Annotated in this window: 105 protein-coding genes, 3 tRNA genes and 1 riboswitch (2 of these 109 cut by a window edge); of the genes, 34 read left to right on the forward strand and 74 right to left on the reverse strand. The window is 64.2% G+C overall.

The features are described 5' to 3' along the window. Positions 1-248, reverse strand: the 5' portion of a protein-coding gene (locus ACT3TS_RS00285; RefSeq protein WP_444529493.1) for a molybdopterin molybdotransferase MoeA. The gene continues 1,072 nt to the left of window position 1, outside the view; 248 of the gene's 1,320 nt are visible here — the first part of the coding sequence; its start codon is at positions 246-248; its stop codon lies off the left edge, out of view. Positions 249-430: 182 nt separating this feature from the next. On the opposite strand from ACT3TS_RS00285, the gene moaA reads away from it, so the two are divergent. After that, a complete protein-coding gene (moaA, locus tag ACT3TS_RS00290; RefSeq protein WP_444529628.1) occupies positions 431-1,519 on the forward strand; it encodes a GTP 3',8-cyclase MoaA in 1,089 nt (362 codons plus the stop codon). A 2-nt stretch (positions 1,520-1,521) separates the two neighbouring features. Next, positions 1,522-1,803, forward strand: a complete 282-nt coding sequence (locus tag ACT3TS_RS00295; protein WP_444529494.1) for a MoaD/ThiS family protein — start codon at positions 1,522-1,524, stop codon at positions 1,801-1,803. Between the two features lie 26 nt (positions 1,804-1,829). Here ACT3TS_RS00295 and ACT3TS_RS00300 read toward each other — a convergent pair whose 3' ends face one another. Further along, positions 1,830-2,948 carry a helix-turn-helix transcriptional regulator gene (locus ACT3TS_RS00300; protein ID WP_444529495.1) on the reverse strand — a complete coding sequence of 373 codons (1,119 nt, stop codon included), beginning with the start codon at positions 2,946-2,948 and terminating at the stop codon, positions 1,830-1,832. A gap of 122 nt (positions 2,949-3,070) precedes the next feature. On the opposite strand from ACT3TS_RS00300, the gene ACT3TS_RS00305 reads away from it, so the two are divergent. Further along, entirely contained in the window at positions 3,071-3,352 is a 282-nt protein-coding gene (locus ACT3TS_RS00305; RefSeq protein WP_444529496.1) for a hypothetical protein, read from the forward strand. A gap of 104 nt (positions 3,353-3,456) precedes the next feature. Here the strand turns inward: ACT3TS_RS00305 and ACT3TS_RS00310 are convergent, their stop codons facing one another. From ACT3TS_RS00310 to truB, 8 genes are all read right to left on the reverse strand, one after another. Next, positions 3,457-4,815 carry a M16 family metallopeptidase gene (locus ACT3TS_RS00310; RefSeq protein WP_444529497.1) on the reverse strand — a complete coding sequence of 453 codons (1,359 nt, stop codon included), beginning with the start codon at positions 4,813-4,815 and terminating at the stop codon, positions 3,457-3,459. Between the two features lie 3 nt (positions 4,816-4,818). Next, a complete protein-coding gene (locus tag ACT3TS_RS00315) occupies positions 4,819-7,059 on the reverse strand; it encodes a polyribonucleotide nucleotidyltransferase (protein WP_444529498.1) in 2,241 nt (746 codons plus the stop codon). A gap of 356 nt (positions 7,060-7,415) precedes the next feature. Next, a complete protein-coding gene (gene rpsO / locus ACT3TS_RS00320; RefSeq protein WP_444529499.1) occupies positions 7,416-7,685 on the reverse strand; it encodes a 30S ribosomal protein S15 in 270 nt (89 codons plus the stop codon). A gap of 223 nt (positions 7,686-7,908) precedes the next feature. Further along, entirely contained in the window at positions 7,909-8,850 is a 942-nt protein-coding gene (locus ACT3TS_RS00325; protein WP_444529500.1) for a bifunctional riboflavin kinase/FAD synthetase, read from the reverse strand. 95 nt (positions 8,851-8,945) lie between these two features. Further along, the gene (locus ACT3TS_RS00330; RefSeq protein ID WP_444529501.1) at positions 8,946-10,199 is read right to left on the reverse strand and encodes a GNAT family N-acetyltransferase; all 1,254 of its coding nucleotides are present in this window, start codon (positions 10,197-10,199) and stop codon (positions 8,946-8,948) included. Then, on the reverse strand, positions 10,196-10,621 hold the full coding sequence (locus tag ACT3TS_RS00335; RefSeq protein WP_444529502.1) for a hypothetical protein: 426 nt from the start codon (positions 10,619-10,621) through the stop codon (positions 10,196-10,198). The genes ACT3TS_RS00330 and ACT3TS_RS00335 overlap by 4 nt, the downstream gene beginning before the upstream one ends. Further along, a complete protein-coding gene (locus ACT3TS_RS00340; RefSeq protein WP_444529503.1) occupies positions 10,618-11,028 on the reverse strand; it encodes a hypothetical protein in 411 nt (136 codons plus the stop codon). Before ACT3TS_RS00340 ends, ACT3TS_RS00335 begins: the two co-directional genes overlap by 4 nt. Beyond that, positions 11,025-12,050 (reverse strand): tRNA pseudouridine(55) synthase TruB, encoded by a 1,026-nt coding sequence (gene truB / locus ACT3TS_RS00345; RefSeq protein ID WP_444529504.1) that lies wholly within the window; start codon positions 12,048-12,050, stop codon positions 11,025-11,027. The genes ACT3TS_RS00340 and truB overlap by 4 nt, the downstream gene beginning before the upstream one ends. Positions 12,051-12,192: 142 nt before the next feature. On the opposite strand from truB, the gene ACT3TS_RS00350 reads away from it, so the two are divergent. After that, positions 12,193-13,014, forward strand: a complete 822-nt coding sequence (locus ACT3TS_RS00350) for a hypothetical protein (RefSeq protein ID WP_444529505.1) — start codon at positions 12,193-12,195, stop codon at positions 13,012-13,014. 317 nt (positions 13,015-13,331) lie between these two features. Beyond that, complete coding sequence (locus ACT3TS_RS00355; protein ID WP_444529506.1) at positions 13,332-14,495, forward strand: ScyD/ScyE family protein; 1,164 nt, start codon at positions 13,332-13,334, stop codon at positions 14,493-14,495. Positions 14,496-14,789: 294 nt separating this feature from the next. Here the strand turns inward: ACT3TS_RS00355 and rbfA are convergent, their stop codons facing one another. From rbfA to rimP, 5 genes are all read right to left on the reverse strand, one after another. Beyond that, a complete protein-coding gene (gene rbfA / locus ACT3TS_RS00360; RefSeq protein ID WP_444529507.1) occupies positions 14,790-15,227 on the reverse strand; it encodes a 30S ribosome-binding factor RbfA in 438 nt (145 codons plus the stop codon). Between the two features lie 181 nt (positions 15,228-15,408). Beyond that, a complete protein-coding gene (gene infB, locus ACT3TS_RS00365) occupies positions 15,409-18,339 on the reverse strand; it encodes a translation initiation factor IF-2 (RefSeq protein ID WP_444529508.1) in 2,931 nt (976 codons plus the stop codon). A 175-nt stretch (positions 18,340-18,514) separates the two neighbouring features. After that, entirely contained in the window at positions 18,515-18,865 is a 351-nt protein-coding gene (locus tag ACT3TS_RS00370; RefSeq protein ID WP_444529509.1) for a YlxR family protein, read from the reverse strand. An 86-nt stretch (positions 18,866-18,951) separates the two neighbouring features. Continuing rightward, positions 18,952-19,923: a transcription termination factor NusA gene (gene nusA / locus ACT3TS_RS00375; RefSeq protein WP_444529510.1), complete on the reverse strand. Its 972-nt coding sequence runs from the start codon at positions 19,921-19,923 to the stop codon at positions 18,952-18,954. 2 nt (positions 19,924-19,925) lie between these two features. Continuing rightward, positions 19,926-20,555 carry a ribosome maturation factor RimP gene (gene rimP / locus ACT3TS_RS00380; RefSeq protein ID WP_444529629.1) on the reverse strand — a complete coding sequence of 210 codons (630 nt, stop codon included), beginning with the start codon at positions 20,553-20,555 and terminating at the stop codon, positions 19,926-19,928. A gap of 168 nt (positions 20,556-20,723) precedes the next feature. Here rimP and ACT3TS_RS00385 point away from each other — a divergent pair, with 168 nt between their 5' ends. The 3 genes from ACT3TS_RS00385 (at position 20,724) to ACT3TS_RS00395 (ending at position 24,847) form a co-directional block, all read left to right on the forward strand. Beyond that, positions 20,724-22,898 carry a DUF4439 domain-containing protein gene (locus ACT3TS_RS00385; protein WP_444529511.1) on the forward strand — a complete coding sequence of 725 codons (2,175 nt, stop codon included), beginning with the start codon at positions 20,724-20,726 and terminating at the stop codon, positions 22,896-22,898. A 163-nt stretch (positions 22,899-23,061) separates the two neighbouring features. Then, positions 23,062-23,793 carry a VIT1/CCC1 transporter family protein gene (locus tag ACT3TS_RS00390; RefSeq protein WP_444529512.1) on the forward strand — a complete coding sequence of 244 codons (732 nt, stop codon included), beginning with the start codon at positions 23,062-23,064 and terminating at the stop codon, positions 23,791-23,793. 64 nt (positions 23,794-23,857) lie between these two features. Continuing rightward, entirely contained in the window at positions 23,858-24,847 is a 990-nt protein-coding gene (locus tag ACT3TS_RS00395) for an aminoglycoside phosphotransferase family protein (RefSeq protein ID WP_444529513.1), read from the forward strand. Between the two features lie 37 nt (positions 24,848-24,884). Here the strand turns inward: ACT3TS_RS00395 and ACT3TS_RS00400 are convergent, their stop codons facing one another. Further along, positions 24,885-25,685: a sulfite exporter TauE/SafE family protein gene (locus ACT3TS_RS00400; protein WP_444529514.1), complete on the reverse strand. Its 801-nt coding sequence runs from the start codon at positions 25,683-25,685 to the stop codon at positions 24,885-24,887. A 346-nt stretch (positions 25,686-26,031) separates the two neighbouring features. Further along, complete coding sequence (locus ACT3TS_RS00405; RefSeq protein ID WP_444529515.1) at positions 26,032-27,825, reverse strand: proline--tRNA ligase; 1,794 nt, start codon at positions 27,823-27,825, stop codon at positions 26,032-26,034. A gap of 268 nt (positions 27,826-28,093) precedes the next feature. On the opposite strand from ACT3TS_RS00405, the gene ACT3TS_RS00410 reads away from it, so the two are divergent. The 3 genes from ACT3TS_RS00410 (at position 28,094) to ACT3TS_RS00420 (ending at position 30,136) form a co-directional block, all read left to right on the forward strand. Continuing rightward, positions 28,094-28,894: an ABC transporter ATP-binding protein gene (locus ACT3TS_RS00410; RefSeq protein ID WP_444529516.1), complete on the forward strand. Its 801-nt coding sequence runs from the start codon at positions 28,094-28,096 to the stop codon at positions 28,892-28,894. After that, on the forward strand, positions 28,891-29,646 hold the full coding sequence (locus ACT3TS_RS00415) for an ABC transporter permease (RefSeq protein ID WP_444529517.1): 756 nt from the start codon (positions 28,891-28,893) through the stop codon (positions 29,644-29,646). The genes ACT3TS_RS00410 and ACT3TS_RS00415 overlap by 4 nt, the downstream gene beginning before the upstream one ends. Positions 29,647-29,863: 217 nt before the next feature. Next, a complete protein-coding gene (locus tag ACT3TS_RS00420; protein ID WP_444529518.1) occupies positions 29,864-30,136 on the forward strand; it encodes a hypothetical protein in 273 nt (90 codons plus the stop codon). Between the two features lie 174 nt (positions 30,137-30,310). Here ACT3TS_RS00420 and ACT3TS_RS00425 read toward each other — a convergent pair whose 3' ends face one another. The 17 genes from ACT3TS_RS00425 to ACT3TS_RS00505 all read right to left on the reverse strand — a co-directional run bounded on the left by ACT3TS_RS00425 (position 30,311) and on the right by ACT3TS_RS00505 (position 49,013). Beyond that, entirely contained in the window at positions 30,311-30,844 is a 534-nt protein-coding gene (locus ACT3TS_RS00425; protein ID WP_444529519.1) for a PadR family transcriptional regulator, read from the reverse strand. Then, on the reverse strand, positions 30,844-32,871 hold the full coding sequence (locus tag ACT3TS_RS00430; RefSeq protein WP_444529520.1) for an oxidoreductase: 2,028 nt from the start codon (positions 32,869-32,871) through the stop codon (positions 30,844-30,846). Before ACT3TS_RS00430 ends, ACT3TS_RS00425 begins: the two co-directional genes overlap by 1 nt. A 226-nt stretch (positions 32,872-33,097) precedes the next feature. Next, positions 33,098-33,991 (reverse strand): GNAT family N-acetyltransferase, encoded by an 894-nt coding sequence (locus ACT3TS_RS00435; protein WP_444529521.1) that lies wholly within the window; start codon positions 33,989-33,991, stop codon positions 33,098-33,100. After that, positions 33,948-35,114 (reverse strand): flavodoxin-dependent (E)-4-hydroxy-3-methylbut-2-enyl-diphosphate synthase, encoded by a 1,167-nt coding sequence (gene ispG, locus ACT3TS_RS00440; protein ID WP_444529630.1) that lies wholly within the window; start codon positions 35,112-35,114, stop codon positions 33,948-33,950. The genes ACT3TS_RS00435 and ispG overlap by 44 nt, the downstream gene beginning before the upstream one ends. Positions 35,115-35,243: 129 nt before the next feature. After that, entirely contained in the window at positions 35,244-35,537 is a 294-nt protein-coding gene (locus tag ACT3TS_RS00445) for a YciI family protein (protein WP_444529522.1), read from the reverse strand. 9 nt (positions 35,538-35,546) lie between these two features. Continuing rightward, a complete protein-coding gene (locus ACT3TS_RS00450; RefSeq protein ID WP_444529523.1) occupies positions 35,547-36,113 on the reverse strand; it encodes a hypothetical protein in 567 nt (188 codons plus the stop codon). A 60-nt stretch (positions 36,114-36,173) separates the two neighbouring features. Further along, positions 36,174-36,800, reverse strand: a complete 627-nt coding sequence (locus ACT3TS_RS00455) for a MarR family transcriptional regulator (protein WP_444529524.1) — start codon at positions 36,798-36,800, stop codon at positions 36,174-36,176. Positions 36,801-37,032: 232 nt separating this feature from the next. Further along, positions 37,033-38,013, reverse strand: a complete 981-nt coding sequence (locus ACT3TS_RS00460) for a hypothetical protein (protein ID WP_444529525.1) — start codon at positions 38,011-38,013, stop codon at positions 37,033-37,035. A 329-nt stretch (positions 38,014-38,342) separates the two neighbouring features. Further along, positions 38,343-39,674, reverse strand: a complete 1,332-nt coding sequence (locus tag ACT3TS_RS00465; protein ID WP_444529631.1) for a M50 family metallopeptidase — start codon at positions 39,672-39,674, stop codon at positions 38,343-38,345. 10 nt (positions 39,675-39,684) lie between these two features. Further along, complete coding sequence (gene dxr / locus ACT3TS_RS00470) at positions 39,685-40,911, reverse strand: 1-deoxy-D-xylulose-5-phosphate reductoisomerase (protein WP_444529526.1); 1,227 nt, start codon at positions 40,909-40,911, stop codon at positions 39,685-39,687. Between the two features lie 183 nt (positions 40,912-41,094). Next, a complete protein-coding gene (locus ACT3TS_RS00475; protein ID WP_444529527.1) occupies positions 41,095-41,904 on the reverse strand; it encodes an HpcH/HpaI aldolase/citrate lyase family protein in 810 nt (269 codons plus the stop codon). A 125-nt stretch (positions 41,905-42,029) separates the two neighbouring features. Then, positions 42,030-42,530 (reverse strand): MaoC family dehydratase, encoded by a 501-nt coding sequence (locus tag ACT3TS_RS00480; RefSeq protein ID WP_444529528.1) that lies wholly within the window; start codon positions 42,528-42,530, stop codon positions 42,030-42,032. Further along, positions 42,527-43,180, reverse strand: coding sequence for a CoA transferase subunit B (locus ACT3TS_RS00485; RefSeq protein ID WP_444529529.1), 654 nt, complete (start codon positions 43,178-43,180; stop codon positions 42,527-42,529). Before ACT3TS_RS00485 ends, ACT3TS_RS00480 begins: the two co-directional genes overlap by 4 nt. Before the next feature lie 2 nt (positions 43,181-43,182). After that, on the reverse strand, positions 43,183-43,971 hold the full coding sequence (locus ACT3TS_RS00490; protein ID WP_444529530.1) for a CoA transferase subunit A: 789 nt from the start codon (positions 43,969-43,971) through the stop codon (positions 43,183-43,185). A 22-nt stretch (positions 43,972-43,993) separates the two neighbouring features. Then, positions 43,994-45,157, reverse strand: coding sequence for an acyl-CoA dehydrogenase family protein (locus tag ACT3TS_RS00495; RefSeq protein ID WP_444529531.1), 1,164 nt, complete (start codon positions 45,155-45,157; stop codon positions 43,994-43,996). Position 45,158: 1 nt separating this feature from the next. Continuing rightward, positions 45,159-47,399 carry an acetyl/propionyl/methylcrotonyl-CoA carboxylase subunit alpha gene (locus ACT3TS_RS00500; protein WP_444529532.1) on the reverse strand — a complete coding sequence of 747 codons (2,241 nt, stop codon included), beginning with the start codon at positions 47,397-47,399 and terminating at the stop codon, positions 45,159-45,161. Between the two features lie 6 nt (positions 47,400-47,405). After that, positions 47,406-49,013, reverse strand: coding sequence for a carboxyl transferase domain-containing protein (locus tag ACT3TS_RS00505; RefSeq protein WP_444529533.1), 1,608 nt, complete (start codon positions 49,011-49,013; stop codon positions 47,406-47,408). Between the two features lie 101 nt (positions 49,014-49,114). On the opposite strand from ACT3TS_RS00505, the gene ACT3TS_RS00510 reads away from it, so the two are divergent. Both ACT3TS_RS00510 and ACT3TS_RS00515 read left to right on the forward strand, forming a co-directional pair. Next, on the forward strand, positions 49,115-49,708 hold the full coding sequence (locus ACT3TS_RS00510; RefSeq protein WP_444529534.1) for an SACE_7040 family transcriptional regulator: 594 nt from the start codon (positions 49,115-49,117) through the stop codon (positions 49,706-49,708). Positions 49,709-49,737: 29 nt separating this feature from the next. Continuing rightward, positions 49,738-50,136 carry a hypothetical protein gene (locus ACT3TS_RS00515; protein WP_444529535.1) on the forward strand — a complete coding sequence of 133 codons (399 nt, stop codon included), beginning with the start codon at positions 49,738-49,740 and terminating at the stop codon, positions 50,134-50,136. A gap of 107 nt (positions 50,137-50,243) precedes the next feature. On the opposite strand, the gene ACT3TS_RS00520 is transcribed toward ACT3TS_RS00515, so the two are convergent. The 4 genes from ACT3TS_RS00520 to pdhA form a co-directional block, all read right to left on the reverse strand. After that, a complete protein-coding gene (locus tag ACT3TS_RS00520; RefSeq protein ID WP_444529536.1) occupies positions 50,244-50,612 on the reverse strand; it encodes an SPW repeat protein in 369 nt (122 codons plus the stop codon). Positions 50,613-50,718: 106 nt separating this feature from the next. Then, positions 50,719-52,065, reverse strand: coding sequence for a dihydrolipoamide acetyltransferase family protein (locus ACT3TS_RS00525; RefSeq protein WP_444529537.1), 1,347 nt, complete (start codon positions 52,063-52,065; stop codon positions 50,719-50,721). A 2-nt stretch (positions 52,066-52,067) separates the two neighbouring features. Beyond that, on the reverse strand, positions 52,068-53,078 hold the full coding sequence (locus ACT3TS_RS00530; protein WP_444529538.1) for an alpha-ketoacid dehydrogenase subunit beta: 1,011 nt from the start codon (positions 53,076-53,078) through the stop codon (positions 52,068-52,070). Beyond that, on the reverse strand, positions 53,075-54,232 hold the full coding sequence (gene pdhA, locus ACT3TS_RS00535) for a pyruvate dehydrogenase (acetyl-transferring) E1 component subunit alpha (protein ID WP_444529539.1): 1,158 nt from the start codon (positions 54,230-54,232) through the stop codon (positions 53,075-53,077). Before pdhA ends, ACT3TS_RS00530 begins: the two co-directional genes overlap by 4 nt. Positions 54,233-54,374: 142 nt before the next feature. On the opposite strand from pdhA, the gene ACT3TS_RS00540 reads away from it, so the two are divergent. Beyond that, on the forward strand, positions 54,375-54,845 hold the full coding sequence (locus ACT3TS_RS00540; RefSeq protein WP_444529540.1) for an Lrp/AsnC family transcriptional regulator: 471 nt from the start codon (positions 54,375-54,377) through the stop codon (positions 54,843-54,845). A 233-nt stretch (positions 54,846-55,078) separates the two neighbouring features. On the opposite strand, the gene ACT3TS_RS00545 is transcribed toward ACT3TS_RS00540, so the two are convergent. Continuing rightward, positions 55,079-56,692: a solute symporter family protein gene (locus ACT3TS_RS00545; RefSeq protein WP_444529632.1), complete on the reverse strand. Its 1,614-nt coding sequence runs from the start codon at positions 56,690-56,692 to the stop codon at positions 55,079-55,081. Between the two features lie 39 nt (positions 56,693-56,731). Next, a complete protein-coding gene (locus tag ACT3TS_RS00550) occupies positions 56,732-57,100 on the reverse strand; it encodes a DUF485 domain-containing protein (protein ID WP_444529633.1) in 369 nt (122 codons plus the stop codon). Between the two features lie 174 nt (positions 57,101-57,274). Here ACT3TS_RS00550 and ACT3TS_RS00555 point away from each other — a divergent pair, with 174 nt between their 5' ends. From ACT3TS_RS00555 to ACT3TS_RS00570, 4 genes are all read left to right on the forward strand, one after another. Continuing rightward, the gene (locus tag ACT3TS_RS00555) at positions 57,275-58,495 is read left to right on the forward strand and encodes a sensor histidine kinase (protein ID WP_444529634.1); all 1,221 of its coding nucleotides are present in this window, start codon (positions 57,275-57,277) and stop codon (positions 58,493-58,495) included. A gap of 123 nt (positions 58,496-58,618) precedes the next feature. Then, positions 58,619-59,344, forward strand: a complete 726-nt coding sequence (locus ACT3TS_RS00560) for a LytR/AlgR family response regulator transcription factor (protein WP_444529541.1) — start codon at positions 58,619-58,621, stop codon at positions 59,342-59,344. A 16-nt stretch (positions 59,345-59,360) separates the two neighbouring features. Further along, positions 59,361-59,753: a hypothetical protein gene (locus ACT3TS_RS00565; protein ID WP_444529542.1), complete on the forward strand. Its 393-nt coding sequence runs from the start codon at positions 59,361-59,363 to the stop codon at positions 59,751-59,753. Beyond that, a complete protein-coding gene (locus ACT3TS_RS00570; protein ID WP_444529543.1) occupies positions 59,750-61,252 on the forward strand; it encodes a sodium/solute symporter in 1,503 nt (500 codons plus the stop codon). The genes ACT3TS_RS00565 and ACT3TS_RS00570 overlap by 4 nt, the downstream gene beginning before the upstream one ends. A 14-nt stretch (positions 61,253-61,266) precedes the next feature. Here ACT3TS_RS00570 and ACT3TS_RS00575 read toward each other — a convergent pair whose 3' ends face one another. The 6 genes from ACT3TS_RS00575 to rpsB form a co-directional block, all read right to left on the reverse strand. After that, positions 61,267-61,866 carry a DivIVA domain-containing protein gene (locus tag ACT3TS_RS00575; protein WP_444529635.1) on the reverse strand — a complete coding sequence of 200 codons (600 nt, stop codon included), beginning with the start codon at positions 61,864-61,866 and terminating at the stop codon, positions 61,267-61,269. Positions 61,867-61,925: 59 nt separating this feature from the next. Continuing rightward, the gene (locus ACT3TS_RS00580; protein ID WP_444529636.1) at positions 61,926-62,816 is read right to left on the reverse strand and encodes a phosphatidate cytidylyltransferase; all 891 of its coding nucleotides are present in this window, start codon (positions 62,814-62,816) and stop codon (positions 61,926-61,928) included. 1,031 nt (positions 62,817-63,847) lie between these two features. Continuing rightward, entirely contained in the window at positions 63,848-64,405 is a 558-nt protein-coding gene (gene frr / locus ACT3TS_RS00585) for a ribosome recycling factor (RefSeq protein WP_444529544.1), read from the reverse strand. A gap of 128 nt (positions 64,406-64,533) precedes the next feature. Then, positions 64,534-65,295, reverse strand: coding sequence for a UMP kinase (gene pyrH / locus ACT3TS_RS00590; RefSeq protein ID WP_444529545.1), 762 nt, complete (start codon positions 65,293-65,295; stop codon positions 64,534-64,536). 216 nt (positions 65,296-65,511) lie between these two features. After that, positions 65,512-66,339: a translation elongation factor Ts gene (gene tsf / locus ACT3TS_RS00595; protein WP_444529546.1), complete on the reverse strand. Its 828-nt coding sequence runs from the start codon at positions 66,337-66,339 to the stop codon at positions 65,512-65,514. 164 nt (positions 66,340-66,503) lie between these two features. Continuing rightward, positions 66,504-67,424: a 30S ribosomal protein S2 gene (gene rpsB / locus ACT3TS_RS00600; RefSeq protein WP_444529547.1), complete on the reverse strand. Its 921-nt coding sequence runs from the start codon at positions 67,422-67,424 to the stop codon at positions 66,504-66,506. 340 nt (positions 67,425-67,764) lie between these two features. On the opposite strand from rpsB, the gene ACT3TS_RS00605 reads away from it, so the two are divergent. Continuing rightward, positions 67,765-68,364, forward strand: coding sequence for a M23 family metallopeptidase (locus tag ACT3TS_RS00605; RefSeq protein ID WP_444529548.1), 600 nt, complete (start codon positions 67,765-67,767; stop codon positions 68,362-68,364). Positions 68,365-68,462: 98 nt separating this feature from the next. Here the strand turns inward: ACT3TS_RS00605 and ACT3TS_RS00610 are convergent, their stop codons facing one another. The 6 genes from ACT3TS_RS00610 to ACT3TS_RS00635 form a co-directional block, all read right to left on the reverse strand. Further along, positions 68,463-69,659 (reverse strand): acyl-CoA dehydrogenase family protein, encoded by a 1,197-nt coding sequence (locus tag ACT3TS_RS00610; protein ID WP_444529637.1) that lies wholly within the window; start codon positions 69,657-69,659, stop codon positions 68,463-68,465. Positions 69,660-69,900: 241 nt separating this feature from the next. After that, positions 69,901-69,977, reverse strand: a tRNA-Ile gene (locus tag ACT3TS_RS00615). A 70-nt stretch (positions 69,978-70,047) separates the two neighbouring features. Continuing rightward, on the reverse strand, positions 70,048-71,253 hold the full coding sequence (locus ACT3TS_RS00620) for a glycosyltransferase (RefSeq protein ID WP_444529549.1): 1,206 nt from the start codon (positions 71,251-71,253) through the stop codon (positions 70,048-70,050). Positions 71,254-71,296: 43 nt separating this feature from the next. Then, positions 71,297-72,199 carry a DMT family transporter gene (locus tag ACT3TS_RS00625; protein WP_444529550.1) on the reverse strand — a complete coding sequence of 301 codons (903 nt, stop codon included), beginning with the start codon at positions 72,197-72,199 and terminating at the stop codon, positions 71,297-71,299. Beyond that, positions 72,196-72,807 (reverse strand): CDP-alcohol phosphatidyltransferase family protein, encoded by a 612-nt coding sequence (locus tag ACT3TS_RS00630; protein WP_444529551.1) that lies wholly within the window; start codon positions 72,805-72,807, stop codon positions 72,196-72,198. The genes ACT3TS_RS00625 and ACT3TS_RS00630 overlap by 4 nt, the downstream gene beginning before the upstream one ends. Positions 72,808-72,897: 90 nt before the next feature. After that, on the reverse strand, positions 72,898-73,737 hold the full coding sequence (locus tag ACT3TS_RS00635; RefSeq protein ID WP_444529552.1) for a phage holin family protein: 840 nt from the start codon (positions 73,735-73,737) through the stop codon (positions 72,898-72,900). 316 nt (positions 73,738-74,053) lie between these two features. On the opposite strand from ACT3TS_RS00635, the gene ACT3TS_RS00640 reads away from it, so the two are divergent. Continuing rightward, positions 74,054-75,274: a multidrug effflux MFS transporter gene (locus ACT3TS_RS00640; protein ID WP_444529553.1), complete on the forward strand. Its 1,221-nt coding sequence runs from the start codon at positions 74,054-74,056 to the stop codon at positions 75,272-75,274. Positions 75,275-75,426: 152 nt separating this feature from the next. On the opposite strand, the gene deoC is transcribed toward ACT3TS_RS00640, so the two are convergent. The 9 genes from deoC to dnaG form a co-directional block, all read right to left on the reverse strand. Continuing rightward, positions 75,427-76,101, reverse strand: coding sequence for a deoxyribose-phosphate aldolase (deoC, locus tag ACT3TS_RS00645; protein WP_444529554.1), 675 nt, complete (start codon positions 76,099-76,101; stop codon positions 75,427-75,429). A gap of 79 nt (positions 76,102-76,180) precedes the next feature. After that, on the reverse strand, positions 76,181-78,178 hold the full coding sequence (locus ACT3TS_RS00650) for an ABC transporter permease/substrate-binding protein (RefSeq protein WP_444529555.1): 1,998 nt from the start codon (positions 78,176-78,178) through the stop codon (positions 76,181-76,183). Beyond that, positions 78,175-79,665, reverse strand: coding sequence for a sugar ABC transporter ATP-binding protein (locus ACT3TS_RS00655; RefSeq protein WP_444529556.1), 1,491 nt, complete (start codon positions 79,663-79,665; stop codon positions 78,175-78,177). The genes ACT3TS_RS00650 and ACT3TS_RS00655 overlap by 4 nt, the downstream gene beginning before the upstream one ends. A gap of 1 nt (position 79,666) precedes the next feature. Then, positions 79,667-80,071, reverse strand: a complete 405-nt coding sequence (gene rbsD, locus ACT3TS_RS00660; RefSeq protein WP_444529557.1) for a D-ribose pyranase — start codon at positions 80,069-80,071, stop codon at positions 79,667-79,669. A gap of 96 nt (positions 80,072-80,167) precedes the next feature. Next, positions 80,168-81,151: a ribokinase gene (locus ACT3TS_RS00665; RefSeq protein ID WP_444529558.1), complete on the reverse strand. Its 984-nt coding sequence runs from the start codon at positions 81,149-81,151 to the stop codon at positions 80,168-80,170. Positions 81,152-81,201: 50 nt separating this feature from the next. Then, positions 81,202-82,212, reverse strand: coding sequence for a LacI family DNA-binding transcriptional regulator (locus ACT3TS_RS00670; RefSeq protein ID WP_444529559.1), 1,011 nt, complete (start codon positions 82,210-82,212; stop codon positions 81,202-81,204). Positions 82,213-82,555: 343 nt separating this feature from the next. Continuing rightward, positions 82,556-82,628: transfer RNA gene (locus ACT3TS_RS00675), tRNA-Asn, on the reverse strand. Between the two features lie 129 nt (positions 82,629-82,757). Beyond that, a tRNA-Asn gene (locus ACT3TS_RS00680) sits at positions 82,758-82,833 on the reverse strand. Between the two features lie 62 nt (positions 82,834-82,895). Then, positions 82,896-84,950 (reverse strand): DNA primase, encoded by a 2,055-nt coding sequence (dnaG, locus tag ACT3TS_RS00685; RefSeq protein WP_444529560.1) that lies wholly within the window; start codon positions 84,948-84,950, stop codon positions 82,896-82,898. A 232-nt stretch (positions 84,951-85,182) separates the two neighbouring features. On the opposite strand from dnaG, the gene ACT3TS_RS00690 reads away from it, so the two are divergent. Then, a complete protein-coding gene (locus tag ACT3TS_RS00690) occupies positions 85,183-85,416 on the forward strand; it encodes a hypothetical protein (RefSeq protein WP_444529561.1) in 234 nt (77 codons plus the stop codon). Between the two features lie 67 nt (positions 85,417-85,483). Further along, the gene (locus ACT3TS_RS00695; RefSeq protein WP_444529562.1) at positions 85,484-85,864 is read left to right on the forward strand and encodes a VOC family protein; all 381 of its coding nucleotides are present in this window, start codon (positions 85,484-85,486) and stop codon (positions 85,862-85,864) included. Positions 85,865-85,881: 17 nt separating this feature from the next. On the opposite strand, the gene ACT3TS_RS00700 is transcribed toward ACT3TS_RS00695, so the two are convergent. Then, positions 85,882-87,156, reverse strand: coding sequence for a deoxyguanosinetriphosphate triphosphohydrolase (locus ACT3TS_RS00700; RefSeq protein ID WP_444529563.1), 1,275 nt, complete (start codon positions 87,154-87,156; stop codon positions 85,882-85,884). 93 nt (positions 87,157-87,249) lie between these two features. After that, entirely contained in the window at positions 87,250-88,431 is a 1,182-nt protein-coding gene (dusB, locus tag ACT3TS_RS00705) for a tRNA dihydrouridine synthase DusB (protein ID WP_444529564.1), read from the reverse strand. A 322-nt stretch (positions 88,432-88,753) separates the two neighbouring features. Between dusB and ACT3TS_RS00710 the strand changes: the two genes are divergently transcribed. The 3 genes from ACT3TS_RS00710 to ACT3TS_RS00720 all read left to right on the forward strand — a co-directional run bounded on the left by ACT3TS_RS00710 (position 88,754) and on the right by ACT3TS_RS00720 (position 92,583). Next, positions 88,754-89,575, forward strand: coding sequence for an ATP-binding cassette domain-containing protein (locus ACT3TS_RS00710; RefSeq protein WP_444529565.1), 822 nt, complete (start codon positions 88,754-88,756; stop codon positions 89,573-89,575). After that, positions 89,575-91,923 carry a YhgE/Pip family protein gene (locus tag ACT3TS_RS00715; RefSeq protein ID WP_444529566.1) on the forward strand — a complete coding sequence of 783 codons (2,349 nt, stop codon included), beginning with the start codon at positions 89,575-89,577 and terminating at the stop codon, positions 91,921-91,923. Before ACT3TS_RS00710 ends, ACT3TS_RS00715 begins: the two co-directional genes overlap by 1 nt. An 81-nt stretch (positions 91,924-92,004) precedes the next feature. Beyond that, positions 92,005-92,583, forward strand: coding sequence for a TetR/AcrR family transcriptional regulator (locus tag ACT3TS_RS00720; RefSeq protein ID WP_444529567.1), 579 nt, complete (start codon positions 92,005-92,007; stop codon positions 92,581-92,583). 143 nt (positions 92,584-92,726) lie between these two features. Here ACT3TS_RS00720 and mgtE read toward each other — a convergent pair whose 3' ends face one another. Continuing rightward, complete coding sequence (gene mgtE / locus ACT3TS_RS00725) at positions 92,727-94,085, reverse strand: magnesium transporter (RefSeq protein ID WP_444529568.1); 1,359 nt, start codon at positions 94,083-94,085, stop codon at positions 92,727-92,729. 496 nt (positions 94,086-94,581) lie between these two features. Between mgtE and ACT3TS_RS00730 the strand changes: the two genes are divergently transcribed. The 3 genes from ACT3TS_RS00730 to ACT3TS_RS00740 are packed head-to-tail and all read left to right on the forward strand — an operon-like array spanning position 94,582 to position 97,730. Beyond that, a complete protein-coding gene (locus ACT3TS_RS00730) occupies positions 94,582-95,829 on the forward strand; it encodes a type III polyketide synthase (protein WP_444529569.1) in 1,248 nt (415 codons plus the stop codon). Beyond that, positions 95,822-96,598, forward strand: a complete 777-nt coding sequence (locus tag ACT3TS_RS00735; RefSeq protein ID WP_444529570.1) for a class I SAM-dependent methyltransferase — start codon at positions 95,822-95,824, stop codon at positions 96,596-96,598. The genes ACT3TS_RS00730 and ACT3TS_RS00735 overlap by 8 nt, the downstream gene beginning before the upstream one ends. Next, positions 96,591-97,730, forward strand: coding sequence for an FAD-dependent oxidoreductase (locus ACT3TS_RS00740; protein ID WP_444529571.1), 1,140 nt, complete (start codon positions 96,591-96,593; stop codon positions 97,728-97,730). Before ACT3TS_RS00735 ends, ACT3TS_RS00740 begins: the two co-directional genes overlap by 8 nt. Before the next feature lie 6 nt (positions 97,731-97,736). Here the strand turns inward: ACT3TS_RS00740 and ACT3TS_RS00745 are convergent, their stop codons facing one another. The 6 genes from ACT3TS_RS00745 to ACT3TS_RS00770 form a co-directional block, all read right to left on the reverse strand. Then, positions 97,737-98,174, reverse strand: a complete 438-nt coding sequence (locus tag ACT3TS_RS00745) for a hypothetical protein (RefSeq protein WP_444529572.1) — start codon at positions 98,172-98,174, stop codon at positions 97,737-97,739. Positions 98,175-98,281: 107 nt separating this feature from the next. Beyond that, complete coding sequence (locus ACT3TS_RS00750; protein WP_444529573.1) at positions 98,282-99,622, reverse strand: YibE/F family protein; 1,341 nt, start codon at positions 99,620-99,622, stop codon at positions 98,282-98,284. A gap of 253 nt (positions 99,623-99,875) precedes the next feature. Continuing rightward, on the reverse strand, positions 99,876-100,865 hold the full coding sequence (locus ACT3TS_RS00755; protein ID WP_444529574.1) for a GNAT family N-acetyltransferase: 990 nt from the start codon (positions 100,863-100,865) through the stop codon (positions 99,876-99,878). A gap of 2 nt (positions 100,866-100,867) precedes the next feature. Next, positions 100,868-102,253: a glycine--tRNA ligase gene (locus ACT3TS_RS00760; protein ID WP_444529575.1), complete on the reverse strand. Its 1,386-nt coding sequence runs from the start codon at positions 102,251-102,253 to the stop codon at positions 100,868-100,870. 177 nt (positions 102,254-102,430) lie between these two features. Further along, positions 102,431-103,594 (reverse strand): lactonase family protein, encoded by a 1,164-nt coding sequence (locus ACT3TS_RS00765; RefSeq protein ID WP_444529576.1) that lies wholly within the window; start codon positions 103,592-103,594, stop codon positions 102,431-102,433. Positions 103,595-103,730: 136 nt separating this feature from the next. Next, entirely contained in the window at positions 103,731-104,507 is a 777-nt protein-coding gene (locus ACT3TS_RS00770) for a DUF2785 domain-containing protein (protein ID WP_444529577.1), read from the reverse strand. 110 nt (positions 104,508-104,617) lie between these two features. Between ACT3TS_RS00770 and ACT3TS_RS00775 the strand changes: the two genes are divergently transcribed. Genes ACT3TS_RS00775 through ACT3TS_RS00785 form a run of 3 tightly spaced genes read left to right on the forward strand, consistent with a single transcriptional unit; the run spans position 104,618 to position 105,866 of the window. After that, on the forward strand, positions 104,618-104,965 hold the full coding sequence (locus ACT3TS_RS00775) for a PadR family transcriptional regulator (RefSeq protein ID WP_444529578.1): 348 nt from the start codon (positions 104,618-104,620) through the stop codon (positions 104,963-104,965). Continuing rightward, the gene (locus ACT3TS_RS00780) at positions 104,962-105,588 is read left to right on the forward strand and encodes a DUF1700 domain-containing protein (protein WP_444529579.1); all 627 of its coding nucleotides are present in this window, start codon (positions 104,962-104,964) and stop codon (positions 105,586-105,588) included. The genes ACT3TS_RS00775 and ACT3TS_RS00780 overlap by 4 nt, the downstream gene beginning before the upstream one ends. A gap of 47 nt (positions 105,589-105,635) precedes the next feature. Next, positions 105,636-105,866: an RNA-binding S4 domain-containing protein gene (locus tag ACT3TS_RS00785; RefSeq protein ID WP_444529580.1), complete on the forward strand. Its 231-nt coding sequence runs from the start codon at positions 105,636-105,638 to the stop codon at positions 105,864-105,866. A 77-nt stretch (positions 105,867-105,943) separates the two neighbouring features. On the opposite strand, the gene ACT3TS_RS00790 is transcribed toward ACT3TS_RS00785, so the two are convergent. Beyond that, complete coding sequence (locus ACT3TS_RS00790; RefSeq protein ID WP_444529581.1) at positions 105,944-106,594, reverse strand: alpha/beta hydrolase; 651 nt, start codon at positions 106,592-106,594, stop codon at positions 105,944-105,946. A 125-nt stretch (positions 106,595-106,719) separates the two neighbouring features. On the opposite strand from ACT3TS_RS00790, the gene ACT3TS_RS00795 reads away from it, so the two are divergent. Both ACT3TS_RS00795 and ACT3TS_RS00800 read left to right on the forward strand, forming a co-directional pair. Further along, positions 106,720-107,469, forward strand: coding sequence for an SGNH/GDSL hydrolase family protein (locus ACT3TS_RS00795; RefSeq protein WP_444529638.1), 750 nt, complete (start codon positions 106,720-106,722; stop codon positions 107,467-107,469). 102 nt (positions 107,470-107,571) lie between these two features. Then, complete coding sequence (locus ACT3TS_RS00800; RefSeq protein ID WP_444529582.1) at positions 107,572-107,997, forward strand: hypothetical protein; 426 nt, start codon at positions 107,572-107,574, stop codon at positions 107,995-107,997. 101 nt (positions 107,998-108,098) lie between these two features. Here the strand turns inward: ACT3TS_RS00800 and metX are convergent, their stop codons facing one another. The 3 genes from metX to ACT3TS_RS00815 all read right to left on the reverse strand — a co-directional run bounded on the left by metX (position 108,099) and on the right by ACT3TS_RS00815 (position 113,595). Then, on the reverse strand, positions 108,099-109,292 hold the full coding sequence (metX, locus tag ACT3TS_RS00805) for a homoserine O-acetyltransferase MetX (RefSeq protein WP_444529583.1): 1,194 nt from the start codon (positions 109,290-109,292) through the stop codon (positions 108,099-108,101). A gap of 9 nt (positions 109,293-109,301) precedes the next feature. Next, a complete protein-coding gene (locus ACT3TS_RS00810) occupies positions 109,302-110,624 on the reverse strand; it encodes a bifunctional o-acetylhomoserine/o-acetylserine sulfhydrylase (RefSeq protein WP_444529584.1) in 1,323 nt (440 codons plus the stop codon). A 76-nt stretch (positions 110,625-110,700) separates the two neighbouring features. Beyond that, positions 110,701-110,817: riboswitch (SAM riboswitch) on the reverse strand. Positions 110,818-111,072: 255 nt separating this feature from the next. Beyond that, positions 111,073-113,595 carry a Tex family protein gene (locus ACT3TS_RS00815; protein ID WP_444529585.1) on the reverse strand — a complete coding sequence of 841 codons (2,523 nt, stop codon included), beginning with the start codon at positions 113,593-113,595 and terminating at the stop codon, positions 111,073-111,075. Between the two features lie 113 nt (positions 113,596-113,708). On the opposite strand from ACT3TS_RS00815, the gene ACT3TS_RS00820 reads away from it, so the two are divergent. Beyond that, on the forward strand, positions 113,709-114,305 hold the 5' portion of the coding sequence (locus ACT3TS_RS00820; RefSeq protein ID WP_444529586.1) for a VOC family protein. Its footprint extends 42 nt past the window's final position; 597 of the gene's 639 nt are visible here — the first part of the coding sequence; it begins with the start codon at positions 113,709-113,711; its stop codon lies beyond the right edge, outside the window.

Raw genomic sequence — 114,305 nt, forward strand, 5'->3', positions numbered from 1 at the left:
GATTCCGCCAAATCAACTTTTTTGGATTGATGAGAATCCACCCGGATGGCGTAACCGTCCATCTGGGAGTTGGCAAAGGGTGGCAGGTCCACCGGTGCCACCAGGTCGGTGGTCAGCACACGCCCGGGTGACTGCGCCAGCGGCAGCTGCGTGCCGCCGTCGTCCATGACGGAGCCGGACAGCTCAGCCCAGCTCCGGCGCAATAGCTGCTCGACGGCCTCTTGGTGTTCGGCGACTGCTCTCCGCATGACTTCCTTCCGGCGGGCGCCGGGCGGCGCCCCGTTCCCAATCCTAGGCGAGTGCCGCCAAGTGCGCCCGTGAGTGCGGCTGAATTCCGTCGCTGCACGCCTGGGCCGTACACGGCAGCGGCACCGGGAATCCAATAATGGCGTAGCGTTGGGGCATGGAGACCAAACGCGTGACCCTGGGCATGCCGGAGGTGCGCCCCGCCCCCTCCGCCGCCGGAGCGCCGCGCCCGGGTGGTGCGGGCACGGGCCTGCTGGACCAGTTCGGCCGGGTGGCGACCGATATGCGGTTGTCGCTGACCGACAAATGCAATCTGCGTTGCACCTACTGCATGCCGGAGGCCGGCCTGGAATGGCTGAAGAAGGAAAAGCTCCTCACCGCGGCTGAAATCGTCCGGCTGGTGGGCCTTGGTGTCAACGCGCTGGGCGTGCGTGAACTGCGGCTGACCGGTGGGGAACCCCTGGTCCGCGCCGACCTGGTCGACATCATTGCCGCGTTGCGCCAAAACCACCCCGAGCTGCCCATCTCGCTGACCACCAATGGCGTGGGCCTGGCGAAAAAGGCGCAGGCGCTGGCCGACGCCGGCCTGACCCGGCTGAACGTCTCCATGGACACCCTGCACCACGACGCCTTTCTGCAACTCACCCGGCGGCCGTTCCTTGACCAGGTGCTCGCCGGCATCGAGGCCGCCGCAGCCGCGGGCCTGGCACCGGTGAAGATCAACGCCGTCCTGCTGCGCGGCATCAACGACGGACACGCGGCCGAACTGCTGCAATGGTCCCTTGACCGCGGCTACGAACTGCGCTTCATCGAACAAATGCCGCTGGACGCCGACCACGGCTGGACCCGCGACGGCATGATCACCGCCGCCGAAATCCGGGCACTGCTCAGCACCGGCTTCGAGCTCACCCCGGATCCGCGCGCCCGCGACGGCGCCCCCGCCGAACGTTTCGAGGTGCGCCACCCGGGCTCCGACACCCTATTGGGCACCGTGGGCATCATCGCCTCCGTGACCGAACCGTTCTGCGCCGACTGCCGCCGCACCCGCATCACCGCCGAAGGCAAGGTCATGAGCTGCCTCTTCTCCCGGACCGAGGTCGACCTGCTCGCCTTGCTGCGCTCCGGAACAACCAAGAACGACGACGACGCCGTCACCTCCCGCTGGCAGGACGCCATGTGGGCGAAACCGCGCGCCCACGGCATGGGCCACCCCGGATTGGGCGATGCCGACTTCGTGCAGCCCGACCGCAGCATGAGTGCCATCGGAGGATGACCATGTTCGTACGATTCTTTGCCGCCGCCGCAGCCGCCACGGGCGTTGAGGAGCAGGCCGTTGACCTCGCTGCCGTGGCAGGGTCCAGGCCGTATACGCTGGCGGACTTGTCCGAGCTGCTCGTCACGAGCTTTCCGGTCTCGGCCTCGGGCCACACTCCCCCGTTGGCCGAGATCCTGACCCGGTGCAGCTTTCTGCTCAACGAGGTATCCACCCGGGACCTGACGGCCACACTGAAGTCAGGTGACGTCGTCGACGTGCTGCCGCCGTTCGCCGGAGGGTAGCCTCCGCAGGCGGCGGGCCCAGCCGCTCACGAGACGGCCGGCGCCAGCGGGCCCAACGACAATGCCAGCAGTGCGCCGCGGCTCTGGACACCCGTTTTTCCGAAGATCGACTTGAAAACATCCTGGATCGTGTACCTGCTGATACCCATGTGGCGGGCCAGGGCGGCTGTGTCCGGCCCCGCCGCGCAGAGCTCCAACAACTGGGATTCCCGCGGGGTCAGGGCGAAGCTGCGCTCAAAGATCTCGATCCGTTCAGTGGGCAGGGCGTCCTGGATGGTGACGGCAATCGGCGCCGCGGCGCCGGCAACCCCCGTCGTCATCCTTGCCGCCGACACGGCTGCCCACACCCCGCCGCCCACATGGACGCGGGAACGGGCCGGATGGGTGTCGACGCCGCACTCCACCGCCAACAGTTGTGCAGCCGCATTCAGCACCTCTGCCGGCACTCCCTGGTTCGGGCGTGGTGCGCGCTGCAACAATTCAAGCCACGGGGCAGCTGAGGCGGTCTGGCTCATGACGGACAAGTCGTCGGCCAGGACCAAAACGGCCTGGCGGTGGCCGGCAGCTGATGCGCGGGCAGTTGATCCTCGGGCAGTTGATCCGCCAGGGGCGCCGCTGCGAAACTCCCGGGCGGAGCATGCCCGCAAGCCTGGGGCAATAACCGCCGCGATGGCGTCCAGCTGCTGCGCCTCGGCGAGGGAAAAGTCGGCCTGTCCCTGTCCCCGCCACAACTCCAGCCAGCCCCACAAGCCCCAGCGGTCGGCAAAAGCAACAGACAAGACGTCCACCACCCCATACCGGCACAACAGCGGCCACAGGGCACTGCGGCCGGGTTCATCGCCCGTCGCCTGCTTCAAGGACACCGCCCGCGACGGATTGATGGGCAGTGTTGTCCATCTGTTGACGGCCGTCCGGTACCTCAGCGAGATCAAGGCGGGCAGCTCCCCTGCGAACGGCCCCTGGGCCATCGGCGCAACACCAACGGTCGTGACAGGGTCCGCCAGCGGCCAGACCCAGGCATCATGGCCAACGACGGCATGTAGCTCGCCCAGCACGCCGGAGCGGTAGGTGTGGCTGTCCAGGCCGGCATCCCCCAGTGCTTCGACCCGGTCCAGGCAGCGGCGCAGGGCCCATTCGCTGGTCATGCCTCAAGTATGCGCCCATTGCCCGCCCCGCACGGGGCGGCGGTGCCCCAGATTTATGGGATGTTTCCTGGCGGCCCGGAGACTTAAAGTCAAGGCATCAGTTTCCACGAAAGGACAGGGCAATGTTTACCTTGCAGCTTGAACACGGCATCAAGGACTTTGGGATGTGGAAGGGCGCTTACGACGCCGATCCGCTGGGGCGGACGGCTTCCGGCGTACTGGCAGAAAGGGTGTTCCGGCCCGTGGGCGAGGAGCACTATGTGGTGCTTGACCTGGATTTCGCCACGGCCGGCGAGGCGGAGCAGTTCCTTGCCCGGTTGAAGGCCCAGGTGTGGTCCACCGCGAGCGTTTCTCCGGCACTGGCCGGCGGGCCCAAGTCCCGGGTGGTTGAACAACTCCCCTAAAGCAACCTGACGCCACCCGATGCAACTGGCCCGCAGCTGTGGTCGTAAAACACGTGATTTAACGGTGTTTTACAGCCACAACTGCGGGCCAGATGTAAAAGAGGTTAGAGGCCGAAGGTTTCGGATTCCTCAAACGGGCCGACAACCGTGATGGTGCGCGGCGAGCCGGCCAACTCGCGGGCCAGGTCCTGAACCTCCGCGGCCGTGACCCTGCGGATCCGGTCGAGGGACTCGTCGATGTCCAGGAATTCGCCCGTGACCAGTTCGGCCCGGCCCAGGCGTGACATGCGGGAGCCGCTGTCCTCAAGTGCCAACACGATGCCGCCGGCCAGCTGTCCCAGCGCCTTGGCCAGCTCATCGTCGGTGACGCCGCGCTCGGCCAGTTTTTCAAGTTCAGCTTCCAGCAGGCCAATGACCTGACCCACCTTGGCCGGAGCACAGCCGGCGTACATGCCGAAGTAGCCGGTGTCGGCATAGGAGGAGGCGAAGGAATACGTGGAGTACACCAGTCCGCGCTTTTCCCGGATTTCCTGGAACAGGCGCGATGACATGCCGCCGCCAAGAATGGAGTTCAGCACGCTCATGACGTAGCGGCGTGGGTCTGTGGCGCGCAGTGACGGGCAGCCGAGGATGATGTTGGCTTGTTCGACCTGGCGCTTGACCACGTGCAATCCGGCGGTTCCGCTCACGTCGACGGGCTTGCTGGAGCGCCGCGGGGCAGGGGCAACGCCGTCGTCCAGGGACCAGCTGGCGGTGTGCAGCGCCTCAAGCACCTGGCCGCACACCTCGTCGTGGTCAAGACCGCCGGCGGCGGTGATGACAAGCGTTTCGGGCCGGTAGTGCTTTTGGTAATGCGCCCACACGGATTCGCGGGGCACAGCCTTGATGGCCTCGGGGGTGCCCCCGATGGGGCGGCCCAGGGCGTGGCCGCCCAGAACGGCCGCAACAAAATTCTCATGGGCAACATCGGTGGGGTCGTCGCCGTCCATGGCGATTTCCTCCAGGATGACGTCGCGCTCCTGCTCCAGCTCGGCCGGGTCAATCACGGCTGAGGTGACCATGTCGGCGATGACGTCGATAGCCATGGGCAGGTCGGTGTCCAGCACGCGTGCGTAGTAGCAGGTGCTTTCCTTGGCCGTCGCAGCGTTGGATTCCCCGCCAACCTCGTCAAAGGCGGACGCAATTTCCAACGCCGTGCGGCGTTTGGTGCCCTTGAACAGCAGGTGCTCAAGGAAATGGGTTGAGCCGTGTTGGCCCTCGGTTTCATCCCGAGAGCCAACACCAACCCAGAACCCGATTGTCGCACTGCGCTGTCCGGGCATGGCCTCGGTGAGGACCCGCACGCCCCCGGGCAGGACCGAGCGGCGCACGACGGCGCCGCCGGTCTGGCCCGAGATGACGGTGGAGCCGCTGCCGTTCAGGCCGTCAGCAGCGCTTAATAGCGGCAAAAGGGTGATCGCCATGAATTATTCAGCAGCGCTTTCGGCAGCTACTTCTTCGGTGGCGTTCTCTTCGTCGGCAACAACCGGCGAGAGGGAGAGCTTGCCGCGGTCGTCGATCTTGGTGATTTCCACCTGGATCTTCTGGCCGACGGAAACCACGTCATCCACGTTGTCCACGCGCTTGCCGTTGGCCAGCTTGCGGAGCTCGGAGATGTGCAGCAGACCATCCTTGCCCGGTGTGAGCGAGATGAACGCACCGAACGTGGTGGTCTTGACAACTGTGCCCAGGTAACGCTCGCCAATTTCAGGGATCTGAGGGTTGGCGATGGCGTTGATCGCTGAACGAGCGGCGTCAGCTGACGGTCCGTTCGTTGCACCGATGTAGACCGTGCCGTCATCTTCAATGGAGATGTCAGCGCCGGTGTCTTCCTGGATCTGGTTGATCATCTTGCCCTTCGGCCCAATGACCTCGCCGATCTTGTCAACGGGGATCTTGACCGCGATGACGCGGGGCGCGAACTCGGAGAGCTCGTCCGGGACGTCGATGGCGCTGGTCAGGACGGACAGGATGTGCAGGCGTGCTTCGCGTGCCTGCTTCAGGGCGGCAGCCAAAACGGAGGCCGGGATGCCATCGAGCTTCGTGTCCAGCTGGATGGCTGTGACGAACTCGGCGGTACCGGCAACCTTGAAGTCCATGTCGCCGAAGGCATCTTCGGCGCCGAGGATGTCAGTCAGGGCGGCGTAGCGGGTCTGGCCGTCAACCTGGTCGGAGACCAGGCCCATGGCGATGCCTGCAACAGCAGCCTTCAATGGCACACCGGCGTTGAGCAGCGACAGGGTCGATGCACATACGGAACCCATGGAGGTTGAGCCGTTGGAGCTCAAAGCCTCGGAGACCTGGCGGATGGCGTAGGGGAATTCTTCACGCGACGGCAGTACGGGCATGATGGCCCGCTCGGCCAGGGCACCGTGGCCGATTTCGCGGCGCTTGGGCGAACCCACGCGGCCGGTTTCACCGGTGGAGTACGGCGGGAAGTTGTAGTTGTGCATGTAGCGCTTGCGCGTTACCGGGCTCAGCGAGTCGATCTGCTGTTCCATCTTGAGCATGTTCAACGTGGTGACACCCAGGATCTGGGTTTCGCCGCGTTCGAAGATGGCCGAACCGTGCACGCGGGGCAGGACTTCAACTTCAGCGGTGAGCTGGCGGATGTCCGTCAGGCCACGGCCGTCGATGCGGACCTGCTCGGTGAGGATGCGCTGGCGGATGACCTGCTTGGTCACGGAGCGGAAAGCTGCGGAGAGCTCCTTCTCGCGGCCAGCGAAGTCGGACGCCAACGCGGCAACCGTCTCATCCTTCAAGGCGTCGGAGGCGTTGTCGCGTTCCTGCTTGTCGGCGATCGAGAACACGGCTGCCAGCTTGGTCGCTGAAGCCTTCTCGACGGCGTTGTAGGCGTCATCCTGGTAGTCAAGGAAAACGGGGAATTCGACCGTGGGCTTGGCTGCGCGGGCGGCCAGGTCGGCCTGTGCTTCACACAGTGCCTTGATGAACGGCTTGGCAGCTTCCAGACCCTCTGAAACGATCTCTTCGGTGGGGGCCTGGTGGCCCTGTTCCTTGATGAGCTTCCAGGAGTTCTCGGTTGCTTCGGCTTCCACCATCATGATGGCAACGTCGTCACCGGCAATCTTGCCGGCAACAACCATGTTGAACACGGCGTTTTCCAGCTCGGAGTGCTTCGGGAAGGCTACCCACTGCGGGCCCTGGCCGTCGTCGATCAGTGCAACGCGAACGCCGCCGATCGGGCCGGAGAACGGCAGTCCGGAGAGCTGGGTCGACATGGAGGAGGCGTTGATGGCCACCACGTCGTACAGCACGTCGGGGTTGATCGCCAGAACGGTGACAACAACCTGCACTTCGTTGCGCAGGCCCTTGACGAATGCCGGGCGCAGCGGGCGGTCCATCAAGCGGCAGGCCAGGATGGCCTCGGTTGAGGGGCGGCCTTCGCGGCGGAAGAAGCTGCCCGGGATGCGGCCGGCGGCGTACATGCGCTCTTCCACATCAACTGTCAGCGGGAAGAAGTCAAAACCTTCACGCGGGTGCTTGCCGGCCGTGGTGGCTGACAGCAATACGGTGTCTTCGTCAATGTAGACCATGGCAGCACCTGCTGCCTGCTGGGCAAGGCGTCCGGTTTCAAAGCGGATAACGCGCTTGCCGTAGCGGCCGTTGTCAATGACGGCCTCTGAATACTGAATCTCGGGACCCTCCATATGAGAGTCACCTCCATTTCCTGGTAGATGTTCATCTTTTGAACCCCTGCCAAGGAGCGGCACCGCACACTCTTCCCAGGATCACCACCGGATTGTGCTGTGGCTCTCTGTACAACACCCGGTCTTCGATCGAGGCCCACGGGCGTGAAGCGTCAATTGCTTCTTCCCGGAGGCCACTACCGAGGACCGCGAGTGCGTGAATGCGTCGGTTGCGCCCTTGTCCTGCAGGGGTGCGTGCCGGGCACCAAGGCGTCCGGCACAATTCTCACAATATAAGTTTCCTACACTGTGAAAGGCGGCCTTCCAACACCGGGGACACGAGGTCCCGGCGCAAGGAAGGCCGCCTTGTTCACAGACTAGCGGCGCAGGCCGAGGCGCTCGATGAGCGTACGGTAGCGGGCGATGTCGGTGTCCTTGAGGTACCCAAGCAAACGACGACGGCGACCAACCAGGCCCATGAGGCCGCGGCGGGTGTGGTGGTCATGCTTGTGCATCTTCAGGTGCTCGGTCAGGTCGGTGATGCGTCGTGAGAGCATCGCCACCTGAACCTCGGGCGAACCGGTGTCGCCTTCGCTGGTTGCGAAAGCCTGCATGATTTCTTGCTTTACAGCGGCGTCTAATGCCACAAGTAACTCCTTGAATGTGCCGTGAACATGTTGAACTGCACCGAATCAATTTCTTGACCAAACACAGTTGAACCCAGCCACCACGGACTGCAGCCGGATTCCACCTTTCAGTTTAGTGCAGGAGGAGAGCATCTGTCGAAGCGGGTGAGAAACAACTCACTGTCCCGCACTCCCTGCGGCCCCGTCCGCTTGATCCGGCCTCCCGCTTGAGGCACTGCCGGCTTCAACCAAGAATGCTGCGGCTGTCCGTGACGTCGTGGTGCATTTGCTCGATGAGTGCTTCGCGCCCCGTGTAGGCGACCATGCCGCGCAGTCTGCGCACAAATTCCACCACCACATGCTGGCCGTACAGGTTGAAGGCCTCCACCGGCTCTTCCGGCCTGTCAATCACATAGGCCTCGACCTGCCGGCTCACGCCCACAAAGGTGGGATTTGAGCCCACGGAAATGGCGGCCGGCCAGCGGTGCCCGTGCGTGTCCGTCAGCCAGCCGGCGTAGACGCCGTCGGCCGGGATGATCCCGCAGGCGTCGGGTGACAGGTTCGCCGTCGGAAAGCCAAGTTCACGCCCGCGGGCAGCGCCGTGCACCACTTCCCCGCTCATGGTGTGCGAACGGCCCAGCACCTGGGCGGCCATGTCGACGTCGCCCTTGTGCAGGGCCTCGCGCACCCAGGTTGAGGACCAGCGGCGGTCGTGGCCTTCGTCGTTGACAACGACGACGTCGAAGCCCAGGTCCGCGCCCAGGTCCACCATGGTGGTGAGGTCGCCTGTGTTGCCGTGGCCGAACCTGACGTCGTGGCCCACCACGACGGCGCAGGCTCCCAGCGTGTCAACAAACACGCTGCGCACGAACTCCTCGGGGGTTTGCTGGGCAAATTCCAGGGTGTAGGGCAGGACCAGTACGCCGTCCAGGCCAAGGCCGGCCATGGCCGCGAGTTTGTCGGGCAGACCCATGATCTGCTCGGGGGCCGACTCGGGCCGGTGGACGAGTGCCGGGTGCGGGTCGAAGGTCAGTGCCACGGACAGGGCGCCCCGGGCTGAGGCCTCGGCACGGACCTGGGACAGAACTTCCTGGTGTCCGCGGTGCAGCCCGTCGAAGTTGCCCAGGGTGACCACGCAGGGGCCGAAGTTCGGGGGAACTTCCGCCAATGAGTTCCAAATCTGCACTACTTTTCCTCATCCAATTCGTCGCTTGCGCGTGGTGTCCTGCGCCTGGTCGGTTCCGGGCCGTGCCCGTTGGGCCGGCCGGGGCCCCTCCAAGATTACCTGTTGACAGGCTCCGGGCCGTTCCAGGGCTGCGAGGGCAACTGTTCGTCGCCTGCAGCCAGGGAGAGGATCCACCGGTCGGCGGGGGTGCCGCGGTCGTTGTAGTCACCGCGGATCTCGCCGTCAAAGGTGAAACCCAGCTTCCAGGCGAGTTTGCGGCTGCCCCAGTTGGGGACGAGCGCGTGCCAGTGCACATAGCTCAGGTTCAGCTGGTTGAACGCATAGTCAAGGAGGAGCCGGATGGCGGCCTGCGCGGCGCCGGTGCCGCGGGCGTGCTCGCCAAAGTTGATGCCGATGGAGGCCGCACCCGGGTGTTTGCATTGCAGGTCCACCGTACCCAGCAGGCCATCCGTCGCGGAGTCCGCCACGGCGAATGTCAGGGTCTCCCCCGTGGCCCAGCCCTGCGGGGTGAGCGTGTTGATGAAGTACTCGGCGTGTTCCATCGTGTAATTCAACGGCACCGTGGTCCAACGCACGGACTCGGGGTTGCGGCAGTTTTCCACCAGTTGTGCGGCGTCGGCCATGGTCAGTGCCCGGAGCACAACCGCGGCGTCACGCAGGGTCGGCACCACCGGGGCCACGTCCAGCGGCGCAGCGTCCAGGGCTGCCCCATCCAACGGCACAGCGGCCAAGGGCACAGCGTCCACAGTTGCGGGGCTCGGCGCCCGATCCCTGCTCTCCCACTGCCGGGCCGTTTGGCTGAACACAACGCCGTCGGCGACCTGGCCGTCAACGTGGCCGTAGCCGGGGATTTCGGCGGCCGGCACAAAGCCGCAGCGCCGGGCGAGGGAGATGCTGGCATCGTTGCCGGAGGTGCAGCGCCAATGCAGGATTTCAAGCCGCAGATTTCCAAAGGCGTATCCGCACAGCAGCTCGATGGCGCGTTGGGCGCAGCCGGTCCCGCGCCCGGGCGGCAGCATCTTGATGCCGACGGCGGCCGACCCGCCGGACGTCGTGGAAAAGACATCTTGCAGGCTCAGGGTTCCGACAACCTCGTCAACACCCTGCACCTGTTCAACAATGGCGAAGCGCAGGCTGCTCCCGGTCTCCCAACCGGCGGCAATCGAGCCGTCGATCAACTCGGCGGCCCGGGCGTCGTCCATGTCCGCCATCGACGCCGCCCACTTGACGTTGAGCGGGTCCCGGTGGATCGCGGCAAAGGCCTGTGCGTCGTCCGCTGTGAGCCGGCGCAGGGAGGTGACTCCGTCGCTCAGGGTGGGGTTCGACGTCGTCCGTTCCGCCGTGTTCACTTGGTCTCCCGGTGGCGGTAGAGCCAGATCAGGCCAATGATGGGCAGCAGCAGCGGGATGTAGCCGTACCCCTTGCCAAACATGCTCCACACTGTGGCGTGCGGGAACGCGGCCGGGTCAAACACGCTCAGGGCGCCAATGACGAGCACCCCGGCCAGCTCGATGCAGATGGCAATGGTGGCTGTCAGCGCCCACGTGGCGCCCGGCTTGGCCAGCGACACCGTGGCCACGATGTACACGACGGCGGCAAAGGCCGAGAGCAGGTAGGCGACGGGGGCCTCGGCAAATTGGGTGGCAATTTGGAAGCCGGCGCGGGCTGTGGCCGAGATGGCAAAGACCGCGTAGACAGTGATCAGCAGCCGGCCGGCACCGGTGGTTCGTCCCTGCGGGGCCTCTTGCGGGGCGGTGTCGGGGGTTCTCATAATCCAATTCCTAGTTGCAGTGGGGCTGACGCCTGAATGGCGCCCGTGCCATACCAAATTTGAGCCATGCGGGCCAGCATTACAACAACTGTGATGCCCACAGCGCTCATGACGTAGTTGGACCAGTAGGTGCGTTCCATCATGGCCCAGTAGAACCCGGCCACGGGAAGCATGGCGGCCGTAAACATATAGCCCCAAAACTCCCACGCCTCACCGGCCAGCTGCTGCCCGCCTGCCAGCCTGACGACTGAGCCAATGGCGTAGGCCACCACGAAAAGTTCGACGGCGATCAGTGCCAGCAACGTGATGTCGTTGGGTTTCTTCTTCATCACCGCGGCAACGACGCACACGATGGTCGAGGCGAGGCCCACGACGGCGCCGATGACAAACCAGGCGTCGAGCGTCACTTGGCGGACTCCTCGGCGGCGTCGGTGGTGTTGGTCGCAGCGGGGGCGGGGTCCGACGGGAACACCAGGACCGGTTTGGCGTACCTTCCGGCGTCGGACAGCAGGGCCACAAGCGTGCCGTCAGGGGCAAAGGCCGCGGCCGGATCGGCGAGCGTGTGGCCGCCGTCGGCGCTGGCGGGGATGCGCCGGCCGAAGGAAAGCTCAACGGCTTCGGCCGCGCTGAGTTCACGCACCGGCATCAAGGCACGGGCTGCGTCGGCGATGTCCAGGACATGCAGATTTTCGGCCAGTTCCTCGAGGGTGCGGGCCTGGTCGAGGTTGTACGGTCCGACACTGCTGCGGCGCAGTGCCGTGAGGTGGCCGCCGACGCCGAGTCCGGCACCGAGGTCCCGTGCCAACGCCCGGATGTAGGTTCCCGAGGAACAACGCACGGTGACATCGACATCCACGTAAGTGACGGCGTCGGAAGCGACAGCGTCGGAGGTCATGCTGTCGGATGTGTCGGCGTCGATTTTGTCCTGGTCCGCCGGCGCTTGCGGCTGAAGCGTGCCGCGGCGGATGGCGTGCACCCCAAAGGTATGGATGGTGACCGGCCGGGGGGCCAATTTGACGTCTTCTCCCGAGCGGACGCGCGCATAGGCCCTCTCGCCGTTGACCTTGATGGCACTGACGCTGCTGGGCACCTGCTCGATGGGGCCGCGCAGCTTGGCGATGCCCGCCTCGATGGCCTCATCCGTGACTCCGTCGGCGGGTTCGGTGTGGGTCACCTCGCCCTCGGCGTCGTCGGTGACGGTGGTGGAGCCGAGGCGGATCGTCGCCTCATAGGTCTTGGAGGTGCCGACAATGTAAGTCAGGAGGCGCGTGGCCTTGTTGATCCCCACCACCAGAACGCCGGTTGCCATGGGGTCAAGGGTGCCTGCGTGACCAACTTTTCGGGTCCCTGCCAGCCTTCGCATCCGGGCGACCACATCGTGGCTGGTCCATCCCTGCGGTTTGTCTACGATTACAAGTCCAGAAAGCACGCTTTGAAGTATATCCGCACCGGGGCACTGTGCATGCCCGCCGGGGAACCCGCATGGTGAGTTGTCCCCATCGCAGGAGGCCGCCCCATGGCTTAAGCTATCGAAAAGAGTAATTATTCGAACCGCCCACCAACGGAGAACCATGAACAACCAGTCCCGGATCACCTACAAGCGCTCACTTGCGGCATTGGGCGCCAGTGCAGCACTTGCCCTGGCACTCACCGGCTGCCTCCCCGGCGGCGCCCCTGTCGAGCCGGTCGCGGCAAGCACGGCTGCGCAGAAAGACTCCCCTGCCCCGCAGGAGTCCGAGGCTTCGCAGGAACGTGGCGGCGACGACGACGCCAGTCCCACAGCCAAGGAAACGGCCAAGAAGACAGCAAAGGAAACGGACAAGAAAGCGGACGAGGAATCCGCTGCGCCGGCACCGGCAGACACTCGCGAGCTGACCGCCCCAGGCACCAAGCTGAAGTTTGGTGAGGTTGCCTACACCCACAGCAACTCCGGCGACAAGGACACGGACGAGTACAAGGAAGCCACGTACGAGACCAAGGTCACCAAGATTGTCGCGGGCAGCGAAGCAGATCTGGCTGAATTCAAGGATGCCGCCAAATTTGCCGGGCAGACGCCGTACTACGTTTTCACCGACGTGACACTGACGTCGCTGTCGCGCCCGTCGGCAGGCATCGGCGATCCCCGCATCACTGCGCAGCTGAAGGACGGCTCCGACGCCCAGAAGCTCATCGTTTTTGGCAGCATCGGCGACTGCGAGGATGGCACTTTTGAGACCGAGGGCGAAGACGACGACTTCAGCTACGTCGTGGGCTCGAGCAAATCAATGTGCAGTGTGTTCCTGGCCCCCGCCGGTGATGAAATCACAGCTGCCAGCTATGACGACTCGAACTTCAGCTACGACAGCTACAACGACAACGAGTACTACGACGCCCCGATTGTGTGGAGCGACTAACCACTTCCCTTGAACGGGTGTTTCCGGTGTCAGCACCGGAGGCACCCGTTTTTTCGTCTGACGGCAAGTTCCCGAAAACGTGTGTCCACCGCAACCGCAGCGAAACTTTTTGACGGCGCTGCACCGTCAGACTTACGCTTGTCCCACGTGCTGGGCCCTCATCCGGGCTGGCACCCTTGACGGACTCATGCACCTAGGAGACAAAATTCCGCTTCACCTCGTTTTGAGGTAGGCAGTCTGGACGTGGCCTGCAACCATACCCAGCATCACAACTCCCTCGGCCCGTCATCACCGGGCCCCTCCCCCAGGGGAAAATTATGAAATCAAGAATTGCGGCCCTCGCGGCTGCCTGCACATTCGCCATGATTCTCAGCGCCGGACCCGCACTGGCCCATTCGGACAACAACCCAGGTCACAACGCCAACAACAGCTCGTGGCACAACAACACAGGTCACGGCAACAACTCGGGCCACGGCCACCACCAGCCGTCGCCAGTTACCGAAGTGGCATCGCAGTTGGTCAGCCCACTGAAGGTGGCTTTTGGCCCGAGGGGCAGTTTCCTTGTCGCCGAATCCTTTGCCGGCCAGCTCACCAGCATTTCAGCCAAGGGAGTGAAAACCACTGTGGTGAGCGCCCCCGGGCAGGAAATCGCAGGCGTCTCCTATCAGGACCGGACCACCTACTACTTCAACAATGACCAGGGCACCGGTCCGGAACCGGGCGGCGCGCTGCTCCCGGCCAGGCTCATGCAGATCGACCATCGAGGCAACACCCGCCAGATCACCGACCTGGCCGATTTCGAGGCGGCCAACGACCCCGACGGCAGTACCGTATATGGTGTCCGTGACGCCGCTCCCGAATGCCTGGCTTCGGCACCCTACATGCAGTCACTGGGAGAGTTGTACTCGCACCCGTATTCCTCCGCGCCAGCCAACAATGGCGTGTATGTGGGCGATGCCGGAGCCAACGCCATCCTGTTTGTGAACAAGCGCGGCAACGTCAAACTCGTCAAGGCGGTGCCGGCAGAGGCCATTACGATTGACGCCGCACTGGTCGCCGTTGCGGCCGAAGCGGGCATGGTGGTTCCGGAGTGCATGATGGGCCTGAAATACTACGCCCAAGCCGTGCCAACCGACATCGAGGTCAGCGGCCAGTGGCTGTACTACACTGTGCTTCCGGGCGTTCCAGGCGAGTCCCTCGGCGTCGGCAAGGCCTACCGGGTAAATCTGCACAGCGGCAAGACCCAGCTGCTCGCGCAGAACCTCTCCGCACCGACAGGCATCGCTGTTGACCGCAACAACAACGTCTACGTGGCCCAGCTCATGAGCGACGGCGTGAGCCAAATCAAGCACGGCAAGGTCAGCAATGTGTTCCCTGCCATGATGGCCTCCGACGTTGAAGTCAGCGGCAACACCATGGCCATGCTCACCAACGCCTTGGCGGACACGGGAGGCAGCCTCATCACCAGGGGCGTCCGCTAACCCCTTTGAAGCACGACGGCGGCCGGTGGCCCCTTTCGCGAGAATAGGCACCGGCCCCGTCGTGCTCCGTGCGGAATGCACAAGGGACGGCGTTTGCGGCAAAAGACGGCAGTCCAACACCCGCCCTTTGCGCAAGCACCGTCCCTTTTCGATCATGGGGCAAAGGTCACCCGCGAGCTTTAAGCCAGGGTTCAGCGTGAGACGCGGGTGCTGCCACCAGCCGTCCAACAGCACACGACGACGACGGGAGGCCACCTTTCCTCTGAAAGGGGCCTCCCGCCGTCGTGCTTTGGGTTACGCTTCTTCGGCGTCGTCCTCGTCTGACTTGTACGGATCAGCTTCGCCGGCGAACTCCGCGTTGGCGGAGATCTCTGCCAGCTTGGCGTCGCGTTCCTTGGCCACACGCAGGAGCGCTTCCAGGTTCGAGGCATTCTCGGGGATCTCGTCGGCAATGAATTCAAGGGTGGGTGTCAGCCGAACCGTGATGTTCTTGCCAACTTCGGCGCGGAGCACGCCCTTGGCGCGTTCCAGTCCGATCTTGGCCTCGGTGCCTGCCGTCTCGTCACCAAATACCGTGTAGTAGATGGTGGCGTGCTGCAGGTCGTTCGTGACCCGTGCATCGGTGACGGTGATGCCTTCAACGCGGGGGTCCTTGACCCTTGAGCGAAGGCCCTCGGCCACCACGACCTTGATGCGCTGTGCCAGTTTGGACGCGCGGGCTGAATCAGCCATGATGAACTCCTTAATGATGGAAAGACTGTCGATGGTTCATAAACCATCTTAGGGAATGAAAAGCCGGCCGGGCGCCCCTGCGGACGCCCGGCCGGCTTGCCTGAAATGCTGTCGTGCACCCAGTGCGGGGGCCCCGCTGGCTGGCTCGCTCAGCGAGCCGGTCAGCGGGAGCGCTTGGGGCCTAGACCCGCGGCTTTTCGCGCATTTCGAACGTCTGGATGATGTCCTCGGCCTGCAGGTCGTTGAACGAACCCAAACCGATACCACACTCGAAGTCGGTACGGACTTCGGTGGCGTCATCCTTGAAGCGCTTGAGCGAGTCAACCGTGAGGTTGTCTCCGATGATCTTCCCGCCACGAAGCACACGTGCCTTCGTGTTGCGGCGGATCGTACCCGAGCGGACGATGGAACCAGCGATGTTGCCGTGCTTCGAGGAACGGAATACTTCGCGGATTTCCGCGGTACCCAGTTCTGCTTCCTCGTATTCAGGCTTGAGCATGCCCTTGAGAGCGAGCTCAATGTCATCGATGGCGCCGTAGATGACCGAGTAGAAGCGCATGTCCACGCCTTCACGGTCAGCCAGCTCTGCAACACGCTCAGCAGGCTTGACGTTGAAGCCGATGATGATGGCGTTGTCCACTGTGGCCAGGTTGACGTCGTTCTGCGTGATGGCACCCACACCGCGGTGGATGACGCGCAGCTGCACACCTTCGCCAACATCGATCTTGAGCAGCGAGTCTTCCAGTGCCTCAACGGCACCGGAGACGTCACCCTTGAGGATGAGGTTGAGGGTGTCAACCTTGCCGTCTGCAACGGCCTGGTCGAAGTCTTCCAGGCTGATGCGCTTGCGGCGCTTGGCCAGCGCTGCGTTGCGGTCAGCTGCTTCACGCTTTTCAGCGATCTGGCGGGCCGTACGCTCGTCGCCGGTGACGAAGAACGTGTCACCTGCACGGGGAACGTTGGACAGACCCAGAACCTGGACCGGACGTGAGGGCCCGGCCTCGGTGATGGCGTCACCGTTCTCGTCAAACATGGCACGCACACGGCCGTGGGCGGTGCCGGCAACAATGGTGTCACCGACGTGCAAGGTGCCTGACTGCACCAGGACTGTTGCCACGGAACCGCGGCCCTTGTCCAGGTTGGCTTCAATGGCGATGCCGCGGGCGTCCTTGTTCGGGTTGGCGCGCATGTCCAGGGCAGCGTCGGCTGTCAACAGCACAGCTTCGAGGAGTTCCTCGATGTTGACGCCGTTGCGGGCCGACACGTCGATGAACATGGTGTCGCCACCGTACTCTTCCGGAACCAGGCCGTACTCGGTCAGCTGGCCGCGGATCTTCTCCGGGTTGGCTGATTCCTTGTCGATCTTGTTCACTGCAACCACGATCGGCACGTTCGCTGCCTGGGCGTGGTTGAGCGCCTCGATGGTCTGCGGCATGACGCCATCATCAGCGGCAACCACCAGAACGGCGATGTCGGTGACCTTGGCACCACGGGCACGCATGGCGGTGAACGCCTCGTGGCCGGGGGTGTCAATGAAGGTGATCTTGCGATCTGTACCTTCGTGCTCGTGCACGATCTGGTAGGCACCGATGTGCTGGGTGATGCCACCGTGCTCGTCGGCGACGACGTCGGACTTGCGGATTGCATCCAACAGTCGTGTCTTACCATGGTCGACGTGACCCATGACCGTGACTACTGGAGGGCGAACTTCAAGGTCTTCGTCGCCTTCAGCCTCAAGCTCGGCGTCGAAGTCGATGTCGAAACTGCTCAGCAGTTCGCGCTCTTCGTCCTCGGGGGAAACAACCTGGACCTTGTAGCCCAGCTCGGTGCCCAACAAGGCGAAGGTGTCTTCGTCCAGTGACTGGGTGGCAGTGGCCATTTCACCAAGGTGGAACAGGACTGTCACCAGAGCTGCCGGGTTTGCCTCGATCTTGTCGGCAAAGTCGGAGATGGAAGCACCACGGCGCAACCGGATGACCGAGTTGCCGTCGCCGCGGGGAACGCTCACGCCACCAAGTGAAGGAGCACTCATCTGCTCCAGCTCTTGGCGCTTGGCACGCTTCGACTTGCGCTGCTTGCCACGACCGGCGCCGCCCTTGCCGAAGGCGCCCTGGGTGCCGCCGCGACCGCGGCCGCCCTTGCCAAAGCCACCACCGGCGGGAGCTCCGCCTGGCGCGCCGCCCGGTGTGGCACCGGGAGCACCTGGACGGCCGCGACCCGGGCCACCGGGACGGTCGTTGCCGCGTCCGGGCGCCGCAGGGCGCTCGGTGCGGTTCGGCATCATGCCGGGAGTGGGACGGGCAGCACCGCCGGGGCGCGGAGCACCCGGACGGGGACCACCGGCACCGGGGGCACCAGCCGGACGCGGTGCGCCCGGACGGGGTGCACCGGCACCTGCACTGGGGCGTGGACCGCCCGGACGCGGGCCGCCTGTGCCAGCCTCGGCATTGCGGGGAGCTCCTGGACGGGGCATGCCCTGTGAAGGCGCGAAGGGATTGTTCCCTGGCCGCGCTGCACCTGCACCGGCCGGGCGGGGTGCGCGGCTGTCGTTGCGGTTGTCGTTGCGGTTCTCGCCACGCTCGGAGCGGTTGCCTGAACGCGGCATGCCCTGGGAGGTGGCGAACGGGTTGTTGCCGGGGCGCGGGGCGCCCGGGGTTCCAGCCTTTGCAGCCGGTGCCGGGGCAGCCGGAGCAGCGGGTGCGGCCGGTGCCGGGGCAGACTCAGCAGGCGCCGGGGCTGCCGGCGTTTCCGCAACAGGTGCGGCAGCAGGTGCCTCCGGAGCAGCCTTCGCGCCGGGCTTTGCACCGGGGGTCGCAGCCTTGGGCCCGGGAACAGCAGCGCCGGGGGTGGCCGGGGTGGCCGCCTTCGGGGTTGCCGCAGCCTTGGGCGTGCTCGTCTTGGGTGCTGCCGTCGCAGGCGCAGCCGCAACGGGAGTGGATTCGGCAGATTTTGCTGCCACGGGGAAAGCGTCGCGAAGCTTCTTCACGACGGGGGCCTCAATGGTGGAGGATGCTGAACGAACGAATTCGCCCAACTCCTGCAGTTTGCTCACTGCTTCTTTTGAGGTGATGCCGAGCTCTTTTGCAAGCTCGTGTACGCGGGCCTTGGCCACATTACTCCTGTCTCGGCCCGCACCGGACAGGTACGAACCGCTTAATTCTTACTGCAACATTCCACGTCGGAATGGGCGGTATGAGAGAGCACAAAGATGCTCATTTTTGGGCACTCATCGCTGGGTACTCATCGGGTTTCCATCGGTTTTCTGACCCGCTTTCACAAAGGGACAATTAGGTTCGTACTGCTTGGCCTGCCAGAAGCGGCAAACCATTTTGTGCAAACGCCTCAACGTCGTGGACATTGGTGACACCCGGAAGGGCCCTGCCAATGGCGCGGCGCTTGATCGCCAGCTTCCAGCATTCCTCGCTGGGGTGCAGCCAAGCTCCCCGGCCAGGCGTACGACGTCGTAAATCAACTAACGCCACTGTTTCACCAGAGTCGTTGGTTGACCGGACAATCCGTACAAGCCGAAGCCGTCCCGCAGCTTTCCTGCATCCGATACATGTCCGTACAGCTTCGCTGGAACCAGCAGTTCCGTTGTGCGCATCAACTGCTTGCGCTGCAACTGCTTTCTTTGCCAACTGTGCTGTACCTTCGGGTATTTTTGGATGTCAGGGCAGTTTCGGGCCCGGCTCTTCCCAGTCTACCGCGCAGCTGCGCCGCAGACCTAAACCGCCACGGCGTCGGAGACGATGTCGATGCGCCAACCCGTGAGCTTGGCGGCCAACCTGGCATTCTGCCCTTCCTTGCCAATGGCCAAGGACAGCTGATAATCAGGCACAACGACACGCGCAGAGCGCAATGCCTCGTCGATGATGGTGACTGAAATCACCTTGGACGGAGAGAGCGAGTTGGCGATGAAAATCGCCGGATCCTCATTGAAATCAACGATGTCAATCTTTTCATCGTGGAGTTCGGTCATGACGGCCCGAACACGGGAACCCATCTCACCGATGCACGAGCCCTTGGCATTGACGCCCGCCTTGTTGGCCTGGACGGCAATCTTGGTGCGGTGGCCGGCTTCACGGGCCAGCGCCACGATTTCAACTGTGCCGTCGGCGATCTCGGGAACTTCCATTTCAAAGAGCTTGCGCACGAGGCCGGGGTGGGAGCGTGACAGCGTGATCGACGGGCCCTTGAGTCCGCGATGTACTTCCACAACGAAGGTGCGGATGCGGTTGCCGTGGCGGTAGTCCTCGCCGGGCACCTGCTCGTTGGGCGGCAGCACGCCTTCAACAGCACCAAGGTCAATCTGAATCATGTTCGGGTTGTTGCCCTGCTGGATCTGCCCGGCGACCAGTTCGCCCTCCTTGCCACGGAACTCACCCACAACAGCATCGTCCTCAGCGTCGCGCAGACGCTGCAGGATGACCTGACGGGCGGTACTGGCGGCAATGCGGCCAAAGCCCTTCGGTGTGTCGTCGAACTCACCGATGGCATTGTCATCGTCGTCAAGCTCTGCCGCCCAAATGGTGACGTGGCCGCTCTTGCGGTCAAGTTCGGCACGGGCCATATCGTGGGCGCCGGTCGACTTGTGGTAGGCCATCAGCAGTGCCTGCTCGATGGTGGGAATCAGCACATCCAACGGGATCTCCCGTTGGCGCTCCAGCTCGCGAAGCGCGCTCATATCAATATCCATGGTCAGTTTCCCTCTCCATCGACCGCGTTGCCGCTTGTCGGTTCAAATTCCAAATCGAGCTCCGCCTCATCCAGGCGAGCAAATTCCAGTTCCACAACACCACGGCGGATCACCGCAAACAAAACCTTTTCAGGCTCACCTTGTTTGGCCTTCATGCCCTTCTTCACCGGAAGTTCAGGCCGGAAAAGCACGCCGTCCTCTTCCACTGCCAGAATGCGGCCCATGAAGTTCTCCCGATCGGACGCGTTGACCTTGGCCATGCGGCCCAACGCGCGGCGCCAGTGGCGGGGCTCGGTCAAGGGGCGGGTTGCGCCGGGAGAGGAGATTTCCAGATCGTAGGCTGCGCCGTCGTCGTTGGGATCGGCGTCCATGGCATCGGAGAGTTCCCGTGAAATCGAGGAAATCGCGTCGAGGCCCACGCCGCCGGCTTCATCTTCCGGCAGGTCAACAACGATGGAAACAGTGCGGTGGGCACCTGCAAAGTGCACCTTGACCTCTTCCAGGTACAGGTTCGCGGCTGTAACCGTGGGGGCAAGGAAGGCCTGAAGTCTTTGCGCTTCGGCGCTGGCGTCAGCTGCTGAGGGCGAATTCCCTGAGCGTGCGGTCATTTTGGACCTGTCCGGCTTCGTCATAAAACGCACGCCTCCCTATTGATGTTGTTGTAGTTATACAGACTACCGAGTTTCCACCTGTGCTGCTGAACCGATCAGGTGTGAGTATGAACGCATTGCGCCCCGATTCCACCAGCGGTCGCCGGACATTGTGCACCGTACAAGGCACTCGTGAGATGATCAACAGTTGTGACCAATCCAGATTCCCAGGCCGGGCCAGAAACGACCCTCCCTTCCAATGACGCTGCAGCCGCCGACAAGCCTGCGGGCACCAGTGGGCGCAAGGGTCCCCGCCGTGCAACAGCCCCCGCGGGAGCGCCGGCCAAGACCGCGGTGACGGCCCCCGCCCTGCTTGTCATCAGCGCCGACGGCATGATTGTGCCCACCTCCCCTGCCGTCCCTGCTGGGGCTGGAAGCAATGGGGCTGGAAACATTGCGGCAGGGAACGTTGCGGCTGTGAAGTCAACGGCAGAAGTCGCTGAGGCAGCAAAGACGGACACCGACTCGGCCTCGGCCAACAAATTGCCGACGGCTGGACTCCCCGCCGAGGATGTAACGGTCGACGACGAAAGCGCCAAAACAGTACCCGCGACCGACCGTACCAACGCAGCTCCCGATGTTGACGAAAAAGATACCCCGTCAACCGCCGGTGATTCTGCTCTTCCGGACCCGACCGCGCTGGAAGTGTCGGACGAGCCTGACGAGCCTGACGAGCCTGACGAGCCTGAAACAACTGTGGATGCAGGACCGGAACCAGCCTCCGAGTCGGCTGCAGGCCCCGCAACAGCCGCCGTCGCCGCGGCTGTTGCCCGTGAAAAACCAAGCAAAGCTGAGTCCCCCACTACCGGAACCCCTGATGGTGAAGCCGAGTCCCCCACTACTGGAACCGGTGATGGCGGGGCCGGAACCCGTGAGGCAGCGGCTCTTGCGTCGGATGCACCTGGCGACGAGGACTCCTCGCCGCTGCCCGACGACAACCAAACAGACACCCCGCACACCGACACAACACCAGCTGACACCACTGCAGAGAGTCAGACCGCAGAGGATCAGGCCCCGCTGTCGCGGCGCGAAAGACGGCTGGCGGAACAACGGCTGGACTCCGGCGTCGAACCGGGAGAGAGCGCATCCGCGGCGCTGACCACGGGCGCAACGAACCCTGCGACGGACACAGCGAAATCGGGCACAGCTGCGGACGCACAAGAAGCTTCAGAGCCTGACGACACCACCGACAGTGATTCCGCAGGCAGGGCCGCCCGTCGCCCCACACCGGTCAAGAAGCGTAACCGGGCCGTGGCCTTCCTCCGCGGACTGTTCTTCCTGGTGGTGATTTCTGCCCTGGTAGTTGGCATGGGAACTGTGCTCACCGGCAACGAGGAGGCAGCTGTTGGCCCTTCCCAAACGGAGCAACACCGACAGTCAGCGTGGGACGCAACCACTGCACTGCTGGCCCAAAGCACAGCGCTGGCCAACTCCACCGATGACACCAAGACTCGGGAGGTCCTGGACCGGGCCGTCAAGGATCTGGAGGTTCAGGCTGCTGCGCTGGGCGACGGGCTGCCGCCCAACACCGCAACGCCCACACCAACGGCAACCACCGGAACGCCGCCCACCGCGGCCCAACTGGCCCTTGCACTGTCCACCAGTGGCGGTGAACTCCTGGACAGCTCACTGACAGCCGAGCACGCCATGGGCAGGGTGTTTGCGGCCGCGGGAACCAGCCAGCTGCTGCTGGGGCAAAACCTCAGCACAGCCGCCGGAAGCACGCCAGCAGCGACGACGTTCCTGCCCGCCCGCATCGACTTCCGGGCTCCCGAGGGACCACCGTGCAAGTCAACTCTGGAGCCGCGCCCCGGAGCCACCATCGATGCCGCGCTGCGTGCCGCCGCGCTGGCCGAACAGAAGGCCGTCTACGCCTACCAGGTGTCCACCACCAGGTTTGCCGAACCGCAGTTCAGCAAGTCAGCAGACTTGCTGGAGCGGCACCAGGCAAAGTTGGCTGTGCTCAACGCCGAGCTTCAAGTCCGTTGCCTGCCGCTGGCGACCACGGTGGCGGGGTTTGACCTCGATCCGACGTTCACCACGACTCCCAAAACCGCCTTGGCCGGCTTGGAAGCCGAGTTGAGCGGCGTTTATGCCGACCTTGCCGCGCTCAGCACGGTCCTGCCCGATGATGCCGCCGCAACTGCAGCTCCTGGTGCCGCAGCTGCCGCAACCCCGGCGCCGGCAAACACCACAATGCTCCGCGAGATCTCGGTGACATGGCTGCTCGATTCTGCACAGGCACAGGTCGGCTGGGGCGGTACTCCCCCTGCGTTGGCTGGGATGCCCGCGGAATCAACGCCGGCCGGACCCGCGACGCCGTAGCAGCGCCGTAGCTGCGCCACAGCAGCCCCGTCCCAGCTCCGCTTCAAGCTCCCGGCTCCGCCAAAACTTCATTTTCCGCTGCCCGTGTATAGGGCAGCCATGCCTCAGCGAGGACATCCTTTCCTTGCTGGCGGCATAAACAACCCGGTACTTTGCTTGAATCATGAAGCGAGCAGAAGACCTGAGACGTGCACGGGCACAGTCAACAACGGGGGAAATCGCCCAGCGGCTGAATTGGCTGCGGGCAGGGGTGCTGGGCGCCAATGACGGAATAGTGTCAGTGGCGGCAGTGGCCGTCGGCGTTGCCGGCGCAACCGAGGGAACAGGGCCCCTCCTGACCGCAGGCCTGGCCGCATTGGTCGGCGGCGCGGTCTCCATGGCCCTGGGCGAATACGTATCCGTGAGCAGCCAGAGCGACAGCCAAAAGGCCATGATCGCAAGGAAGAAGCTCGACCTGGAGCGGGCCCCGCAGGAAAGCCTGGCCCACCTGGCAAGGGCCTACGAGCACAAGGGCCTCTCCCCCGCCACAGCAGTCCTTGTCGCCAACGAACTGACCGGGCATGACGCACTTGGCGCCCACCTGTCGGCTGAGCTCAACCTCGACGCGGACGACGTCGTCAGTCCCTGGCATGCGGGCTTCGCCTCGGCCATCGCCTTCACCCTCGGCGCCATTCTCCCGCTGCTGGCCATTCTCCTGCCGCCCGAAAACATCCGCGTCCCCGTCACCTTCGTGGCGGTGCTGCTCGCGCTGGGCATCACCGGTTGGATTGGTGCCACGATCGGTGGCGGTTCGCGCACCAAGGCGGCGGCCCGGGTCGTGCTCGGCGGCGCAGTGGCCCTGGCGGCCACATTCGCCATAGGCAGCCTGCTGGGGTCAAGCGGACTCGTTGGTTAGCGTTTTTCCCGGACGACGTCGGACTGCCCGGCCCGGGTGCCGGCGGTAAGCTCGGGGTGTGTCCATGAGAGTCGAAATTCCCGAACCGCTGCGGTTGCGGCACCGCCAAACCCTTGCCGGCCGTGCCTGGCTGGGTCACCTTCCCGGGTTTATCCACCAAGCCCTTGGGCAGTGGCAGCTGACGCCGGACCTGCCGGCCGGCGGACTGCCGTGGCACGGGAACACCGGGATTGTGGTTCCGGTGCTTTCCCTGGATGGCACGGCTGCCGCGTTGAAGATTGCGTTCCCCCACGAGGAGGCGCTCTTGGAGCCTGTTGCGCTCACGCTCTGGGACGGGCGTGGAACCGTGCGGCTGCTTGCAAGCGACGAGAGCCTCGGGGCCATGCTCCTCGAACGACTTGATGACAGCAGCTCCCTGCTGGAGCTGCCCATGGCTGAGGCCATCCCGGCGTGGGGCGGGGTCGTGCGGGCCTTGGGCATTCGACCCGACGGCCGCAGCCAGTGGCAGCGGATCCCGCACATTGCGGCCACCGCCGAGAGGTATTGCGACGAACTGCCGCAGCGCTGGGGCGAGCTGGCCGAACCGTTCCCGCGCTGGCTGCTCGAGGCTGCCCTGGAAGTCTGTCAAACCCACGGCGCCGTGGCCCGCCGCGGCAGCAGTTCCGATGTGTTGGTCCACACCGACCTGCATTACATGAACATCCTGGCCCGGCCAGGCACGAATACGTACTTGGCCATCGACCCGCAAGCCCAGGTGGGGGATGCCGAATTTTCACTCGCGCCCTGCCTCTGGAACCGGCTCCGGGACCTGCCGGCCCGAAACGCGGAAGCCGGGCTCCGCCGTCGTGCTTCACTGCTGGCGCAGGCCGCCGGACTCGACGAAGACCTTGCCGTCCAGTGGACTGTGGTGCGGGAAGTGGAAAATGCGTTGTCTTATTTGGAAGAGCCCGGCAGTGGTGGCGACGCCCAGCGTTCCCTGTGGGTGGCCAGCACCATGGCGGGTAAAACACTCCCCGGGCTGCCGGACGCGCACGGGCTCAAATCCTTGTACTGAGCCCGCACCGGCCCCTGGACCGACCACATGGAGGAGGTTAGTGGTGCAGGATGTTTTCGGTCCAGACGTCCATGCCGAGCTTGATGATCAAGACCGTGACGACGACCAGGAACACGATCCGGATGAACTTGCTGCCCTGTTTCACGGCAGTTCGGGCACCGAGGTAGCCGCCGGCCATGTTCGCCGCCCCAAGAAGGAGTCCCACGCCCCATAGCAGCGAACCGTGTGGCAGGAAGAACATCAAGGCGCCGGCGTTGGTCGCCAGATTGACGATTTTCGCCTTGGCGCTGGCCTCCAAGAACGCGTAGCCCATCAAGCTGACCATCGCGATGACAAGGAACGATCCCGTGCCCGGTCCGATCAGGCCGTCGTAAAAGCCGATCAACAACCCAATGCAGCAGGCCACAACATAGTGTTTGCGGCCTGAATGGCGCAGGGCGGTGAGCTCGCCAAGACTGGGTTTGAAGGCGGTGAAGAGCAGCACTGCGACCAGGGCTGCGACGATGATCGGTTTGAATACGGAACCCGGCAGGCTGGCTGCCACCACGGCCCCGCCCAGACTGCCGGCAAGGGCAACGCCGGCCATGGGCAGGGCCGTGCGCATGTCCGGCTTCACCCGCCGGTAATACGTGGCGGAGCTGGTGGCCGTACCGAAAATCGACCCCATCTTGTTGGTCGCCAATGCCTGCACGGGCGTGATTCCCGGAACCATCAACATCACCGGAAGCTGGATCAGTCCGCCACCACCGACCACGGCGTCAATCCAGCCGGCGGCGAAGCCAGCCACAATGATCAACAGGATCGTGGCCAGCGTGATGTTCTCAAAACCGGAAATCATGGGGTCCTATCCACTACGTCGGCGGTGTGTCGCCAGCTGCCGCCGGCATCCCCTCGCAGGCAGTAAGATTTTCCGCCCGTTCCTCGTACCTCGGCCCGTACGGGGTGAGAGATTTCCAAGGGTTCCCTGCTGAGCTTGCGAAGCGAGGGAAGGAAATCACGCCATCCCTGCTCCGGGGATACCGGCTGTTACGGGCGGCGCGCCCAGATTGCGGCCCGGCGCAGGGGTCTGGGCCCGCAGCGGGGATGGATTCTTAGCGCGTGGTCCGAGGAACGAGGAACGCGCGAAAGAATCTTACTGCCCGCGAGGGCTCAGACCCCGGAGCCGGGTCGGGGTCGCAAGCTGCCTACTGCTGGTCGAGGATGTACTTCACAGCGTCGGCCACTGCCACATTCTCGGCAACGCCGGTGACCCGGTTCTTGATTTCCACGACACCGTCCACCAGTCCGCGGCCGACGGCCAGGATGGTGGGGACGCCGATCAGTTCGGCGTCGCCGAACTTCACGCCGGGGGAAACCTTGGCACGGTCGTCGTAAATGACTTCCAGTCCTGCAACTTCCAGATCAGCGGTGAGTTGTTCGGCCGCCTCGAAGATCTCGGCACCGCGGCCGACAGCAACGACGTGGACGTTCGCCGGAGCCACGTTGGCGGGCCAGATCAGCCCCTTGTCGTCGTGGTTGGATTCGGCCAGGGCAGCCACGGCACGCGTGATGCCGATGCCGTAGGAGCCCATGGTGACAACGGCAAGCTTGCCGTTCTGGTCCAAAACCTTCAGTTCCAGCGCCTCGGCATACTTGCGGCCCAGCGCGAAGATGTGCCCCATTTCAATGCCGCGGGCCGCTTCCAGCGGACCGGATCCGTCGGGGGCCGGGTCGCCTTCACGCACCTGGGCGGCCTCGATGGTGCCATCCCAGCTGAAGTCACGGCTGGCAACGAGGCCGAAGGCGTGCCTGCCCTGTGCATTGGCGCCGGTGATCCAGCTGGTTCCGGAGACCACACGGGGGTCCACCAGGTACAGAATCTTGGTGGCTGCCTCGGCACCCAGCACTGCCTCATCGAGTGAGAGTCCCGGCCCGATGTAGCCCTTGATGAGTCCGGGGTGTTTCTTCAAGTCAGCCTCGTTGGCTGCCTCAACCCCCACTTCGCCACCAATTGACAGGTGGACGCCGATGTTGGCTTCGATGCGCTTGAGGTCAACGTCACGGTCGCCGGGCAGGCCCACAACCACGATCTGGCGTTCGCCGGTGGGCAGGTCAATGGCCAGCACCACGTTCTTCAGCGTGTCGGCGGCACCCCAGGTACCTTCCGCCCGTGGTGCCACCTCGTTGGCTGCGGCCACGAGCGTGTCAATGGTGGGTGTGTCCGGGGTGTCCCGGACAACGGCAGCAGGTGCGCCGCTGAAGTCGATCTCCGCCGGCACAATCGTGGTGACAGCCTCGACGTTGGCTGCATATCCGCCGGGTGAGCGGACAAAAGTGTCTTCGCCCACGGCCATCGGATGCAGGAACTCTTCGCTTTTGGACCCGCCCATGGCACCGGCGGTGGCCGCGACCGGCACGATGTCCAGACCCAGGCGCGCAAAGATCCGCAAGTAGGCACCCCGGTGGGCCATGTAGCTGGCGTCCAGTCCGGCGTCGTCAATGTCAAAGGAATACGAATCCTTCATGATGAACTCGCGCCCGCGCAGCAGGCCGGCGCGGGGACGGGCCTCGTCGCGGTACTTGTTTTGGATCTGGTACAGGCTCAGCGGCAGGTCCTTGTACGAGGAGTACAGGTCCTTGACCAGCAGCGTGAACATTTCCTCGTGGGTGGGGGCCAGCAGGTAGTCGGCCCCCTTGCGGTCCTGCAGGCGGAAGATGCCGTCGCCGTATTCCAGCCACCGGTTGGTGACCTCGTACGGTTCCTTGGGCAGCAATGCCGGAAAATGGACCTCCTGGGCGCCGATGGCGTCCATCTCTTCGCGCACGATGACTTCAACCTTGCGCAGCACGCGCAGGCCCAACGGGAGCCAGGTATAGATGCCCGGCGCCGCCCGGCGGATGTAGCCGGCACGCAGCAACAGCTTGTGGCTGTCCACTTCGGCATCGACGGGATCTTCCCGCAGGGTACGTAAAAAGAGTTTGGAAAGGCGAAGTGCCACGGGCAGGTTTTCCGTTTCTAGAAGGTGATGGGTGCCGTCGTGGATAGCGACGGACAGGTACCAATCTACCGGGTCAGGAGGGGTGCTGGCACACCCGATCCGCGGCGGGCATTGTGGGCGTGTCGCGGTGCTGGACAGCACACTGCCCCGGGTCTAGTTTGAAGTGACATGTTCACCCGCCGGCAGCTTTGGAGCCAGGATGTCACACCGAGCAGCATTGCCCTCCCCCGAGCCCCCTTTCGCACCCGTTCCTGCTGATCCTTCAGGCATGAACGGGCCCGTGAGCGTAAGTGTCGAGGGCCTGCGTGTCGAGCGGGGCAAGGCCACAGTGCTGGCCAATATCAGCGCCAACATCCCGCAGGGGCGCATCACCGGCCTGCTGGGTCCGTCCGGCAGCGGCAAGACCACGCTGATGCGGGCCATGGTGGGCGTCCAACGCATCAGTGCAGGCACGGTCACGGTCCTTGGCCGCCCGGCAGGCGATCCCCGGAACAGGAACGACGTCGGCTACGTCACCCAGGCTGCCAGCGTGTATCGGGACCTGAGCGTCATCGACAATGTGCGGTATTTCGGGTCCGTGCACGGCGGCAGTCGTGACGAATCGCACGCCGTTCTGGCCGCCGTCGGGCTTTCCGAACTGGCAAAGCGCAAGGCGGGGGACCTGTCCGGCGGCCAGTTCAGCCGGGTGTCCCTGGCCTGCGCGCTGGTGGGCAAGCCGCGGCTTTTGGTCCTGGACGAGCCGACGGTGGGCCTGGACCCGGTGTTGCGGGCGGACTTGTGGTCGCAATTTGGGGTCATGGCCTCCGAAGGGACGACGCTGATCATTTCCAGCCATGTCATGGAAGAGGCGGCGCACTGCGATTCGTTGCTGCTGCTGCGGGACGGGATGCTGCTCGCACAGCTGACGCCCGCGCAATTGCGTGAAAACGGGCGGACGGACGACCTGGAACTTGCCTTTCTGCGGCTGATCCGCGAATCGATGGAGGCCGACGGCGGCTCCTCCGTTCGTTCCCGTGACAGTGGTGGTTCCCGCCCGCCCGGGGGCTCCCGCGGCAGGGAGGCCTCATGAACCTCAAGATGATGTGGGCCACCTGCACCCGGGTGCTGCGCCAGCTCAGGGGCGACCCGCGCAGCATTGGCATGATCCTGGTTGTCCCCGCCGTGCTGCTGGCGCTCGTGTACTGGCTGTACCAAAATGAGGCGCTGGCCCCCGGCATGCCACGGACCTTTGACCGGGTGGGGCTGATGATGCTGGGCATTTTCCCGTTCGTGGTGATGTTCCTTGTCACCTCCATCACCATGTTGCGGGAACGGACCTCGGGAACGTTGGAGCGTCTGCTCACAACACCGATCCACAAGGCCGACCTCCTGTTCGGCTATGCCCTGGCATTTTCGATCATGGCCGCGCTGCAGGCATTGGTGGCCACGGGGACTGCGTACTGGGTTTTTGGCATGAAGATCGACGGCAATGCCGGGTGGGTGGTGTTGATTTCGGTGCTCACGGCGGTGCTGGGTGTGGCGCTGGGCCTGCTGTGTTCGGCGTTCGCGACCACCGAATTCCAGGCCGTCCAGTTCATGCCTGTGGTGGTGATTCCACAGATTCTCCTGTGCGGGCTGTTTGTGGCCAGGGACCAGATGAACGCGGTGCTGGAGGCAATCTCAAATGTGCTGCCGCTCAGTTACGCCGTGGACGGCCTGCAGGAGGTGGCTGCCCACACGGAGCCGACGGCCGCGCTGGCCACGGATCTGGTGGTCATTGGCTCGTTCGTGGTGGCAGTCCTGCTCCTCGCCTCCCTGACCCTGCGGCGCCGGACAGCCTGACCCGTGAGCGGGCCAGCATTGCTTGGGCCAGCATTGCTTGGGCGCGCCCGCTTCTGCCCGGCCGGTCCGGACACGCGTTTCCCCGGGGCATGGGTAGCTCTGCCCATCGCGCAGTCCCCGCAGCTCCCCTAACGTTGAGGTCAATGAGTCTTGACATTCCGAGTGCAGGAATCAACGACCGCTGAGACTCGACAACAAGGCAACCGCAGGAGAACCCATGAGCACAGGCCTGTACGGTGCAGACCCCGAGGAACTGCGGCAATTCGCCCGGGAACTCGAGCATGCAAACACTGTGCTGCTGGCGGTTAAAAGCCAGTTGAGCGCCCGCATCAGTTCCAACTTGCGCTGGGAAGGCCCCGACGCCTTTGTCTTCAGGCACGCATGGCAGTCCTCCTACGCACCCGTATTAGGCCAGGCGGCAGCCATGCTGGAAGCCACGGCGCACACCCTGCAAGCCCAGGCAGCCGAGCAGGAATCGGCGAGCAGTTAGTCCCCGCTCGCCGGCCCATAAAATTGCTGGCGCAATTTTCAGGGAACCAGGTGAGCGTGGGCCCACCCGCTCGCCGGCCCATAAAATTGCTGGCGCAATTTTCAGGGGACCTGGTGAGCGTGGGCCCACCCGCTCGCCGGGCCTGCCTCACATTCCGCCCTTCGTTGCCCGGCGTCATCCTTTCTGGATGTCGGCCAGCGCCTGCCCGCACCATGCCAGCCACGACTGTTCATATGCAATCCCAGCCCGAAGCACGGCCAGTTGCAGCTCATCCGCTGTGGTCCGGGCGGCGTCCGCGGGAAAGTCGCGAGCATCGATGGCCTCGAAGCGTTCGAGCGTTTCCGCATGCAGCCGTTGGTGCCGGCGCATTTCGTCAGTGATGTCCACCGTCCCCAGAACTGCTGCTGCGCGCATTCGCACCAGCAGTTCGTCCCGGATGGGGCGCGGCCCACCCTGCGCGGCGCACCAGTCCTGCAGCGCCGCACGGCCGGGTTCCAGGACCTCAAAATGGCGTTGCTGTCCCCGGGCTGTTGGGAGCCCGCGGGCCTCGATCAGGCCGGCAGGCTCCATCTTGCCCAGCTCCTTGTAAATCTGCTGATGCGTGGCCTGCCAAAAAAGTCCCAGCGATTTGTCGAAGCGCCGCGCCAGTTCAGCCCCGGTGCACGGCTTTTCCAGCAGCGACGTCAGAATGGCGTGTGGCAGCGACACTAGATCCGTGCCGCCAGGCGCGTGCCCTGGTCGATGGCCCGCTTGGCATCGAGCTCGGCCGCCACATCCGCTCCCCCGATGAGATGCACGACGGCGCCCCCGGCTTCCAGCCCGGCCTGCAGCTCCCGCCGGGGTTCCTGGCCGGTGCACAGGATGACCGTATCAACGGGGAGGATCGTGTCGGAGCCATTGACGCTGAAGTGGAGTCCGGCGTCGTCAATCTTTTGGTATTCCACACCCGGCACCATTTGGACGCCCTTGGCGCGCAGGGAAGTGCGGTGGATCCAGCCGGTTGTCTTGCCCAGGCCGGCGCCCACCTTGGTTTCCTTGCGCTGGAACAAGCCCACGCGCCGGTCCGGCCGGGGCGGGGCGGCGGTGGTGATGCCGCCGGCGCCGGTGTACTCCGGGTCAATGCCCCATTCGCGGTAGAACTTTTCCGGCACCAGGGTGGCGCTGGTCCCGTGCGCGGTGATGTATTCGGCAACATCGAAGCCGATCCCGCCCGCACCGAGGATGGCCACATTGGTGCCGACGTCCTTCTTGTCGCGCAGCACGTCAAGATAGTTCAAGACGCTGGGGTGGTCCACGCCGTCGAGCTCGGGTGTGCGCGGGGTGACGCCGGTGGCCAGGACGATATGGTCAAAGTTTTCCGCCAACAGCCCCGCCACCGTGGCCCGGGTGTTCAGCCGCAAGTCGATGCCGCGCAATTGGATCTGGCGGCCGAAGTAGCGGATGGTCTCGTTGAACTCCTCCTTGCCGGGGATTTGTTTGGCGATGTTGAACTGGCCGCCAATCTCGCCGGCCGCCTCGATGAGCGTCACCGCGTGCCCACGCTCTGCCGCCGTCACCGCAAAGGCGAGGCCGGCGGGGCCGGCACCGACGACAGCCATCTTCTTGGGCTGGGGTGCGGTCTCAATGCTGAATTCAGTCTCGTGGCAGGCCCGGGGGTTCACGAGGCAGGACGAAGTTTTGCCCACGAAGGTGTGGTCGAGGCACGCCTGGTTGCAGCCGATGCAGCTGTTGATCTCGTCGCTGCGGCCGTCCCCTGCCTTGCGCATGAAGAATGCGTCGGCCAGGAAGGGCCTGGCCATGGAGACCATGTCGGCGGTGCCGTCGGCGAGCAGTTGTTCGGCAACGTCAGGGGTGTTGATGCGGTTGGTCGTAATCAAGGGGATGCCCACCGAGCCCATGACTTTTTTGGTGACCCAGGCATATCCCGCCCTGGGCACCGACGTGACGATGGTGGGGATGCGCGCTTCATGCCAGCCGATGCCGGTGTTGATGATGGTGGCACCGGCCTTCTCAATGGCTTGTGCCAGCGCGATGACTTCCTCAAGTGTGGAGCCGTCCTCCACCAGGTCAAGCATGGAGAGCCTGTAGATAATGATGAAATTTTCCCCCACGCGTTCACGGGTGCGGCGGACTATCTCCACCGGAAAACGCATGCGGTTTTCGTAGGACCCGCCCCATTCATCGTTGCGATGGTTAGTGCGGCGGACCACGAATTCGTTGATCAAGTAGCCTTCCGAGCCCATGATCTCAACACCGTCGTAGCCGGCAGACTGGGCCAGCGCGGCAGCGTGGACAAAGTCCTCGATGGTCTGCTCGACTTCCTCGCCGGTGAGCGGCTGAGGTGTGAGTGGGCTGATCGGGGCCTGGACCGCGCTCGGGGCCACCAGGTTCCGGTGCGAGGCATACCGGCCAAAGTGCAGCAGCTGCAGGGCAATCTTGCTGCCCTCGGCGTGCACGGCCGCGGTGACCACCCGGTGCTTCTCCGCTTCTTCCGGCGTGCTGATCTTGGCGCCGCCCTTCATGGGCCGGCCAGCTTCGTTGGGTGAGATGCCTCCGGTGACCATCAAGGCCACTCCCCCGCGGGCACGCTCGGCGTAGAACGCAGCCATGCGCTCGAAACCGCCGGGGAGCTCCTCAAGCCCGACATGCATGGAGCCCATCAGTACACGGTTGGGCAGTGTGGTGAACCCGAGATCCAACGGGGCAAACAGGTGGGGGTACTGGCCAGCATTCATTCGTGAACTCCTTTTTGCAACAAGTTGCATAATCGTAGCGCAGAAAATGGCTCGGCGGGGATTCTCTCTTGTGTTTATGCACGGCGGTGAGACGAGCTGCCCGGCGTCGGACCGGCGAACCTGGGTGAGCTGCCCGGCTCGGACTGGCGAACCTGAGGGGCATCAACTGGCTTTAGTCAGCCCGCTGTAACAGTGCAGGACCTGGCTGACCACCGCGACCGAGGCTCTAGAACAAGACGGTGGCGAAGGTTCCGACCTGCTTGAAGCCCACGCGTTCGTACACGGCTCGGGCACGGGTGTTGTAGTCGTTGACGTACAGGCTGGTGATCGGCGCGTGCGCCTGGGCCAGCAGGACGACGGCCGCCATGTAACCGGCGCTGAGTCCCCTGCCCCTGTAGCGCGGGTTCATCCAGACTCCCTGAACCTGGGTGGCGAACGTGGTGGCCGCCCCGACATCGGCCTTGAAAATGACTTCACCGTGGGGTTCGTCGTGGCTGAAGGAGTATCCGTGGCTGATCAGCCAGGCGACGCGGCGGCGGTAGTTGCCGTCGCCGCCAAGGAACGGCGAATAGCCCACTTCCTCTTCGAACATTGCTGCGGCGGCGACGAGGATCTCATCGAACTGGCCGCTGGCACTCACCGTCAGGGACGGGTTGGGCGCGATCAGCGGCGGACCGGTAATGGTCAGCAACGGCTGGTTGGCGCGAACTTCCTGCGCTTTGATGCCTGTTTTGCGCAGCACATCCATGAGGGCAAGGGTGGGCTCGGCCGGACCAAAAATGGAGGCGTGCGGTTGCCAGTGGGCGACGATCCACTGGCCAAAACTTGCAGCCTGCGCGGCCGTGGCCTCAATGGGGACCACATTGGAGCCGACCCAGCAGGCGGCAGCCAGCGTCACGCCGTCGTCCGCAAAAAAACCCAACATGTCAGCCCCGGGGAAAGGGGGCACAGCGCTGTTGTTTTGGTTGATGAGCGTGTCAACGAAGACGTTGGCCACGCGGTCGCGCGCGACCAAGGCCCGGAGCGCGTCCGTGTCCGCGTGGACCAGGACGCGCACCGGCTCGCGGTGCGCCCTCTTAGGAAACGCTGACCACGGGGCCACCCTGGAGAGTCGGGTCATCCGCGTCGGACTCCATCTCTTCGGCAAGTCTCATTGCTTCTTCAATGAGTGTCTCAACAATTTGGTCTTCCGGGACAGTCTTGATGACTTTTCCCTTCACAAAAATCTGACCCTTGCCGTTGCCCGAAGCAACACCCAGGTCTGCTTCGCGGGCCTCGCCGGGTCCGTTGACAACACAGCCCATGACGGCCACGCGCAAGGGAACTTCCATGCCTTCGAGTCCGGCGGTGACTTCTTCGGCCAAGGTGTACACGTCAACCTGGGCGCGGCCGCAGGACGGGCAGGAAACAATTTCCAGCTTCCGCGGACGCAGGTTCAGCGACTGCAGGATCTGGTTGCCGACCTTGATTTCCTCCACCGGCGGGGCAGAGAGTGAAACCCGGATGGTGTCGCCGATGCCCTTGGCCAGCAGCGCCCCAAACGCGGTGGCGGACTTGATGGTGCCTTGGAATGCGGGCCCGGCCTCGGTGACGCCAAGGTGCAGGGGCCAGTCGCCCTGCTCTGCGAGCAGCTCGTAGGCGGCAACCATGATGACGGGGTCGTTGTGCTTGACGGAAATCTTGAAATCGTGGAAGCCGTGCTCTTCAAACAGTGAGGCTTCCCAGACTGCAGATTCAACCAAGGCTTCGGGGGTTGCCTTGCCGTACTTTTTCATGATGCCGGGCTCCAGGGAACCGGCATTCACCCCGATGCGGATGGAGGTGCCATGGTCCTTTGCCGCCTTCGCAATTTCCTTGATCTGGTCATCAAACTTGCGAATGTTCCCGGGATTCACCCGCACGGCGGCGCAGCCGGCCTCGATGGCTGCGAAGACGTACTTCGGCTGGAAGTGGATGTCTGCAATGACGGGGATTTGCGACTTGCGGGCAATGATCGGCAGCGCATCGGCATCATCCTGCGAAGGGCAGGCCACCCGGACAATGTCACAGCCGGACGCCGTCAATTCAGCAATCTGCTGCAGCGTTCCGTTGATGTCAGTGGTGGGGGTGGTTGTCATGGATTGCACGCTGATGGGCGAATCCGAACCCACACCCACCGGGCCGACCTTGATTTGCCTGGTTTTGCGCCTGGGCGCTAGCACTGGCGGTGGCAATGGCGGCATGCCAAGACTGACGGAGGTCAAAATATGCTCCTTGGGGTTCATTTATCAAATACTGCGGCAGTTGCACCGTTTTGTGGCGCCACTAGGGAAACCCGCAATATCTATCTTTGATTGTAGGCTCGATCCCCGTCCGGCGAGGACCAATGAGGTCTATCCCACGAAGCGGCTGAGTTGGCCAATCACCGGATTCCAGCCGGAAATCTTCAAACCGGTGACACCGCCGCCGATTGTCATTGGATCCTGCGAAACAAGGTTCTGCACGGCAGTTTCGTTCTCTGCACGGAAAATCAGCAATGCGCCCGCCCCGTCGGCATAGGGACCAGAGGCCAACACCACTTCAGCCTCAGCCTGGGCGGCAAGCCACTCCCTGTGCTTGGGGCGGTGCTCGATGCGGGCGGCTTCAGCTTCTGGACCATAAATGTACTCGACAGCGAAAATAGACATGGTTTCACCCTATAGCAGCAGCGCTTTTGCCAGCACCGCAACACTGGCCGACCACAGCATTGAGGCCAGCGTGCCGATAATGAACCGTTCGCTGGCGGCGGGGGTGTCCTTCAGCTCCGGGTACCTGCCCAAGCCTTTGATCGCCACGACATAGGCGATTGCCACAGGCTGGCCGGAAAAGATGGCCACCGCCACGGCCGCTCGTTCAAGAAAACCAATGAGCAGGCCGCCGCGCAGGACTTCAACCTTGGGGCTCGCTACCGCTGGTTCGGGTGGGGCGGCCTCCGGGCCTGCGGGGTTTCCGGACGGCAATGCGGCCTGGTCCCCTCCTTCACTCGTGGAGACATCCGACGGCGCCGACTCCAGCTGGCGTGCTTCCCGCAACACCGGTTCAGACTCAGCACCCGCTTCCCCGGGCAGCGCTGCCGACGCAGCAGCTTGCGCCCCTTCGCCACTCTCAGCGGCATCAACGGCGCGAACTGTCTTGGACTTCGCGAATCTCAGTAACCCGGCCGTCACCGGCCAGCCGCCAATGACGGCCACGGCCAGCGCCGCAGCTATCCAGATCGCGTCCATGTGTCCTCCTTGCGCCAGCTGAAACTGGAGGCAGCCGCTGGCATCGTCGTTGCTTCCAAACTAGCTGGTGCCACCGACATCGAGAGCGCGCCCTGCGTGCTCCAGGAGCAGACTTGCAGCCCGGCGCCCGTTCTGTTCCTCCAGCCTCCCGGAGCGGAGAATGGCTTTGCTGACTGCCTGCGGACTGATTCCCAATTGCCTGGCCACGTCTTTCTGGGCGGCTTCGGGAGCTGCATTCAGTGCGTCAAGAACCCGCCATTCAGCGTTGGACCGGCGCCGCACAACGTCGCCGAACAAGACGAGCACCGCCTCAGCCGATTCGGCCCACGCGGCAGCCTCGGATACAGGGGTGCGGACACAGAGCGGCACCCGCTCGCCAGTCCGTTTGGCTGCATCGATGGCTTCACGGGCGGCGACGAAGGCATTTCCAGCTCCTTCGCGGGAACTGGCTGGAAGGGGAAGCTCCATGACGCCGACCCCAATGCCGATGTACCAATCCTGCTCCCGCAGAACCCTGGCCACCGTTTCAACAACCGCACCGGGATCCTCAATGACACCTTGAACTTCATCTCCAACGGAGCGTTCGAAGGGCAGAACCGTGTGAATGTCGGCAAGCAGCCCCAGCAGCCGTGGCACCTTGTCGCCGTGGGTCCTGCTGCCGCGCTGGTCTATCGTGAGAACAAACATAATTCAACCGTAATTGATTGTCTATCAATAATCAACCATTTTTGGATGTTGTTCGGCTGGCCTGATCGGCCCCGGACTCGGCCCCGCCCCACGCTGACCCGCGAATCAGCGTCTGGGCCGTGTTCCAGCTGTTGGGCAACAGCTGTTTCGCGGTCCAGACGCTGTTGCGTGGAATTAGTGGCTCTGCGCAGCTCTGGGGCAGCTCTGCACGTCACGGGCGCGGCGGGAAGTGTCAGGCTGCTGCGGACAGCCGCGCCACCCGACTCGCCGCCGCCATTGCAGCATTGATCCGACTCAGCAGATCGCCGGGGTTGGCGAGGTGGTACCACTCGATCCTGATAACCCGCCATCCTTGTTCGATCAGCATGTTCTCGCGCCGGCGTTCATCTCGGAGCACAGCCGCCGTCGGTCTGAAGTCGTAGTACTTGTAGTTACCATCAAATTCAAGGATCAGTTTGATCGCAGGCCACGCAAAATCCGCGCGATAGTAGGTGAAGTTGGCTGTAATCCACAACTGCAACACGGGCTCCGGCAGACCCATGGCAGCGAGGAACAGCCTTGTCCTTGTCTCGCCGGGTGATTCAGCCAAGCCATTCAGCGCGGCCAGCACCCGGCGCGCCTTTCGTGCCCCTGGTTTCCCTGCCAAGGATGCCACCATGGAATTCATCAGTTCCAGGTTGGCGCCTTTGTACAGGGCGCTGTCACCGATAATGACGGCTTCGACAAACCCACCAAACCGGGCGCAGTCCACCACCGTGCGTTCCATCGACGTGACAAGGACGGAACGGCCATCCTTGAAGGCCTTCGAATTGATGGCGGCAGGTTCCAAAGGCAGCCTATGGAAGCAGACATCCGGCGCCGTCCCCTCCCCTGACGGTGGGGCGTTGCAGATCAGGTGAACCCGCGCATCACAGTTCCACACGGAAAGACCCAGCAACCGGGCAGCGCTGAAATGCGAATAGGTGTGGTTCCCTGGCGTCGAAACAATGTGGGCCCACAGACGCATTTTGCTTTGCTCCCAGGGTTTCAACAAGTTCCACGTAGAGGCACGGATATAGGCACCGCGGCGCAGCCTGATCACCAGTGTCAATGCAACGGCCCGCGTCAACTGTCTGTCCCCGCAACCAGCATCGGCCAATTGCTCTGTCGTGGCCACAGAAGTTTCCGCCGGCCAGCATTTGTTGAGGTGTGCGAGAAGCTTTTCCTTGTCCATGACTCATTCTGCTGACATGAAAACGCCCGCAGGAAGCCCGAAATACGATTCTGTGGACAAGACGGCCGTGATTACAGCTGTGGAGGAATGAACTGCGGGCCCTTGAATCGCAGAACAGCGCCCGAGCCGCGTTTCAGCTGTTGGGCAACAGCTGAAAGGCGGCTCAGACGCTGAATCGTGGGAACAGTCCCAGGCAAAGGCGGCTTAGGCGCTGAATCGTGGAAAACGGTGCCAAGCAAACGCGGCTCAGGCGCTGAATCGCGGGAAACGGTGCCAAGCAAAGGCGGCTCAGACGCTGGTGCCGGCGGCCGCAGCGGGCGAGGCGGCCATTAGCCGAAGAGGTTTACCGGTTTGACGATGTCGGCATAGATCAGCAGCGCCCCCATCGCCATCAAAACCACGGCCGCCACATACGTGACCGGCAGCAGCTTCGCAATGTCGAACGGGCCCGGATCCTTGCGCTTGAACACCTTGGCCACGGTGCGTCGCACCCCCTCGTAGAGCGCACCCAGGACGTGCCCGCCGTCGAGCGGGAGCAGCGGAATGAGGTTGAAGACGAACAAGGCCAGATTCACCCCGGCGAGCAGCCCCGTCAGCGTCGCCACCCGCGAGCTCAACGGGACTTCCTCCATGGCGGCCACTTCGCCTGCCACCCGTCCGACTCCCACGACGGAGATGGGGCCGTTTGGATCGCGCGGCTCGGAACTAAACGCAGCCTGCGCAACACCGGCAAGTTTTTGCGGCAGCTGGAACACCACGCCACCAATTTGCACAACGTTCCTGCCCACCGCCGGCAGCACGGCCGACGCCGGTTCCCGCTCCAGCGCCGAGGTTGGCCCAATGCCGAGGAACCCTGCCTGCACGGTGACGGCGGTGCCTGCGGCATCAACTTCCGCCATGCCGTTGGCATCAATGACCGGCCGGGCGGTGAGCACCGGAGTGATGCTGGTGGTAATGGTCTTGCCGGCGCGCTCGTACACCAGGGGCACCGTCTTGCCGGCGGAGGCCCGCACCCGCTCGGTGAAGGCATTCCACTCGGTGACCGGCTGGCCGTCGAAGGACTTGATGGTGTCGCCCGGCTGCAGCCCGGCCGCAGCGGCAGGCGTCTTGGTGCAATTGTTCAGGTCAGTTGGCACAGCTTCGCCGTAGGCCACCTGGCAGGCATTGACTTCCGACAGCGTCGTGGTGGCCTGGGCCGTGCCGAAGCCCATCAGCAGGACACCCATGAGCACCACGCCAATGAGCAGGTTCATGAACGGCCCGCCGAGCATGATGATGATCTTTTTCCACACGGGAAGTTTGTAGAACACGCGGTTGGAATCGTCCGGGCCCACCTCCTCGTGGGCAACGCTGCGTGCCTCGCTTGCCAGCGTTTGGAACATGCCGGTGCTTGAGGGCCGGACGCTGCCGTCGACGGGGTTCGGCGGATACATGCCGATCATCGCCACATAGCCGCCAGCCGGAATCGCCTTGATTCCGTATTCGGTTTCGCCCTTTTTCCTTGACCACATGGTCGGCCCGAAGCCGATCATGTACCGCGTGACACGGACTTTGAACAGTTTCGCGGGCAGCAGGTGGCCCACCTCGTGCAAGGCGATGGAGACGGCGATGCCAACGGCCACGAAGACCACTCCGCCAATGAAAAGCAATACAGTCACAATTTACTTTCTGCTATCGGTCATTCTCTGCACTGGCGGCCAGCAGCTGCTGGGTCCGGGCGCGTGCCCACACTTCAGCATCCAACACTGATTGGAGCGTCAGCTGCGAAGTGGGTGTGTGTTCACTGAGAACTTGCGCAATGGTGTCCACAATGTCCAGAAAGCCTATCCGTCCTGCATGGAAAGCGTGGACGGCTTCCTCATTGGCAGCGTTGTACACGGCCGGGCAGGTGTTTCCACGCCGGGCCGCCTCCTTGGCAAGCTCGACGGCGGGAAAGGCCTCATTGTCGAGCGGCTCGAACGTCCAGGTGGCTGCCTTCGTCCAGTCACAGGGAGTTGCCGCCCCGGGGACCCGCTCGGGCCAGCCAAGCCCCAGGGCGATGGGCAGGCGCATGTCGGGCGGGGAGGCCTGGGCTATGGTGGAGCCGTCGGTGAACTGCACCATGGAGTGCACCACGGACTGCGGGTGGACGACAGCCTCGATCCTGTCCAGCGGAACATCAAAGAGCAGGTGGGCCTCGATGACTTCCAGCCCCTTGTTGACCAGGGTGGCCGAGTTGGTGGTGACCATGGGGCCCATGGACCAGGTGGGGTGTTTGAGCGCCTGAGCCGGTGTCACCTCAGCCAGTTCCCCGCGGCTGCGTCCACGGAACGGTCCGCCCGAGGCCGTGACAATCAGTTTTTCAACTTCACCGGCCGTGCCCGACCGCAGCGCCTGGGCTAGTGCCGAGTGTTCTGAATCCACGGGCACCAATTGCCCCGGCGAGGCAGCCGCCCTGACGAGCTGCCCGCCCACAATCAGCGACTCCTTGTTGGCCAGCGCCAGAATGGCGGGGGTGGCCAGGGCAGCCAGGGTCGGAGCCAGGCCGATGGAACCGGTAATGCCATTAAGCACGACGTCGGCCGCGTCACCCGTGCCCGCACCCCACGCGGCGATGGCGCTCGAGGCGTCCGGGCCCGTCAAAATCTCCGGAGCGAAGCCTGCCAGCCCTGCTGAAACGGCACGGGAGTCAATCAGGAGACGCAGGGCCCCGGCGTCGTCCGTGGAAATACCAACGGCCAACACCCGCAACTGCACAGCCTGTTCGGCCAGCAGCTCGAGGTTGCCGCCACCGGCGCTGATGGCAGTCACGGTGAACCGCGGGCTGCCGTCGGGAAGGGTTGCCTGTTCGACAACGTCAATTGCCTGCGTTCCGACCGAACCTGTTGAGCCAAGAATAATCACTTTACGATGCGCCATGGCTCCAAGTATTCCGCACTTCGCGGGACAGTGTCACCAAAGCCCGCGTTCGCCGGCACCCCCGAAACGGTGGCCCGGCATCGGTCCCCCTGGCAACGGCGCCCCGGAAACGCTGTCGCAGCAATGGTCAGTTTCCGGCGGACGCTGTCGCACCCGGTGCGACCGCTTCGAGGAACGGGGCGGTTAGAGAGCTGCGCGGCGCAGGGTTTGCTGGGCATGGAGGAGAATGGGGCCGTCGACCATCTGGCCCTTGAACGCAAACACGCCTGTGCCCGCAGCGTCCGCGGCAGCCAAAAACTCCCGTGCGGCAAGCACCTCGGCGTCGCTGGGCCTGTAGGCGGCACGAATCACCGCCACCTGGGACGGGTGGATGGACGCCTTGGCGCCAAAGCCGCTGGCCACGGCATCTTCCGCTTCGTCGGCAAGCCCGTCAAGGTCGGCAAAGTCGGCGTAAATGGAGTCGATGGCCACCTTCCCGGCAGCCCCCGCCGCCAGCAGCAGCTGCGAGCGCGCATGGGTTGCCACGGCCCGGTAGCTCCCGGCGCGGACCCCGGCAGTGAAGCGGCTCGAGGTTCCGCCCAATGAAGCCACGAGATCCTCGGCGCCCCACATCAGGGCCACCACATTGGGCAGCTGCGCCAGTGCCGGGGCGGCCAGAATGCCTGCGGCGGATTCGCAGAGCACCACCACGTTGTATTCCGAGAGCGCCGCGACTGCATCAACGTCCGCAGCCTTCGCCACCATGATGGTGTGAAAATTGCTGCGTGCCACGGCTGCCAAATCCAGTCGGGCGTCGTCGGTGTCCAGTGCATTGATGCGCACCATGGTGGTGGCCGGGTCGAGCGTGCTGGCAGCCATGTTGTCCCGTGCCGCCGCCTTGGCGGCCGGGGCGACGGCGTCTTCCAGGTCGATGATGACGGCGTCGGCGCGATCGGCAGCCTTGGCGAACCGTTCGGGCCTGTCGGCTGGGGCAAACAGCAGTGCCGGTCCCATGGTGAATTCCCTGGTCAGAGAGATGGCGTGCTCCTTGTGTCTCGTGGGATGTGGGTTTCTCGCGGCGGATCGGGCAGGATGTCGAGTCCGGCCCCGGACCTCCGCGTGCCGATGCCGGGCGAAGACTAGCTGGTTGGCAAAAGCAAAAACAGTGCGGTCCTGCTGGCTTGTCCAACCACGACACCGGATTGGTTGCGTCCGGTGTGGACCAGTGTCACAATACCTTGGCCGGGCCGGGAGGCGGAGAGCCGCTTGTCCGTCACCTCCGTCTCCGTGTACAGCGTGTCGCCATGGAACACCGGGTGCGGAAAGGAAATCTCGCTCATGCCCAATTGCGCCACGATGGTGCCCTGGGTCAGCTGGGCCACTGACTGGCCCACCATGGTTGACAGCGTGAACATGGAGTTCATGAGGCGCTGCCCAAAGGGCTGGCCCTCGCTCCAGGCGGCATCGAGATGCAGCGCCTGGGTGTTCATGGTCATGGTGGTGAACAAGACGTTGTCAGTTTCGGTCATGGTGCGTCCTGGCCGGTGCTGATACACCACGCCGATCTCGAGCTCCTCGAAGTAGAGCCCGCGCTGGGTCACCACCCGGGCACCGGGCTCTGCCGGGCTTGCGGCACTCATACGTTGTCCAGATCGTGCATCTCAAGGTTCAGCGGTGCGCCGGTGGCGGCCACGATCTGTTCAACCGTGACACCGGGGGCCAGTTCCTTCAGGACCAGGCCTTCGGGGGTGACTTCAATGACTGCCAGGTCGGTGACTATCAAGTCCACACACTGCTTGCCTGTCAGTGGCAGCGTGCAGTCCGCCAGGATCTTGGGCGCCCCATATTTGTCCACATGTTCCATCATGACGATGAGCTTCTTGGCACCGAAGACCAGGTCCATGGCCCCGCCCATGCCCTTGACCATCTTGCCCGGGATCATCCAGTTGGCCAGGTCGCCGTTTTCGGCAACCTGCATGGCGCCCAGAACGGCGACGTCCACGTGGCCGCCACGCACCATCCCAAAGGACAACGCCGAATCAAAGAACGCAGCACCCTTGTTGACGGTGACTGTTTCCTTGCCGGCATTGATCAGGTCCGGATCCACATCCTCATCCAGCGGGTAGGGCCCGATTCCCAGCAGCCCGTTTTCCGAGTGCAGCACCACTTCCACACCCTCGGGGATGTAGTTGGGGATCAGTGTGGGCATGCCAATGCCCAGGTTCACATACTGTCCGTTGTGCAGTTCCCGCGCGACCCGCGCGGCCAGCTCATAACGCGAAAGTGCCATGGTCATGCCTCCTGTCCGGTTGCGGCGGCCGGGATGGTGACCGTTCGTTTTTCGATGCGTTTCCCACTGCCCGGGGTTCCTGCGGGGACATGGACGACGCGTTGGACGAAGATCCCCGGCACGTGGACGTGTTCGGGATCGAGCTCCCCCGGCTCCACGAGCTCTTCCACTTCGGCGATCGTTACTTTCCCGGCCATGGCGCAGAGCGGGTTGAAGTTCATGGCCGTGGCGTGGAAGACCAGGTTCCCGTGCCGGTCACCCTTCCAGGCGTGCACCAGCGCGAAGTCGGGCGTCAGGGATTCCTCCAGCACAAATTCGGCCGTCCCAAAGCTGCGCACCTCCTTCGGCGGCGAGGCAATGGCAACCCCGCCCGCGCCGTCGTACTTGCGGGGCAGGCCGCCCTCTGACACCTGGGTGCCGACGCCGGCAGCGGTGTAGAAGGCGGGGATGCCTGCACCGCCGGCGCGCAACTTCTCGGCCAGGGTGCCCTGCGGGGTGAGTTCAACTTCGAGCTCTCCGGCCAGGAATTGGCGGGCAAATTCCTTGTTCTCACCCACGTAGGAGGAGATGGTGCGGCGGATGCGGCCGTCGCCGAGCAGGATGCCCAGACCCCAGTCGTCCACGCCGCAGTTGTTGGAGATGGTTTCCAGCCGGGACGTCCCGGCGTCGTGCAGGGCCTGGATGAGCGCCACTGGGATGCCGCAGAGGCCGAAACCGCCGACGGCGAGGGAGGCGCCGTCGTGGATGTCATGGATCGCCGCGGCGGGCGAGGCTACTACTTTGTTGATCATGGCGAGGTGCCTTTCTGACGGGTTACAAACCCAGTTCGCGGGCGATGAGCATCAGCTGGACTTCGGTGGTGCCCTCGCCAATCTCCAGGATCTTGGAATCGCGGTAGTGGCGGGCCACGGAGAACTCGTTGATGAACCCGTAGCCGCCAAAGACCTGCGTGGCGTCCCGGGCATTGTCCATGGCCGCCTCGCTTGCGACCATCTTAGCGATGGCAGCTTCGGTCTTGAAGGGCTTGCCGGCCAGCATGCGGGACGCGGCGTCGTAATAGGCCAGCCGGGCCACATGCGCACGGGACTGCATGCGGGCAATCTTGAAGGAGATCCCCTGGTAGTGGCCAATGTTGTGGCCGAAGGCGCTGCGTTCCTTGGCATACCGGGTGGCCTCGTCCACGCAGCCCTGGGCCGCACCTGTGGCAAGGGCGGCGATGGCGATGCGCCCCTCATCGAGGATGGAAAGGAAGTTCGCGTAGCCGCGGCCGCGCTCGCCCAACAGGTTTTCCTCCGGCACATGGACGTTGGCGAACGTCAGCGGGTGGGTGTCCGAGGCGTTCCAGCCCACCTTGTTGTACGGCTTTTCCACCGTGAAGCCGGGGGTGCCGTTGGGCACGATGATGGTGGAGATTTCCTTCTTGATGGAGCCGTTGACCCGTTCCGAGGTGCCCGTGACGGCGGTGACGGTGACGAACTCCGTGATGTCGGTGCCGGAGTTGGTGATGAACTGCTTGGCACCGTCAATGACCCATTCACCGTTCTCGACCCGCGCCTTGGTGGCGGTGCCGCCGGCGTCGGATCCGGCGTCGGGCTCGGTCAGGCCAAAGCCTGCGAGCGCCGTCCCGGAAGTCAGCGACGGCAGCCACTGCTCCTTTTGCGCCTGGGTGCCGAAGCGGTGCACGGGCATGGCGCCGAGGGAGACGCCGGCTTCCAGGGTGATGGCGACCGACTGGTCCACGCGCCCCAGCTGTTCAAGCGCCAGGGAGAGCGCGAAGTAATCCCCGCCCATGCCGCCGAACTCCTCCGGGAACGGCAAGCCGAACAAGCCCAGTTCCCCCATTTGCGACACAACTTCATAGGGGAAGCTGTGTTCCTCGTCGTGCTTGGCGGATACCGGGGCCACCACGTTGTCGGCAAAGTCCCGCACCATGTCGCTGAGGTCCTGGTACTCGTCGTTGAGTTCAAAGTTTGGCACGTCATTCCCCTTCAGGGCTTGTTGTTGAGTTGTTTTCTGGTGCTGGTTCGACGGCGTCCGGAGTCACCGTTGCCACCACCTGGTCCGCCTTGACCAGGGCTCCCACGCTGACGCCGATGTGGACGGTGCCGGCCATGGGGGCGGTGATCTGGTGTTCCATCTTCATGGCCTCCACGGCCAGCAGCACCGCCCCGGCCTCGACCCTGTCCCCCGTTTTGGCGTTGACCACGGTGACGGTGCCGGGCATGGGGCTGCGCAGCTGCGGATCGGCCGCGGCATCCTCGCGTTCCAGTCCGGCCAGCATGCGTGCGGTGGCGCCCTCACGGTCGAGCCGTTCCAACGCAACACTCCAGCCGCCGCTGCCCAGGAACACGGTGTCCCCGGCCATGCCCACGGCGTAGCCGTCGAAGGATCCGTGCACCTCTTGGGCGCTTTCACCCAGTCCACTGACACGCACGACGCCGGGACCTTCCGTGCCGCTGGTGGCCTGGGGGCCGCTGACCGTCACCACGCCGGTGCGGCCGGGTGCCGCCCAGGTGCTGCGCCACGGTGCCGCATCCCCAAGCCGCCACCCGTCGGAACGCTGCCACGGGCGAAGCGGCGGAGGAGCCGGTGTTCCCGTAGGCGGCGTAAAGGAGACCGAGGCCGCCCGCGGCCGATTGGTCGGATAGTCCCCGGGTGCTCCCATTGCTCGCACGCTCGCAACGGGGCCCTCGCATCCGTGGGCCCAGCCGAGGGAATTCCGGTCCGCAGCCGCGCTCACCCGCGCCGCGAGTGCCGCTGCGGCGTAGTCGCCGGCGTCGACGGTGCGGAACGCCATGCCGGGCAGTTTGCGTTCGATCATGTTCGTGTCGAGGCGGCCGGCCTGGACGTCGGGATCGCCCAATAGCAGGCGCAGGTATTCCACGTTGGTGGGAACGCCAAGGACCACGTAGTCGGCGAGGGCGGCATCCAAGCGGTCGAGCGCCTCCTGCCTGTCGGTGCCCCAGGCGATGACCTTGGCGAGCATGGGGTCGTAGTTTGCCGTGATCTCCAGCCGCCGCGCCAGGGAGCTGTCAACACGCACCCCGGGTCGCAGCTCCACGGATTCATCCAGCACCACCACGGTTCCGGTTGCCGGGAGGAATCCCTCGGCGGGGCTTTCGGCGTACACGCGGGCCTCGACGGCGTGGCCCTCCAGCGTGACATCTGACTGGGCAAAGTCGAGCTTCTCCCCGGCGGCAATGCGCAGCTGCCACGCCACCAGGTCAAGGGTTTCCCCGCGGACCCTGGCCACCATTTCGGTGACGGGGTGCTCCACCTGCAGACGCGTGTTCATCTCCATGAAGAAGAACTCGTCCGGGCGGTCGTCCGAGACGAGGAACTCCACAGTCCCGGCACCCGTGTAGTTGACGCTCGCGGCGGCCGCACATGCGGCGGCACCAATGCGCTCCCGGGTGGCCCCGCCGTCGTCCAAGGCTGACAGCAACGGAGACGGTGCCTCTTCGATGACCTTTTGGTGGCGGCGCTGCAGCGAGCATTCACGTTCGCCCAGGTGGATGACGTTGCCAAAGTTGTCGCCGAGGATCTGCACCTCGATGTGGCGGGGATTGGCCACGAGGCGTTCCAGGAACAAGGTGTCGTCGCCAAAGGACGCGGCGGCCACGCGCCGTGCGGTGGCCAGGGTGGCGGGCAGTTCCTCCGGGGAGAACACGCTGTGCATGCCCTTGCCGCCTCCGCCGGCCGATGGCTTGATGAGCAGCGGGTAGCCAACGTCCGCCGCTGCCGCGATCAAGTCGGCATCGGTGAGCCCTGGCTGGGAGATGCCCGGCACCACGGGCACGCCGGCGGCGGCCACGTGGTTCTTGGAGCGGATCTTGTCCCCCATGACGTTCAAGGCCTCGATGTTGGGGCCGATGAAGGTGATGCCGGCAGCCTCCAGGGCCTTGGCGAACTCGAGATTTTCGGACAGGAAGCCGTAGCCGGGGTGGACAGCCTGGGCGCCGGATGCGCGGGCGGCCCCGATGACCGCCTCGATATTGAGGTAGCTTTCCGCGGCCGCCGCGGGCCCGATGCACAGCGCCAGGTCGGCCTCGCGCATGTGGCGGGACCCGGCGTCGGCCTCGGAATACACGGCCACGGAGCGGATGCCCTGCGCCTTCAGGGTGCGGATGACGCGGCAGGCGATCTCACCGCGGTTGGCGACAAGGACCGTGTCAAAGAGTGGTGTGTCAAACAGTGGAGCGTCAGCAATATCAGTCATGGTGGCTCACATCCTAAAGAGACCGAAGGAGGTCTCGGGCAGCGGGGTCCTGGCGCACACGTCCAGGGCAAGCCCCAAAACTGTGCGGGTGTCCGCGGGGTCGATGACGCCGTCGTCCCACAGGCGGGCGGTGGAATAGTAGGGGCTGCCCTGGTCCTCGTACTGGGCCAGGATCGGGGCCTTGAACTCAGCCTCTTCGGCGGCGGACCAGTCCTCCCCGCGCCGTTCGTGCGCATCCCGTTTGACGGTGGCCAGGACGGAAGATGCCTGGTTGCCGCCCATCACCGAGATGCGTGCGGCCGGCCACATCCACAGGAAGCGGGGGCTGTAGGCACGCCCGCACATGGAGTAGTTGCCGGCGCCAAATGAGCCGCCCACGATCACCGTCAGTTTTGGCACCCTGGCCGTGGCAACTGCCGTGACCATTTTGGCGCCGTGCTTGGCGATGCCGCCGTGTTCGTAGTCCTTGCCGACCATGAAGCCGTTGAGGTTTTGCAGGAAGATCAGCGGGATGCCGCGCTGGTCGCACAGCTCGATGAAGTGCGCGCCCTTCATGGCCGATTCACTGAAGAGCACGCCGTTGTTGGCGACGATGCCGACCGGGTGGCCGTGCAGGGTGGCGAAGCCGGTGACAAGCGTGGTGCCGTAGCTCTTCTTGAATTCGTGGAACTTGCTGCCGTCGACCAGCCGGGCGATGACCTCACGGATGTCGTAGGAGGTGTTCAGATCTGTGGGGACGGCACCGTACATCTCCGCCGGATCCGCGCCGGGTTCCGTTGAGGCTGCCACCGCCCAGGCCGGGGCCGGGTTGGGCGGCAGCGTGGCCACGATGTCTCGGATGATCGACAGGGCGTGTTCGTCGTTCTCTGCCAGGTGGTCAACGACTCCGGAGATGCCGGCATGGACGTCGCCGCCGCCAAGCTCCTCCGCCGTCACAATCTCGCCAATCGCCGCCTTCACCAGCGGCGGGCCGCCCAGGAAAATAGTGCCCTGGTTGCGCACAATGACTGTCTCGTCGCTCATGGCCGGCATGTACGCGCCGCCTGCCGTGCAGGAGCCCATGACGGCGGCTATCTGCGGGATCTTGCGGGCAGACATCTGGGCCTGGTTGAAGAATATCCGGCCAAAGTGCTCCTTGTCCGGGAACACCTCATCCTGCTTGGGCAGGAAGGCACCGCCGGAATCCACCAGGTAGATGCACGGCAGCCGGTTCTCCAGCGCGATTTCCTGCGCCCGGAGGTGCTTCTTGACGGTCAGCGGGTAGTAGGTGCCGCCCTTGACGGTGGCGTCGTTGCACACGATCATCACGTGGCGGCCCGCAACCACGCCGATCCCGGCGATGACACCGGCCCCGGGGGACGCGCCGTCGTACATGCCATGGGCTGCCAGCGGTGCGACCTCAAGGAACGGGCTCCCCTCGTCCAGCAGGTGGTCGACCCTGTCCCGCGGGAGCAGTTTGCCGCGGCCCACATGGCGTTCGCGCGATTTCTCCGGCCCGCCCAGCGCCGTGGTCCGCAGGTGCTCGCGCAGTTGTGCCACCAAGGCGCGTTGCTGCGCATCGTTGCGCGCAAACGCCTCCCCTGCCGGTTCAACCTGGCTTTGCAAAGTCTCCATCGACCCCTCATTTGCTCAATCACAGCTACACTAAGTTAACGAGTACTAACTGAGTTTCAGGTTAGTCTGTGAATTCTGCGATGTCCAGCACAGGGGGAAAGATGAGTCAGCAACCGGCCACCACCCGGACCCAGGCCAAGGCCAACCGGCGCTCCGCCCTGCTCAATTCAGCAGCGTCCCTGTTCGCCCGGCGCGGCTTCAACGGCGTCTCGATCGAGGACTTGGGCGCTGCGGCCGGGGTGAGCGGGCCCGCCGTGTACAGGCACTTCGATGGCAAGCAGGCTTTGCTGGGGGCCCTGCTGGTGGGGGTCAGCGAGGACTTGCTGACGGGCGGGCGCGCCGTCCTTGAAGCCACGCCCGACGCCGATGCCTCCCTGCGCGCACTTGTCGCCTTCCACGTTGACTTTGCCCTGACAAAGCCCGACGTCATCCGGGTGCAGGACCGGGACTTTGACAGTTTGGGTGCAGCCGACAGCGCCGCCGTAAGGTCGCTGCAGCGAGCCTATGTGGAGCTGTGGGTTGGGGTGCTGGGACGGCTGTTCCCCGAGCGGGGGTCCGCCGTCTGCAGGCTTCAGGCACACGCCATTTTTGGCCTGATCAACTCAACCCCGCACAGCGTGCACATCCAGGGAAGCCAGGACGCCACCGCCAGAGAGGTGTTGGAGGCCATGGCCTGGTCGGGGCTGACGGGATGACAGGCGCGAACAGTGAGGCGAACACCACCATGGCGGAACCGAATCTGAACCAGAATTCCAGCACCGAACGGAAGGGCAGATGGAGCACCACTGTGGTGCTCCTGGTTCTTGTGAACTTGGTCGGCGCCGTTGCCCTGCTGGTTCCTGCCCTGTGGCTCGGCATTTCCGTCGAGGCATTGTCGGGGTGGTCAGGCCGTGGCCACTCGGAGCTGGACGAGGCAATTCGCGGGGAACAGGCGGCAAAGGTGCTGATCAGTGCACTGTTCTTCGGCGTTGTTGCGCTGGTGTTTGCCGGAATTGACGTTGCTGTCCTCGCCGTCAGAAGGCAACTGCGGCTGGGCAGGGCGTGGCTGCTGGCCCTGTTGATATTGTTCGTCCCGCCGGCCTGCATTTTCTTCATGGGCTGGGCCAATCCCGGCATGGCGTGAGCACCCGGCAACAGCCGCCCCACCCGGCGACCACACAAGGGAAGCACCGGGTTGCCCCGGTGCTTCCCTGCCTCAGGTGAATTTCAGCTGAGTTTTTGGATTGGGACTCAGTGTGCCGCCACACCTCCATGATGCTCGTCAGTGCGTCCGTGCATGCTCGGCTGCAGCGCCAAAACACCTGCAATCAACGCCACACCTCCAGCAATCCATGAAGTCCAGGTCGCTCCGGTGTGGGCCGTGTAGCCGGCCAACCACGGGGAGACAAACAACAGGGCACCAAGGACCATCTGAACCCATTCGGCCACCGGCTGCCCGGGGCTCATCAGATTCCAGACGCCTGAGGCGATCAGCAGTACGCCGCAGCCAATCATCATGACCATGGAACCCGACTGCTGCGTTGTCCACGTTGTCGACAGTGCGGCAAACAGGCCTGCGATCACGGCAACATAATCTTGCCAGCGATTCCACCTCTTCATTGATACCAACCTCCTTGACAGTTGGCTCCCAAAGTGGGGGTCACCTCAAATATACGTCCGCCGTTCACGAGTATCCATAGCCGTGAGGTTGCATTTGAGTGCGACTTTAGCCAAGCGCCAGCGCCATCGCCGGATCGGCCATCACGGCACCCACGTCCGCGAGGAAGCGCGAGCCTTGTTCGCCGTCGACGAGCCTGTGGTCGAAGGACAAGCTCAGCGTCATCACCTGCCGCAGGGCAATCCCGCCTTGATGCTCCCATGGTGTGTTGCGCACGGCCCCCAACGCCAAAATGCCCGCCTCGCCCGGATTGAGAATCGGCGTGCCGGCGTCAATGCCGAAAACCCCAATGTTGGTGATGGAGAATGTTCCGCCCGACAGGTCCGCTGGCTGGGTTTTCCCGGCCCGCGCCGTCTCAGTCAGTTGACCCAGTGCCTCCGCCAGCCCGCGCAGTCCCAGCCGGTGAGCATCCTTGATGTTCGGCACCACCAGTCCGCGCGGTGTTGCGGCCGCAATGCCGAGGTTCACATAGTTGAAGCCCACCACTTCCTGCGCGGCCTCGTCCCAGTGCGAATTCAGCGACGGCCTGCGGGCAATCGCCAGGTTCACGGCCTTCGCTGCCAGTGTCAGCGGGGTCACCTTGACGCCGGCAAACTCCTTCTGTGTGCGCAGCCGGGCCAGAAACTCCATGCCGGCCGTGACATCGATGGTCAAAAATTCGGTGACATGCGGCGCGGTGAAGGCGCTCTCCACCATGGCCGCCGCCATGAACTTCCGCACACCCTTGATGGGGGTGCGCACTTCCCGCTCCGCTGCATCCGCCCCCGCTGGGGTTTCCGCGGACTCCTTCGCGGACGACGGCGAACCCTCCGATGCGGCACCGGGGGCATGGTCCCCGGCAAAGGCAACGACGTCGTCCCGGGTGATCAGGCCCCGCTCCCCCGAGCCGGCAAGCAGTGCCAGTTCAATGCCCAGGTCACGGGCCAGTTTGCGCACGGGCGGAGTCGACCGCGGCCGGTCCGCCTGGACCCGAAGGGAAGCAGGCGGCGCCACCTCAACGGGAGCCGGCGCGGGGGCGCCAACTGTTGCAAATGTGCGAACGCGGCGCACAGGAGCAGCGGAGGATTCCGGATCCGCCCCGTAGCCTACGAGTGTGGGAACCCGCTTTTGTGTCGTCTCCTCCGCGGTGGCCGGTGCTGCCGGCGATCCGCCTGAATCGGCAACGTCAAAGGCGATGATCACTTCGCCGACCTCAACCACCGTGCCGGGTTCGTGGGTGATGGCGGAGACGACACCGGCAAATGGTGAGGGCAGTTCAACCACGGCCTTGGCCGTCTCAACTTCACCGATGACCTGGTTGAGCACCACCGAATCACCCACGGCCACATGCCAGCTGACAATCTCGGACTCGGTGAGGCCTTCGCCCAGGTCGGGGAGCTTGAATTCAGCAATCATTCTCAGCCTTCCAATGCGGTGAGTGAGTTGGGGCGGCCCAGTGCGCGGTCGACGCCGTCGAGAATCCTGTCAAGGTCAGGCAGATGGTGTTTCTCGAGCTTGGAGGGCGGGTAGGGAATGTCGAATCCCGTCACGCGCACTGGCGCGCTTTCAAGATAGTTGAAGCAGCGTTCGGTGATGGTGGCCGCAATTTCTGCTCCCAATCCCAGCGTCCGGGCCGCTTCGTGGGTGACGACCAGCCGGCCCGTGCGCTGCACCGATTCCTGCACGGTGGCATAGTCAACGGGCGAGAGCGACCGCAGATCGATGACCTCAACGGAGATCCCTTCCGCAGCTGCGGCGCTCGCTGCGTCGAGGGCTGTTTTGACCAAGGGCCCGTAGGCGACAAGTGTGACATCGGTACCGGGCTCCACGACCCGGGCCGAGCCCATTGCGGGCGCCGCGGCAAGTGCGCCTTCCAACTCAACTTCGCCCTTGGTGTGGTAGCGGCGCTTGGGCTCAAAGTACAGGACGGGGTCGTCGCTGGCGATGGCCTGGCGCAGCATCGTGTAGGCGTCCTGGGGGTTGGAGGGGCTGATCACGCGCAACCCGGAGGTGTGCACGAAATAAGCTTCCGGGGATTCCGAGTGGTGCTCCGGTGAACCGATCCCACCACCAAAGGGCACCCTGATTGTCAGCGGCATCCGGACCATGCCCCGGGTTCGGACATGGAGTTTGGCCACTTGGGAGACGATCTGGTCGAAGCCGGGGTAGATGAAACCATCAAACTGGATTTCACACACGGGCCTGAAGCCGCGATAGGCCAGCCCCACCGCCGTGCCAATGATGGCCGATTCGGCCAGCGGCGTGTCGATGACCCGGTGGGAGCCGAAGTCCTTCATCAATCCGTCGGTGACGCGGAAAACCCCTCCCAGGGTGCCGATGTCCTCACCAAGCAGCACGACCTTCGGGTCGTCTTCCAGCGCGCGCCGAAGTCCTGCATTGATGGCCTGTGTCAAGGTCAACTTGGTCATGACGCACTCCCTTGTACGTTTGAAACCTGGTTCTGTGATGCCGTGGCCGGAGTTTCCCCAAACGAGGCCAAGTACTGCCTGTATTGCTCCCGCTGCAGCTCGAGCAGCGGGTGTTCGTCCACGTAAACATTGTCAAAAAGAGTCATGGGTTCCGGGTCGGGGAGGTTGATGCAGGCCTGCCGCAGCTCGGCGGCCACTGCGTCGGCCTTCGCCGCAATCTTGGCTTCGGCTTCGTCGTCGAGCTTTCCGGCGTTGCTGAGGAAGGTGTGCATCCTGGTGAGCGGGTCCTTGGCCGCCCACTCCTCCAACTCGGTGACGCCGCGGTAGCGGGTGGGGTCGTCGGCGGTAGTGTGCGGGCCCATGCGGTAGGTGACGGCCTCGATGAAGCTGGGGCCGCCGCCGGTGCGGGCGCGGTGGGCGGCCCAGCGGGTGGCTGCCAGAACGGCGAGGACGTCATTGCCATCGACCTGCAGGCTGGGGATGCCATAGCCCGGGGCGCGGCCGGCCAGCGGGACATGCGACTGCAGGCCTACCGGTTCGGAGATGGCCCAGTGGTTGTTCTGGCAGAAAAAGATGACAGGCGCCTGAAAGCTGGCGGCAAAGACCATGGCCTCGTGAACGTCGCCCTCGCTCGTGGCGCCGTCGCCAAGATAGGCGATGGACAGGGATTCCTTGCCGTCCAGGACCAGGCCCATGGCATAGCCGGTGGCGTGCAGGGTTTGCGCGCCGATGATGATTTGGGGGGTGGCCAGGTTCAGCTCATGCGGATCCCAGCCAATGTTGCTGGTGCCGCGCCAGACGCCGATGGCTTCCGACATCACCGCGCCGCGGCAATATGCAACACCGTTTTCGCGGTAGGTGGGAAAAATGAAGTCCTCGTCCTCAAGCGCCCTGACCGAGCCGATCTGGGAGGCCTCCTGCCCCATCAGGGGCGGCCACAAGGCGAGCTGGCCCTGGCGCTGCAACGCCGTGGATTCAAAGTCGATTCTGCGGATGACAACCATGTCCTCGTACAGATTTCGAAGGGTTTGGTCGTCAATGTCGTTGACGAATTCGTCCAGCAGCTCATCGGCAACACGGTTTCCGTCTGCCGTAATGAGTTGGTGCATTTTCATTGGTGCCTGGCCTGTGGGCTCATGGCGCGAATGAGTCATATTGCTCGCCTCCCTGCATTGTAATAAGGATGCTTCCTATGAGTGTGACCATACTCACGTACAGCATCCGGCGCAATGACTCGATTTAAAGTTGAGCAGTATGCACGATTTGCCCCGATCAGGGCGTGCTAGTCTGCGCAGTATGTCAACTTTGGACGGAACAGACGCACGCATCCTCCTGGCCCTGGTCAAGGACCCCCGGCAAACGGTGGTTGCCATGGCCGAGCGCCTCGGCTTGTCCCGCAACACCGTCCAGGCCAGAATGGCGGCGCTGGAGAAGCGCCACGCGTTCCTGCCCTTCGACCACAGGATCAGCCCGGCGCCGCTGGGCTACCCCTTGACGGCGTTCATTTCCGTGCATGTGGAGCAGCGAAAGATTGCCGAACTGGCCACGGCGCTGGCCGCCATCCCCGAGGTGGTAGAGGCCCACGGGCTTAGTGGCAGGGCCGACCTGCTGGTCAAGGTCGTCTCCACAGGCGCCGAGGACTTGTTCCGCATCAACGGCAAGATTCTGGCGTGCGACGGGGTTGAACGCACGGAAACCTCGCTGTCCATGAACGAGCTCGTGCCCTTCCGCATGTCTCCTTTGCTCAAGCGCGTACTGGAGCGCTGACGCCGGGCCGGCTGGGCCGAGGCCGGCTGAGCGGGCGGGCCCTGGCTGGGCGGGCGGGTGTGTCTCGAGCGCCGCGTTTGTGGCGTGGCAGGCGAAAGGCCCCGTCCGCCGTCGTAATTGACGGTGAACGGGGCCTTCGGACGGGGCGGTGCTGCCGCCAGCGGGTGGGACCACAACTGCGAGGGGCCCAAGGGGAAACGCGTTAGCGGATCCCCTTGGGGAGCAGTTGGGGCTTAGTGATCCACCGCCTTCTCGGCGCCCACACCGGTCAGGGAGCGAACTTCCATCTCGGCCTGGATGCGCGGATCCTCCGTGTTCTTGTCCAGCACGGTGCCCAACCAGCCGAGGAAGAACGCCAGCGGGATGGAGATGATGCCGGGGTTGGCCAGCGGGAACCAGGAGAAGTCGGCTCCCGGGATCATGGCCTTCTCGTTGCCGGAGACGACCGGCGAGAATGCGATCAAGATGATGGCTGCGGCCAGTCCGCCGTACATGCTCCACAGTGCGCCCTGGGTGGTGAACTTCTTCCAGAACAGCGAGTAGATGATCGTGGGCAGGTTTGCCGAGGCGGCGATGGCAAACGCCAACGCAACCAGGAAGGCGATGTTCTGGCCGTTGGCCAGGATGCCGCCGCCGATGGCGACGACGCCGATCACGATGACCGTGCGCCGGGCAACCTTGACTTCCATCTCCGGCTTGGGCTCGCCCTTGACGATTACGTTGGAGTAGATGTCGTGGGCAAAGGACGCTGCCGCCGTGATGGTCAGGCCGGCCACAACCGCAAGGATGGTGGCAAAGGCGACGGCTGAGATGAAGCCCAGCAGAATCGGCCCGCCAACCACGAAGGCCAGCAGCGGGGCGGCCGCGTTGACGCCGCCGGGAGCAGCCAGGATGGCCTCCTTGCCGATCAAGGCGCCTGCACCGTAGCCAAGGACGAGTGTGAAGACGTAGAAGCCGCCGATGAGCCAGATGGCCCAAACCACGGACTTGCGGGCTTCCTTGGCAGTCGGGACCGTGTAGAAGCGCATCAACACGTGCGGCAGAGCGGCCGTTCCCAGCACCAGCGCCAACGCCAGTGAAACAAAGTCCAGCGGAGCCTTGCCGTATGCAGCGCCCGGGTTCAGCAGGGCCTCGCCCACACCGCCCTCGTTAATGGAGGTTTGCACCGCGGCGTCCATCAAGGTTGAGAGATTGAAACCGTGCATGGCCAGCACAATGATCGTCATGATCGCTGCACCAATGATGAGCAGGAACGCCTTGATGATCTGCACCCAGGTGGTGCCCTTCATGCCGCCGATCAGTACGTACACGATCATCAGCACGCCAACGACGGCGATGACAATGTTCTGGCCAACCTTGTTGGAGTTGTCGAAGCCCAGGAGCAGTGACACCAGTCCACCGGCACCGGCCATCTGCGCGAGCAGGTAGAAGAAGCAGACAACAAGTGTGGTGGTGGCTGCTGCGATGCGCACGGGACGCTGCTTGAGGCGGAAGGAGAGCACATCGGCCATGGTGAACTTGCCGGTGTTGCGCAGCAGCTCGGCAACGAGCAACAGCGCAACCAGCCAGGCCACGAGGAAGCCGATGGAGTAGAGGAAGCCGTCGTAGCCGTTGACCGCAATGGCACCGGTGATGCCAAGGAAGGACGCCGCCGAAAGATAATCGCCGGCAATGGCTGTTCCGTTTTGGCCGCCGGAGAAGGACCGGCCGGCCGCGTAGTAGTCAGCAGCCGTTTTGTTGTTGCGGCTGGCCCGGAACACCACGATCATGGTGATCGCAACGAAGCCAACGAAGATCAAGATGTTGATCCAGGATTTTTCCTTGGTCTGCTCAGCGAGCGTTGCCAACGGGGCAACAGTGGGGAGAATGGCGAACAGGCTCACGGGCTAAACCTCTTCCTTGGTCTGGTCGGCAGCAGCGATCTGGCTTTCCAGGCGCGTGCGAATGACGGCAGCCTGGGGATCGAGCTTCCGGTTGGCGTAGGTGACATACCAGGTGGTGATGCCAAAAGTTGTGACGAACTGGAGCAGGCCCATGATCAGGCCAATGTTCATGTTGCCCCAGACCTTGATTGACATGAAGTCGTGGGCGTAAGCGGCCAGCAGGACGTAGGCAAAATACCAGACCAAAAATCCGATGGCGACGGGGAAAACAAAATTCCTGTGTGACTTGCGGAGCTCCTGAAACTCTACCGAGCTCTGTTCCGCTGCAAAGTCCACCGGACCTTCATTGCTTGCGTGGGCAGAATTACCCATCATTCCTCCTTGGGTGATGTGATCCCTTTCACTATGAAGTGTTGCGGCTCACCATTTCGACCTGTTCGGCCGGTGCCGCGGTGAACGGCATTGACGCTGCGCTGAACGGCAGATTCCCCCGGAATCCGGCCCAGCCGATCTCCCGCTAGTCTTTACACCATGTCCTCTCCCGTGCTGAGCGATTCCACGCTCCTGCTCATCACCGCCATCGCAGCCGTCACTGCCGCCGTCGCCATTGTGGCCGCCGTTGGATTCCGGCTTTCGCGGTCGTACCGGGAGTTGGGCACCGACGCCGAACACGCAACGTTTGCGGCGCTGCATTCGGCGGCGGCCGCAGGCGAACAGCTGCGCAACGGCTTGGAACCTGCCGGGGCGTTGAAGGCAAGCAAGCAGCTGCGGGCGCTGCTCAACTGTGCGGCGATCGCCATGACCGACGACTCCCGTCTGCTGGCCTGGGACGGGGCAGGGGCCGCTGCCAAGCAGCCCGATTCCGACGTCGTCATGAATCTGGCGGCCAAGGCACTCAGCAACGGCCGCACCCAGGTGGCCACGCTGGACCGGCCACTGCGCGAGGCGCTGGGGCTCCCGTTGCACGGCGGTGAGCTGAAGGCCGCCGTCATCTGTCCCCTGAAGGTGGAGTCCAGGGCCGTGGGCACAGTGATCATCCTGTCGAAGGCGCCCTCCGCCGGCCTGGTCCGGGCAACGAATGAGGTGGCCGGCTGGGTGTCGGCCCAGCTCGAGCTCGCCGAGCTTGGCTCGTCCAGGAGCTTGCTGGCTGAAGCCGAGGTGCGGGCCCTGCGCGCGCAGATCAGCCCGCATTTCATTTACAACTCGCTCAACGCCATTGCCTCGTTCATCAACACCGACCCGCAGCGGGCCCGGGACCTGGTGGTTGAGTTTGCCGATTTCACCCGATACTCCTTCCGCCGGCATGGGGATTTCACCACGCTCGCCGAGGAGCTGCGCTGCATCGACAGGTACCTGTTGCTGGAGAATGCCCGATTTGGCGACCGCCTGCAGGTCAGCCTGCAAATTGCCCCCGAAGTCCTCAGCACGGTGATACCGTTCCTGAGTCTGCAGCCGCTGGTTGAAAATGCCGTCCGTCACGGTCTCGAGGCGAAAGTTGGCAGCGGGCTGGTGCAGATTTGTGCCAGGGATTTGGGCGCTTACACGGAGGTGACAATAGAGGACGACGGCGTGGGGATGGACCCGGAGCAGCTGCGGTTGGTCTTGGCCGGCCAGCATGACGGCACGCATGTTGGCCTGCGCAATGTTGACGCCCGCCTGCGGCAGGTCTACGGAGACGACCACGGGCTCACCGTCGACACGGGCGTGGGTCACGGCATGCTCATCACCATGACAGTGCCGAAGAACCAACCCGGCCACGACGCTTGATGCGGGCGCTGCGGTACTTGGCCCCGTTACCGCCTAACAGCCTCCCCTAAACGCGCTGCTCCCCACCCGCTCCCACCCCTCGCTACGCTCGTTTGGGGCCCCTCGGCCGTTAGGCTTAGCCACATGATTAATGTCCTTGTGGCCGACGACGAGCTGCCCGCCGTCGAAGAGCTCGCCTTCCTGCTCGGCAGGGACCCGCGCGTCGGCACCATCCACCGGGCCATCAGCGGCGCACAAGCCCTCGAACTGCTCAGCGTGAACACCGTTGACGCAGTGTTTCTGGACATCCACATGCCGGGCCTGTCGGGGTTGGAACTCGCCAAGGTCATTGGCAGTGCAAGCAACCCGCCAGTGGTCGTCTTCGTGACAGCCGACGACGACAGGGCGCTTGAAGCGTTTGAACTGGCCGCCGTCGACTACCTCTTGAAACCCCTTCGCACCGAGCGGCTCACCCGCACGATCGACCGGGTCGTTGAACTGGTGGCACACCCTGCTGTCGACGATGAGGTGGAGATGATCACCGTCGACCAGGGCGGGGTCAGCAAGCTCATCCGTCTTGACGAGGTGAAGTTCGTGCAGGCCCAGGGCGATTACGCCAGGCTGCACACTGCCGAGGCCAGCTACCTGATCCGGGTGCCCCTGGCTGATTTGGAACAGCAGTGGGCCGAGTCGGGTTTCATCCGCATTCACCGCTCATATCTGGTGTGCCTACACTTTGTCAGTGCCTGGAAGCTCAGCGCTGCCAAGCCGACAGTGTCGGTGGGCAGCGCCGTCCTGCCCGTCAGCCGCAGGCATGTGCCCGTGCTGCGCGAGCATTTGCAGGCCACAAGGGTGCGTCCCAGCTCATGATGCCAGGACACGCCCAATGACGATCGGTCCCAGCCGCCCGCCGGCAGCGGGCCGGGTCAGGGTTGCCGCCCCGCGCACGCAGGCCAGCCACATCCCGCCCGGCACGAGCGTGTCGCAGGAAGTTGCCGAGCAAACAGCCGTCGGCGAAGTGATGGTGCGTTCCTTGATCCGCTCCCAGCTGCGGCTGGCCTTGGTGGTGACGGCCGGTTTCACTGCTGCCCTGCTGTTGTGCTGGGCGCTCGTGCGGTGGGTGCCCTTCTTTTCGGACTGGCTGATCCTCGGCATTCCCGCCCCCTGGCTTCTGCTCGGTGTTGGCATCTACCCCATCATTGGTGCCTGCGCCTGGCTCTATGTGCGGGCGGCAACAAAAAATGAAAATCAGTACCGCGATCTGGTGGATGAGAAATGAATCCGGCCATTGGCTACACGGCCCTCATTCTTGTGTCCGTTGCCACCACCGTGATCGGGTTTTATGGATTGCGGATCTCCCGGACAACGAGCGATTTCTATGTCGCCTCACGCACTGTCCGGCCGTGGTGGAATGCCTCGGCCATTGGCGGGGAATACCTTTCGGCAGCAAGCTTTCTTGGCATTGCCGGGCTCATCGTCATCTCCGGGCTCGACGCCCTCTGGTTCCCCATCGGTTACACGGCCGGATATCTGATGTTGTTGTTCTTCGTGGCCGCTCCCCTGCGCCGTTCCGGCGCCTACACCATCCCCGATTTTGCCGAGGCCAGGCTGGAATCAACCACTGCCCGCTATGTCACGAGCCTGCTGGTGGTCGTGGTGGGCTGGTTTTATATAGTGCCGCAACTGCACGGCGCCGGGCTGACGATCCGCACCACCACGGGGCTGCCATCCTGGGTTGGCGCGGGCTCCGTTGTTATCGTCGTCTGCCTCACGGTTGTCACCGGCGGAATGCGCTCCATCACCTTCGTCCAGGCCTTCCAATACTGGCTCAAGCTCACAGCACTCGCCGTGCCGGCCATCTTCATCCTGCTCCTGGTCACGGGCACCACCGGCTCCGGGCCGGCACTTCCCGTCGGCACGGAGCTGTTTCCGTCCGCCGAACCGCTCGCGGGAGACTCCACGTATCGCACGCTGTCCCTCATGGTGGCCCTCCTGTTTGGCACCTTGGGCCTCCCCCACGTCCTGGTGCGCTTTTATACCAACCCCGACGGCGCTGCCGCCCGCCGCACGACGCTGATAGTTTTGGGGCTGCTCTCCATTTTTTACCTTTTCCCCACCATTTACGGGGTGCTGGGCAGGGCCTTTTTGCCGGAGTTGGCGGCCAACGGCTACCCGGATGCGACGGTGCTGCTGCTTCCGGGGAAGTTGATTGGGGGTTTGGGCGGGGATCTTCTGTCTGCCCTGGTGGTGGCTGGAGCTTTTGCCGCCTTCCTGTCCACCACCTCGGGCCTGGTCGTCTCACTGGCAGGAGTCATCAGCCAGGACGTATTGGGCGGCACTGTGCGGGGGTTCCGGATCGCCGCCGTTTTCGCCGGCGTCGTGCCTTTTGGTGTTGCGATGGTGACCGACTCGCTGGGGCTGGCCGGCAGCGTGGGCCTGGTCTTTGCCTTCACGGCATCCACGATCTGTCCCCTGCTGCTGCTGGGCATTTGGTGGCGCGGACTGACCGACGCCGGAGCCGTTGCAGGCATGCTGACAGGCGGAGTCCTATGCGGAACCGCGATGTTGGTGGGCGCCCAGACAGCGGCCGGCTCGCCGTGGCGCGATCTGCTGACGCAGCCGGCGGCGTGGACGGTCCCGGCGGCCTTCCTGGTCACGACCGTGGTTTCCAAGGCCACCCGGCACCGCCGCAGCTCAACGCTCTCCCGGTTCATGACCAGGCTGCATGTGCCTGAGCGCCCCCTGGCCCTGGAGGATCCCAGGTCACAGACCGGCTGACCGGGGCTTGTCGCCTACTTTGAGGGCAGCGGGTCGATCGAAGCCATCAGCTCAACCACGCGGTCAAGGAACGCGTCCACTTGGCTTTCCTCGTACCCGTCCGGACCCTTTTCAGGGGCGAACACTGCCCGACGGACCACGTCGACGCTGAGCTCACCGTTGTCTTCAATGTAGACGAGCAGTTCGCGGCACAGCACGTCGACGTCGTTGACGTTGTAGCTTTGGGTGCTTTTGCGGGAGGGGCGCCTGAACCGTTCCCCGTCGGGGCGGTGGAGGCGGGCACGCAGCAGAGACGCCGTCTTGCCGATCTTCATCATCCACGCTTTTTCACCCTCGGCGACGATCAGCAATTCCTTTTCGCGCAGGACAAACTCATCCTCGATCCGGTCCATGGCGGCGTCGACGGCCTGGGCGTTGTACCCGCCGCGGGCCGGGTCAAAGGCGGCGGTGCGCACGTCAAAGCTGGTGATGGCTTTGTCATCGGTGTCTGTGTTCAGGAAGTAGGCCCGGGCACGTTCAAGGAACACGTCGACCTGCTTGACGTTATAGCCAATTTGCTTGGGACCCACCACCTTGAATTTGGTGTTGGTCCGGGGCGTCTTATCCACTGTCACAGTCATTCCTTGAACTTTTCTCTATGGCTGGCAACTTGCCGGGCACCGGGTGTGGCGCTTTAGAACCGGCCTAACAGGGTAAAGATGGCATATGCCACGGGTGCCGCGAACAGGATTGAATCCAGCCTGTCCATAACTCCGCCGTGGCCCGGCAACAAGTTGCTCATGTCCTTGACGCCAAGCTCCCGCTTGACCATGGACTCAGCAAAGTCGCCGCCTGTGCCTGCAAAGACCATACCAATGGCCAGGGCAAAGCCCACCCACCAATGCTGGTCAAGCAGGAAAACTGTGGCTGGAATGGCCACCAGCGTTGCCCCTGCCAGCGAACCGGCAAACCCCTCCCAGGATTTCTTGGGGCTGATTTTTGGCGCCATCGGATGTTTGCCGAAGAGCGCTCCGACCAGATACCCGAAGGTGTCGTTGGCGACCACCAAGAGCAGCATAATGACCACCTGCACCACGCCCGGGTTGATGTCGTTGAGATCCAACGTCATCCCGGCGGTGGGGCCCTGCTCCCCCCGCAGCATCAAGAACACAAAACTCAGCAGGAACGGAATCCACATGAGTGAAAACACTCCTGCCAGGATGCTCTTGGCAGCGCCCGGCTCAGGGTCAAGGGAGCGCCACAGGACCGTGGCACCGGTGCTGGCGACAAGAGCGAAAAGGAGCCCCTCGGCACCGGCAAAATAGGCGGACGCGGGCATGGCCAACGCACCCACCATGACGGGAGTGAACGGCACGCTGATGCCCTTGCCGGCAATGGCGCGATTGACTTCCCAGACACCGACACACGCAAAGACTGTGGCGACGGCGACGAAAGCCGCCGGGTAGAACAACAGCGATCCAAGGACGAGCACGAGCAGTGCCAGACCGACACTAATGGCCGCCGGCAGGTCGCGGCCGGCTTTCGGGGTTCGTGGCGCCTTGACTATGGTGGCAGCCGCGGGCATGGCCGCGATGGGGACCTGCGGCACAGGAATCACGGGAATGCCGGTGACCTGAGCTGCTGAAACCGGGCGCGGAGCTGATGCCTGCTCAGAAAGTTCGACGTCGGACTCAGCCTCCGCTGCCACGGCCGGTTGCGCCTTGGTTGCAGTTTCGCCTGCCGGTTTGAGCTTGTTTCCGGTTTCGTCCGCCGGTTTGAGCTTGCTTGCAGCGGTTTTGGACCCCGACCTGGCTGAGGATTCCTTCGTCCCCGCAGCCTTGGGCGATGCTGTCTCTGTCGCGGCAGCAACAGCGCCAGACTTTGCGGAACCGGGTCCCGCGTCAGCGCCGGAATTTGCGGAAGCGGGTCCCGCATCAGCGCCAGCGCCGGCAGCCTTGATGCGGTCAGCGTTCACCGCAGATTTTGAGGAGCTGTCCTTGGGCCCGGCCACTGCAGCATCGGTCGTCAAGGGAGCGGAGCCGTTGGCGCGTTTCTTCCGCGGCTTCCGCCCAGCCTTCTCACTTCGTGCGACAGCAGGCGCCGTGGCAGCCTGTCCGGACACCGCGTCGTTCGCTTCAACCTTGGCAGGTGCGGCTGCAGCGTCGCGCTTCTCGTCGGCGTCGGTCTTTCCGGTGTTCGTCGCAACTTTGGCGGGTGCCGCTGCAGCGTCGCGCTTCTCGTCGGCGTCAGCCTTTCCGGTGTTCGCCGCAACTTTGGCAGGTGCCGCTGCATCGTCCGGCTTCTGCTTGCCGTCGTCAGCTTTCGCCCCGGGCTCCGTCGCTGGGCCGGCCGTCCTGTCAGGGCTGGATCCGTCGGGACCGGACCCGCCTGGGCCGGTGTCGCCGTCGTCCTTCCCGGCGGAAGACCGCTGTGGCTGCTCCTCAGCGGGCTGGGTTTTGGGCACAACGATGGGAATCATGCCCGTCAGCTCAGCATGGCGGCGGGCTTTCCGGCTCGAAAATTGATAATCGGCCGGTGCCGGCATGAGACCGGCCTCTGGATTTGCCGCGGCCGGCTCCTTTGCGGAACCGGCCGGCGCATTCTTGGGGTCGGACATTAGACCTCGAGAAGCTCGGCTTCCTTGCGTTTGAGCAGCTCATCGATATTCTCGGTGTGCGACTTGGTCAGCGTGTCCAATTCCTTCTCGGCACGGGCGCCGTCGTCTTCACCGGCGTCCCCGTCCTTGACCAGCTTGTCCAGCTGCTCCTTGGCCTTGCGGCGGATGTTTCGCACGGAAATCTTGGCGTCTTCACCCTTGGTGCGGACGATCTTGACGTATTCCTTGCGGCGTTCCTGCGTCAGTTCCGGCATCATGATGCGGATGACGTTGCCGTCGTTGGAGGGATTGGCACCGACCTCGGAGGAACTCAGGGCCCGTTCGATTTCGTGCATCGAGGTCTTGTCGAAGGGCGTAATGAGCAGCGTGCGGGCTTCCGGCACGGCAAACGCGGCCAGCTGCTGCAGCGGCGTCGGTGAACCGTAGTAGTCCACCATGACCTTGTGGAACATGGCGGGGTTGGCACGGCCTGTGCGGACCGCTGAGAACTCTTCTTTGGCAACTTCGATGGCTTTATCCATCTTTTCCTCGGCCTCGAGCAAAGTTTCTTCGATCACGCGTCTCTCCCTCAATAAATGACTACACAACTGTTCCGCGACGGAACCCGCGGCAAATCTGAATCCATCCTACCGTGACCTGCGTGGCGGCCGGGGCCAGCCACAGTCACGACGGCCCATCCCCGTGACTACGGGGTGACCATGGTGCCAAGTTCCTCACCCAGAATGGCGCGGGCCACGTTGCCTTCGCCTTCCATGCCGAAGACGAGCATGGAAACATTGTTGTCCCGGCAGAGGGCAAATGCCGTCTGGTCCATGACCCGGATGTCGCGGGCCATCGCCTCGTCGTAGCTCAAGTGGTCAAGCTTGACGGCTGTCGGATCCTTCTTGGGGTCTGCCGTGTAAACCCCGTCCACGCCGTTCTTGGCCATCAGCACGACGTCGGCATGAACTTCCAGCGCACGCTGGGCTGCGACGGTGTCAGTGGAAAAATACGGCAGTCCGGCACCGGCGCCAAAGATGACAACCCGGCTCTTTTCCATGTGGCGGATGGCGCGCCGCGGAATGTACGCCTCGGCGACCTGGCCCATGGTGATGGCGCTTTGCACCCGGGTGTCGACTCCTGCCTGTTCCAGGAAGTCCTGCAAGGCCAGGCAGTTCATGACCGTGCCCAGCATGCCCATGTAGTCGGCCCGGGAGCGGTCCATGCCGGCCTGGGACAGCTGGGCACCGCGGAAGAAGTTGCCCCCGCCCACGACGATGGCGACCTCGACGGTGTCGACGGTGCTGGCGATCTGCTTGGCAATGTCCCGGATGGTGTCCATGTCGACACCGAGCTTGCCGGCGCCGAAAACTTCGCCGGAGAGCTTCAGCAGGACTCGACGGCGTTTGTCTGTTCCTGCTGCTGGTGCGGCGGTGCTGGGCGCGGTCTGCGAAATATTCGTGGTCATGGTGCCTTCCGTAGGTGCCGGCGTTGGCTGGTGGCGCTTGGATTGTGGCGCGTCAGTTGTTTGCGTGCAGTGGTTCGGGGTGCTGCCTTCATCTCGCGCGGGGCATGGTGAAGGGCTGCGTCTAGAATCTTATCCGACGTTGGATGCAAAGAAGGGGCAACCGCAGTTCGCGGTCACCCCTTTCTTCGTCACATCCGGCTAGTTCACTAAAGTGAATTACGCTCCGACGCGGAAACGTGCGAAGGCAACAGGCTTGACGCCCGCTTCGGCCAGAACAGCGGCAACGCTCTTCTTGGCGTCCTTGGCGAAGGACTGGTCAACCAGGACGATCTCCTTGAAGAAGCCGGTCAGGCGGCCTTCAACAATCTTTGTCATGGCTGCTTCGGGCTTGCCCTCGGCCTGCGCGGTTTCGGTGGCAATGCGGCGTTCGCTTTCGACGACGTCGGCAGCAACCTCGTCGCGGGTCAGGAACGTCGGTGACATGGCAGCGATGTGCACGGCTACGTCGTGCGCAATTTCCTGGTTGTCACCGTCGATGGCGAAGAGCACGCCAACCTGCGCGGGGAGGTCCTTGGACGTCTTGTGCAGGTACGAGTCAACCGTGGCACCTTCAACGCGGGCCAGGCGGCGGATGGCAATCTTTTCGCCCAGCAGTGCGCCGGCTTCGATGACAACCTCTGACATCGGCTTGCCGTCAACGTCGACAGCCAGGAGGCTCTCGACATCGGCTGCACCGGAGGAGATGGCCGTGGCCAGCACCTTGTTGGAGAACTCGATGAAGGGAGCAGCCTTGGCAACGAAGTCAGTCTCGCAAGCGACCTCAACCATGACGCCAACACCGTTGTCAACGGCTGCGGCAACGAGGCCTTCAGCGGTTGAGCGGCCTTCGCGCTTGGTGGCGCCCTTCAGGCCCTTGATGCGGATGAGCTCCATGGCCTTGTCGGCGTCGCCGTTGGCTTCGTCGAGAGCCTTCTTGACGTCCATCATGCCAGCGCCTGTGCGCTCGCGCAGAGCCTTAATATCAGCGGCGGTGTAGTTCGCCATATGAACCCCTCAGTGTAGATGTTTGAGTATGTAAATCAGTAGTAGGCCAGTTCTGGCAGGACCGCTTTGCCTTGTGGGCGGTGCGATCCTGCCAGCATCTGGTACCATGCGTGGCTGCTTCCTGCAGGGATTGCTCCCCGGTCAGTTGCTGCCAGGAAAAGTTCTTACTTCTCGGTTGCAGCTTCGGCAGGTGCTTCAACAGCGGCTTCGGCGGGTGCTTCAACAGCGGTCTCGGCAGCTGCCTCGACCGGAGCTTCAACAGCGGCTTCGGCGGGTGCCTCGGCCGGAGCCGCAGCAGCTTCTGCCGGGGCAGCAGCCTTGTCGCCTTCGAGGAGTTCGCGCTCCCACTCAGCCAAGGGCTCAGCCGGTGCTTCTTCGTTGCCGGTTGCCTTGTTGTTGCGGGCGATCAAGCCTTCAGCAATGGCGTCGGCGATCACGCGGGTCAACAGTGCAACGGAGCGGATGGCGTCGTCGTTGCCCGGAATCGGGAAATCAACTTCGTCCGGGTTGCAGTTGGAGTCCAGGATGGCCACAACGGGGATGTTCAGCTTGTGCGCCTCGTCGATGGCGAGGTGTTCCTTCGGGGTGTCAACAACCCAGAGCACGGACGGTGCCTTGGTCAGGTTGCGGATACCACCGAGGTTGGTCTGCAGCTTGGTCAGTTCACGCTTGAGGAGCAGGAGTTCCTTCTTGGTGTGGCCCGAACCGGCAACGTCGTCGAAGTCGATCTCTTCGAGTTCCTTCATGCGCGAGATGCGCTTGGAAACCGTCTGGAAGTTGGTGAGCATGCCACCCAACCAGCGCTGGTTCACGTAGGGCTGGCCCACGCGGGTAGCCTGCTCGGCGATTGCTTCCTGAGCCTGCTTCTTGGTGCCGACGAAGAGTACGGTGCCGCCGTGTGCAACGGTGGCCTTCACGAACTCGTAAGCGCGGTCAATGAAAGACAGTGACTGCTGCAGGTCGATGATGTAGATGCCGTTGCGCTCCGTGAGGATGAATCGCTTCATCTTCGGGTTCCAACGACGGGTCTGGTGTCCAAAGTGGACGCCGCTGTCAAGCAGCTGGCGCATTGTTACGACGGGCATGCCGACGCTCCTTCTGATAATTTTACGGTTGTTTAGCGTGTTGGTTCCGGCCAGGGCCGAATCCATTGCTCCTGGCACCCATCGTGCATTCCATAAACCGCCGTGGGGCGGACCGTATGGGCACAATCCATCAGCAGGATCCAAGAAGAATCTCGGTACCTCATCAGGGTGGGGTGCGCGTAGTCAGTGCCCAAACTGCACACTGCTCTGTCAATGTTACTACAGAGCAGCATTGCCGGCTGACCAGTTTCAGTCCCCCACAGCCCGGTCCGCCACGGCATTTGTCCACAAGTTTCCCGGCGGCCGCTGCCGAGCCTCCCGCGAGGCGCACGATGGAGGGATGAGGACCCTGCTTCGCACCCGCAACAGCCCCGGCCCGGCATCCCGCCCCCGGAGTGCTCATCTGCTGTGCATCCTCTTGGCCGCCATGGTCTTCCTGCCCGCCCCTGCAACTTCCCCTGCGGCCGCAGCTTTTACCGATGCCCGTTCGACGGCGGCCGCTCCCCTGCCAGCCTCACTCGCCTGGGACTGGCCCCTGGCAGGCAAACCCCGAGTGGTGCACGCCTTTGATCCGCCAGCCAAGCCATGGCTCAGCGGCCACCGGGGCGTCGACCTGGCGGCGCCCCAGGGCGTTGCCGTGCTCGCCCCCACGGACGGCGTGGTGACGTTTTCCGGCGTCGTGGTAAACAGGGCGGTGCTGACAATCGCCGTGGCGGACGGCCTGCGGCTGAGTTTTGAACCTGTCGTCTCCACCCTGAAGCCAGGCGATGCCGTGACACGCGGCCAGACCGTTGGCATCGTGGAGGGCCCGAGTCATTGCGACGGTGCCGGCATTGGCAGTTGCCTGCATTGGGGCGTGCGTCGCGGCGACGAGTATTTGAATCCCCTGCAATTCATCCTGGACCTGCGCCCGTCAATACTGCTGCCCCTGACCGGCTGATGAATGGCGCACTGATCGGTTAGCCAAGCAACCCGCAGGGCAGCCGCGCTGGCGGCTGCCCTGCGGGCGGCAGGGTGTGGGTTGTGGGTGGTGCGGGACTACACGATCGCGGAGATGCCCGTGATGGCGCGCCCGGTGACGAGGGTGTTGATCTCGTAGGTGCCTTCGTAGGAGTAGATGGCTTCGGCATCGGCGAAGATCTTGGCCATCTCATAGTCGGTGACGATGCCGTTGCCGCCAAAGAGGCCCCGGCCCATGGCAACTGTCTCACGCATGCGTGCCGTCGTGAAGGCCTTTGCCAGTGCTGACTGTTCGTCCTTTGCCTGGCCCAGGTCCTCGAGTTGGGACAGGCGCACCATCATGCCGGTGGAGGCCACGGTGTTGCCCAGCATTTTCACCAGCTGGTCCTGCACGAGCTGGAAGGACGCGATGGGCCGGCCGAACTGCTGGCGCTCCACGGCGTAGCGGCGGGCCACGTCGAACGCAGCCATTTGCTGGCCCACGGCCTGCCAGGCCACGGCGAGACGCGTGACTTTCAGGACCTTGTTGGTGTCACGGAAGCTGTTGCCGCCTGCCAGTTTGCACTCGTGCGGGACTACGACGTTCTCAAGGGTGATGTCGGCATTCTGCACGGCGCGCAGGGCGGTCTTGTTTTCGATCTTGGTGGCAGCGTAGCCGGGCAGGGTCGTGTCAACCATGAAGGCCTTGACCTGGTTGTCGGCAACATCGCGGGCGTAGATGACAACCCAGTCCGAGAAGGTCGCGTTGCCGATCCAGCGTTTGGCGCCGTTGAGAATCCAATTGTCGCCGTCGCGCACAGCCGTGGTGCGGGTGCCTCCGGCGACGTCCGAACCACCCAGCGGTTCCGTCAGGCCAAAGGCCCCAATCTTCTTCATGGCGTAGATGTCAGGCAGCCAGGCTGCCTTTTGCTCCTCGGAGGCCAGTGCCTCAATGGAGCCGGTGAACAGTCCGTCGTGCACGCCCATGAACGTGGCAATGGAAGCGTCTGCCCGCGTGAATTCGGCGTGGCTCAGGCCGGCGAAAAGGCTTGAGTAGCCCTGGCGGTGGACCGGACTCATGATGTCCAGTTCGGCCAGCTTGGGGATGAGCTCCATGGGGAATTCGCCGCGGTTCCAGCAATCGGTGGCAATCGGCTTGACTTCCTTGGCCAGGAAGTCGCGAAGTTCCTGCAGGCGTTCCCGCTCTTTCTCGGAGAGCAGCTGCTCAAATCCGTAAAAGTCGCCGTCGGCGTAAGGGAGGTTATTCAGGTCTACTGCAGCCTTGGACACGGGCATTCCTTTGCTTGATCTCATCTGTGAACAGTGAACCGTTCGGCCCAGAACCAAACATGTTACTGATGAGTAACATACAGCATTCACGTGTCGCAGGCAACATTCCAGGAGCCTGGAGGGGTCATTTAAACCGTTGAGCACAGCCTCCGGGGCCGCAGCCCACGTGGCGCCGCGGCCCGTAGTGTTCGACCACCGTATACGCAAAATACCCCCGGAATCATCGTGATTCCGGGGGTATTTTGCATGGTAGGGCCACTCGGACTTGAACCGAGGACCTTAGGATTATGAGTCCCGCGCTCTAACCAGCTGAGCTATGGCCCCATGCAAGGCGGCTTCCCTTGAGCACTGCGGCTCAAGAAAAAGCACTCCCACAATCCTAAGGGGTCAACGCCTAAACAGCGTGATCCTCGTAGCTGCCGCCACGATAAATGTCTTCAAAGGTGTCCAGTGTCTTCGTCAAGCCATGGCGGGCGACCATGGCGTGGCTTGCGGCACCCATTGCTTCGCGGTCTTCAGGAGACAAGCTCATGATGGACGTAATCTTTTCAGCCAGATCATCGCTGTCGTTCGGTTTGAACAAGTGGCCGTTGACGCCGGGGTCCACCAAATGCGGCAGAGCCATGGCGTCGGCCAGCACCACCGGGGTGGAGGCACTCATGGCTTCCAACGTCACAAGTGACTGCAACTCAGCCGTGCCGGGCATAACGAACAAATCTGCCTTCAGGTAAACCTCGCGCAACTCCTCATCGCTGATCAGCCCGGTGAACGTCACCCGGGACGACAGCCCGAGCTTCTCAGCCTGGGCTTTCAGGGCGTTCTTCACCTCACCGCCGCCAACCACCACGAGGTGCAGATTGAGGTCTGCCGGAGTCTTTGCTATTGCGTCAATCAAGACGTCAATGTGCTTCTCCTCGGCAAGGCGCCCCACAAACGCAACGGTCGGGTACGGGTTGTGCGGCGCTGCTTCGCCTGAGGCAAGCTCGTAGTTGCCGGACTCAATGCCGTTGGAGAGCGGCAGAACCTTGCGCAGGAACGCGTGTTCATGCATGGCCTTGGCGGCGAGCGGCGTGGGTGTTGTGACCACGTCTGCCCGGCTCATGACCTTGCCCATGTCGCGCCAGGAGACCCGGGCCACGATGTTCTTGAACCATTGCGGGAACGGCAGGAAGGGGTTGAGGTTTGCTGGCATGAAATGGTTGGTTGCCACGATCCGGATGCCGCGGCGGGCGGCCTCATAGACGACGTGTTCGCCAATCATGTAGTGGCTTTGCACATGCACCACGTCCGGCTTGATTACGTCGAAGAGCGCCGCAATGTCCTTCTTGATCTCCCACGGCAGGCAAATCCTGAAGTACTCGTGGGTCGGGACCGGCCGTGACCGCAGGCGGTGCACAGTTGCTTCGGCGCGCTGTTCCGTGAACATGGGGCCGCCGTCTTCACGGCACGCCATGACGTGCACGTTTTGACCCCTGGCCGTCATGCCCGTGGCCAACCGGAGACAAAACTGCGCTGCCCCATTGATATGCGGCGGATAGGTGTCGGCAGCGATCAAGATGGTAAGCGGTTTTTGGGCGCTTTCACTCGGGCTGGATGTCACGGGAAAATCTCCTGGTGGCTGGTTGAACAGCCCGCGGGCCGACTCATTGCTTACGTTGTTCCTTTTTTGCAGCTTTGCGCCGCTTAACCACATCCGGATGGTGCCTGGACAACGCAATAACCCCAACGATAGCAAGTATCGCGGCCCCGGCCATGGCAATTGCCACCACTGGGGGAACATCGTCGCGAAGCTCACCCAAAATGACGATGCCGATGGCGACACCCACCATCGGATCAATCACCGTCAGCCCGGCGATCACCAGATCGGGAGGCCCACTGGCGTAGGCGCTTTGCACAAACCAGCTGCCCAGTCCGCCAGCAGCGGCAATGGCAATCACCGAATACCACTGGACGTTGAGCAGAAACAAGCCGTTGGGATCAAAGATCTGCTTGGAGATGATGCGTGTCAACACGGCAACGAAGCCAAACAAGACACCAGAGCCAAGAATGTAGAAGAAGGCTTTCAGGCGGCGCTTGAACATGACAAGTGCCCCACCAAAAATGGTGACGACGATGACCAGCAACAACACCACCGTCAGCTCCTCGGTGGAGCTGACGTGAGTATTTTCACGCACCACATTCACCGCCATGAGCACGAACAACGCACTGCCGGCGACGCACGCGGTGATGGACACGACGGTTGCCCGGTTGAGCCTGATGCCCTGGTCCCGGGAGTTCACAACGGTGGTGATCACCAGTGCTATGGCGCCGATCGGCTGCACCACCGTCAGGGTGCCCAACGTCAGTGCCACAACATTCAACACGGTCCCGGCGCCCAGCAGCGTCAGCCCCAACACCCAGCGCGGGTTGCGCAGCAGGCGCAGGAAACCGGCTCCGCCCAGGGCCAGGCCGCCGGTGTTGTTTTGCACGGCGCTGCCCTGGCGTTGTGCACCAAAGGCAAGGAAAAATGCCCCTGCCACGGCGCACGCCACGGCAATCCACATCATGGGCGGCCCTGCGTCGGATTGCTCGGGAGGTGGAGTTCGCGATGTTTGGCCAGAACCGCCACAAAATACTGGCTGAAGGCGATCACGTGCATGATCATCCCGGCACCCAGGAAGATCCAGGCGAGTGTAAACGTAAAGTCGGATTCAAGCGCCTTGGCCAACAGCAGCATCGGCGTGCCGATCATGAGCGCGGCCGTGCGGGTCTTGCCCAGCAGGGTGACCTTGAGGTCGGCGTCTCCGCGGAAGAAGTACAGCGTGACGCTCAGCAGGACGACGTCGGGAATCACCAGGAGCAGCAACAGCCACAGGGGCAGGATGTTGGCCATCACCAAGGTGATGGTGACGGCCACCAAAGCCACCCTGTCAGCCAGGGGGTCCATGATCCTGCCCAGCTGGGAGGTTTGGTTGAGCTTGCGCGCAACATAGCCGTCAATCCAGTCGGTGCAGCCCATCATGGCCAGGACGAAGACACCCCAGCCGTATTCGTGTCGGGCCAGGACAAGCCACACAAACAAGGGGGTGCCCAGGAACCTGACGACCGTGATGACGTTGGGGATGGTGACGATGGCGTTGGAGTTTTCCATGTGGATGCTGGAACGCCCGGACATGTCAGTCACCTCCCCTGGTGTTTATGCTGCGGTCCGCAACAGCCGCCGCAGCAGGGCTCTTGCAGAACATGGCAACGATGCTTGGTGGAATTATTTCTTCATCAACTTTCGCAGCAACAGCACGCATGCGGTGGCCGAGACGGCAAACACGGACAACGGCTTCCAGCGTTCCTTGACCGTGTCAACTGCCTGGCCCGCTGCCCCGGCGGCTGCCTGGTTCGCTGATTCCCTGGCCTTGTGCTTGGCGGTGTCAATAAGATGTGCGGCTTGTTTCTTGACGTCGGCTTCCTCCACGAGTTCTTCGCGCAGCACCAGCAGGTGCTCGCGGCGTGCCGTGGTGCGCTTGATGAGCTCCGTGGTGTTGGCCTTGGGCCCCTGCTCGGCTTCCTTGGCGGCACGCTCTGCGGCGGCCTTCGCCTTGGCTTCCTCGGCTTCGGCCTTGCGCTCCTTCTTTTCCTCGTGTGTCAATGGTTCCGGGTCGAGGGTGGCCGGATCAAAGTCACGGCCCTGCTTGGCGATGCCCAGATCATGGCGGATCCCCCGCCATGCGTGCTCAGGCAGCAGTGGCAGCAAGGTCTTGAATTTCCGGTACCCGACCAGTCCGCTGATGCCCATGAGCAGGAGCAGCGCGGCGCTGACAATAAGTGCCGAGAGCCACAGGGGCAGGATGGTGCCCAGTCCGGCAATGGCAGCCACCACCAGCGCGATGACCAGCAGTACAACAAACACCAGGGCCAGCGCGGCAAAGATTGCCACGCCGCTCACACGCGATTTTTTGTGTTCGAATTCGAGCTTGGCCAACGCAATTTCATCGTTAAGCTGGCGCGGTACCAGGCGCGAAACGGTTTTTACCGCTTCCACCAGAACCGATCCATGGGCCGTGGGGTGTTCATCCGCCGCAACATGCACGTCCTTTTGCCCGTCTGTCACTGAGACCGCCTCCAAAATTAGGGTTCGTGCAGTCTGTAAGTCCCGCGCGAACCCGAAATCTTTGTAGTGCCTCCTTGCGGCGGCACTACCGTAATGTCAAAATTACCATCCATCCTGCCCTCAGCGGGCCCTGCCTTGCCGGGGCGTTGTTGCGGAATAGTAAAGCAACCGGTGGTGTTGTTGTTCCGGGGCAGCGAAACTAAGTTACGGCGTCGTCATTCCCGTGCTGAAAAAACACATAGCATGAACCATTGGGCAGTCCTTTTCGGCGGCTGGCCCACACCCGCGCGCACTACCATTCTTGAGGATTCCTGTCTTGACCACCACCGCTCACCCAGGCGATGCCCTGTCCCGTCGGCAAAAGCTGATCTACGTTTTGGTACTGGGTCTGTTGACAGCCCTGGGGCCGTTCACCATCGACCTGTATCTGCCGGCCTTCCCCATCATTGGGCATGAACTGGGCGTCAGTGCCACCGCCGTCCAGCTCACCCTGACCGCAACCACCATCGGCTTCGCGGCCGGGCAGCTGGTGATTGGTCCCTTCAGCGATAAATTCGGCCGCCGGATGCCGCTGATTCTGGCGACCGCCCTGCACGTGGGCGCGTCCGTCGGTGCAGCCATGTCCACGGACATCACCATGCTGGGCGTATTCCGGGTGCTGCAGGGCATCGGCGCCGCCGGCGGAGGCGTGGTGGCAATGGCCATGGTCCGCGACCTCTTTGGCGGCTACCAGCTGGTCAAGATGCTCTCGCGCATGGCGCTGGTGAACGGCATGGCCCCGATCCTGGCCCCGGTGATCGGCTCCCAGCTGTTGGGCATCATGGACTGGCCCGGCATTTTCTGGTTCCTCGCCGCCTACGGTGCGCTGGTTGTCGTCGCCGCCTTTATCTTCATTGTCGAGACCCTGCCCCCTGAAAAGCGCAAGTTCGACGGCGTGAGCGTCGCCGACAGGTATCGGGCCGTTTTCAGCGACAGGATTTTTGTCGGCACGCTGTTGGTGGGAGGACTGAACTTTGCCGCACTGTTCACCTACCTCTCGGCGTCCACGTTCCTGTTTCAAACCACCTACGGATTCACACCCCAGGAATACGGCTACTTGTTCGCGGTGAACTCCCTGGGTGTGGTGACGGGAGTCCAGTTGGCGGCGCGCATCATGCGCCACACAGGCCCGCAGTGGGTCATTGCGTGGGCCACGGTTGCACAGGTCGCCGCTGCCGCGGCGATGATCATTTTCGACCAGCTGGGCTTTGGCTTGTGGGGCGTGATCATCCCGCTGTGGTTCTTTATCTGCGCCACGGGATTCATGTTCCCATCCGTACAGGTGCTGGGCCTGGCCCGCAATGGCCGGCAGGCGGGAACGGCCGCGTCCCTCCTGGGTGCGACCACCTTTGGCTTCGCCGGTCTCATCACGCCCGTGGTGGGCATCATCGGCGTGAAAACGGCGACGCCCATGGCGCTGATCATGGGTTGCTCGATCCTGCTGGCCATGGGGGCGCTCTGGCTCGTCGTCCGCCCCAGGACAGTCCCCCGGATCTAGCCTGCCACTTTGGAAACAGCTGGGCCGCACGAGTGGCAGCCCGGCTCGCAGCCCTGCTGCTTGGAGCCCTGCTGCAGCCGGCACTTCGCATTAAACGCCGCAATCCCCGCCGAAGCGGGGATTGCGGCTTTCTTATGCCTGGATCGAGCCGGCTAGTAACCGGTGGAGGTGCCGCCTGCCAGGACGGCCTCCGTGCCCGACAAACCAAGCCTTGTGGCACCGGCATCAACCATGGCCTGCGCGGCAGCCCAGTCGCGGATGCCGCCGGAGGCCTTGACGCCAACCCGCGGGCCCACCGTTTTGGCCATGAGCTCGACGGCGTGGACGGTGGCGCCGCCGGCCTGGTGAAAACCGGTGGAGGTCTTGACGAAATCTGCGCCGCAGCTCTCAGCAATCTCACAGCACCGCACGATTTGTTCGTCCGTCAGTGCGGCCGTCTCCAAAATGACTTTCAAGACGGTGGGTGCGGGCACGGCAGCGCGCACTGCTGCAATGTCGGCCTGCACGGCATCGAAGTTTCCGGCCACTGCTGCGCCAACGTCGATGACCATGTCGATCTCATCCGCACCATCCTGTACGGCGGCGCCCGCTTCGGCTGCCTTGATGCGGCTGTGGTGCTTGCCGCTGGGGAAACCGCACACGGCAGTGACGTTTACGGTGGGTGTTGACAGGGGCAGCATCGACGGCGATACGCACACCGAGAAGGTGCCAAGGCGGGCAGCATCTGCCGCGGCCTGCTCGGCGTCGGCCTGTGTTCCAGTGGACTGCAGGAAGGTGTGGTCAACCATCGTGGCCAGCAATTCCGGGGTCAGTTTCGTCATGTTCATCCTTGTGTTCGAGTATGTTCTGGTGGGGTGTTGCAATGGTGTGTTCCAGTTATGCGGGGCAGAGGGCGGCCGGGCCTGGCTACTTGCAGGTGGCTTGATCGCCGAGGCCGCGGAGGTAGTCGCAGAATTGCCCGACAGTGTCACCGGTGACGAGCTGGCCGTCCAATACGGTGGACTCTTCGACGGTTTCCCCGGCCGCCACCGCATGGCTGATCTTGATGACTTCCTGGCCCAGGGCAAACGGTGATTCTGCGTTGGTTGCATACATTTCACCGTTCCGCACGGCGTCCAGTGCGTCACCGATGCCGTCGTTTCCGACGATCTTGATTGAATCCAGCAAGCCGCTGGACTTTGCCGCTGCCACGGCGCCGAGTGCCATTTCATCGTTGGCACCATAAATGCCGGTGATGGCCGGATTTGCCTGCAGCATGTTGGTGGTGACGTCCAGGGATTTGCCACGGTCAAAGTCACCGGACTGGACAGTGACCAGCTTGACGCCGGGGCAGGCCTTCATGCCTTCCTGGAAGCCGGCAGAACGGTCACGGGCGACGCTGGTCCCCGAGATGCCCTGCAGTTCTGCCGCCTGGCCGGTTCCGCCCATGGCTTCGCACAGCGCCTTTGCCCCGTTTCGTCCTGCTTGAATGGCATCGTAGCCAATGAACGCTGCCAGGGTGCCCTGGTCCGGCACCCGGTCGAAGGCGACCACCGGAACCTTGGCCTGGTTGGCCTGAACAGTGATCGAGCCGCCGGCCTCGCTTGAGGTGGGGTCCAGGACCAAAACGCTTGGTTTCTTCACCAACGCTGTGGTGGCCTGGTTCAGGGACTGGGTGTCATCGTTGTTGGCGTTTTGGACGTCCATGGACAGGCCCAGCTTGGCGGCCTGGCTCTTGGCCCCGTCAGCCACCGAAACAAAGAACGGGTTGTTCAAGGTTGAGATGACTAGGGTTGCCGATTTGTCGGCGGCCGCAGCGTCGTCGTCGTTGGCCCGCACCACTGTGGTCACTCCGGCGCCAGCGACCAGCAAGGCCAGAATCGTGACGGCGGCAATTTGTGGTGTGCGCGTCCTCGCACCGAGTTCCAAGGCGCCGGCAGCCTTTGAACCTCCGGCAGAATTGCTTCCCGATGGAGGCGGCTGGCGGAAGATCCGCATGAGCACCCCGGAGTTCCTGTCGATGTAGACAGCGAACAAGATGACGGCACCCTTGACGACGCCCTGCAGGAACGGGGAAACATTGAGCAGGTTCAGTCCGTTGTCGATCATGGACAGCAGGACGGCACCGACGACCGTGCCCAGCAGCGCTCCGCGGCCACCGGCCAGGCTGGTGCCGCCGATGATGACTGCGGCAATGGCGGAGAGCTCAAGGCCGCTGCCGGCCGTGGGCTGGGCGGTGCCGAGACGGGCGGTCAGGATGAAGCCTGCCACGGCTGCCAAGACGCCGGAGATCATGAACGCCATGATCTTCACGCGGGTGGTGTTGATGCCGGCAAGACGGGCGGCATCTTCGTTGTCACCCGTGGCGTACAGTTCACGGCCGTAGCGTGTTCTGGCCAAAATGAAGCCAAAGAGCACGGTGGCACCGAGCATGATCCAGATCGGGGTGGGAATGCCCAACATGTTTCCCTGGCCAAGTGCCAGGAAGGCCCCGCTGGTGACCTTGATCGGATTGCCTTGGGAAAATTGCAGGGTCAGTCCGGCAAAAATGGACATGGTGGCCAAGGTGGCGATGAACGACGGCATCCTGGTCTTGGTGACCAGCAGTCCGTTGATGGCACCAGCCAGGGCACCCACGAGCAGGCCGGCAGCAAGACCGGCCACGGGGCCGTGGTCGCTCATCACCGATGCGGTGATGATTGCGCTGAAGCCCAGCACAGCACCGACGGAGAGGTCGATTTCGGCCAGGATGATGACGTAGGTCTGTCCCGCGGCGACAAGGGCAACGACTGCCGCCGTCAGCAGAATGTTGAGCATGTTGGCGGACTGCAGGAACAGCGGCGTGGCGAAAACCAGGGCGATGGCGACCAGCGCCAACATCCACACAGCACGCAGCTGATCGTTGAAAAGGGATACTTTTTTCATCGGGCTAGGGTCTCCATTGCGTGTTCAAGGACCGCCTGCTGGGTCAAGTCGGGGGCTGACAGTTCAGCGTTGATGCTGCCCTCCCGCATGACCAGGACGCGGTCTGACATTTCAACTAGTTCGGGAAGGTCGGATGAAACAAGGACGACTGCCACCCCTTGGGCGGCGACGTCGTTGATGATGGAATAGATTTCTGCCTTGGCCCCGACGTCCACACCGCGGGTGGGCTCCTCCATCAACAAGATGGCGGGGTTGCTCAGGAGGCACCGGGCCAGCAGGACTTTCTGCTGGTTGCCGCCGGAGAGGGTTCCCACCGCGTCATCGATGCTGTTGCACTTGATGCTCAGGCGGGTCGATATCTCCTGGCTTCGCTCCCGTTCCTGTTTGCGGGACACCACCCCGTTTCGGGTGATGCCTCCGAGGGTGGCCAGGGATTCGTTGTGCGAGATGGGCTGGGCCAGGGTCAGCCCTTCCGCCTGGCGGTCCGGGGTGAGGTAGGCGATGCCGGCGGCAATGGCGTGCTTGGGTGAGTTGAGGGTGATGTTTTTGCCGTCAAGCTGGACGGTGCCGCTGGAATCGTGCAGACCGTAAAGCGCACGAAGGACCTCACCCTTTCCGCTTCCCATGACGCCGCCTATGCCCAGCACCTCGCCGGCGTGGACCTGGAAGGAGACGCCGTTGACGCCGGATCCGTGCAGCTCTTTCACATCCAGCCGAATCCGGTCGGTGGTGTGGTGTTCCTTCGGGTAGAAGTTCTCCACTTCGCCGCCCACCATGGCCGCGACGACGCTTTGTTCGGTCAGCTCCGACGGGGTGCCGCTGAGCGAGACCATGCCGTCGCGCATGACCACGATCCTGTCGGAGAGTGCAAACACCTCGGGCAGGCGGTGGCTGATGTAAATGATGGAGACACCGGCCGCCTGCAGCTTGCGCACCTGCTTGAACAGCAGCTCGGATTCCCGCTCGTCCAGGGCAGCCGTCGGCTCATCCAGGATCAGCAGGCGCACCGAGTGGTTCAGGCACCTGGCAATCTGGACCAGCTGTTGTTCCCCGAAACTGAGCCGTCCCACCGGCAGTCGGGTGTCGACGTCGATCCCTACTTGGCTGAGCAGCTCGGCTGCGCGGCGGTGCATCTTGTCCTTGTTGACGAAGAAGCGGCCAAATTCGCTGCTGCCGTCGTGGGCGAAGATGTTTGAGGCGACGTCCAGCTGCGGGAAGAGGTTGTTGCGCAGTTCCTGGTAGATGACTTGGATGCCGTCGGCCATGGCGTCCTGCGGGGCCTGGTAGTTGCGGGCCCCGCCGTCGATCATGATCTGGCCGGAATCCGGTTTGTAGGCGCCGGCGATGATGCGTGTGAGCGTTGACTTGCCGGCGCCGTTTTCGCCCACCAGCGAGACAATCTCACCCGGTTCAATGCTCAGCTCGATGCCGCGCAGGACACGGTTGGGTCCAAAGGACTTCGTGATGCCACTGAGTGAAATGGTCATCTCAGTACACCACCCCGGCAACGAGAATCACGTTGGCGTAAGAGGTGAATTCGCCAGATCGGACGGCGGCCTTGGCGTTTTTGGTGCGTGTCTTGAAGTCTGTGTGGGGCACCAGCTCAAGGGGAATGTTGTGCCGGTCGAGGCGGTCGCGCAAAGCGGCGTGGAGCTCGGGGCTGTGTGTGGTGATCTCGCTGGCCGCCACTGCCGCTTCCACCTGCGCCTCGGCAAGGACCACGTCGAGGCATTGGAGGAATTCGGGCACGTTGGCGGTCAGGGCCAGGTCGATGCGTTCCACACCGTCGGGGATGGGCAGGCCGGCATCGGTGACCACAAGTTCATCTGTGTGCCCGAGTTCGGAGATCACCCGGGACAGTGCCGGGTTGAGGGTGCCGCTGTTTTTTCGCATTTTTACTCCACTGCTTTGTAGAGGGATGGATCACTCGGTGGGAATGACTGTTGAGCGCCGATGTGGTCGGCGCCTGTGTGGCTCGCGCCGGCGGGTTTAGTTGCGGGCCAGGAACTGGTCGACGGTGTCGCGGTGCGGCAGGCTGGGGCTGGCTCCGGCCACCGTGACGGCCAGGGCTCCCCCAGCCATGGCACGCCGCAGGGCCAACTCCCATTCGAGCCCTTCTGCCAGGGCGCTTCCCAGGGTGCCGGCGAAGGCGTCCCCGGCGGCCGTGGTGTCCACCGCGGTCACCTTGAACGGTTTGCAGAGGCTCACCTCGGTCGTTTTGTCGTCCTTGCCGCCGAGACGTTCGACGACGACCGCCCCCGATCCGGCGAGGGTCACCACGGCGCGGGAGACACCGCGGTCGGTGAACCAGCGCCCGGCTTCGGCCGCCGATTCCTGGTCCGTGACACTGATCCCGGTCATGAGCCGGGCTTCAGTTTCGTTGGGAGTGACGATGTCCACGTGCGCCCAGAATTCCTCGTCGAGGGGAGCCTCCGGGGCGGGTGCCGGATCCAGCACAACTGTGATGCCGCGGGCTTTGCAGCCCTTGGCCGCTTCCAGCGCGGAGTCGTGCGGGATTTCAAGCTGGATCAACGCCACGGCAGCGTCCAGTCCCGGGGCAGCCAGTGATTCCCGCACGTGTTCAGGGCTCAGCAGCGTGTTGGCGAGCGGAATCATGACAATGTCGTTTTCCGCCGAGGCGTCCACCCGGATGTGGGCAATCCCGGTCGGCCCCTCGCCGCGAAGCACATGGTCGGTATTGATGTGTTCCTCGGCCAAGGTGCCAAGCACCAGCTCGCTGAATGAGTCGTCTCCGACGCTGCCGATCAGTGAGACGGCGCTGCCGGCCCGTGCGGCAGCGAGTGCCTGGTTGGCGCCTTTGCCGCCAAGCACCATCGTGAAGCTGTTGCCAAGCACGGTTTCACCGGGCTGCGGCAGTCGTTCGCTGAAGCTTGTGAGGTCGCAGGTGATGCTGCCGATCACCAGGACACTGCCGGTTTGGGGCACATCCGCATTGGGCACAATGGTCGTCATGGGGGTTCCTTTGGGTATGAAGAATTTCTTCGTAAAGTCTGCGGTATGGGTCAGGGAGCTGCGGGGGCCGAGCAGGATTCGCGGACCGTCAGCTCCACCGGCAACACCATGTGCCGGAACGCCTCGGGTTCGCTTTTCCCGGCTTCCTCGATGCGCGCCAGCAGCAGGTCAGCTGCCGCGTGACCCTCTGCGATGGCCGGACGCGAGATGACGGTGACCGGCGCGGGAAGGAGCTCCGCGAGATCGAAATCGTCAAAGCAGAGGAAGGACAGCTGTTCTGGAATGGACACCCCGCCCTCGTGGAAGGACAACAGGGCGCCTTGGGCCATTGTGTTGTTGCCGACAAACAACGCGGTGATCTCCGTGCCCGCAGCAATGAGTTCGCACGCGGCACGCCGGCCGAATTCCCTCGTGAACTCACCGATTTTGATGTCCCCGGCGTTGATTTCAACACCCGCGGCGGCAAGTGCCTGCACAAATGCCGTGTGCCTGACCTGGCCGGGAAGTGTTTCCTGCCGGCCGCTGATGATGCCGATGCGGCGGTGCCCAAGGGAGAGCAGATATTCCGCCGCCATGCGGGCCCCGCCGGCATTGTCCACATGGACAAGATCAAACTCCGGATGCTCGCCCACGGTCCGGTCGATGAGAACCACCGGTTTGCCGAGCGCGGCCAGCATGCGGTGGGTGCGTCCGCTCGACTCCGCCGGCACAATGGCGACGGCATCGACGGCGTCAATGAGCCCGCCCAACACTTCGGTTTCAGCAGCGAACTGCTCATCGCTGCTGGCAACGATGATCCGGAAGCCCTTGGTCATGACCCTCTCCTCAATGCCACGAACCAACGTGGCGAAGTAAGGGTTGGCAATATCCGGGACAATCACGGCGATGGTGTGGTGGCGGCCCAGGCGGAGTCCGCGGGCGCTGGCGTTTGGCCGGTACCCCAGTTCGGCGATGGCCCGCTCCACGGCGCTGCGGTTGCGGATGTTTTCGCCCGACAACATGCGTGAAACGGTGGCGATCGAGACGCCTGCGAGCTGCGCAACATCGTGGATGTTTGCCATGTCGTGCACTCTCCTTTGAGTCGGCGGGACGTCTTCGTTGCCGGGGCCGTTTGCGGGCTCCCGAGTTCATTCGTGAGCATCATCACGTGCCACGTGAATTACTGTAAACGTTTTCAGTTGGAATGGCAAACAGCGATTGCCGGCTCCGGCAAGTCTCCCGTGGGTGGGTTCGCCCTCGCGGATTCAGATCCTCGCCCGGATGAGGGGCTGTTTTGGCGAAGCCTCGCTCAGATACGGGCAGTTTTCCGTTGGCCGCCAACCCCCAACCTGCCAACCCTGAAGAACCGGCTCAACGCAAAGAACCCCGCACTCAGGGTGAGTGCGGGGTTCTTTGACTGAAAAGCTCCCCCACCTGGACTTGAACCAGGAACCTTTCGATTAACAGTCGAACGCTCTGCCAATTGAGCTATAGGGGAATGAGGCAAACTAAATCCTAGCAGGAATTAGCGACAGGATTTCACGGCTGGAATTACATCCGATTGCTCCTGCACGTCCAACACAATAATTGCCTCCGGCCCACAACAGGACCGGAGACAATTTTGTCTTGGCTCCCCCACCTGGACTTGAACCAGGAACCTTTCGATTAACAGTCGAACGCTCTGCCAATTGAGCTATAGGGGATCGTGCAGGAACAACAATAACAAAGCCTTGCCCGGTTGTGAAATCGGACCGTCCCTGCTCCGTTACCCGTCTCCGCGAAGCTGCCTGCGAGCCGTTTCCAGCTCCATCAGCTCGCGCTGCAAAAGCTGGTAGCTCTCCGGATCCACGGCCGGATCCATGCGCTGCAGCGCCCCCAGCCGCTCCTCCTTGAGGCGCGTGATCTGCAGTTCAAAAAGCCGGTTCAGGATGTCACGGCAATAGCGCGTCACGGTGTCTTCCCGCGTAGCCGGCAGGGGGCTCAGCGCCAGCTCCGCAACCAGCGACTCCAGCTCCGGGGGAACATTTGCCCGCACCGCCTCAAGCCACTGCGACGACGCCACTGCCGACTCCCCCGCCAGCGCAAGGCCCTGCTGGATAGCCCTGTACGCCGGCACAACAAACTCGGTGGCACCAAAGTGCTGCCAATTGCCCGCCGTCAAAAAACCGGGATGCTGCAAAACCACTTCCAGCGCTTCGCGTTCCATGCGCGCCTTGGGGTCGCGCGGGTCGGGCCGCGCGATTGTCGGCCGGGCTTCCTCTTGCTGCGCGGCCCCGACCTGGTCCGGCGTCGATTCAGCTCGCGGGCCGGCGTGGGCCGCGGCACCCTGGGGGCGTCCGGCATCATTTCCGGCATGCCGCCCCGACTGTTGGCCGGCGGGCCGCCCGGGCTGATGCCCGGACTGTGTGCCACCCTGGTTCCCGCCCTGATGCCCGACGCCGGAACGCGCCTGTCCGTGCTGCTGTCCATTGGCTTCCGGCTGGCTGCGCAGGCGCCGCTCGGCGGTTCTCACGGCACGCAGGACCTCATCCGGGTCCGCCATTCCGAGCCAGCCGGCCAGCTCCTGGCTGTACCCCATCCGGGTCGACCCATCACGAATGGCGGCAACCACCGGAGCGGAGGCCCGGAGCCCGCTCACCCGCCCCTCCACAGTGCTCAAGTCGAACTTGGCAAGGGTGGAGCGGATGGCAAATTCAAACAACGGCCGGCGGGAACGGATCAACGCATGGACGGCCTCGTCACCCTTGCGCTGGCGGAGTTCACAGGGGTCGGCCCCGGACGGTTCCACGGACACGAACGTCTGCGCCGTGAAGCGCTGGTCTTCGTCAAAGGCCTTCAATGCCGCCTTTTGCCCGGCCGCATCACCGTCGAAGGTAAACACGACCTCACCGCCGGTGCCGTCATCGGAAAGCAGCCGCCTGGCGACCTTGATGTGCTCGGCACCAAACGCCGTGCCACAGGTGGCCACCGCCGTGTCAACGCCGGCAAGATGGCAGGCCATGACGTCGGTGTAACCCTCAACCACGACAAGTTGGCGCTTCGAGGCAATGCTGCGCTTGGCCAGATCGATGCCGTAAAGCACCTGCGATTTCTTGTACAGCGTGGTTTCCGGGGTGTTAAGGTATTTGGGGCCCTGATCGTCTTCAAAGAGCTTCCGGGCACCAAAACCCACCGTGTCCCCGGCTATGTCACGAATCGGCCACATGAGCCGGCCGCGGAAGCGGTCGTAGATCCCACGGTTGCCTTCGGAGAACATGCCCGTCAGCTTCAGCTCGTCCTGGGTGAAGCCCTTGCCCGTGAGGTGCTTGAGCAGCGCCTCCCAGCCCTGGGGTGCGAAGCCAACCCCAAACCGCTCCGCCGCCTCGCGGTCAAAACCACGCTCGGACAGGAACTGGCGGCCGGTGGCCCCGGCCGGCGTGAGCAGCTGCTCACGGAAATACTCGCCGGCGATCTTGTGTGCGTCCAGGAGCCGCTGGCGCCGGCCAATGTCTTCGCGGCGCGGGCCTGTGCCGCCGTCTTCGTAGCTCAGCTCATAGCCGATGCGCCCGGCCAATTTCTCCACAGCCTCGGAAAATGAAATGTGGTCCATTTTCTGGATGAAGGAGATCACATCGCCGCTCTCCTGGCAGCCAAAGCAGTGGAAGTAGCCCATTTGGGGGCGAACGTGGAATGAGGGGCTGCGCTCGTCGTGGAAGGGGCACAATCCCTTGTAGGAGCCGATTCCGGCTGATTTCAAGGTGACGTAGGCGTCAACTATTTCCTTGAGATCGGTGCGCGTACGCACCTCGTCAATGTCTTCTCGTTTAATTAGCCCGGCCACACGGCCAGTTTACGTGACATATTTTTCTTGGGAGCCACTCGGGCCCGCGCCTGTGGAGAACTCGCTGGTGGCAGGAATCACGGCCGCATCCCCTGCCAACAAGGGCCACTGCCACTGCTTCACAGGTAGAATTCAACTGCCCCCAATGGCGCGGACACGCCTGCACAAACACGGTTGCAAAGACCATGCAGGCGACCCCAATTCACTGTTCCGCACATCGCCGGGAGGCCCCATGTCAACGACAACGACCAATTCCATCAGCACGGAGATCCCCACAGCTCTCCAGGGACCATCTCCCCAGGGACGCGTCAGCGACGACACGAAGCTGATCGCCGCCGTTTGTGCCGTCACCGTGGGGATCGCCGCGGTGTTGACCGGGGCTGTCGCCGCTTTTTACTCCGTGGCCAGTCCCGAGCAGCTGGAAATGCTCACGACAATGATGCAGGGCTACGGCTCGGGCATGTAACGCCCGGGGCCGCCCTTCCCGGTGGCAGCCATGGCCTGTTAACACGCACGGTGGTAGTCTCGGCGGCATGATCGGGCGCCTGCACCACCTCGTGATTGACTGTCCGGACCCATTGTCCCTGGCAAGGTTTTATTCGGCCCTGCTCGGCCGGCCCGTAACGTACCGCTCCGAGGAATTTGTGGTCGTCGCCGTCAATGACCACAGCTCCGGGCTTGCGTTCCAGCGCGCCGCGGACCATGTGCCGCCCCGCTGGCCGGACCCGGCCCACCCGCAGCAAATGCACCTTGATGTCATGGTCGACGACGTAGAGACAGCCTGCGAACGCGTCCTGGACCTTGGTGCCACCCGCCTGAGCGGGCCAGACTCCCATGTCTACGCGGATCCTGCCGGCCACCCGTTCTGCCTCATCCCCCGCCCCAGCTGGGCGGCGCCGATCGGACCGCCATGAGGGCGGCATCCCGTCGGCTACAGCAGCGTGCGCTCGGTCCCCACCAGGCGTTCATGCAGCGCAAGTGCCGATACGTCGGTGAGTGAGGCAATCTGGTCGATGACCACGCGAAGCCGGGCATCGTCGTCGTCCGCATCCCGCCAATCCGCGGCAAACATGGTCTCCAGGTGGGCGTCCCCGGTGGCGCTGAGCACGGCGACCAGCTCGCTGAGGACGTCCTGCTGGCGCTGGTAGATGGGCTGGCGGTGGTCGGTGGTCATGACAAAGGTGGTGGCCAGGCCCTTCATGACGGCGATTTCCAGCATGGTTTCGTGTGGCACGACGACGTCGGCGGCGTACCGTGCCAGCCGGCCCGTCCCGGAGATGGCCTGGGTTGCACCGACGGCACTCTGGCAGAAGCGGCCGATCAGCTGGCTGGTCATGTCCTTCAGCGCCGCCATGGAGCGCCGGCTGCCGTCGGCGTGGCGCACCCAGACGTCGGCGGCCTCGAGCCGCTGCAGTGCGGCATCGATCTCCGAGGTGTCCACCGTGGGCAAATACCACTGCCGGGTGTAGCCCAGGACGCGCTTGCGCTGGTCCTGGTTGGCCAGCCACTTCAGCTGCACATGGCCGGCGACGATGGCGTCCTCCACGTCGTGTACCGAATAGGAAATGTCATCGGCCAGATCCATCACCTGCGCCTCGATGCAGGTTTTGCCGGCCGGGGCACCTTCACGCAGCCACTCAAATACGGGCAGGTCGTCGGCGTAGGCACCAAACTTGCTGGTCCGCAGCCCGTCGATCAAGGGCGCATCCTGGGCAAGCCACGGGTATTTCGAGGACGCGTCCAGGGAGGCACGCGTCAGGTTCAGTCCGGCTGAGCCGCCGTCGGCCGTCAGCACCTTGGACTCAAGCCGGGTCAGCAGCCGCAGCGTCTGGGCGTTGCCCTCGAAGCCGCCGATGGTGTGGGAGAGGTCGTTGAGGACGGATTCGCCGTTGTGGCCAAACGGCGGGTGGCCGAGATCGTGGGCCAGGCAGGCCGCATCCACGACGTCGGGGTCGCAGCCCAGCGTCCGCCCCAGCTCGCGGCCAATCTGCGCCACTTCCAGGCTGTGCGTGAGCCGGGTCCGGACGAAGTCGTCGGTGTCGGGGGCAACAACCTGGGTTTTGGCGCCCAAGCGGCGCAGGGCGGAGGAATGCAGCACCCTGGCCCTGTCGCGCTCAAAGACACTGCGGAAGCTGGTCTTCGGCGCTTCCTGCACCCACCGTTGTTGGTCATGGGGCAAGTACACTGGCTGCAAATCGGAGGACATAACCCTAAGTTTAGGGCCAATTTGGCGAGGGCCGCTGCAGGCTGTCCACAGCCACGACGCCCCACCCGTCATGCACGCAGCGGGACGGGTGGCTCAGCCTCCGGAGACGTCCAGCTCCGCGCCGACCAGTTCGACTTGTTGCGAACCGCTCAGGGTGCGGTGATCCAGCCAGCCCGCAGGCAGGGCTGTGCGCTTGGGCGTGCCGGCGCGGCCGCGGGGACCCTCGGCGTCAACACCGGGGTAGCCCTCTGACATGTCCAGCTGGTCAAGCAGTCCGCGCAGGACCTCAAGCGTGGGGACGGAGGCGAGTTGGGCGCGCAGCTCCCCGCCCACCACGTAGCCCTTGAAGTACCAGGCCATGTGCTTGCGGATGTCGCGCAGGGCCTTGTTTTCGTCGTCGAAGGTGTCAACCAAAAGCTCGGCGTGCCGGTACACAGCCGCGGAAACTTCGGCCATGCCGGGCTTGTGGCGAGCATCGCTGCCCTCAAAAGCAGCCATCAGGTCGGCGAAAAGCCACGGCCGGCCCTGGCAGCCGCGGCCCACCACCACGCCGTCGACGCCGGTCTGGCGCACCATGGCAATGGCGTCCTCGGCGCTCCAAATGTCTCCGTTGCCCAGCACGGGCACGTCGGGCAGCGCCTCACGGAGCCGGGCAATGGCTTCCCAATCGGCCTTGCCCGAGTAAAACTGGTTGGCCGTGCGTCCGTGCAGCGCAACCGCGGCCACTCCGGCGTCGCGCGCAATGCGGCCCGCCTCGAGATAGGTGAGGTGGTCCTCGTCAATGCCCTTGCGCATCTTGATGGTCAGCGGCAGCCCGCCCTTGGATGCCTCGCGGACCGCCGTCTGCACGATCGAGGTGAACAGGTCCAGCTTCCACGGCAGGGCCGCGCCGCCGCCGCGGCGGGTCACCTTGGCCACGGGGCAGCCAAAGTTCAGGTCGATGTGGTCAGCGTGGTCTTCCTCCACCAACATGCGCACGGCCTTGCCCACCGTCTCAGGGTCGACGCCATAGAGCTGCACGGAACGGATCTTCTCATCCTCGTCGTGGCTAATCAGGCGCATGGACTCCGGGGTGCGCTCAACGAGGGCGCGGGAGGTCACCATCTCGGAGACAAAGACACCGCCGCCGTGCTCGCGGCACAGCCTGCGGAAGGCCGTGTTTGTAATGCCAGCCATGGGGGCAAGCACCACAGGGGTTTCCACTGTGATGTTGCCAAGTTTCAGGGGCGGGAGGTCCAGTTTGGTGTCGCTGGTGGGGATGTCGATAACAGTCACCAGACAATTCTCTCAAATCCAGCCAAATTAAGCTCCCGCTCCCCCAATCCGCTTCCGGCGGCAACCCTCCCGGCCCGGGAATCTGCCCCGTCCCGGCATCTCCGGGGGGCCGCCCCGGGCCCCGCCAGTCACCCATCGCGGCCACCACAGTGAAAAAGCTCACAGCAGTCAGCTGGCCGTGAGCGTGCAACGGATGGTCAAAATATTGCTAAACTGACTGGTCAGTACAAAGAATTGAATGTGGCTGGATCCCCGTCCCGGACGAGACATGAACCGTTTCCGGGCGGCCCGGCCACTGATCACCACCAGAGAAGGAACCACTGTGCAGATCCATGCCAACAACCTTGCGCTGTCAGCAGGCCGCGGCCCTGTTTACGGCCCGCTGACCTTCGAATTGGGCAGCGGGCTGAGCGTGCTGCGGGGCGACGCCGGCAGCGGCCGAACCTCCTTGCTGCTCACCTTGGCCGGCCGCATGAAGCACGACGCCGGCACCCTCACCGTGGGCGGGCACGAACTCCCCCGCAACCTCCGTGCCGTGCAAAAGATCAGCGCCGTGGCCGGTTTCGCCGGCATCGACGACCTGGAAGAGTCCGTCACGGTTGGCGCCGCACTCCGCGAACGCCGCGCCTGGCTGTCGCCGTGGTGGGCCATCGTGCACAAGCTCAGCGACACGGACGTGGCCGACATTTGCGCCCCGGTCTTTGGCGCTGAGCCGATCCCGGAGGCAAACACCGTCATCTGGGACCTGACCGACACGCAAATGTTCCTGCTCCGCATCGCACTGGCCATGATGGCCAAACCGCAAGCGCTGTTTGTCGATGACGTGGAACAGATCCGCAGCACCGACTCCCGCACCGTCATTTGGGACCGCCTGGCCTGGCTTGCCGCCGGGGAAACAAGCGTGGTGGTGTCGGCGTCGTCGTTGGATGTTGGGCTGTGGGCGGGCCTGGGCATCGAGCCTCGCACCATCGACCTCGGCAGCCATGCGGGCACCGGCGACCCGGATGACTCGGACGGCGCGGATGCCTCCGATGGCACGGACGGCATCGAAGGCTCGGACGGCACCGAAGGCCTGGCCGGAGCAGAACCAGGGGCTGCACAGACAGCAACAGCACAGCACGAATTGATCGAGGAGACCGTTTAATGTTTGCCTTTTTATCCTCCGGCACCGAACTGAGCCGCTTCAAGCGCGGCAAGCTGCCCAAGATTGCCGTTGCGGTGATGTTGTTCATCCCGCTGATTTACGGCGCCCTGTACCTCTGGGCGTTTCAGGCCCCGGACAAGCACATGAACGAGCTGCCCGTCGCCCTCGTCAACGAGGATGCGGGCGCTGTCAACGGCGGTGAGCCGGTGCATGCCGGCGATGACCTGGCCTCCGAGCTGATGGCCGGCATGGACATGAAGTGGGAGCAGACCGACGCCGCAGCCGCAGCAGATGGCGTGGCCGACGGGACCTACTATTTCGCCCTGACCATCCCGGACAACTTCTCGGAAAACGCCGTCTCGGTCGGCACCGACACCCCGGCGCAGACCATGCTTGACGTCCAGTTCAACGATTCAAACAACTTCCTCTCCAGCGTGTTGGGCAAGCAGGCCATGGCCCAGGTCCGCGACGCCGTCTCCAGCCAGTTGGGCGAACAGGCCTCCTCCGCCCTTCTCGTTGGCTTGCACGACGCCGGGGATGGACTCCGCGCCGCTGCGGACGGTTCCGCCAAGGTCACGTCGGGCATCGACAGCGCCAAGGACGGCGCCGGCCAACTCGTGGTTGGCATGCAGGACCTTGCCTCCGGTTCGGTAACCCTCAAGGACGGCGCATTTCGGCTGGCCGACGGGGCCACCAGCCTGTCCACCGGCGTCACCACCCTGGCCGGCGGGGCCGCAACCCTCAATGACGGCGCCTCGGCCCTGTCCACCGGCGCCGGCTCCCTGGCGGGCGGCGTGGCTGAACTAAACACCGGCGCGGCATCCCTCGCCGCCGGCAGCAGCACGCTTGCCGACGGCAGCTCCGAGCTGGCAACCTCCCTCGCCAACTCAATCCCCGACGCACAAAAGCTTGACGACGGCGCCGCGGCACTGTCCACCAGCGCAGGCACCCTCGCGGAGAGCGCAGCAACAATTTCAGGCTCCGCAGCCACACTGGCCGGCAGTGCCGGGGATGTGGCCGCCGGCGCCAGCCAAACCGAAGCCCAGCTCGCCAAGCTCATTGCCGGCGCCGAAAGCCTGCCGGCAGGAACACCTGCCAGCGCCCTGGTTGACAGCTTGAAACAGCTCCAGCAGGAGGCAGTGGGGCCGCTGGCAACAGGCGCAGGCCAGCTTGCCGCCGGCGCCCAGCAGCTCTCGACCGACGGCACCACCCCCCTTGCCGACGGCGCAGCACAGCTCTCGGCCGGCGCCGGCGACGTTTCCACCGGTGTCAGCACGCTCACCGCAGGCGTCGGCGATGCCGCCGCCGGGGCAGGAAAGCTCTCCGCGGGAGCAGACGCCCTGAACACCGGCGCAGCAGCCCTGGCCCAGGGCGCCCAAAGCGCAACTGAGGGAGCGGACGGCGTCGCCGCAGGGGCGGCACAGCTCTCCGGCGGGGCGGCACAACTGTCCGCCGGCGCCGACACCGCCAAGGACGGCGCCGCGGCCCTGGCCACCGGCGCCACCACCCTCAGCGGCGGCAGCTCGGACCTCGCGGACGGCACGGGCAAGCTGCTCGCGGGCGGCACCGAACTCTCCACGGGGGCCGACAAGCTCTCCACCGGCAGCCATGAGCTCACCGACAAGCTGAACGACGGCGGCCAGGCGGTCCCCAACGACTCCTCGGCCCTGCTTGACCAAAAGTCGCAGGTGTTGGCCGCACCCGTGGCTGTCAACCAGCAATGGTCCAATGAATCAAAGAGCTTCGGTGAGGGCTTCGCCCCCTTCTTCATCGCCCTGGCAACCTTTGTTGGCGCCTTGATCTCCTGGCTGCTGCTGCGCGCACTGCCCACCCGTGCACTTGCTGCCGGTGCGGGCGGCCTGCGCTCCGTCATGACCGGGCTGCTGCCGGCCCTTGCCATTGGTCTGGGCCAGGTGGTCATCATGGTGGCCGTCCTCCTGTGGGGCCTTGACCTGCAACCGGTGTACCCGGTGGCCATGGCCGCGTTCATCTATCTGACAACTGTGGCGTTCCTGGCGTTGCAGCAAATGTTCATCATCGTGTTTGGCACGGCGGCGGGGCGCGTGGTCAGCCTTGTCCTGCTGATGCTGCAGCTGAGCTCCTCCGGCGGAACCTACCCGGTGGAAACCACACCGGCCTTCTTCCAGGCCCTGCACCCGTACATGCCCGCCACTTACGTTGTGAGTGGACTTAGGGAGTTGATGACTGGTGGAATAGACTCCCGGTTGTGGGTCTCGGTGACATTCCTTGCACTGCTGACTGTGGGCTCCGTGGCCGTCAGCGCCTTCTGTGCCGGCCGCCAGCGGGTGTTCTCCATCAAGAGGCTGCATCCCGAACTGGAGATGTAGCCGCCAGCGCAAGGCTCCCGTCCCGCCGTCGTCCATGTCTTTGCCCGGATCCACCGCCCCAAAAGAAACCTGAGGAACCCCGTGCCCCGCATCTCAGCCACCAAACAAGCCATTCTGGCCGCCGCGCTGGAACTCGGTGCGCTGCACGGGATTTCGGGCACGACCATGGACGAGGTGGCGGAGCGCGCCGGGGTGGCCAAGGGCAGCGTGTATTACAACTTCACCTCCAAGGACAAGTTGTTTGGCGAACTGCTGACGACGGGTGTCAGTTCGCTCGCCGAGACGCTGCGCACGGCGCGGCAGTCGGCCGCGGGCTTTGGCGCCATCGAGGCCATGGTCACCGAGATGCTGACGTTGATTGCCGGCAACCAGCCGCTGGCGAAAATGATGGCGGCAGAGATTTTCCGGACCGACAGGGCCTGGCAGGACGCGGTGTCGGTGCTGCGCCGGGAGGCCGTGGCCGAGATTGGTGCCGCGCTGCTTCCGCTGGTCCCGGCCGGCACCTCCGAGGGCAGCCGGCTGCTGATGGCCGGCGGCATTTTCGGGGCAACGCTCGTGGGCGGGCTGGAATGGCTGCTCTTCAGCCCCGAGGCCCCGGTCGCCGAGGTGTCGGCCGCCATCTTGTTCACGTTCTCGGGGAAGCTCGCCGCCGGCGCCTAGCCCCGCCCACACAACCCCACCCACATCTTCCATCCCACCCAACTGCCTGGGGCGGTGGGGGTCGACGGCGGGACGGCACCTCTTCCCTGCGAAAGGTGCCGTCCCGCCGTCGTACTTTTAGTTCGCGTATTTTTGGCTAGGGGTCACAAGCCCAGGATGCTGGTGGCGATCAGGAAGTAGATGATCAGTCCGGCGGCATCGACAAACGTTGAGATGAACGGGTTGGAGAACACTGCCGGATCCGCCTTGACGGCCTTGCCCAGCAGCGGCATGAGCCCGCCGATGCTGGCCGCCATGGTGCAGACCCCCAGCAGTGTCAGGCCAATGACCAGGCCAATGGGCACGGTGAAGGCCAGCGAGGCGATGACGAAGCCGAGGGTGCCCAGCAACAGGCCCAGGAACGCGCCCACCCGGATTTCGCGGGCAAAGACCTTGAACACGTCGTGCGGGCGGACGTCGCCAAGGGCCAGGGCGCGGGTGATGGTGGTGGCTGCCTGGTTGCCGGTGTTTCCGCCCGTGCCGATCAGCAGCGGGATGAACAGTGAGAGCACCACCTGCTGTTCCAGCGTGGCCTCAAAGGCGCCGATCACCTGGACGGTCAGCGTGGCCCCCAGCGCCAACACCAGCAGCCACACCACCCTGGCCCGGACGATGCTGCCAACGGGGGTGGCCAGGTAGGGGCGGCGCAGGGGCTCGGTGCCGCCGGAGCGTGCCGCATCCTCGGTTTCGGCATCCTCCAGGATCTGCAGGGCATCGTCCACTGTCAAGATGCCGACCAGCCGGTCCTCGGCGTCGACGATGGGAAGCACCAAAATCTTCGCATCGGCACAGTAGCGGGCAGCCTCCTCCGCGTCCTGCGTCGCGGCGAAACTCAACGGCTTCTTCATGATGTCCGCAACCAGCGCGGAATCGTCCGCCCGCAGGACATCTCGCAGGGACACCACACCCACGAGGTGCCGGCCGGTGTCGGTGACGGGAATCGTGTACACGCTTTCCGCATCGTCCAAGTGCAGCCGCACCCTGGCGAAGGTCTCCCCCACGCTCAGGTGCGGATGCGTGGTGACAAATTCGGGGCTCATGTAGCGGCCGACCGCGCCTTGCGGGTAGCCAAGCACGGTGCTTGTGAGCGCCCGTTCCTTCTCGTCAAGTCCTAAAATCAAGCGGTTCGCGACGGATGCCGGCAGCTCATCGAGCAGGGCGACACGGTCATCGGGGCTCAACTCCGCGAAAACCTCGGCAACGTCGGCTTCCTGCAGCCCCGACACCAGGTCTGCCTGCAGGGCGGCGTCCAGGCCTTCAAAGACCTCAATGGCACGGCCCTTGGGCAGGGTGCGGTACGCGACAGCCCGTTCAATGGTGCTCAGGCGTTCCAATTGTTCCAGCGTCTCGGAGACGTTCAGCGGCAGCAGGGCACGTGAAACGGCGGCAAGGTCATGGGAGCTCAGGGCGCGGCCGAGAAGTTCGGCGCTGTCCTCAAACGTCTGGACGGGGTATTTGATCATGGTCCGGTTCCCTCCGGTGAAAGCACACGGGGGCACGCCGCGGCGGGAACCGTGGTGCATGCAGTCAATGTGTGCGGAAAATGGGTGTTGGGTGGTGCTGCAAAACCGCAACCGCACGAACCCAATGCCGGATGGGAACCGCCCCTGAACCCTGAACAAACATTCAGGCTTCTCATCCACGGCGTGGAAACCAAGAGGAACGCAGAAGCATTCCGTGGATCACCACGAGTGTTGGGAATTAAAAGTGGGGGGTTTCCTGCTGGCGCAGGCGAGGCTCGCGCGGTGAGGTAGATCGACTATGTCCGTCATCCATGTGCGGCTCACCTCCATCCATCTACGGCCCAAACGGGCGTATTTACAACCCTTGGGAAGGATTCACAACGAATCCGGGCGTCCCTTTCATCCTAGGCCACCGGGCGGGCCAACCACGAATCAGCGGTCGCTCCCCTGCCCGCCACCCATTGTGTTCTTCGCCCGCAGGCCCTAAGAATGGACTATGACGGTCACGCTGAGGTCCCTGGAAACCGCTGTTCCGCCCACGATCCTTGTTCAGGAGCAGGCCCGGGACGTTTTTGCCGGCCAGCCCGGGCTGACCCGCCTGGGGCAGCGGCTGGTGCGCACCTGCTTCGATTCGGCCGCCATCGACACCCGGCACACGGCGGTCGCCGAAATGAGTCTTGACTTCCACGGCCCGGACCCGATGTTTTACGACGGCGCGACGGGACTGCTGCTGAACCCCGGCACCAAGGCCCGCAACGACCTCTTTGCCGTCCAGGCCACCACCTTGTTCATCGAGGCCGCGGCCAAGGCGCTTGCCGCCTGTGACGGGCTGGCGGCCGCCGACGTCACGCATGTCGTGACCGTCTCATGCACTGGATTTTTCAACCCGGGCCCTGACTACAAGATCGTGCGTGCGTTGGGGCTCAACCCTTCGGTGCAGCGCTACCATCTGGGTTTCATGGGCTGCTACGCGGCATTCCCGGCGCTTCGGGCGGCCAAGGCATTTTGCGAAGCGGACCCGGACGCGGTGGTGCTGGTGGTTTCGGTGGAGTTGTGTTCGCTGCATGTGCGCACCTCAAACGACCCGGACACCATCATGGGATCCTCCCTCTTCGCCGACGGTGCCGCGGCCGCACTGGTGACCGCCCGCGAGCTGCCCGGAACCGCAGCTGTCATTGAGCTTGACCACTTCGAGACGGTCCTGACCCCGGTTGGCGAAGATTCAATGGCGTGGAACATTGGCGACCACGGCTTTGAAATGGTCCTGGACAGCTACGTTCCCAAGATCATCGATGAGCACATTGTGGGTGCGCTGGCGCCGCTGTTCGCCCGCTCGCCGGCCCTGCACGGCCTGCCCTATGGAGAGCTCCGGCACTGGGCCATCCATCCCGGCGGCAGGAGCATTCTGGACAAGGTGCAGGCGAAACTCGAACTCAGCGTCGAGCAGCTCGTCCCCGCAAGGGAGACGCTGCGCAACTATGGGAACATGAGCAGCGCCACGGTGTTGTTTGTCCTCAAACACATCCTGGAGCAGCCCGCCACAGAACTGCGCGAAGGCATCTGCGGGATGGCCTTCGGCCCGGGCTTGACAGTGGAGACGGGGCTTTTCACCAAGTTCAGTCCCGCCGTTGCCGGGGTGCCGGCGGCGGACGGGCGGTCCACCGCCGGCCGGGAGGCGGCCGGCCGGGAGACGCCCGAGGACGCTGCGGACGTGCCGGGCGCCGTTGCCGCGGGCCATGCCTGAGGCGTCCCACGGTCCGCGCCGGCGATTTTTGGCCGTCAGGGACGCCCATGCCGTGGAGGAAATGGACAAGGCCGACTGCGACCCGGCCGTCCTGGCACGCACCTACGCCCAGTTTCCTCTGATCAACAGGGTGGTTTCGCGCTGGCGCAGCGTCTATAAGCAGCTCGTCAAGCCGCTGCTCTCCCCCACGCGCAACACCACGCTGCTGGACATTGGCTGCGGGGGCGGCGACATTGCCGCAGGCCTGGCCCGGTGGGCCGCCCGCGACGGACTGCGGCTGGCCATCACCGCCATCGACCCCGATGCCCGCGCCATAGGCTTCGCCCAGACGAGCCTGAAGCACGCCAACTTGAACCAGTCGAACGCGAACCAGTCCGGCCCAGTGAACCCACCCGTCGAGTTCCGTCGCGCCCACAGCAGCGAGCTGCTCGCCGAAGGGGCCAGCTTCGACGTCGTCATTTCCAACCACATGCTCCACCACCTGAGCCCCGAAGACTTGCAGGGGTTGTTGGCAGATTCCGCGGCCCTCGCCAGGACGACGGTGATTCACAGCGACATCGCCCGCAGCCGCATCGGCTACGCCTTGTTTTCGGCGGGGACGCTGCCGTTCTTTCCGGGATCCTTCATCCGGCGCGACGGCCTGACCTCCATCCGGCGCAGCTACACGGCCGCCGAAATGCGTGCCGTGCTGCCGCCGGGCTGGCATGTCAGGACTGCGCGTCCCTACCGCAATTTGGTGCTCTTCACCCCTAAGGCAGCGCGTGTTTGACGTTGCCATTGTCGGCGCCGGGCCCGTGGGCCTGTACCTTGGCGCGCTGCTGTTGCAGGAGGGACTCACCGTGCGCATCCTGGAACAGCGCACCACGCCCAACCCGCAGTCGCGCGCCATTGGCATTCATCCGCCGGCTCTCTCCGCTCTGGGCCGGGCGGGCGTGGCGGCTGGCATGACGGCCGAGGGTGTGCAGATCAGTCGCGGCATCGCCCGCAGCGCTGGCCGGGAGGTGGCCCGGCTGTCCTTCACGCACCCTTCGGCGCAACACCCATTCGTGCTCACGCTCCCCCAGACCCGCACGGAAGCCCTGTTGGCGGCGCGGGTGCGGGAGCTTGACCCCGCCGCCGTCGTGCGCGGCTTCCATGTGGATTCCATGCACGACGCCGGACCCTTCGTGACGCTCTCCGGCCGCCTCGCCGATGTGGAACAGCAGGAGGTCTGCCAGGCCAGGTTCGTGGTCGGCGCCGACGGGGCGCATTCGGTCCTGCGACGGCTGCTGGGCATTCCCACCAGCGGGCGCGATTACCCCGACACGTACTTGATGGGCGATTTTCCGGACACTGGAACTGACGGCGCTGCGGCGGTGCTGCACCTGGAACCCGGCGGCATCGTGGAGTCGTTTCCGCTGCCCGGCGGGCTGCGCCGGTGGGTGGTTCACACCGATTCGCTACTCGAACACGCCACTGCCGAGGACCTGGCCGGCATTGTCGGGAACCGCACCGGCGTCGTTTTGGAGGCGGGCGCAAACAGCATGCTCAGCGCTTTTGGGGTACGGGTCAGGATGGCGAGGCGCATGGTCGCGGGCCGGGCGGCGTTGGTGGGCGATGCCGCCCATGAAATCAGCCCCATCGGCGGGCAGGGCATGAACCTGGGCTGGCTGGACGCGGCAGCCCTTGCCCCCATCATCGCCGCGGCGCTGCAGGGAAAGCCCACCGGGCTGCGGCTGGAAAATTTCGAGCGCACCCGGATGGCTGCCGCCCGCGCGGCCTCGAGGCAGGCGTGGCTGAACATGGCGCTGGGGCGGGCGGTGCCGCCGTCGTTCCTGGCAATGCGGCACACCGTGCTCAGGCCGGCATTCCGGCTGGCCGCCGTCCAGAAACTTGCCGCCCGCCGCTTCACCATGCAGTAATGGCCGTCAGGCGGGCGCCGCCATGGTCGGCTGGGCGCTGGTCCTGTCCGCGGCCCGCTGTCCCGTGACGCCGGCCAGCACGAAGATGACGAAGGCGACAAGCCCGTGGAACCAGCCGAGTGCGGGCATGTCACCACCAAACATGCCAAGGAAAATCTGGATGATCACGGCGACGAGCACGGCCACGGAAAGCCAGATGGTGGTGCGCGAGCGGGCTATCAGGGCCAGGATGAGCAGGATGATGGAAAGTGCGGGGATGATTTGCATGCCCACAATGGAGTGGAGGGCGAATCCGGCACCGCCAACCTCGGTGTTCTGGTCGAGGGTCTGGCCCTCTGAGAAGACGAGGTGGCCTACCGACATGAGCGCGTAAGCAATGCTGGCGGCCTGGAGGGCGACGAGGATCGCTATCAACCAGGCAACGGTTCTGGTGGCAATTTTCATGGCGCGACGCCTCCCGACGCCGTGGATCCTGCAAGGATCGGCTGGGTTGCCGGTTCGCGGACCCGAGCGAAATCTACTCCCCGCCCCGGCCACCGTCAAGGGGTGGTTTAGCTCCCAGCGGTGGCGTCGACCGTGACGTCTGCATGAGGACCTGATGCGGGCCCCGTGGCCTCCGGCGTTTCAGGTTTCGCACCGGTCTTCGCCGGTGCCGCGGCGCGATGGCCTCCCGTGGCCTTGACCACGGCAACGGCCACCGCCGTCGTCACGGGAATGGCCAGGACCAGGCCGATGGAACCGACGAGAATCCGCACAATCTCCTCGGCCAATTCCACGCCCGTGAGCGCACCGAGCAGGGGCTGGTCGAACAGCGAAACCATGAGCAGCACCGGCAGGGCGCTGCCGGCGTAGGCGAAGGCAATCGTGTAGACGGTGGAAGCGATGTGGTCGCGGCCGACCCGCATTGCCGAGGTGAACAATTCCTTTGTGCTGGTGTGCGGGGCGAGTTCATACATTTCCCACACGGCCGAAGACTGGGTGATGGTCACGTCGTTGAGCACGCCGAGACCGGAAATGACCAGTCCGCACAGGATCATGCCGGACAGTGACATGCCCTGGGTCATGTTCAGCAGCTGGTACGCATTGTGGCCCGAGGTTCCTGTCAGCGCGGCGGCATCCACGGCCCAGGCTGCCAGCCCGGCCGTCACCCCCAGCCCAAACAATGTCCCGAGCAGCGCCGTGGAGGTCCGCGCCGAGAATCCGTGCGCAAAATACAGCACGCCAAACATGATCGCCGAGGAACCCACCAACGCCACGCCGAGCGGCGACTGGCCCTGGGCCAGTGCCGGCAGGATGAACCATGCCAGCACGCCAAACGCCCCCACGAGTCCGACCATGGCGCGCAGCCCGCGCCATCTGGCGACCGCAACGACCACCAGGGCATACAGCGCGGCCAGGAGTCCCATGGGCACTGTGCGCACAAAGTCCATGAACACATAGGTGGGCCCGGCATGGTCCGCGCCGGTGATGGCGGCCAGCCCCGACAGGTTCAGGTAGCTGATGGTGTCCCCGGCCTGGACGCCCCCGGCCTGGACGATGTCGGGGCTGATGAGGACCGGCACCTCGGCCAGGCCCTTGACTTCCGTGAACGCGATGAAACAGCTGGTGCCCGCGCCGCCGCTGTCAGTCAGTGCGCAGTCTTCGGTTGATGTGCGCTGCACGGTTCCGGTGTCAATGCTCGCCCCTGGCGCAGCAGTGTATGGATTGCCGGCGGGCTCCGGCGCCGTGTCGGCCCCGGGCCACATCACCACCATGGCAACCACGGTGAGCACCGCAAGGGGCACAAGGATCCAGCTCAGCAACACCACGGCCCGCCGCCGCATCGCCTTGCGGCGGCGCAGCTCCGGACGGGTGAGGGTCGATTCATCGGTGTGCGAATGCGAATGGCCCATGGGCTGTCAGCAGTCCTTGTGGTTGTGTGCGGTGGCGGGTGCGGCGACAGCTGGCACCGGGCGGGCCCGGCCTCAGTCGCCGGTCACGTCGGTCAGAAGCGCAGCGGCCTGTCGCCGGAAGTGTGCCGAAGGCCAGCAAACGGGCTGAGCCGGCATTTTTTGTAGGCGACGTAAAGGAGACATCTAAGGCCGCCCGCGGCCGTGGTGTCGGATAGTCGCCGTAAAAATGCCGGTCAGCCCGCCGCCGCCGGAGCTACTCCCCGAGGACCAGCGTTTCGGCGCCGCGCACCTTGGCTGCACCCACGGCGATCATGGGATTGACGACGGCGGAGAGGGCCTCCATGGAGTCGTCCAGTTCGATGAGCACCGGGTACTGGTGCGTGATCAAGGCGAGCAGGTCATACACGGCCTGCACCGCCTCGTCGCGTCCCAGCGCCGGCTCAACACCGAGGAACACCTCGGAGGCGGCAGCAGCGACCTCTTCCGAGGTGTCGATGCTGCCCTGCGAGTAGCTGAGTGCAAAGGCCTGGATCTTTCCCTTTTTGCTCGGCGCAACATCGGAGCCGAAGGCGCTGGCCGGTTCGGCCCGCAGCACCAGGGCGCCGTGGGCGCCGGTGAGGTCGTCCAGGAACATGCGCTGAACAACACCGGGGCTCAGCGTTCCGGTGGGGTCCCACTGGTTGACCGACTCATAGTAGCGGCCCACGACGTCGGTCAGTTCAACCGATCCGGTGGCCAGGTCCATCACGCGTGCCTCGGCCTCCGCCTCGGTGCCCTCGCCGAACATGGGCAGCTTCAATGCGCCGGGGCCCACCTCAACAACCCTGTTCCGCTGCAGCACAGCCAGGCCCATCGCCTCGGCGAACTCAGCGCCCGAGGTGCCCGGGGCAGCCTTGGTGCGCAACGCCGTCGTGCTTACCAAACCTGCGGCAAGCGCGCCGTCAGCTTCACGGCGCAGCATGGTCAGCAAGGTGGCGCCAACGCCTGCGCGCTGGTGGTCCTTGGCGACCTCGACGAAGACCCACAACCGGGCCGGGTGCAGCTTGGTGGAGTACACAACGCCAGCGGCGACCGGAATGCCCTGGTCCTCGGCGACAATGGTCCGGCGCCACGGGCCGCTGTCCGATTCCGGCGCCAGCGCGGCACGGAACTGCCCGGCGGGGGCGGACTCGGCGTCTCCCCAAATTTCCAGGAGGGTCAGGTCGTCGCCGTCCTGCCACGGCCGGTACGTCAGTTCAGCCATGCTTAGGCGCCCAAGAGGCGGGTTGCCAGGTAGGACTGCACCTGATCCAGGGGCACGCGCTCCTGGCTCATGGTGTCGCGTTCGCGGATGGTCACGGCGTTGTCTTCGAGGGTGTCGAAGTCAACGGTGATGCAGAACGGGGTGCCGATCTCATCCTGGCGGCGGTAGCGGCGGCCGATGGCGCCGGCGTCGTCGAAGTCGATGTTCCAGTGCTTGCGCAGCGTGTTGGCGAGTTCCTTGGCCTTCGGGGAAAGGTCCTCGTTGCGGCTCAGCGGGAGAACCGCGGCCTTGACCGGGGCCAGACGCGGATCCAGCTTCAGCACGGTGCGCTTGTCCACGCCGCCCTTGGCGTTGGGGGCTTCATCCTCGGTGAACGCATCCACCAGGAACGCCATCATGGAACGGGTCAGGCCGAAGGACGGCTCGATCACGTAGGGGGTGAAGCGCTCGCCCGTGGCCTGGTTGAAGTAGCTCAGGTCCGTGCCGGAGCCCTTCGTGTGCGAGTTCAGGTCGTAGTCGGTGCGGTTGGCGACACCCATGAGCTCGCCCCATTTGGAACCCTGGAAGCCGAAGTTGTATTCAAAGTCGATGGTGTCGGCGGAGTAGTGGGCGCGCTCGTCCTCGGGGACGTCGAAGCGGCGCATGTTCTCTGCGTTGATGCCCAAATCGATGAACCAGTCCCAGCACAGTTCAACCCATTCCTTGAACCACTTCTCGGCGTCTTCGCCGGGCACAAAGAACTCGATTTCCATCTGCTCGAACTCGCGGGTGCGGAAAATGAAGTTTCCGGGTGTGATCTCGTTGCGGAAGGCCTTGCCGATCTGGCCAATGCCGAACGGGGGCTTCTTGCGGGACGTGGTGAGCACGTTGTTGAAGTTCACAAAGATGCCCTGCGCGGTTTCGGGGCGCATGTAGGCCAGGCCGGCCTCACTGTCGACCGGGCCAAGGAACGTCTTCATCAGCCCGGAGAACAGCTGCGGTTCGGTGAACTGGCCCTTGGTTCCGCAGTCGGGGCACACGATCTCTTCCATGCCGTTTTCGGGCTGGCGCTTCTTCTTTGCCACGAACGCCTCGAGGAGGTGGTCCTGGCGGTGGCGCTTGTGGCACTGGATGCACTCGACCAGCGGGTCGGTGAACGTCGCGACGTGGCCCGAGGCCTCCCACACGGCCTTGGGCAGGATGATGGAGGAATCAAGGCCCACCATGTCCTCGCGTCCGCGCACGAATGACTGCCACCACTCGCGCTTGATGTTTTCCTTCAGCTCAACGCCGAGGGGCCCATAGTCCCAGGCCGACCGCGAACCGCCGTAAATCTCACCGGCCTGAAAAACAAAGCCGCGACGTTTCGCGAGTGAAATGACCTGGTCAAGCTTGGATTGGGGCGCCACTGTTTACTCCTATTTATTACGAGGCCGCTGGGTGCGGTCCGTCCGGGGACCAGCCTACCGGTGGGCAGCCGTTGAGCGGGAATTTTGACGCCCGCCTGTGAGAAGCACGACGCCGAACCTGCCCTGCGCTGCCTTGTCCCCTGCCGCCGTGGTCGCTTCGGACCTTGCAAGGGACTGTCAGCGGAGCAGGATGCAGACGGGGCTGCCGAATTCCACTGACTGGACCGGTTCAGAGCCGGGCAGCCCGTTGTCATCCAGATCAAAGACGGCAACATTGTTGGAGAGCTGGTTGGCGACGTAGATCTTGTTGTACCCGTCCTTGGGCGCGGACAGGACGAAGTGGCGGGGCCAGTTTCCGCCGCTGGACACCTCGTGCAGGAAACGCGGCGCGGTGGGTGCCGCAGGCGACTGGATGGTTCCGTCATGCTCGTTGAGGCCGCCTACGTCCAGGACGACTATCGTGTTGGCCCCCCTGACCGCCGCATACAATTTACTGCCGTCCGCACTGAGCTCAATGTGCGACGGGTGAAATTCCTTGGCGCCGGCCACCGCTTCCGGGCTCTCCGCAAGCGGAGACTTGAACAGCCAACGCCAAAAATCATCGGCGCCTCGTGCCTGATTCCCTGCACCAGGCACCTGTGCATCATGTGCCTGCGCATCGCGGGGCGTCCGCTGCAGCACGTGCAGGTACCCGTCCAGTTCCCCGGCCACCAGCAGAAAATCCCCCTTGATGGCTACATGGCGGGGGCCGGTCCCCGGCGGCAGTTGCGCCGATCCCAGCGAGGCAAAACCGCCGTCGGCCAGGGCATATTCGTCAACCCGGTCCGCTCCCAGATCAGCAACCAAGGCCGTTCCCCACGGCGTCGCAGTCACCTGGTGGGCGTGGGATTCGCCCTGCCTGTCGGCAACGGGCCCGCTGCCCGGATGTGAGAGAAGCTGCGGAGGCGTCGCGGTCCCGGGGCCGTTCGCCCGCAGGAGCTCTGCCAGGGGAACTACGGAAACGTTGCCGGAGGAGTAGTTCGCACCCCACACCTCCTCGTCGATGAGCACCACATGGCAGGAGTCGGCCCCGCCGGTGGACACCGTGCCCAGCAGCTCAAGTGTTTGCGGGTCGAGGGCGACGATGTTGCCCTGCGGCAACTCTTCGACGGCCAGCAGCGTCCCGTCGCCCCACGCCATGAACGACGGATTCAAGACACCCGTGCTTTGACGACGACGCTCCCCCACGGCGCCGTCACGGAACAGCTCAAAGCGGACAATCCCCGGCCCGGAGCCGTAGCCTTCCTCGGTGTATCCGCTGACCAGAATGGCGGGCGCATTGGTGTCGGGGCTGGACGTCATCTTTGATCTCCTTGAAAGCGCAAACGGTTGGGCTGTACTTCCACGCTAGTCGTCGCGCGGCCGAATGGCTGTGAATTGCAGGGCCCCGTCCCCAGTGTTACCTCGCCGACGTTCGGCGCCATTCACTTAAGATGCATCAGGTCTGGGGTTTCAAGCTCCACATCCATGGCGAGGCAATGTGCAGTACCTCCAGAATGGTGCGTTCCACGGCAGCGGCATGCCGGATGCCAACGACCCGTCCTTCGTAGGACACCTCGGTACGGCTCAGCAGGCACACCACACGAAGGGTTCGGATCGAATTTGAGGCAAAGGCCGGCACCGGGCCGGACTGGCCACGGAGGAAAGCTTGCCTTATGGGTTCCAGCCATTCAAGAGCATCGGCAAGTGTGAGTTGCGGGTTGGACAGTGTGACGGCGATGGCATAGCCAAGCCTGTCGTCTTCCTGATCGCGCCAAACAATGGGTTCAGGATTCAGCATCCGCTGGGCGGCAAGGTCCAGGACAGCGCGTGGCGACCCATCCCAAGCCCAGCCGAAGGCCGCCAGCGCGTCGGCGCCGTGGGCCACGGCATGGAGCCATCCGCGAACAGGGTCATGGCCACAAACCTCGCGTTCGTTGGCGTACCAGGTGGCAAATCGTAAAAACCACTCCGGCTCCGAGGGCCCGCTGAGGACGATCCGGGCAAGAACCAGGGCGGCAAAACTGCGTGCTTCCACGCGTGGGTGCGAGAAACGGTCCACCAGCAGTGCCCCCAGCATGGTGATTTGCTGCTGTGGAAGGGCCCCGGTGTCCACGAGTTCGCACAGCCTGCCCAGCGACTCGTCGTCCCTGACAGCCGGGTCGGCTGAGGCAAGGTCCTCAAACAGCCCACCGATTTCCAGGCCTGACAGTAGTGTTGCGGTCGGTTCTGACATTTTTTGAAACTAACACCCCACGCGCCGGAAGTACACCATCGATTGCCCCAGCCCCTGAGGTGCAAGGTCATCCAGCGCATAGCTAGGCAATATCAGGTACTATGCAATGCATGGTACCGAATGAGTCCGTCAGCACCAACCTCCGCAAGGGGGTTCTGGAGTACTGCGTGCTCGCCACGATCGGGGGCGGGGAAATGTACGGATTGGACATTGCCAACGGTCTCCAGCAGCGAGGGCTGCTCACCAGCGAGGGGACGTTGTACCCACTGCTGGCACGGCTGCGCCGCAACGGACTGGTGGAAACCAGCTGGCGTGAATCCAGCCAGGGCGCCCCGCGCCGGTATTACACACTGACGGAAACCGGGCGGGAATCACTGGCCGTCTTTGCCAGCGTCTGGGAAACGTTCAGCGCGTCCGTCTCCGACATACTCAGTCCATCAACCGGGGGAACTCCATGACGCACGACATCGAAGAAGCCCAAATTCGCGGCTATTTGGCCGCCTTGGAGGCCAGGCTGGCGCACCTGCCCGCCGACCAGTCCGAGGAAATCCTGTTTGGCGTCCGCGAGCACATTGCGCAGGCCATGGAGCGGGGAGGCCAGTCCACCGACGAAGTCCTGGCCGGCCTGGGCAGTCCGGACGAAATCGCTGGCGGATTGGCCGCGGCGGACGCACCGGTTCGCGGTCCGGTGCAGCAGCTTCCGCCACCGGCCCCGGCGCCGCGCCACCAGTCCTCCACACTCTGGGTGGTTGCAAGCTGCATCCTGCTTCCCTTTGGCGGCTTCCTCGCCGGAATTGGCTGGCTCTTTGGCGTGGCCGGGTTGTGGATGGGCACGCGTTGGAAGAAATGGGAGAAGATCGTGGGCACCGTACTGCTTCCCGGCGGCGTCCTGGGGTCCTTCTACATGATGGCCATTCCCGTCAGGCAAACTGTCACCCGCGGGGACCCTGCGCCGGGTGGGTCTGACCCGGTCATTGATATGTTTCCCATCATCGCCTCGGTGCTGGTCTTCGGCCTGCCTATCCTCGTCGCCACTTACCTGCTGGTGGTCGGTCTGCGTCGCGGACCCGGACAACGGTAAGCGGCCGCCCGTCAGCCACACCACCGGCGATGCGGCACAATTGAGACATGAGTTCACACGAGATCATTGACATCCCCATCCGCGACGACATGATCCGCCTTGGCCAGCTGCTGAAACTTGCCAGCCTGGTCGACGACGGCGTGGAAGCCACCGAGCTCATCAAGAACGGCCTGGTCAAGGTCAACGGTGAAATCGATGAGCGCCGCGGCCGCCAGCTCCACCCCGGCGACACCGTCACGGTCAAAGGCGAGACCGTCCGCATCGCCACCGGCGGCTAGCGGCCCAAAACAGCACCACAGCTTAACCGGACGACGGCGCACCCAAGCCGGGTGCGCCGTCGAACTTTAACGTGCGGCTACTTTGCGTTCACCGCATTCAAAACCTTGTACTGCAGGAACTCCCCCACATGCCCGATTTCCTGGGCGTTGATGCCGTGCAGAATGCCCGTGTACAGCACCTTCGTCAGCTTCACATGCCCGTGCATCCACGTGTTGGTCGCCTCGATGGCAAACTCGGGGATGACGGGATCGGCCTGGTCGCGGCCCCAGAAAACGTCGGGCTTGCGCGCGGCCACGGCGGCGTCGTCGAAGTACGGATCGCCCTCGGCGTCAACCACGAAGCCCGACAGCCCAACGACGGCGGCATAGTTGTCCGGCCGGTGGCGCAGCAGCGAGGTGGCCAGGCACATGCCCTGCGAGAACCCGAGCAGGCTCACGGAGGTGTGGTTGGTGCGCACGCTCTCAAGCCAAAGTTCGACGGCGGACGCGGCCTCCGTCACGGCCGTCACCGCATAGCTCAGATCATTGCGCAGCGGGAACCAGGCGTAACCGGGGCCGGCCTGCAGCGGCGCCCGGACAGAGGCCACCGTGAAGTCTGCAGGGAGCTGGGATGCCAGCGAGAACAGGTCCGCCTCATCGGCGCCATAGCCGTGAAAAATCACCAAAAGAGGTGTTCCGGGACGCTCATTTTCGGGACGTGACCAAAGGACTGTGGGGGTTTCACTCATGCCTCCATCTTTCCATGCATCGGGCCGGGCCCAAAAAACCGGGGTGGCGGAAATGGGTGCCTACCGGGCAGTATGGGTAGGTGAATGATTCTTTGCTACCGCATCCCTGGAACCGCTACGTCGCCATGGGCGACTCTTTTACCGAAGGCATTGGCGACCCGGAACCGAGCAGCCCCGGAGGCAACCGTGGCTGGGCGGACCGTGTGGCGGAGGAGCTCAACCGCGGCTCCGAAGACTTCAAATACGCCAACCTCGCCATCCGCGGCCGCCTTCTGGGCCAGATACTTGGCGAGCAGCTGCAGCCGGCGCTGGAGCTCAAACCAGACCTGATCAGCATTTCGGCCGGCGGCAACGACTTGATCCGCCCCGGCTCTGACCCCGACGCCCTGGCCGAACAACTCGACGTTGCCGTGGGACAGATGACGGCGGCCGGGGCCACCGTGTTGTTGCTCAACGGCCCCGACATCCGCGACACCCCAGTCCTGGGCATGGTCCGTGGGCGGGTGGCGATCTACAACGAAAATCTGCGCACCATCGCCGCCCGGCACGACGCCGTCGTCGGCGACATGTGGTCACTGCGCCAGCTCGGCGACACTCAAATGTGGGCCGGTGACAGACTGCATTTCTCCCCGTTGGGCCATCACACAATTGCGATCATGGTGCTGCAGGCGTTGAACATCAGGCACTCGCTGGTGCCCCTTGAGCCCAAGCCGCTGCCGCCGCAAAAATGGCAGGTGGCCCGGGCCGAAGACCTTGTATGGGCCAGGGAATTCTTGTTCCCCTGGGTGCTTCGTCGGCTGCGGCACCAGTCCTCCGGCGATGGCATCACCGCCAAGCGTCCCACCGCCGGACCGATTTTCGGCCCCCAGCCCTAGCCCGCCGCCAAAGCAACCGATTGTTGCCTGCTTTCACGACTAGGATGGAAGCAGGTGCAGTCAGTTTCGCGCCCTACGAAGAAGAGGTGTGTTGTGCCAGTCATGCTCGGGTCACTTGCAGAGGGCAGTGTCGCTGCGTCTTCTTCCGCGTCATTCAACATTCGGCCGTATTTTGTGCTGGTGTTCATCGCCATCGTGCTCATCAGTTCCTTCGTCAAGGCGGCAGCCCGCAAGAAGCGGGCAGCCCAAGCCAACCCATACGCGCAGACCAACCAGGCTGGCAGGGTTGGGGTTGCCCACCAGCCAACAGCGAATGTCCCGTATGTGGGGACGCTGCTCAATGGGGTTCCGCTGGGCAACTACGACAATTCCCATGGGCACCAGACCACCGGATTCGCCAACGAGCGGATGCAGGCGGAGACGGAGCTCAAGCGCCAGCTTGACGCCTTGGACACCGCCCGCCGCAACGGCCAGGTGACGGCAGACCAGTACGCCGTCCACCGCGAGGCAATCTTCAAGAACTTCTAAACCCCAAGCCAACTGGCCCGCAGTTATGGTTGCTGAATCAGCCTATTTAGGTTGATTCAGAAACCACAACTGTGGGCCAGTTGGCTAAGCGGGCCAAATGCTTAAGGCGTGAAGAAGGACTCCTGCAGCAATCGGCCCACGGCAGCCACTTCGGTGAGGAAGCCGTCGTGGCCAATGCCCGAATCAATCCGGGCAACGTCCACGTCTCCCGGCAGTGCTGCCGCCAAGGCTTCCGACTGGGCCGGAAAATACAGCCTGTCGCTGTTGACCGCCGCCACCAGAAATTCAACGCCGCCCGTCACGGCCAGGGCCTGCTCGAGTGTGCCGCGGCCCCGTGTGACGTCGTGGCTCATGAGCGCCTCGGTGATGGCGATGTAGCTGTTGGCGTCGAACCTGCCCGCCAGTTTGTGGGCCTGGTGGTCCAGATAGCTTTCAATCTGGTACCTGCCCACGGCGTCGGTTCCGAGCCGGCCGTGGCTGATGGTGCCGCCGTCGTCCTGGGCCTTGCGGCCAAAGCGCGACTCCATCTCCGTTTCAGACCGGTAGGTGATGTGGGCAATCCGGCGGGCGAGCCCCAAGCCTGAGATGGGGGCTGCGCCGTCGTAATAGTCCCCGCCGGCAAAGTTCGGGTCCTGGCGGATCGCCAGCACCTGAGCTTGGGCGAAGGCAATTTGCTCGGCGGTGCTGGCCGCGCACGACGCCACCACGGCGCAGCGCTGCACACGACCGGGGTACGTGGCAGCCCACTCCAGCGCCCGCGCGCCGCCCATGGATCCGCCAATGACGGCGTGCCAGGAGCTGACACCAAGGGCGTCGGCCAGGCGCGCCTCGGCGTGGACGGAGTCGCGGATGGTCACGAACGGGAAGCGGGAACCGTACGGCCTGCCGTCCCCGGCAATGCTGGACGGGCCGGTGGTGCCGTAGCAGCCGCCGACGATGTTCGCGCACACAACAAAGTATTTGTCGGTGTCGATCACGGCGCCGGGGCCCACGAGGCCTTCCCACCAGCCGTCTTCCTCGGAATCGCCGCGGCTGACATGGGTGCTTCCGGTGAGGGCGTGCTGGATGAGCACGCCGTTGTCGCCGGCGGCGTTCAGCGTTCCCCAGCTTTCAAAGGCCATGGTCACCGAGGGCAGCACGCCCCCGGCTTCCAGCGGCAGTGCGCCGATGTGAACCGAACGCAGCACCCCGCCGCCCTGGCCAACAGCGGCCGACCAGGAACTGCCGGCCGGCTCGGGTGTGCTGGTTTCAATCTCGGGGGTCACCATGTTGCGCTCCGCTGCCGTCTTTGTCACGCGGCTCATTCAGCTCACGGACGATTTTGCGGCGCGGAACCCGGCTTCAAGGTCGGCGATGATGTCGGCAACATTTTCCAGGCCCACGGACAGCCGCACCAGTCCCGGGCGCACGCCGGCGGCAAGCTGCTGCTCGGGTGAAAGCTGCGCGTGCGTGGTGGACGCCGGGTGGATGACCAGGGATCGCACATCGCCCAGGTTGGCGACGTGGGAGTGCAGCTCCAGGCCGTCAACAAAGCGCTTGCCGGCTTCCGCACCGCCCTTGATGTCAAAGGAGACGATGGCGCCGATGCCCTTGGGCCCGTACTTGCGTCCGCGCTCAAACCAGGGGCTGGAGGGGATTCCTGCGTAGGCCACGGCCTCCACATTTTCATTGCTTTCAAGCCATTCGGCCACTGTCACGGCGTTGCTGACGTGGCGTTCAACGCGCAGGCTCAACGTCTCGATGCCCTGGGCGATGAGGAAGGCGTTGAACGGTGAGATGGCGGAGCCCAGGTCCCGCAGCAGCTGCACGCGGGCCTTGAGGATGTAGGCCAGGTTGGCGCCCAGGGCGCTGCCGACGCCGAGGTCGCGGGCAAACACCAGCCCATTGTAGGTTTCGTCCGGGGTGTTGAAGCCGGGGAACTTCTCCGGGTCGGCAGCGAAGTCAAACTTGCCGCCGTCGACAATCACGCCACCAATGGCGGTGCCGTGCCCGCCCAGGTACTTGGTGGCCGAGTGGATGACAATGTCGGCGCCCCATTCCAGCGGACGGAGCAGGTACGGGGTGGCCAGGGTGTTGTCAACGATCAGCGGCACACCGGCCTCGTGGGCAATGGTGCTGATGTTTTCCAGGTCCAGGACGTCCTGGCGCGGGTTGGACACCGTCTCGCCAAAGAATGCCTTCGTGTTCGGGCGGACGGAGGACCGCCATTCGTCCAGGTTGTCGGGGTCGGACACAAACGTGACCTCGATGCCGAGCCGCTTCAACGTGTGCGCGAGCAGGTTGAACGTGCCGCCGTAGACGCTCGGGCTGGAGACGATGTGGTCCCCGGCCTCGGCCACGTTGAGGATGGCGAAGGTCGTTGCGGCCTGGCCCGAGGCGAGCAGCAGGGCACCGACACCGCCTTCCAGGTTGGCAACGCGCTGCTCCACGGCATCCGTGGTCGGGTTGCCGATGCGGGTGTAGATCGGCTCCAGCTCGGCAAGGGCAAACCGTGCGGCTGCGCTTTCGGCCGACGGGAACACGAACGACGTCGTCTGGTAGATGGGCAGGGCCCGCGCACCGGTGGTGGCGTCCGGCTGCTGGCCTACGTGGATCTGACGGGTTTCAAATGACCAACCGTTACTCATGGATGGAATCCTTCACACTAGAGGCCTGCAACAAAACCCTCCGGCGCAGACTGCACGGAAGGGCCTTGAAATCGATGGCCCGCGCTTGCACCGCAACCGGTCGGTTCGATGCCAGGTCCTCACCCGGGGCACCCCACCGCGGAAGGAGGGTTGCCGGTCAGCAAGCCGGGGCTGTGCGCTGACACTCATGACCTGCATCCAGTGTGGAAGAAACCCCGCAATGCCGCAAGATTGTGACAACTTTATGACTTAAGCGAAGAACTGCTTGATTTTTGGCCCAAAAGGTGGCTTCGGCTGAACAACCGGATGACCGCTTGCCGTTTCGGGGCCATTCCGTCTGGACTGGGCATGCAACTGCGGAGCGGGAAGCAGTTGATGCAGTCAACAACCACGGACGACGCCGGACACGCACCTTCCAGCGCCCGCCCCCTGCCGCCGGGCTGTGGACTTACTTGCCCAGTCCTGCCCGGCGCAGCGCCTCGGCCATGGCGGTGTTGGCCGACGGCGCGGCTGAATTGGCCAACCGAACTGCCGGGTTGGGGCGGCCCTGCGCCCCGGCACCCCGGTTGGAACTCTGGGTGGAGCCCTGGGTGGAGCCCGGCTGCCGGCCCTGCCCTCGTCCGCGCGCATCGGCAGCGCCGCCCTTCGGCGAGGGACGTCCGGAAGTCCGGGAGCCGGCGTCGGGCTTCCCGGGCTGGGAATTTCCCGTCTTGGCACCGGCCCCCACCTCGTCGTCCAGGCGCAGGGTCAGGGAGATGCGCTTGCGTTCGGGCTCCACCTCGAGGACCTTCACACGCACCACCTGGCCGGATTTGACCACTGCATGCGGATCGGACACAAAGGAATTGCTCATGGCCGAGACGTGGACCAGCCCGTCCTGGTGCACGCCAATGTCAACGAAGGCGCCAAACGCCGCCACATTGGAGACCGTTCCTTCCAGGATCATGCCCGGACGCAGATCGGTGATTTTCTCGATGCCGTCGGTGAAGGTGGCGGTTTCAAAGCGGGGGCGGGGGTCGCGGCCGGGCTTTTGCAGCTCGGCAACGATGTCCTGCACCGTCGGCAGGCCGAAACTGCCGTCGACAAATTCGCCCGGGTTAACGGCACCCGCAGCGCCCACTCCCCCGGAGATTTCCGCCGTCGAAGCACCAACGGCGGCCAGGATCTTGCGCGCCACCCCATAAGCCTCCGGGTGGACGCTGGAGGCGTCGAGCGGCTCCGCTCCCCCGGTGATCCGCAGGAACCCGGCGCACTGCTCGAAGGCCTTCGGGCCAAGCCGGGCAACCTTGAGCAGTTCGCGGCGCTTGGTGAAGGGCCCGTGTTCGTTCCTGTGTGCCACGATGTTTTCACTCAACAGCGGGCCGACGCCGGCCACTCTCGCCAGCAGCGCGGGAGAGGCCGTGTTCAGGTCCACGCCCACGGCGTTCACACAGTCCTCCACCACGGCACCCAGGGAACGTTCAAGCTTCGCCGGGGTGAGGTCGTGCTGGTACTGGCCCACACCAATGGACTTGGGGTCGATCTTCACCAACTCGGCCAGCGGATCCTGCAGGCGCCGCGCAATGGACACGGCCCCGCGCAGGGACACATCCATGCCGGGCAGCTCGGCACTCGCCAGTGCGGAGGCGGAATACACCGAGGCCCCGGCCTCGGACACCACCAGCTTCGTGACCTTTTGGCCAGGGCTCACGCGCTTGAGTTCGGCGACCAGTTCGGCCGCCAGTTTGTCGGTTTCCCGGCTGGCCGTGCCGTTGCCGATCGCCACCAGTTCAACGTTGTGTCGTTGCGCCAGGGACACCAGCGTGGCGAGGGCTTCGTTCCAGCGCTTGGCCGGGGCGTGGGGATAGATGGTGTCGGTGGCCGCGACCTTGCCGGTGCCGTCGACAATGGCGACCTTGGTGCCCGTGCGCAGCCCCGGGTCAAGTCCCAGGGTGGCGCGGTTTCCGGCCGGCGCGGCAAGCAGCACATCACGCAGATTGGCGGCAAATACCCGGACCGATTCCTCTTCCGCGCTTTGGAACAACCGCACCCGCAGGTCCACCGAGAGCCGGGTCAGGATGCGGGTGCGCCATGCGAGGCGCGCACTGGTCATGAGCCAGGTGTCGGCCGCACGCCCGGATTCGGCAATGCCCAGGGACTGGGCCACGGCGCTTTCATAGCGGGAACGCGCCTGGGCCTGTGCGTCTGCGTCCCGGGGATCGGCCTCGGCCAAATCCAGTGAGAGCACACCTTCCTTTTCGCCGCGCAGCAACGCCAGCACGCGGTGGCTGGGCAGGGTGTGCGGAGGCTGGGCAAAGTCAAAGTAGTCCTTGAACTTCTCGCCGTCCACGGACTTTCCGGCTTTCGCCGAGGAGCGCAGCCGACCGGTCTTCCAGAGCTTCTCGCGCAGCCCGCCCACGAGCACGGCGTCCTGCCCGGCCCGTTCAATCAAGATGGCGCGGGCGCCGGCCAGTGCGTCGTCGGCGCTGGCCACTCCGCGGGCGTTGTCGACAAAGGCGTCCGCTTCGACGGCGGGGAATCTGGACGGGTCTGCCAACAGCGCATCCAGCAGCGGCTCCAGTCCCGCTTCACGCGCGGCGTCGGCTTTGGTCTTGCGGGTTGATTTGTACGGCAGGTACAGATCTTCCAGGTCGGATTTGGTGGCGGCCGCGTCGATGGAGCGGCGTAACCCGGCCGTCAGCTTGCCCAGGCCGTGGATGGTCTCGAGCACCGCAATCCGGCGGGCCTCAAGCTCGCGCAGGTACCGCAGCCGCTCCTCCAGATCGCGGAGCTGGGCATCGTCCAGGGTCCCCGTGGCTTCTTTTCTGTACCGGGCAATGAAGGGGACGCTGGCGCCGTCGTCCATCAAGGCAATCGCAGCGCGAACCTGGGCCTGGCGGACACCGAGCTCCGCGGCAATGGCGGCACTGATGCGGTCCTCCCGGGCGGCAGGGGTGGGCAGGGACAACGGGGTGTTTCCAGAATCAGTCACCCCTCAATTCTGCCCCACGGGCGGCGCCGCCGCAGCCGCATGAGATCTGACGTCCCATGTGGCTAAGGGCACACTTAGTCGAGAGCCTGATCACAAAGTGCCAAGATGAAGCTATGCGAATGGATCATGTTTCTTACGCCAGTGAATCAGATGGATTGGCCGCCACCACGGAGCGAATCGCGACGGCCCTAGGGGTCAAGGCAGTGAAGGGCGGCATCCATCCGCGCTTCGGCACCCGCAATATGATCATCCCCCTCACGGACCACCACTATCTGGAAATTGTCGAGTGCCTCAACCACCCGGCGTCGGACAAGGCACCCTTCGGCCAGGCCGTGCAGGCGCGCTCGGCCGCCGGTGGCGGCTGGATGGGTTGGTGCGTCGCCGTGGACGACCTCGTCCCCTTTGAGGAGCGCCTCGGCCGCAGCGCCGTCCCCGGCAACCGCAAGTTCCCCGACGGCCAGGAACTAATCTGGCAGCAGATCGGCATCAAGGGCCTCATCGCCGACCCGCAGGTCCCCTACATGCTCAAGTGGGAGGGCGATCCGGCCCTGCACCCCTCGCAGGCCCGCCCCTCCATCGTGAAGCTTTCCTCGCTCACCATCGCCGGCAGTGCCGAACGCGTCACCGAGTGGCTGGGCGAACCCGTCGAGGCTCCCCTGGACGATGTGGCCGTGGAATGGATCGCCCCGCGCGGCACCCCGGGCATCATG

It is taken from the genome of Specibacter sp. AOP5-B1-6, from assembly GCF_052376555.1.
Taxonomy (GTDB): Bacteria; Actinomycetota; Actinomycetes; order Actinomycetales; family Micrococcaceae; genus Specibacter.

Bases quoted from the DNA above. Each gene is read 5' to 3' on its own strand.
- ACT3TS_RS00780 (WP_444529579.1), top strand. From the start codon at position 104,962: ATGACGCACGACATCGAAGAAGCCCAAATTCGCGGCTATTTGGCCGCC.
- ACT3TS_RS00800 (WP_444529582.1), top strand. From the start codon at position 107,572: ATGCTCGGGTCACTTGCAGAGGGCAGTGTCGCTGCGTCTTCTTCCGCG.
- ACT3TS_RS00735 (WP_444529570.1), top strand. From the start codon at position 95,822: ATGCCTGAGGCGTCCCACGGTCCGCGCCGGCGATTTTTGGCCGTCAGG.
- rbsD (WP_444529557.1), bottom strand. From the start codon at position 80,071: ATGCGAAAAAACAGCGGCACCCTCAACCCGGCACTGTCCCGGGTGATC.
- ACT3TS_RS00570 (WP_444529543.1), top strand. From the start codon at position 59,750: ATGAATCCGGCCATTGGCTACACGGCCCTCATTCTTGTGTCCGTTGCC.
- ACT3TS_RS00610 (WP_444529637.1), bottom strand. From the start codon at position 69,659: ATGCCCGTGTCCAAGGCTGCAGTAGACCTGAATAACCTCCCTTACGCC.
- ACT3TS_RS00475 (WP_444529527.1), bottom strand. From the start codon at position 41,904: ATGGGACCGGCACTGCTGTTTGCCCCAGCCGACAGGCCCGAACGGTTC.
- ACT3TS_RS00695 (WP_444529562.1), top strand. From the start codon at position 85,484: ATGATCGGGCGCCTGCACCACCTCGTGATTGACTGTCCGGACCCATTG.
- ACT3TS_RS00500 (WP_444529532.1), bottom strand. From the start codon at position 47,399: ATGACTGATATTGCTGACGCTCCACTGTTTGACACACCACTCTTTGAC.
- ACT3TS_RS00415 (WP_444529517.1), top strand. From the start codon at position 28,891: ATGAACCTCAAGATGATGTGGGCCACCTGCACCCGGGTGCTGCGCCAG.
- ACT3TS_RS00485 (WP_444529529.1), bottom strand. From the start codon at position 43,180: ATGGCACTTTCGCGTTATGAGCTGGCCGCGCGGGTCGCGCGGGAACTG.
- ACT3TS_RS00755 (WP_444529574.1), bottom strand. From the start codon at position 100,865: ATGGCTGAACTGACGTACCGGCCGTGGCAGGACGGCGACGACCTGACC.
- ACT3TS_RS00310 (WP_444529497.1), bottom strand. From the start codon at position 4,815: ATGGCGATCACCCTTTTGCCGCTATTAAGCGCTGCTGACGGCCTGAAC.
- ACT3TS_RS00625 (WP_444529550.1), bottom strand. From the start codon at position 72,199: ATGATGTGGATTGCCGTGGCGTGCGCCGTGGCAGGGGCATTTTTCCTT.
- ACT3TS_RS00630 (WP_444529551.1), bottom strand. From the start codon at position 72,807: ATGTCCGGGCGTTCCAGCATCCACATGGAAAACTCCAACGCCATCGTC.
- ACT3TS_RS00450 (WP_444529523.1), bottom strand. From the start codon at position 36,113: ATGGACGCGATCTGGATAGCTGCGGCGCTGGCCGTGGCCGTCATTGGC.
- ACT3TS_RS00300 (WP_444529495.1), bottom strand. From the start codon at position 2,948: ATGACCAGCGAATGGGCCCTGCGCCGCTGCCTGGACCGGGTCGAAGCA.
- ACT3TS_RS00435 (WP_444529521.1), bottom strand. From the start codon at position 33,991: ATGACCCGACTCTCCAGGGTGGCCCCGTGGTCAGCGTTTCCTAAGAGG.
- ACT3TS_RS00810 (WP_444529584.1), bottom strand. From the start codon at position 110,624: ATGAGTAACGGTTGGTCATTTGAAACCCGTCAGATCCACGTAGGCCAG.
- ACT3TS_RS00420 (WP_444529518.1), top strand. From the start codon at position 29,864: ATGAGCACAGGCCTGTACGGTGCAGACCCCGAGGAACTGCGGCAATTC.
- ACT3TS_RS00520 (WP_444529536.1), bottom strand. From the start codon at position 50,612: ATGAAGAGGTGGAATCGCTGGCAAGATTATGTTGCCGTGATCGCAGGC.
- deoC (WP_444529554.1), bottom strand. From the start codon at position 76,101: ATGAACATGACGAAACTGACCCCGGAATTGCTGGCCACGATGGTTGAC.
- ACT3TS_RS00510 (WP_444529534.1), top strand. From the start codon at position 49,115: ATGAGTCAGCAACCGGCCACCACCCGGACCCAGGCCAAGGCCAACCGG.
- ACT3TS_RS00395 (WP_444529513.1), top strand. From the start codon at position 23,858: ATGAGAGTCGAAATTCCCGAACCGCTGCGGTTGCGGCACCGCCAAACC.
- ACT3TS_RS00315 (WP_444529498.1), bottom strand. From the start codon at position 7,059: ATGGAGGGTCCCGAGATTCAGTATTCAGAGGCCGTCATTGACAACGGC.
- ACT3TS_RS00445 (WP_444529522.1), bottom strand. From the start codon at position 35,537: ATGTCTATTTTCGCTGTCGAGTACATTTATGGTCCAGAAGCTGAAGCC.
- ACT3TS_RS00580 (WP_444529636.1), bottom strand. From the start codon at position 62,816: ATGCCCGCGGCTGCCACCATAGTCAAGGCGCCACGAACCCCGAAAGCC.
- ACT3TS_RS00430 (WP_444529520.1), bottom strand. From the start codon at position 32,871: ATGAATGCTGGCCAGTACCCCCACCTGTTTGCCCCGTTGGATCTCGGG.
- ACT3TS_RS00715 (WP_444529566.1), top strand. From the start codon at position 89,575: ATGTTTGCCTTTTTATCCTCCGGCACCGAACTGAGCCGCTTCAAGCGC.
- ACT3TS_RS00530 (WP_444529538.1), bottom strand. From the start codon at position 53,078: ATGACCAAGTTGACCTTGACACAGGCCATCAATGCAGGACTTCGGCGC.
- ACT3TS_RS00690 (WP_444529561.1), top strand. From the start codon at position 85,183: ATGTCAACGACAACGACCAATTCCATCAGCACGGAGATCCCCACAGCT.
- ACT3TS_RS00305 (WP_444529496.1), top strand. From the start codon at position 3,071: ATGTTTACCTTGCAGCTTGAACACGGCATCAAGGACTTTGGGATGTGG.
- mgtE (WP_444529568.1), bottom strand. From the start codon at position 94,085: ATGATCAAATACCCCGTCCAGACGTTTGAGGACAGCGCCGAACTTCTC.
- ACT3TS_RS00505 (WP_444529533.1), bottom strand. From the start codon at position 49,013: ATGGAGACTTTGCAAAGCCAGGTTGAACCGGCAGGGGAGGCGTTTGCG.
- ACT3TS_RS00455 (WP_444529524.1), bottom strand. From the start codon at position 36,800: ATGTTTGTTCTCACGATAGACCAGCGCGGCAGCAGGACCCACGGCGAC.
- ACT3TS_RS00350 (WP_444529505.1), top strand. From the start codon at position 12,193: ATGAACAACCAGTCCCGGATCACCTACAAGCGCTCACTTGCGGCATTG.
- ACT3TS_RS00560 (WP_444529541.1), top strand. From the start codon at position 58,619: ATGATTAATGTCCTTGTGGCCGACGACGAGCTGCCCGCCGTCGAAGAG.
- tsf (WP_444529546.1), bottom strand. From the start codon at position 66,339: ATGGCGAACTACACCGCCGCTGATATTAAGGCTCTGCGCGAGCGCACA.
- pyrH (WP_444529545.1), bottom strand. From the start codon at position 65,295: ATGACCACGAATATTTCGCAGACCGCGCCCAGCACCGCCGCACCAGCA.
- ACT3TS_RS00730 (WP_444529569.1), top strand. From the start codon at position 94,582: ATGACGGTCACGCTGAGGTCCCTGGAAACCGCTGTTCCGCCCACGATC.
- ACT3TS_RS00765 (WP_444529576.1), bottom strand. From the start codon at position 103,594: ATGACGTCCAGCCCCGACACCAATGCGCCCGCCATTCTGGTCAGCGGA.
- ACT3TS_RS00335 (WP_444529502.1), bottom strand. From the start codon at position 10,621: ATGAGAACCCCCGACACCGCCCCGCAAGAGGCCCCGCAGGGACGAACC.
- rimP (WP_444529629.1), bottom strand. From the start codon at position 20,555: ATGACGAAGCCGGACAGGTCCAAAATGACCGCACGCTCAGGGAATTCG.
- moaA (WP_444529628.1), top strand. From the start codon at position 431: ATGCCGGAGGTGCGCCCCGCCCCCTCCGCCGCCGGAGCGCCGCGCCCG.
- ACT3TS_RS00665 (WP_444529558.1), bottom strand. From the start codon at position 81,151: ATGACGACCATTGTGCCCAATGCGGATGTGCCCCAAACCGGCAGTGTC.
- ACT3TS_RS00490 (WP_444529530.1), bottom strand. From the start codon at position 43,971: ATGATCAACAAAGTAGTAGCCTCGCCCGCCGCGGCGATCCATGACATC.
- ACT3TS_RS00565 (WP_444529542.1), top strand. From the start codon at position 59,361: ATGACGATCGGTCCCAGCCGCCCGCCGGCAGCGGGCCGGGTCAGGGTT.
- ACT3TS_RS00700 (WP_444529563.1), bottom strand. From the start codon at position 87,156: ATGTCCTCCGATTTGCAGCCAGTGTACTTGCCCCATGACCAACAACGG.
- ACT3TS_RS00795 (WP_444529638.1), top strand. From the start codon at position 106,720: ATGGGCGACTCTTTTACCGAAGGCATTGGCGACCCGGAACCGAGCAGC.
- ACT3TS_RS00605 (WP_444529548.1), top strand. From the start codon at position 67,765: ATGAGGACCCTGCTTCGCACCCGCAACAGCCCCGGCCCGGCATCCCGC.
- ACT3TS_RS00750 (WP_444529573.1), bottom strand. From the start codon at position 99,622: ATGGGCCATTCGCATTCGCACACCGATGAATCGACCCTCACCCGTCCG.
- ACT3TS_RS00540 (WP_444529540.1), top strand. From the start codon at position 54,375: ATGTCAACTTTGGACGGAACAGACGCACGCATCCTCCTGGCCCTGGTC.
- nusA (WP_444529510.1), bottom strand. From the start codon at position 19,923: ATGGATATTGATATGAGCGCGCTTCGCGAGCTGGAGCGCCAACGGGAG.
- ACT3TS_RS00390 (WP_444529512.1), top strand. From the start codon at position 23,062: ATGAAGCGAGCAGAAGACCTGAGACGTGCACGGGCACAGTCAACAACG.
- ACT3TS_RS00745 (WP_444529572.1), bottom strand. From the start codon at position 98,174: ATGAAAATTGCCACCAGAACCGTTGCCTGGTTGATAGCGATCCTCGTC.
- ACT3TS_RS00400 (WP_444529514.1), bottom strand. From the start codon at position 25,685: ATGATTTCCGGTTTTGAGAACATCACGCTGGCCACGATCCTGTTGATC.
- pdhA (WP_444529539.1), bottom strand. From the start codon at position 54,232: ATGACTCATTCGCGCCATGAGCCCACAGGCCAGGCACCAATGAAAATG.
- rpsB (WP_444529547.1), bottom strand. From the start codon at position 67,424: ATGCCCGTCGTAACAATGCGCCAGCTGCTTGACAGCGGCGTCCACTTT.
- ACT3TS_RS00355 (WP_444529506.1), top strand. From the start codon at position 13,332: ATGAAATCAAGAATTGCGGCCCTCGCGGCTGCCTGCACATTCGCCATG.
- ACT3TS_RS00785 (WP_444529580.1), top strand. From the start codon at position 105,636: ATGAGTTCACACGAGATCATTGACATCCCCATCCGCGACGACATGATC.
- dxr (WP_444529526.1), bottom strand. From the start codon at position 40,911: ATGGCGCATCGTAAAGTGATTATTCTTGGCTCAACAGGTTCGGTCGGA.
- ACT3TS_RS00670 (WP_444529559.1), bottom strand. From the start codon at position 82,212: ATGGCAAACATCCACGATGTTGCGCAGCTCGCAGGCGTCTCGATCGCC.
- ACT3TS_RS00525 (WP_444529537.1), bottom strand. From the start codon at position 52,065: ATGATTGCTGAATTCAAGCTCCCCGACCTGGGCGAAGGCCTCACCGAG.
- ACT3TS_RS00790 (WP_444529581.1), bottom strand. From the start codon at position 106,594: ATGAGTGAAACCCCCACAGTCCTTTGGTCACGTCCCGAAAATGAGCGT.
- ACT3TS_RS00650 (WP_444529555.1), bottom strand. From the start codon at position 78,178: ATGAAAAAAGTATCCCTTTTCAACGATCAGCTGCGTGCTGTGTGGATG.
- ACT3TS_RS00775 (WP_444529578.1), top strand. From the start codon at position 104,618: ATGGTACCGAATGAGTCCGTCAGCACCAACCTCCGCAAGGGGGTTCTG.
- ACT3TS_RS00515 (WP_444529535.1), top strand. From the start codon at position 49,738: ATGGCGGAACCGAATCTGAACCAGAATTCCAGCACCGAACGGAAGGGC.
- ACT3TS_RS00655 (WP_444529556.1), bottom strand. From the start codon at position 79,665: ATGACCATTTCACTCAGTGGCATCACGAAGTCCTTTGGACCCAACCGT.
- rbfA (WP_444529507.1), bottom strand. From the start codon at position 15,227: ATGGCTGATTCAGCCCGCGCGTCCAAACTGGCACAGCGCATCAAGGTC.
- ACT3TS_RS00460 (WP_444529525.1), bottom strand. From the start codon at position 38,013: ATGGACAAGGAAAAGCTTCTCGCACACCTCAACAAATGCTGGCCGGCG.
- ACT3TS_RS00770 (WP_444529577.1), bottom strand. From the start codon at position 104,507: ATGTCAGAACCGACCGCAACACTACTGTCAGGCCTGGAAATCGGTGGG.
- ACT3TS_RS00480 (WP_444529528.1), bottom strand. From the start codon at position 42,530: ATGAGTGCCGCAAGCCCGGCAGAGCCCGGTGCCCGGGTGGTGACCCAG.
- ACT3TS_RS00550 (WP_444529633.1), bottom strand. From the start codon at position 57,100: ATGGGTAATTCTGCCCACGCAAGCAATGAAGGTCCGGTGGACTTTGCA.
- ACT3TS_RS00295 (WP_444529494.1), top strand. From the start codon at position 1,522: ATGTTCGTACGATTCTTTGCCGCCGCCGCAGCCGCCACGGGCGTTGAG.
- ACT3TS_RS00410 (WP_444529516.1), top strand. From the start codon at position 28,094: ATGAACGGGCCCGTGAGCGTAAGTGTCGAGGGCCTGCGTGTCGAGCGG.